The 112381-nt window shown below is 64.2% G+C and carries 110 protein-coding genes, 2 tRNA genes, 1 pseudogene and 1 riboswitch (1 of these 114 cut by a window edge); of the genes and pseudogenes, 63 read left to right on the top strand and 50 right to left on the bottom strand.

What is annotated here, in order from left to right:
- Nucleotides 1-1188 carry the 5' portion of an enoyl-ACP reductase FabV gene (gene fabV, locus DFS21_RS00560; RefSeq protein ID WP_110700646.1) on the bottom strand. It extends 12 nt beyond the left edge of the window, so the window shows 1188 of its 1200 coding nt (coding positions 1-1188); the start codon lies at nt 1186-1188; its stop codon lies beyond the left edge, outside the window.
- A 167-nt stretch (nt 1189-1355) separates the two neighbouring features.
- Nucleotides 1356-2207 (bottom strand): LysR substrate-binding domain-containing protein, encoded by an 852-nt coding sequence (locus tag DFS21_RS00555; RefSeq protein WP_110700648.1) that lies wholly within the window; start codon nt 2205-2207, stop codon nt 1356-1358.
- Nucleotides 2208-2341: 134 nt separating this feature from the next.
- Here DFS21_RS00555 and DFS21_RS00550 point away from each other — a divergent pair, with 134 nt between their 5' ends.
- Genes DFS21_RS00550 through DFS21_RS00535 form a run of 4 tightly spaced genes read left to right on the top strand, consistent with a single transcriptional unit; the run spans nt 2342 to nt 6499 of the window.
- The gene (locus DFS21_RS00550) at nt 2342-3391 is read left to right on the top strand and encodes an agmatine/peptidylarginine deiminase (protein WP_110700650.1); all 1050 of its coding nucleotides are present in this window, start codon (nt 2342-2344) and stop codon (nt 3389-3391) included.
- Complete coding sequence (gene aguB / locus DFS21_RS00545; protein ID WP_111531682.1) at nt 3388-4284, top strand: N-carbamoylputrescine amidase; 897 nt, start codon at nt 3388-3390, stop codon at nt 4282-4284. Before DFS21_RS00550 ends, aguB begins: the two co-directional genes overlap by 4 nt.
- A gap of 3 nt (nt 4285-4287) precedes the next feature.
- The gene (locus tag DFS21_RS00540; protein WP_110700654.1) at nt 4288-5382 is read left to right on the top strand and encodes an extracellular solute-binding protein; all 1095 of its coding nucleotides are present in this window, start codon (nt 4288-4290) and stop codon (nt 5380-5382) included.
- A gap of 4 nt (nt 5383-5386) precedes the next feature.
- Nucleotides 5387-6499 carry an agmatine/peptidylarginine deiminase gene (locus tag DFS21_RS00535; RefSeq protein ID WP_111531681.1) on the top strand — a complete coding sequence of 371 codons (1113 nt, stop codon included), beginning with the start codon at nt 5387-5389 and terminating at the stop codon, nt 6497-6499.
- Nucleotides 6500-6547: 48 nt separating this feature from the next.
- On the opposite strand, the gene DFS21_RS00530 is transcribed toward DFS21_RS00535, so the two are convergent.
- The 8 genes from DFS21_RS00530 to DFS21_RS00490 all read right to left on the bottom strand — a co-directional run bounded on the left by DFS21_RS00530 (nt 6548) and on the right by DFS21_RS00490 (nt 18798).
- Nucleotides 6548-7267 carry an OmpA family protein gene (locus tag DFS21_RS00530; RefSeq protein WP_023631281.1) on the bottom strand — a complete coding sequence of 240 codons (720 nt, stop codon included), beginning with the start codon at nt 7265-7267 and terminating at the stop codon, nt 6548-6550.
- A gap of 95 nt (nt 7268-7362) precedes the next feature.
- On the bottom strand, nt 7363-8007 hold the full coding sequence (locus tag DFS21_RS00525) for an MBL fold metallo-hydrolase (RefSeq protein ID WP_046857107.1): 645 nt from the start codon (nt 8005-8007) through the stop codon (nt 7363-7365).
- Nucleotides 8008-8076: 69 nt separating this feature from the next.
- Nucleotides 8077-8769, bottom strand: coding sequence for a sensor histidine kinase KdpD (locus DFS21_RS00520; RefSeq protein WP_102682550.1), 693 nt, complete (start codon nt 8767-8769; stop codon nt 8077-8079).
- Nucleotides 8766-10373 carry a tetratricopeptide repeat-containing response regulator gene (locus tag DFS21_RS00515; RefSeq protein WP_038707358.1) on the bottom strand — a complete coding sequence of 536 codons (1608 nt, stop codon included), beginning with the start codon at nt 10371-10373 and terminating at the stop codon, nt 8766-8768. Before DFS21_RS00515 ends, DFS21_RS00520 begins: the two co-directional genes overlap by 4 nt.
- A gap of 145 nt (nt 10374-10518) precedes the next feature.
- Nucleotides 10519-13236, bottom strand: a complete 2718-nt coding sequence (locus DFS21_RS00510) for a LuxR C-terminal-related transcriptional regulator (RefSeq protein WP_111531680.1) — start codon at nt 13234-13236, stop codon at nt 10519-10521.
- Between the two features lie 220 nt (nt 13237-13456).
- On the bottom strand, nt 13457-14821 hold the full coding sequence (locus tag DFS21_RS00505; protein WP_111531679.1) for a DUF1329 domain-containing protein: 1365 nt from the start codon (nt 14819-14821) through the stop codon (nt 13457-13459).
- Nucleotides 14822-14846: 25 nt separating this feature from the next.
- Nucleotides 14847-16784, bottom strand: coding sequence for a DUF1302 domain-containing protein (locus DFS21_RS00500; protein ID WP_110700662.1), 1938 nt, complete (start codon nt 16782-16784; stop codon nt 14847-14849).
- Between the two features lie 331 nt (nt 16785-17115).
- A complete protein-coding gene (locus DFS21_RS00490) occupies nt 17116-18798 on the bottom strand; it encodes a fatty acid--CoA ligase (RefSeq protein WP_110700664.1) in 1683 nt (560 codons plus the stop codon).
- A gap of 190 nt (nt 18799-18988) precedes the next feature.
- Between DFS21_RS00490 and DFS21_RS00485 the strand changes: the two genes are divergently transcribed.
- The 3 genes from DFS21_RS00485 to DFS21_RS00475 all read left to right on the top strand — a co-directional run bounded on the left by DFS21_RS00485 (nt 18989) and on the right by DFS21_RS00475 (nt 21832).
- On the top strand, nt 18989-19954 hold the full coding sequence (locus DFS21_RS00485) for a 2-hydroxyacid dehydrogenase (RefSeq protein ID WP_111531678.1): 966 nt from the start codon (nt 18989-18991) through the stop codon (nt 19952-19954).
- A gap of 44 nt (nt 19955-19998) precedes the next feature.
- Complete coding sequence (locus DFS21_RS00480) at nt 19999-20997, top strand: class I SAM-dependent methyltransferase (RefSeq protein WP_110700668.1); 999 nt, start codon at nt 19999-20001, stop codon at nt 20995-20997.
- A gap of 39 nt (nt 20998-21036) precedes the next feature.
- A riboswitch (yybP-ykoY riboswitch) is annotated at nt 21037-21156 on the top strand.
- Nucleotides 21157-21247: 91 nt separating this feature from the next.
- Complete coding sequence (locus tag DFS21_RS00475; protein WP_177485989.1) at nt 21248-21832, top strand: TMEM165/GDT1 family protein; 585 nt, start codon at nt 21248-21250, stop codon at nt 21830-21832.
- Nucleotides 21833-21919: 87 nt separating this feature from the next.
- Here the strand turns inward: DFS21_RS00475 and DFS21_RS00470 are convergent, their stop codons facing one another.
- A complete protein-coding gene (locus tag DFS21_RS00470) occupies nt 21920-22735 on the bottom strand; it encodes a M48 family metallopeptidase (RefSeq protein ID WP_023631454.1) in 816 nt (271 codons plus the stop codon).
- Between the two features lie 152 nt (nt 22736-22887).
- On the opposite strand from DFS21_RS00470, the pseudogene DFS21_RS27140 reads away from it, so the two are divergent.
- Nucleotides 22888-24174 (top strand): annotated as a pseudogene (locus tag DFS21_RS27140) (HAMP domain-containing protein); the annotation flags it as partial.
- Between the two features lie 12 nt (nt 24175-24186).
- A complete protein-coding gene (locus tag DFS21_RS27135) occupies nt 24187-25029 on the top strand; it encodes a methyl-accepting chemotaxis protein (protein WP_371919247.1) in 843 nt (280 codons plus the stop codon).
- A 107-nt stretch (nt 25030-25136) separates the two neighbouring features.
- Here DFS21_RS27135 and DFS21_RS00460 read toward each other — a convergent pair whose 3' ends face one another.
- From DFS21_RS00460 to DFS21_RS00450, 3 genes are read right to left on the bottom strand one after another with little or no spacing between them, the layout of a single operon-like run.
- A complete protein-coding gene (locus DFS21_RS00460) occupies nt 25137-25757 on the bottom strand; it encodes an SOS response-associated peptidase (RefSeq protein WP_110703091.1) in 621 nt (206 codons plus the stop codon).
- A gap of 15 nt (nt 25758-25772) precedes the next feature.
- Nucleotides 25773-26033: a putative signal transducing protein gene (locus DFS21_RS00455; RefSeq protein ID WP_023630964.1), complete on the bottom strand. Its 261-nt coding sequence runs from the start codon at nt 26031-26033 to the stop codon at nt 25773-25775.
- A complete protein-coding gene (locus DFS21_RS00450) occupies nt 26033-26215 on the bottom strand; it encodes a CPXCG motif-containing cysteine-rich protein (RefSeq protein ID WP_110703088.1) in 183 nt (60 codons plus the stop codon). The genes DFS21_RS00455 and DFS21_RS00450 overlap by 1 nt, the downstream gene beginning before the upstream one ends.
- 125 nt (nt 26216-26340) lie before the next feature.
- Between DFS21_RS00450 and DFS21_RS00445 the strand changes: the two genes are divergently transcribed.
- Nucleotides 26341-27507, top strand: a complete 1167-nt coding sequence (locus DFS21_RS00445; protein WP_110703086.1) for a 1-acyl-sn-glycerol-3-phosphate acyltransferase — start codon at nt 26341-26343, stop codon at nt 27505-27507.
- A gap of 111 nt (nt 27508-27618) precedes the next feature.
- Here DFS21_RS00445 and DFS21_RS00440 read toward each other — a convergent pair whose 3' ends face one another.
- Nucleotides 27619-27879, bottom strand: coding sequence for a hypothetical protein (locus DFS21_RS00440; RefSeq protein WP_110703083.1), 261 nt, complete (start codon nt 27877-27879; stop codon nt 27619-27621).
- A gap of 314 nt (nt 27880-28193) precedes the next feature.
- Between DFS21_RS00440 and DFS21_RS00435 the strand changes: the two genes are divergently transcribed.
- Nucleotides 28194-28400, top strand: a complete 207-nt coding sequence (locus DFS21_RS00435; protein WP_046857121.1) for a hypothetical protein — start codon at nt 28194-28196, stop codon at nt 28398-28400.
- A 240-nt stretch (nt 28401-28640) separates the two neighbouring features.
- On the opposite strand, the gene DFS21_RS00430 is transcribed toward DFS21_RS00435, so the two are convergent.
- Nucleotides 28641-29225 (bottom strand): YajG family lipoprotein, encoded by a 585-nt coding sequence (locus DFS21_RS00430; RefSeq protein WP_023630961.1) that lies wholly within the window; start codon nt 29223-29225, stop codon nt 28641-28643.
- 143 nt (nt 29226-29368) lie between these two features.
- On the opposite strand from DFS21_RS00430, the gene DFS21_RS00425 reads away from it, so the two are divergent.
- Together DFS21_RS00425 and mqo are read left to right on the top strand one after the other, a co-directional pair.
- Nucleotides 29369-29602: a hypothetical protein gene (locus DFS21_RS00425; protein WP_102685298.1), complete on the top strand. Its 234-nt coding sequence runs from the start codon at nt 29369-29371 to the stop codon at nt 29600-29602.
- 605 nt (nt 29603-30207) lie between these two features.
- The gene (gene mqo / locus DFS21_RS00420; RefSeq protein WP_111531677.1) at nt 30208-31713 is read left to right on the top strand and encodes a malate dehydrogenase (quinone); all 1506 of its coding nucleotides are present in this window, start codon (nt 30208-30210) and stop codon (nt 31711-31713) included.
- A 97-nt stretch (nt 31714-31810) separates the two neighbouring features.
- Here mqo and DFS21_RS00415 read toward each other — a convergent pair whose 3' ends face one another.
- From DFS21_RS00415 to DFS21_RS00400, 4 genes are all read right to left on the bottom strand, one after another.
- On the bottom strand, nt 31811-32101 hold the full coding sequence (locus DFS21_RS00415) for a PA4642 family protein (RefSeq protein ID WP_110703080.1): 291 nt from the start codon (nt 32099-32101) through the stop codon (nt 31811-31813).
- 70 nt (nt 32102-32171) lie between these two features.
- Complete coding sequence (locus DFS21_RS00410; protein WP_111531676.1) at nt 32172-32642, bottom strand: hypothetical protein; 471 nt, start codon at nt 32640-32642, stop codon at nt 32172-32174.
- A gap of 100 nt (nt 32643-32742) precedes the next feature.
- Nucleotides 32743-33216, bottom strand: a complete 474-nt coding sequence (locus tag DFS21_RS00405) for a WbuC family cupin fold metalloprotein (protein ID WP_110703074.1) — start codon at nt 33214-33216, stop codon at nt 32743-32745.
- Nucleotides 33217-33218: 2 nt separating this feature from the next.
- Entirely contained in the window at nt 33219-33776 is a 558-nt protein-coding gene (locus tag DFS21_RS00400) for a hypoxanthine-guanine phosphoribosyltransferase (protein WP_023630749.1), read from the bottom strand.
- 165 nt (nt 33777-33941) lie between these two features.
- Between DFS21_RS00400 and upp the strand changes: the two genes are divergently transcribed.
- Nucleotides 33942-34580: a uracil phosphoribosyltransferase gene (gene upp, locus DFS21_RS00395; RefSeq protein ID WP_023630748.1), complete on the top strand. Its 639-nt coding sequence runs from the start codon at nt 33942-33944 to the stop codon at nt 34578-34580.
- 2 nt (nt 34581-34582) lie between these two features.
- Nucleotides 34583-35857 carry a uracil-xanthine permease family protein gene (locus tag DFS21_RS00390; protein WP_038707351.1) on the top strand — a complete coding sequence of 425 codons (1275 nt, stop codon included), beginning with the start codon at nt 34583-34585 and terminating at the stop codon, nt 35855-35857.
- Between the two features lie 52 nt (nt 35858-35909).
- Here the strand turns inward: DFS21_RS00390 and hemH are convergent, their stop codons facing one another.
- On the bottom strand, nt 35910-36923 hold the full coding sequence (hemH, locus tag DFS21_RS00385) for a ferrochelatase (protein WP_110703071.1): 1014 nt from the start codon (nt 36921-36923) through the stop codon (nt 35910-35912).
- 13 nt (nt 36924-36936) lie between these two features.
- Entirely contained in the window at nt 36937-37842 is a 906-nt protein-coding gene (locus DFS21_RS00380) for a TIGR01777 family oxidoreductase (RefSeq protein ID WP_110703068.1), read from the bottom strand.
- A 185-nt stretch (nt 37843-38027) separates the two neighbouring features.
- Here DFS21_RS00380 and DFS21_RS00375 point away from each other — a divergent pair, with 185 nt between their 5' ends.
- The 5 genes from DFS21_RS00375 (at nt 38028) to DFS21_RS00355 (ending at nt 43086) form a co-directional block, all read left to right on the top strand.
- Complete coding sequence (locus DFS21_RS00375) at nt 38028-39014, top strand: NAD(P)/FAD-dependent oxidoreductase (RefSeq protein WP_111531675.1); 987 nt, start codon at nt 38028-38030, stop codon at nt 39012-39014.
- Between the two features lie 105 nt (nt 39015-39119).
- On the top strand, nt 39120-40085 hold the full coding sequence (locus DFS21_RS00370; RefSeq protein WP_110703062.1) for a DUF1722 domain-containing protein: 966 nt from the start codon (nt 39120-39122) through the stop codon (nt 40083-40085).
- A complete protein-coding gene (locus tag DFS21_RS00365) occupies nt 40075-40944 on the top strand; it encodes a MerR family transcriptional regulator (protein WP_110703059.1) in 870 nt (289 codons plus the stop codon). The genes DFS21_RS00370 and DFS21_RS00365 overlap by 11 nt, the downstream gene beginning before the upstream one ends.
- Before the next feature lie 21 nt (nt 40945-40965).
- Nucleotides 40966-42402, top strand: coding sequence for a deoxyribodipyrimidine photo-lyase (gene phrB / locus DFS21_RS00360; RefSeq protein ID WP_111531674.1), 1437 nt, complete (start codon nt 40966-40968; stop codon nt 42400-42402).
- Between the two features lie 3 nt (nt 42403-42405).
- On the top strand, nt 42406-43086 hold the full coding sequence (locus tag DFS21_RS00355) for an SDR family oxidoreductase (RefSeq protein WP_111531673.1): 681 nt from the start codon (nt 42406-42408) through the stop codon (nt 43084-43086).
- A gap of 41 nt (nt 43087-43127) precedes the next feature.
- On the opposite strand, the gene murI is transcribed toward DFS21_RS00355, so the two are convergent.
- From murI to hemA, 5 genes are read right to left on the bottom strand one after another with little or no spacing between them, the layout of a single operon-like run.
- Nucleotides 43128-43925 (bottom strand): glutamate racemase, encoded by a 798-nt coding sequence (gene murI, locus DFS21_RS00350; RefSeq protein ID WP_111531672.1) that lies wholly within the window; start codon nt 43923-43925, stop codon nt 43128-43130.
- Nucleotides 43918-44673 carry a molybdopterin-synthase adenylyltransferase MoeB gene (locus DFS21_RS00345; RefSeq protein ID WP_102685311.1) on the bottom strand — a complete coding sequence of 252 codons (756 nt, stop codon included), beginning with the start codon at nt 44671-44673 and terminating at the stop codon, nt 43918-43920. Before DFS21_RS00345 ends, murI begins: the two co-directional genes overlap by 8 nt.
- A complete protein-coding gene (prmC, locus tag DFS21_RS00340) occupies nt 44667-45497 on the bottom strand; it encodes a peptide chain release factor N(5)-glutamine methyltransferase (RefSeq protein ID WP_111531671.1) in 831 nt (276 codons plus the stop codon). The genes DFS21_RS00345 and prmC overlap by 7 nt, the downstream gene beginning before the upstream one ends.
- Before the next feature lies 1 nt (nt 45498).
- Complete coding sequence (prfA, locus tag DFS21_RS00335; RefSeq protein ID WP_110703042.1) at nt 45499-46581, bottom strand: peptide chain release factor 1; 1083 nt, start codon at nt 46579-46581, stop codon at nt 45499-45501.
- Nucleotides 46578-47855 (bottom strand): glutamyl-tRNA reductase, encoded by a 1278-nt coding sequence (gene hemA / locus DFS21_RS00330; RefSeq protein WP_111531670.1) that lies wholly within the window; start codon nt 47853-47855, stop codon nt 46578-46580. Before hemA ends, prfA begins: the two co-directional genes overlap by 4 nt.
- A gap of 677 nt (nt 47856-48532) precedes the next feature.
- Here hemA and DFS21_RS00325 point away from each other — a divergent pair.
- From DFS21_RS00325 to DFS21_RS00205, 26 genes are all read left to right on the top strand, one after another.
- The gene (locus tag DFS21_RS00325) at nt 48533-50254 is read left to right on the top strand and encodes a tetratricopeptide repeat protein (protein WP_111531669.1); all 1722 of its coding nucleotides are present in this window, start codon (nt 48533-48535) and stop codon (nt 50252-50254) included.
- 3 nt (nt 50255-50257) lie between these two features.
- On the top strand, nt 50258-50875 hold the full coding sequence (lolB, locus tag DFS21_RS00320; RefSeq protein ID WP_102683836.1) for a lipoprotein insertase outer membrane protein LolB: 618 nt from the start codon (nt 50258-50260) through the stop codon (nt 50873-50875).
- A gap of 4 nt (nt 50876-50879) precedes the next feature.
- Nucleotides 50880-51740: a 4-(cytidine 5'-diphospho)-2-C-methyl-D-erythritol kinase gene (ispE, locus tag DFS21_RS00315; RefSeq protein WP_110703033.1), complete on the top strand. Its 861-nt coding sequence runs from the start codon at nt 50880-50882 to the stop codon at nt 51738-51740.
- 20 nt (nt 51741-51760) lie between these two features.
- Nucleotides 51761-51835: transfer RNA gene (locus tag DFS21_RS00310), tRNA-Gln, on the top strand.
- A 45-nt stretch (nt 51836-51880) separates the two neighbouring features.
- Complete coding sequence (locus DFS21_RS00305) at nt 51881-52822, top strand: ribose-phosphate pyrophosphokinase (protein ID WP_016391678.1); 942 nt, start codon at nt 51881-51883, stop codon at nt 52820-52822.
- A 118-nt stretch (nt 52823-52940) separates the two neighbouring features.
- Nucleotides 52941-53537, top strand: a complete 597-nt coding sequence (locus DFS21_RS00300) for a 50S ribosomal protein L25/general stress protein Ctc (protein WP_046857141.1) — start codon at nt 52941-52943, stop codon at nt 53535-53537.
- A 79-nt stretch (nt 53538-53616) separates the two neighbouring features.
- Nucleotides 53617-54201 carry an aminoacyl-tRNA hydrolase gene (pth, locus tag DFS21_RS00295; RefSeq protein ID WP_111531668.1) on the top strand — a complete coding sequence of 195 codons (585 nt, stop codon included), beginning with the start codon at nt 53617-53619 and terminating at the stop codon, nt 54199-54201.
- A 23-nt stretch (nt 54202-54224) separates the two neighbouring features.
- Entirely contained in the window at nt 54225-55325 is a 1101-nt protein-coding gene (gene ychF / locus DFS21_RS00290; protein ID WP_023629554.1) for a redox-regulated ATPase YchF, read from the top strand.
- Between the two features lie 476 nt (nt 55326-55801).
- On the top strand, nt 55802-56266 hold the full coding sequence (locus tag DFS21_RS00285) for a phage tail protein (RefSeq protein ID WP_111531667.1): 465 nt from the start codon (nt 55802-55804) through the stop codon (nt 56264-56266).
- A 91-nt stretch (nt 56267-56357) separates the two neighbouring features.
- The gene (locus DFS21_RS00280) at nt 56358-57473 is read left to right on the top strand and encodes a DUF2586 domain-containing protein (RefSeq protein ID WP_111531666.1); all 1116 of its coding nucleotides are present in this window, start codon (nt 56358-56360) and stop codon (nt 57471-57473) included.
- Nucleotides 57474-57476: 3 nt separating this feature from the next.
- Nucleotides 57477-57926 carry a phage protein gene (locus tag DFS21_RS00275; protein WP_046857144.1) on the top strand — a complete coding sequence of 150 codons (450 nt, stop codon included), beginning with the start codon at nt 57477-57479 and terminating at the stop codon, nt 57924-57926.
- Nucleotides 57926-58150: a TraR/DksA family transcriptional regulator gene (locus tag DFS21_RS00270; protein ID WP_110703025.1), complete on the top strand. Its 225-nt coding sequence runs from the start codon at nt 57926-57928 to the stop codon at nt 58148-58150. The genes DFS21_RS00275 and DFS21_RS00270 overlap by 1 nt, the downstream gene beginning before the upstream one ends.
- Before the next feature lie 28 nt (nt 58151-58178).
- Nucleotides 58179-58466, top strand: coding sequence for a putative phage tail assembly chaperone (locus DFS21_RS00265; RefSeq protein WP_046857146.1), 288 nt, complete (start codon nt 58179-58181; stop codon nt 58464-58466).
- Nucleotides 58467-58486: 20 nt separating this feature from the next.
- A complete protein-coding gene (locus DFS21_RS27130) occupies nt 58487-58633 on the top strand; it encodes a hypothetical protein (protein ID WP_156177691.1) in 147 nt (48 codons plus the stop codon).
- A gap of 6 nt (nt 58634-58639) precedes the next feature.
- A complete protein-coding gene (locus DFS21_RS00260) occupies nt 58640-60712 on the top strand; it encodes a phage tail tape measure protein (protein ID WP_111531665.1) in 2073 nt (690 codons plus the stop codon).
- Nucleotides 60712-61029: a DUF2590 family protein gene (locus tag DFS21_RS00255; RefSeq protein ID WP_046857148.1), complete on the top strand. Its 318-nt coding sequence runs from the start codon at nt 60712-60714 to the stop codon at nt 61027-61029. Before DFS21_RS00260 ends, DFS21_RS00255 begins: the two co-directional genes overlap by 1 nt.
- Nucleotides 61026-62198: a baseplate J/gp47 family protein gene (locus DFS21_RS00250; RefSeq protein ID WP_111531664.1), complete on the top strand. Its 1173-nt coding sequence runs from the start codon at nt 61026-61028 to the stop codon at nt 62196-62198. Before DFS21_RS00255 ends, DFS21_RS00250 begins: the two co-directional genes overlap by 4 nt.
- Nucleotides 62195-62719, top strand: coding sequence for a phage tail protein (locus DFS21_RS00245; protein ID WP_111531663.1), 525 nt, complete (start codon nt 62195-62197; stop codon nt 62717-62719). The genes DFS21_RS00250 and DFS21_RS00245 overlap by 4 nt, the downstream gene beginning before the upstream one ends.
- Before the next feature lie 9 nt (nt 62720-62728).
- On the top strand, nt 62729-64678 hold the full coding sequence (locus DFS21_RS00240; RefSeq protein WP_110703014.1) for a phage tail protein: 1950 nt from the start codon (nt 62729-62731) through the stop codon (nt 64676-64678).
- 8 nt (nt 64679-64686) lie between these two features.
- Nucleotides 64687-65265 (top strand): hypothetical protein, encoded by a 579-nt coding sequence (locus tag DFS21_RS00235; RefSeq protein WP_110703011.1) that lies wholly within the window; start codon nt 64687-64689, stop codon nt 65263-65265.
- Nucleotides 65262-66185, top strand: coding sequence for a hypothetical protein (locus DFS21_RS00230; RefSeq protein ID WP_110703009.1), 924 nt, complete (start codon nt 65262-65264; stop codon nt 66183-66185). The genes DFS21_RS00235 and DFS21_RS00230 overlap by 4 nt, the downstream gene beginning before the upstream one ends.
- The gene (locus DFS21_RS00225; protein ID WP_110703005.1) at nt 66182-66721 is read left to right on the top strand and encodes a DNA-binding protein; all 540 of its coding nucleotides are present in this window, start codon (nt 66182-66184) and stop codon (nt 66719-66721) included. The genes DFS21_RS00230 and DFS21_RS00225 overlap by 4 nt, the downstream gene beginning before the upstream one ends.
- Nucleotides 66718-67422: a hypothetical protein gene (locus DFS21_RS00220; RefSeq protein ID WP_110703002.1), complete on the top strand. Its 705-nt coding sequence runs from the start codon at nt 66718-66720 to the stop codon at nt 67420-67422. The genes DFS21_RS00225 and DFS21_RS00220 overlap by 4 nt, the downstream gene beginning before the upstream one ends.
- Entirely contained in the window at nt 67395-68366 is a 972-nt protein-coding gene (locus DFS21_RS00215) for a hypothetical protein (RefSeq protein WP_110702999.1), read from the top strand. Before DFS21_RS00220 ends, DFS21_RS00215 begins: the two co-directional genes overlap by 28 nt.
- A gap of 198 nt (nt 68367-68564) precedes the next feature.
- The gene (locus tag DFS21_RS00210) at nt 68565-68861 is read left to right on the top strand and encodes a cupin domain-containing protein (RefSeq protein ID WP_111531662.1); all 297 of its coding nucleotides are present in this window, start codon (nt 68565-68567) and stop codon (nt 68859-68861) included.
- Between the two features lie 178 nt (nt 68862-69039).
- Nucleotides 69040-70209, top strand: coding sequence for an MFS transporter (locus DFS21_RS00205; RefSeq protein ID WP_111531661.1), 1170 nt, complete (start codon nt 69040-69042; stop codon nt 70207-70209).
- Here the strand turns inward: DFS21_RS00205 and DFS21_RS00200 are convergent.
- The 3 genes from DFS21_RS00200 to DFS21_RS00190 all read right to left on the bottom strand — a co-directional run bounded on the left by DFS21_RS00200 (nt 70187) and on the right by DFS21_RS00190 (nt 72574).
- Nucleotides 70187-71113 carry a LysR substrate-binding domain-containing protein gene (locus DFS21_RS00200; RefSeq protein WP_111531660.1) on the bottom strand — a complete coding sequence of 309 codons (927 nt, stop codon included), beginning with the start codon at nt 71111-71113 and terminating at the stop codon, nt 70187-70189. The two genes, DFS21_RS00205 and DFS21_RS00200, sit on opposite strands and share 23 nt — an antisense overlap.
- A gap of 114 nt (nt 71114-71227) precedes the next feature.
- Complete coding sequence (ycaC, locus tag DFS21_RS00195) at nt 71228-71848, bottom strand: isochorismate family cysteine hydrolase YcaC (RefSeq protein WP_023632674.1); 621 nt, start codon at nt 71846-71848, stop codon at nt 71228-71230.
- A gap of 36 nt (nt 71849-71884) precedes the next feature.
- Nucleotides 71885-72574 (bottom strand): hydrolase, encoded by a 690-nt coding sequence (locus DFS21_RS00190; RefSeq protein ID WP_111531659.1) that lies wholly within the window; start codon nt 72572-72574, stop codon nt 71885-71887.
- Nucleotides 72575-73026: 452 nt separating this feature from the next.
- On the opposite strand from DFS21_RS00190, the gene DFS21_RS00185 reads away from it, so the two are divergent.
- The 3 genes from DFS21_RS00185 to DFS21_RS00175 all read left to right on the top strand — a co-directional run bounded on the left by DFS21_RS00185 (nt 73027) and on the right by DFS21_RS00175 (nt 76447).
- Nucleotides 73027-73416 (top strand): nuclear transport factor 2 family protein, encoded by a 390-nt coding sequence (locus DFS21_RS00185; protein ID WP_102683841.1) that lies wholly within the window; start codon nt 73027-73029, stop codon nt 73414-73416.
- 87 nt (nt 73417-73503) lie between these two features.
- A complete protein-coding gene (locus DFS21_RS00180; protein ID WP_110702985.1) occupies nt 73504-75003 on the top strand; it encodes a cytosine permease in 1500 nt (499 codons plus the stop codon).
- A gap of 13 nt (nt 75004-75016) precedes the next feature.
- Nucleotides 75017-76447: an aldehyde dehydrogenase family protein gene (locus DFS21_RS00175; protein WP_111531658.1), complete on the top strand. Its 1431-nt coding sequence runs from the start codon at nt 75017-75019 to the stop codon at nt 76445-76447.
- 111 nt (nt 76448-76558) lie between these two features.
- Here the strand turns inward: DFS21_RS00175 and DFS21_RS00170 are convergent, their stop codons facing one another.
- The 5 genes from DFS21_RS00170 to DFS21_RS00150 form a co-directional block, all read right to left on the bottom strand.
- The gene (locus DFS21_RS00170; RefSeq protein WP_111531657.1) at nt 76559-77080 is read right to left on the bottom strand and encodes a GNAT family N-acetyltransferase; all 522 of its coding nucleotides are present in this window, start codon (nt 77078-77080) and stop codon (nt 76559-76561) included.
- Nucleotides 77038-77328, bottom strand: coding sequence for a DUF1778 domain-containing protein (locus DFS21_RS00165; RefSeq protein WP_110702548.1), 291 nt, complete (start codon nt 77326-77328; stop codon nt 77038-77040). Before DFS21_RS00165 ends, DFS21_RS00170 begins: the two co-directional genes overlap by 43 nt.
- Nucleotides 77329-77633: 305 nt before the next feature.
- The gene (locus DFS21_RS00160; RefSeq protein WP_111531656.1) at nt 77634-80036 is read right to left on the bottom strand and encodes a DUF3772 domain-containing protein; all 2403 of its coding nucleotides are present in this window, start codon (nt 80034-80036) and stop codon (nt 77634-77636) included.
- Nucleotides 80037-80090: 54 nt separating this feature from the next.
- Nucleotides 80091-81149 (bottom strand): bifunctional DNA-binding transcriptional regulator/O6-methylguanine-DNA methyltransferase Ada, encoded by a 1059-nt coding sequence (gene ada, locus DFS21_RS00155; protein WP_110702544.1) that lies wholly within the window; start codon nt 81147-81149, stop codon nt 80091-80093.
- 114 nt (nt 81150-81263) lie between these two features.
- On the bottom strand, nt 81264-81890 hold the full coding sequence (locus DFS21_RS00150; RefSeq protein ID WP_110703103.1) for a DNA-3-methyladenine glycosylase: 627 nt from the start codon (nt 81888-81890) through the stop codon (nt 81264-81266).
- 167 nt (nt 81891-82057) lie between these two features.
- On the opposite strand from DFS21_RS00150, the gene DFS21_RS00145 reads away from it, so the two are divergent.
- The 3 genes from DFS21_RS00145 to DFS21_RS00135 all read left to right on the top strand — a co-directional run bounded on the left by DFS21_RS00145 (nt 82058) and on the right by DFS21_RS00135 (nt 86087).
- Nucleotides 82058-82573 carry a sigma-70 family RNA polymerase sigma factor gene (locus tag DFS21_RS00145; RefSeq protein WP_046857166.1) on the top strand — a complete coding sequence of 172 codons (516 nt, stop codon included), beginning with the start codon at nt 82058-82060 and terminating at the stop codon, nt 82571-82573.
- Nucleotides 82560-83516: a FecR domain-containing protein gene (locus tag DFS21_RS00140; RefSeq protein ID WP_111531655.1), complete on the top strand. Its 957-nt coding sequence runs from the start codon at nt 82560-82562 to the stop codon at nt 83514-83516. The genes DFS21_RS00145 and DFS21_RS00140 overlap by 14 nt, the downstream gene beginning before the upstream one ends.
- Before the next feature lie 96 nt (nt 83517-83612).
- Nucleotides 83613-86087: a TonB-dependent receptor gene (locus tag DFS21_RS00135; protein WP_111531654.1), complete on the top strand. Its 2475-nt coding sequence runs from the start codon at nt 83613-83615 to the stop codon at nt 86085-86087.
- Between the two features lie 21 nt (nt 86088-86108).
- On the opposite strand, the gene DFS21_RS00130 is transcribed toward DFS21_RS00135, so the two are convergent.
- Entirely contained in the window at nt 86109-87266 is a 1158-nt protein-coding gene (locus DFS21_RS00130; protein ID WP_111531653.1) for an MFS transporter, read from the bottom strand.
- Between the two features lie 362 nt (nt 87267-87628).
- On the opposite strand from DFS21_RS00130, the gene DFS21_RS00125 reads away from it, so the two are divergent.
- Complete coding sequence (locus DFS21_RS00125) at nt 87629-88522, top strand: RHS repeat-associated core domain-containing protein (protein WP_111531652.1); 894 nt, start codon at nt 87629-87631, stop codon at nt 88520-88522.
- A 50-nt stretch (nt 88523-88572) separates the two neighbouring features.
- Here DFS21_RS00125 and DFS21_RS00120 read toward each other — a convergent pair whose 3' ends face one another.
- Nucleotides 88573-89784, bottom strand: coding sequence for an MFS transporter (locus tag DFS21_RS00120; RefSeq protein WP_111531651.1), 1212 nt, complete (start codon nt 89782-89784; stop codon nt 88573-88575).
- Between the two features lie 201 nt (nt 89785-89985).
- Between DFS21_RS00120 and DFS21_RS00115 the strand changes: the two genes are divergently transcribed.
- Nucleotides 89986-90909 carry a FecR domain-containing protein gene (locus DFS21_RS00115; protein ID WP_111531650.1) on the top strand — a complete coding sequence of 308 codons (924 nt, stop codon included), beginning with the start codon at nt 89986-89988 and terminating at the stop codon, nt 90907-90909.
- A 96-nt stretch (nt 90910-91005) separates the two neighbouring features.
- Nucleotides 91006-91082, top strand: a tRNA-Met gene (locus DFS21_RS00110).
- A 103-nt stretch (nt 91083-91185) separates the two neighbouring features.
- On the opposite strand, the gene DFS21_RS00105 is transcribed toward DFS21_RS00110, so the two are convergent.
- The 4 genes from DFS21_RS00105 to DFS21_RS00090 all read right to left on the bottom strand — a co-directional run bounded on the left by DFS21_RS00105 (nt 91186) and on the right by DFS21_RS00090 (nt 95967).
- Nucleotides 91186-93624 (bottom strand): TonB-dependent siderophore receptor, encoded by a 2439-nt coding sequence (locus DFS21_RS00105; protein ID WP_110702527.1) that lies wholly within the window; start codon nt 93622-93624, stop codon nt 91186-91188.
- 58 nt (nt 93625-93682) lie between these two features.
- Nucleotides 93683-94642: a FecR domain-containing protein gene (locus DFS21_RS00100; RefSeq protein ID WP_110702525.1), complete on the bottom strand. Its 960-nt coding sequence runs from the start codon at nt 94640-94642 to the stop codon at nt 93683-93685.
- Nucleotides 94639-95124: a sigma-70 family RNA polymerase sigma factor gene (locus DFS21_RS00095; RefSeq protein WP_178081990.1), complete on the bottom strand. Its 486-nt coding sequence runs from the start codon at nt 95122-95124 to the stop codon at nt 94639-94641. Before DFS21_RS00095 ends, DFS21_RS00100 begins: the two co-directional genes overlap by 4 nt.
- A 228-nt stretch (nt 95125-95352) precedes the next feature.
- Nucleotides 95353-95967, bottom strand: a complete 615-nt coding sequence (locus tag DFS21_RS00090) for a LysE family translocator (protein ID WP_110702521.1) — start codon at nt 95965-95967, stop codon at nt 95353-95355.
- Between the two features lie 218 nt (nt 95968-96185).
- Between DFS21_RS00090 and DFS21_RS00085 the strand changes: the two genes are divergently transcribed.
- Nucleotides 96186-97091: a LysR substrate-binding domain-containing protein gene (locus tag DFS21_RS00085; protein ID WP_111531649.1), complete on the top strand. Its 906-nt coding sequence runs from the start codon at nt 96186-96188 to the stop codon at nt 97089-97091.
- On the opposite strand, the gene DFS21_RS00080 is transcribed toward DFS21_RS00085, so the two are convergent.
- Nucleotides 97031-97615, bottom strand: coding sequence for a D-Ala-D-Ala carboxypeptidase family metallohydrolase (locus tag DFS21_RS00080; protein ID WP_178081989.1), 585 nt, complete (start codon nt 97613-97615; stop codon nt 97031-97033). The two genes, DFS21_RS00085 and DFS21_RS00080, sit on opposite strands and share 61 nt — an antisense overlap.
- Before the next feature lie 65 nt (nt 97616-97680).
- Between DFS21_RS00080 and DFS21_RS00075 the strand changes: the two genes are divergently transcribed.
- The gene (locus DFS21_RS00075) at nt 97681-98844 is read left to right on the top strand and encodes a hypothetical protein (RefSeq protein ID WP_111531648.1); all 1164 of its coding nucleotides are present in this window, start codon (nt 97681-97683) and stop codon (nt 98842-98844) included.
- A 53-nt stretch (nt 98845-98897) separates the two neighbouring features.
- On the opposite strand, the gene rimI is transcribed toward DFS21_RS00075, so the two are convergent.
- Both rimI and DFS21_RS00065 read right to left on the bottom strand, forming a co-directional pair.
- The gene (rimI, locus tag DFS21_RS00070; RefSeq protein ID WP_046857177.1) at nt 98898-99353 is read right to left on the bottom strand and encodes a ribosomal protein S18-alanine N-acetyltransferase; all 456 of its coding nucleotides are present in this window, start codon (nt 99351-99353) and stop codon (nt 98898-98900) included.
- Nucleotides 99350-100141, bottom strand: coding sequence for an energy transducer TonB (locus tag DFS21_RS00065; RefSeq protein WP_110703097.1), 792 nt, complete (start codon nt 100139-100141; stop codon nt 99350-99352). The genes rimI and DFS21_RS00065 overlap by 4 nt, the downstream gene beginning before the upstream one ends.
- A 224-nt stretch (nt 100142-100365) precedes the next feature.
- Here DFS21_RS00065 and mksB point away from each other — a divergent pair, with 224 nt between their 5' ends.
- Genes mksB through mksF form a run of 3 tightly spaced genes read left to right on the top strand, consistent with a single transcriptional unit; the run spans nt 100366 to nt 105177 of the window.
- Nucleotides 100366-101652, top strand: coding sequence for an Mks condensin complex protein MksB (gene mksB / locus DFS21_RS00060; protein WP_046857179.1), 1287 nt, complete (start codon nt 100366-100368; stop codon nt 101650-101652).
- Nucleotides 101642-102349 (top strand): Mks condensin complex protein MksE, encoded by a 708-nt coding sequence (gene mksE, locus DFS21_RS00055; protein ID WP_110702515.1) that lies wholly within the window; start codon nt 101642-101644, stop codon nt 102347-102349. The genes mksB and mksE overlap by 11 nt, the downstream gene beginning before the upstream one ends.
- Nucleotides 102346-105177 (top strand): Mks condensin complex protein MksF, encoded by a 2832-nt coding sequence (mksF, locus tag DFS21_RS00050; RefSeq protein WP_102683858.1) that lies wholly within the window; start codon nt 102346-102348, stop codon nt 105175-105177. Before mksE ends, mksF begins: the two co-directional genes overlap by 4 nt.
- Nucleotides 105178-105231: 54 nt before the next feature.
- On the opposite strand, the gene DFS21_RS00045 is transcribed toward mksF, so the two are convergent.
- The 5 genes from DFS21_RS00045 to rplU all read right to left on the bottom strand — a co-directional run bounded on the left by DFS21_RS00045 (nt 105232) and on the right by rplU (nt 108929).
- Nucleotides 105232-105696 carry a CreA family protein gene (locus DFS21_RS00045; protein WP_110702513.1) on the bottom strand — a complete coding sequence of 155 codons (465 nt, stop codon included), beginning with the start codon at nt 105694-105696 and terminating at the stop codon, nt 105232-105234.
- A gap of 5 nt (nt 105697-105701) precedes the next feature.
- Nucleotides 105702-106820 carry a glutamate 5-kinase gene (gene proB, locus DFS21_RS00040; RefSeq protein WP_111531647.1) on the bottom strand — a complete coding sequence of 373 codons (1119 nt, stop codon included), beginning with the start codon at nt 106818-106820 and terminating at the stop codon, nt 105702-105704.
- Nucleotides 106821-106907: 87 nt separating this feature from the next.
- Entirely contained in the window at nt 106908-108131 is a 1224-nt protein-coding gene (gene cgtA / locus DFS21_RS00035; RefSeq protein ID WP_110702509.1) for an Obg family GTPase CgtA, read from the bottom strand.
- Nucleotides 108132-108319: 188 nt separating this feature from the next.
- Complete coding sequence (gene rpmA, locus DFS21_RS00030; RefSeq protein ID WP_003247464.1) at nt 108320-108577, bottom strand: 50S ribosomal protein L27; 258 nt, start codon at nt 108575-108577, stop codon at nt 108320-108322.
- A gap of 37 nt (nt 108578-108614) precedes the next feature.
- A complete protein-coding gene (rplU, locus tag DFS21_RS00025) occupies nt 108615-108929 on the bottom strand; it encodes a 50S ribosomal protein L21 (protein WP_003247466.1) in 315 nt (104 codons plus the stop codon).
- A gap of 244 nt (nt 108930-109173) precedes the next feature.
- Between rplU and DFS21_RS00020 the strand changes: the two genes are divergently transcribed.
- A complete protein-coding gene (locus DFS21_RS00020) occupies nt 109174-110142 on the top strand; it encodes a polyprenyl synthetase family protein (protein ID WP_102683861.1) in 969 nt (322 codons plus the stop codon).
- A 248-nt stretch (nt 110143-110390) separates the two neighbouring features.
- On the opposite strand, the gene DFS21_RS00015 is transcribed toward DFS21_RS00020, so the two are convergent.
- Nucleotides 110391-111197 carry a serine protease gene (locus DFS21_RS00015; protein WP_146603123.1) on the bottom strand — a complete coding sequence of 269 codons (807 nt, stop codon included), beginning with the start codon at nt 111195-111197 and terminating at the stop codon, nt 110391-110393.
- 332 nt (nt 111198-111529) lie between these two features.
- Here DFS21_RS00015 and DFS21_RS00010 point away from each other — a divergent pair, with 332 nt between their 5' ends.
- Together DFS21_RS00010 and DFS21_RS00005 are read left to right on the top strand one after the other, a co-directional pair.
- Nucleotides 111530-111871 carry a zinc ribbon domain-containing protein YjdM gene (locus DFS21_RS00010; protein ID WP_046857186.1) on the top strand — a complete coding sequence of 114 codons (342 nt, stop codon included), beginning with the start codon at nt 111530-111532 and terminating at the stop codon, nt 111869-111871.
- A gap of 151 nt (nt 111872-112022) precedes the next feature.
- Nucleotides 112023-112268, top strand: a complete 246-nt coding sequence (locus tag DFS21_RS00005) for a hypothetical protein (protein WP_038707330.1) — start codon at nt 112023-112025, stop codon at nt 112266-112268.
- Nucleotides 112269-112381 lie beyond the last annotated feature (113 nt).

Here is a 112381-nt window from a genome sequence, read left to right as displayed (position 1 = left end):
GCAGTCGAACCGTACGTCGGTGGCTACGTCTTCGTCGTAGTTGACGTCAGCGCGCTCGAAGCCGAACAGGTTGAGGAACTGTTTCTTGTAACCGGCGTAGTCGGTCAGCTCGAACAGGTTCTCGGTGGTCACCTTCGGCCACATGGCACGGCAGGCGTCCTGCACATCATCACGCAGCTCCCAGTCGTCCAGACGCAGACGGCCTTCGTCGTCCAGTGCAGCCGGCGCACCGTCCGCACGGTACATGCGGTCACGGAACATGCGGTCCAGCTGGTGCTGGGTACCTTCGTGGATACCCTTCTCCTGCATGATCTTGAAGACCATCGACAGGTACAGCGGCATCACCGGGATGGCCGAGCTGGCCTGGGTAACCACCGACTTCAGCACCGCGACGTTGGCGCTGCCACCGACTTTTTTGCCCAGGCGCTGGGCGGTTTCGTCCAGGTCCTGCTTGGCCTTGCCCAGCGCGCCGTCCCAGTAGATGGGCCAGGTGATATCGGAGCCGATGTAGCTGAAGGCCACGGTACGGGCCTGTGGCGCCAGAACACCGGCGGCATTCAGGGCGTCGATCCACAGTTCCCAGTCCTGGCCCCCCATCACGGTGACGGTATCGGCGATTTCCTGCTCGGTGGCCGGCTCGATGCTGGCCTCGATGATGGTGTCCTTGTTGGTGTCGATGGCGGTCGACTTGTACGGCTGGCCGATCGGCTTCAGGGCAGAGCGGATCACTTCACCGGTCTGCGGCAGCTTGCGCACCGGCGAGGCCAGGGAGTAGATGACCAGGTCGACCTGGCCGCCCATTTCGTTCTTGATCAGCTCGATGACCTTGGCGCGGGCTTCGTCGGAGAAGGCGTCACCGTTGATCGACTTGCTGTACAGGCCTTCGGCCTTGGCGAACTTGTCGAAGGCGGCGGCGTTGTACCAGCCGGCGGTACCGGCCTTGGTCTCGGTGCCCGGCTTTTCGAAGAACACGCCCAGGGTGTCGGCCTTGAAACCGAACGCCGCGGTGATGCGGGCGGCCAGGCCGTAGCCGCTGGAGGCACCGATCACCAGGACTTTCTTCGGACCATCCTCGCGCACGCCCAGCTTGCGGGTGGCTTCGATCTGGTCACGGACGTTGAGCTCGCAGCCCTTGGGGTGAGTCGTGGTGCAGATGAAACCGCGAACCTTGGGATGAATGATGGCCAATGTCTGTACCTCGTCAGGTTTAGGCTGGGGCAGCGCCCGCCAGTGGGGCGTTGCCAATTGATCTAGAGGGTGAGACTACCCTCGTGGGATATCCGACACATATTACGAGTTGATCGGATCGATGCAAAACACCAACTGCCCCGCGATGGGGCCGGCAAAGGCACCCACTACGCCTGTGCCAGCGCCGCCTTCAACCACCCCAGGAACCGCCGCGCCAACGGATCCTCCTGGCTTTCCCAATGCACCAGGCAGCTCCACACCGGCCCGCGCACGCGCTGTACCGACAAGGGCCGCAACCGCCCCTCGCCCACCATCCGCCGCGCCAGCAACTGACTGACCAGGGCGATCCCCAGCCCCTCGCCCGCCGCCTCCAGCAGCAACCCTGGGTCGGAGAAGTTCAGCCCCTTGCCTTGCTGCCCCACGTCCTCACCACCCTCCAATTGCCAATGGCTCCAGTCCATCTCCCGCTCGCCATGCAGGGTGGTCCGCCCCTGCTCGGGAAGGTCCGGATGGCACGCCGGATACAGCTGGTCCTGGTGCAGCACGCTGAAGCTGCATTCGGCCTGGGCGCCGATATCGTCGCGGATCGCCAGGTCGATGGTTTCGCTGGCCATGTCCGGCACCTCGAAGCTGGTGAACAGCCACAGGTCCACTTCCGGGCAGCGCTGGTGGAAGTCCGCAAGGCGCGGTAACAGCCAGTGGCGGGCGAACGCCGGGGTGGTGTTGACCACCAGTTGGTTGGGCTTGCGGTACTGGTCCAGCCGGCGGATGCCCACCGCCAGTTGCTGCAACAGCGCCTGGGTGGTGCTGAGCAGGTCGTGCCCGGCATCGGTCAGGCTGACGCTGCGGCCACTGCGGTGGAACAGCGGCTGCTCCAGGTAGCTTTCCAGGCTACGGATCTGCTGGCTGATTGCCGACTGGGTGAGGTTCAGGGCTTCGGCGGCCTTGTGGAAGCTGCCCAGGCGGGCGGCGGCTTCGAAGCCGCGCAGGGCGTTTAGCGGGGGCCAATGCTTGAGCATACTGATAAGCCTGACTGATCAGAAATACGCTAAATCTATCGTTTGTCGCCCCGGATTCCCAGCCATAACATGGACGACAACACCCGCGACGGCGGGCTTCGTTGATAACAATCCCTAATAGATCGGAGTTCACTATGACCCTGTCCCTCGACAGCGGCTGGCGCATGCCCGCCGAATGGGCCCGCCACGCCGCCACCTGGATGATCTGGCCGCACAATCAACCGCTGTGGGAGTCGGGCTGGGGCGTGACCCTGGCCGACGTGCAGCGCGACTACGCCCGGGTGGCCGCCGCCATCGCCCGCTTCGAGCCGGTGAAAATGGTGGTCGATCCGTCGGCCATGACCATCGCCCGCGAACTGTGCGGCGCTGGTATCGAGCTGGTCGAGCTGGCCGTGGACGACAGTTGGTGCCGCGACAGCGGCCCGACCTTCCTGACCCACCCGCAACAGGGCGTGGCGGGCTTGAGCTGGCGCTTCAACGCCTGGGGCGGCAAATCCGAGCACGGCAAGGACCGCAGCCTGGCCCGGCGCATCCTCGACCACCTCGGCCTGGAAGGCCTGAGCACCCCGCTGTGCAACGAAGGCGGCGCCATCCATGTCGACGGCGAAGGCACCCTGATCACCACCGAATCGGTGCTGCTCAACCCCAATCGCAACCCGGGCCTGAGCAAGACGGATTTCGAGGATTGCTTCGCCCGCCTGTTGGGCATCCGCAAGACCATCTGGCTGCCGGGCGACCCGCAGTATGTGACCGGCGACATGACTGACGGCCATGTCGATGGCGTGTGCGCCTTCGCCCGCCCCGGTGTGCTACTGGTGGATGCCACCCACGACCAGGGCTCGGTGTATGCCGAAGTGGCCCGCGAGAACCGCCGCGCGCTGGAACTGGCCACGGATGCCCAGGGCCGTTCGTTCGAACTGCTCGACCTGTTCGAGGCCACGGCGGCCGTGGACAGCGAAGCCGAGGTGTTCTGCGCCTCGTACACCAACTTCTACCTGGCCAACGGCGCGGTGATCATGCCGGCCTATGGCATCGACGCCGACCAGGCGGCCGCGCAGCAACTGGCCCAGGCCTTCCCCGGTCGCGAAGTGGTACCGGTGCGCATCGACCATATCGCCCACGGCGGTGGCGGCATTCATTGCATCACCCAGCAGCAGCCGGCCTGGCAGGGAGCGCGCTCATGAGCACGCTGCGCATCGCCACCACGCAAATGGCCTGCAGCTGGGACCTGCCGGCCAACCTCGAGCGCGCCGAGCAACTGGTGCGCCAGGCCGCTGCCCAGGGTGCCCAGGTGATCCTGTTGCAGGAGCTGTTCGCCACCCCGTACTTCTGCATCGAGCAGTGCCACAGCCACCAGGCCCTGGCCCAGGACTACCACGACAGCCCGCTGCTCAAGCGCTTCGCCGCGCTGGCCAAGGAACTGGGCGTGGTCCTGCCGCTCAGCTGGTATGAACGGGCCGGCAACGCCTTCTTCAACTCGCTGACCGTGGCCGATGCCGACGGGCGCCTGCTGGGTGTGTACCGCAAGACCCACATCCCCAACGCCATTGGCTACCAGGAAAAGGAATACTTCAGCCCCGGCGACACCGGTTTCAAGGTCTGGGACACCGCCTTCGGTCGCCTGGGCATCGGCATCTGCTGGGACCAGTGGTTCCCCGAGACCGCCCGCTGCCTGGCGCTGATGGGCGCCGAAGTGCTGCTGTTCCCCACTGCCATCGGCTCGGAGCCTGGCGCCGCCGAACTGGATTCACGCGACCATTGGCAGATGGCCATGCGTGGCCATGCTGCCGCCAACCTGCTGCCGGTGGTGGCCGCCAACCGCGTCGGCCATGAAGTGGCGCGCAGCGACGACAGCCTGAGCATGCGCTTCTACGGCTCGTCGTTCATCTGCGACCACAAGGGCGCCCTGCTCGCCGAAGCCGATCGCGACAGCAGCGGCGTCTGGCTGCACGACCTGGACCTGGCGCGCATGCGCGAAGACCGCCTGAGCTGGGGCATCTACCGCGACCGCCGCCCCGCCATGTATGCGCCGCTGCTGACCCTTGACGGCCGAACCCCACAGACTGCGAGGGCCTGAACCATGCCAAGCCGTCCATCGAAACTGCTTGCCATCACCGCCCTGCTGGCCTGCGCCGGTGTTGCCCAGGCCGAGCAGGACGCCCTGCGCCTGTACAACTGGGCCGACTACTTTGCCGAGGACACCCTCAAGCGTTTTACCGCCGAAACCGGCATCCCGGTGATCTACGACGTCATGGACGGCAGCGAGGTGCTCGAGGCCAAGCTGATGTCCGGGCGCAGCGGCTACGACCTGGTATTTCCCGGCGACACCGTGGCCGAACGGCTGATGCGCGCCGGCAGCCTGCAGCCACTGGATCGCAAGCAACTGACTGCGCTCGACGATGTAGAGCCCGGCCTGCGCCAGTTGCACGACCGCTACCCCAAGGCCAGCCAGGCCACCGTGCCCTACACCTGGGGCACCATCGGCCTGACCATGGACGCGAAGAAAATCCGCGAGCGCCTGCCCGACGCCCCGCTCGACAGCCTCGACCTGCTGTTCAAGCCGGAGCTGGCGGCCAAGTTCGCCGACTGCGGCATCTCGATGATCGACTCGCCCGACGAAGTGCTGGCCGTGGTGCTTCACTACCTGGGCCGCGAGCCGCGCAGCGCCAAACGTGAAGACCTGGCCGCCGCCAGCGAGCTGCTCAAGGGCATACGCCCGTACGTGCGCAAGCTGCAGTCGCAACCGGTCACCGAGCTGGTCAATGGCAACACCTGCCTGTCGCTGGGCTACAGCGGCGACGTGATCCAGGCCCAGCGCACCGCCGAAGCCGCGGGCAGGGCCATCGACTTCCAGTACCGCGTGCCTCGCGAAGGCACCACGGTGTGGATGGACACCATGGCCATCCCCGCCGATGCCAAGCACCCGGAGTACGCCTATCGTTTCATCAACTTCGTCATGCGCCCGGAGAACATGGCCGCGATCAGCAACTTCACCGGCTACCCCACCGCCAGTGCCAAGGCCCGGTCGCAGGTGGACGCGCGCCTGCGTGACAACCCGGACATCTACCTCAGCGATGCCACCTTCACCCGCTTGATCCCGGGCAAGGACATCCCCCAGGCCGACATGCGTGCGCGCATGCGTGTCTGGACCCGTTTCAAGACCGCACAGGACTGACCGCATGCCCACTCGCCGCACTTTCCTCCAACACATGAGCGTCGTCGCCGGCCTCGGCGCCGCCGCCAGCTTCGGCCTGCCCTTCGCCAGCGCCAGCGAAGCCGGCCGCTGGTTCATGCCCGACGAGGGTGAGCAGCAGCAACGCGCCTACATCGCCTTCGGTGCCCAGGACGCCATCTGGGAAGACTTCACCGAAGACGTCCAGGCCGCCCTCGGGCGCATCGCCCGCGCCATCGCTGCCTACCAGCCGGTGACGGTGTTCTGCCGCGCCAGCGAACGCGATATTGCCGAGGAGGAATGCGGCAGCCACAACATCACCTACGTCGAGACCGAGCTGGACGACATCTGGATGCGCGATATCGGCGCCAACTTCGTGGTCGATGACGATGGCGCCCTGGGCGCCGTGGACTTCAACTTCAACGGCTGGGGCGGCAAGCAGCAGCATCGCTACGACGCCAAACTCGCGGCCCGCGTCGCCAAGTTGGCTGGCGCCCAATACCAGCAGAGCGAACTGGTGGGTGAAGGTGGTGGTATCGAAGTGGACGGCCACGGTACCGGGATCATGACCGAGAGCAGCTGGATCAACAGCAACCGCAACCCCGGCTGGAGCAAAGCCCAGGTCGAGGCCGAGCTGAAGGAGCGGCTGGGGCTGCGCAAGATCATCTGGCTTCCGGGTATCAAGGGCAAGGACATCACTGATGCCCACGTGGACTTCTATGCCCGCTTTGCCGCGCCCGGCGTGGCGGTGGCGAACCTGGACAACGATCCGGACTCCTACGACCATGAGGTGACACTCAAGCACCTCGAGATCCTGCGCAACGCCACCGATGCCGACGGGCGCAAGCTACAGGTGCATACGATGTCGCCACCCTTGAAACCAAGGCGCAGCAAGTTCAACGAGGACAATCCGGATTTCGCGGCGGGGTACATCAATTACTTCGTGATCAACGGAGCGGTGATCGCCCCGCAGTTCGGGGACCGCAGTGCCGATGAGCAGGCGCGGGCGTTGTTGGTGAAGCTGTACCCGGGGCGCAAGGTGGTGCAGTTGGACATCGACGCCATTGCGGCGGGAGGGGGTGGGATTCACTGCGTGACCAACCAGTGCCCGGCGATCTAGCGCAATTGCCGGGGCTGGCGCTCAGCCCCGGCATCGTCAACCTGGCGCTTATGGGTACTGCTGCACGGTGCCTTGCTGGTCATACTGCTGGCCCGGGATCGGCTTCAGGTTGACCTCGACGCGACGGTTCTGCGCACGGCCATTGGCATCGGCGTTGCTGGCGATCGGCTGGTCCGGGCCCATGCCACGCACGCTGACCCGCGACGAATCCACGCCCTGGGAGGTCAGGTAGGTGCTGACCGCCTGGGCGCGTCGCTGCGACAGGTCCATGTTGTGCTGGCGGCTGCCGGTGCTGTCGGTGAAGCCCACCACCTCGATGGTGTTCTGGTTGAACTGCTTGAACGAGTTGGCCAGGTTGTTCAGCGGCGAGTAGAAGCTTGGGGCAATGTTCGCCGAATCGGTGGCGAAGGTGATGTTGCCCGGCATGATCAGTTTGATCTGGTCACCCTGGCGCTGCACTTCGACGCCGGTATTGGCCATCTGCGCCCGCAGCTCGGCTTCCTGCTTGTCGGCGTAGTAGCCGTAACCGGCAGCGGCGGCACCGACCGCGGCGGCGCCGATCAACGCCCCCTTGCCACGGTTGTTGTGGTCGATGGCGGCACCGGCGATGGCGCCGGCCAGCGCGCCAAGGCCACCATACTTGGCGGTCTTGCTCATCCCTGTGGAGCCCTGCGCCTGGCCCTGGCTGTCATACGGGTTGGGGCTGGCACAACCAGACATCAGCGCGGCGGCGGTAGCGACGATAATCAGACGACGCATGGTGAACATGGACAAGCTCCTACTGAAATTCGAAAGTGCAGCGGATCGACTACGGATCTATGCCAGCCTTGGATTGCAGCGCAGCGGAAAAATTCCATGAAACCTCAGGCACGCACGAAGGGGTTCTCGCGCATCTCGTCGCCGAGGCGGGTGTCCGGGCCATGGCCGGTCACCACGATGGCGTCCTCATCCAGGCGGTACAGCCGTTCCTTGATGGAACGAACGATAGCCCGCTGATCGCCTCCCCACAAATCGGTGCGCCCGACACCACGGCGGAACAAGGTATCGCCGGCGATCAGCAACTTGTGCTCGGCGAACCAGAAACTCATCGAGCCCGGCGTGTGCCCGGGGGTGTGCAACGCCACGCCGCAGCCGCATGCCAGCGCCTCGTCGTCGCTCAGCCAGCGGTCCGGTGACGGTACCGGCGTATAGGGCACGCCGAACATCTGACACTGCATTTCCAGGTTTTCCCACAGCGGCTGGTCGGCCTTGTGTAGGTGCAGCGTGGCGCCGGTCAGCTCCTTGAGCCTGCCCGAGGCGAGGAAATGGTCGAAGTGCGCGTGAGTGTGGATGATGCTCACCAGGGTCAGGCCATGGTGCTGCAGGCGGGCGAGGATCTTCTGCTCGTCCCCGCCTGGGTCGACGACGATGGCGTGCTTGCTGACCGGGTCACCGATCAAGGTGCAGTTGCACTGCAAGGGGCCAACGGGGAAGGTTTCGCGGATGAGGCTAACGGGCAATGGGTTCATCTTCCTGGAACTCGGTACAGTCGATAGAGGGAGCGAATATGACCATGGTCCAGCTTGCCTCTCACCAAATCAAGGCAGATACAACCGGAACAACCCGCCCCCCAGCGTCCCGCCATTGGCGATCTCGATCCGCCCGCGCACGCCATTGCGCTCGTGCAACGCGGCAATCCGCGCCGCGAAATACAGCCCCAATCCGGTACTGCCACTCTGAGAGTCGATGCCCTGCACGTAGTCATGCTGGCGCTCGAGCATGCGCTGTGGATAACCGGCGCCGTCGTCGTTGACGCTGATCACCAACTGCTCGCGCTCTTCCTCGATGCTGATCAACAAGGCGTGGCCGGCATAGCGGATGGCGTTGGTGAGGACATTGGCCACCACCGAGGCGACCAGTTCACGGTCGAAGAACCCCAACGGGCTTTCGGTCTCGATACGCCAGGTAGCGAGGATGTCGCGGTGCTTGATCACGTCTTCCTGGGCCGCCAGCTGGGCCTCGATGAAGTCATCCAGCTCGTGGTAGTCCGGGCAGATGGGCAACTGGTTGACGCCCAGCTTGTACAGCCCCAGCAACTGCACGAGCATGCCGTTCAGGTGGCTGAGCTCGTGCTCCACCACGCCCTGTTCGGTACCGCCGCGCAACTCTTCGGGCAGGCGCGCCAGCCATTGACTATGGGCGTGGGTCAGCGCCGAGAGGGAGTTCTTCAGGTCGTGCACGGTGGAGGCGATCACCGTGGAAAAGTCCAGCCCCTGGTTGTCCTGGTTCATGCGCCAAAGACCCGGATGTGCAGTTTGCGGTAACGGTCATAGCGGCTGTCGCTGGCGGGAATGCCGGCCACGCTGGTAAGGCAGTCGCGGCACTCCTGCATCAACGCCGGCGGTGGCGTCTCGCCGCCGATGCGCAGCAGCGCCTGGGCGGTGTTCAGGGCGATACTGATGTTCTTCGGTTGCAGCGACAGCGCCTTGCGGAACATGCCCAGCGCCTCGTTGAGCTGGCCACCCTGGTAGCTGCGCACGCCCTGGCGATTGAGGTCCACGGCTTCGGTCACCGCCCCCAGCACCAGCGGGTCGTCGGTGAGTTTGGCGACGCTCTGCATGACCTTGGGGTCGTCCCCGTAGGTTTCCACGCAACCCTTGAGGATAGAGGTGCCCGCCGCGTCCTGACCGAGTTGCTGCAACTGCTTGGCCACCGTCAGCGCCGCCTCGACGGAGAAGAACTGATCCATTTTTTCCAGGCGCAGCATCGCCTGCTCGGTGAGCTTGGCGGCGGTATCCGGGTCACCGGCCTGCTGCAGGCTGGCGGCCTTCATCAAGCGGGCGCGCACCTGCAGACCCTGGTCCTCGACGTTCTCCTTGGCCACCTCGCTGAGCACGGTGTTGATTTCCACCCGGGTACGCGCATCGAGACCGTTGCCGGTGTTCTTGCTCATCAGCGCCTGGACCAGGCCAAGATTGCTTTCGGCGTCCTTGTAGCGCGAGCTCTGCCCCTGGTTGACCGCATGCCGATAGGCCTTGGACGCGCTTTCGAAGTCGGCGTTGTCCAGCGCCAGCTTGCCCAGCGCAGCCTGGCGGCGCACGGCGAGCGGCGACAGGCGCACAGCCTCTTCGAGCATGTGCTGGGCGCGCTTGGTTTCGCCCTGGGCCACCAGCACATCGGCCATGCCATCGTACAGGTTGGGCATGATCGGGAAGGCCTTGAGGGCCTGCTCGTAGACGCCCTGGGCCTGGGCGTTCTGGCCACGCTTGTGCAACAGGCTGCCGAGCGCCGCGTAGGCCCAGGGCTGTGGGCGGCTGGCCAGGATGTTCTTGAGGAATTTCTCCAGTTCGTCGAAACGATTGAGGTCGCGCAGGGCATCGGCGCGATAGCGCAGGCACAACGGGGCGAACCGCGGGTCTTTCTTGCACAGCTCGGCGCAGGCGGCGAGCACCTCGGCCGGGCGGCTGCGATCCAGGGCCTGGAGAATAGGCTTGAGCAAGGTCTTGCGCTGGGTCAGCTTCTCCAGACGCTGGGCCAGGCCCACGCGATTGAAGGGCTTGGTCAGGTAGGCGTCGGGCTCGTGCTCGATGGCGCTGAGCACGATGGCCTGGCTACTTTCAGCGGTGACCATGATGAACACGCATTCATGGCTGATGAGCTTGTCGAGAATCAGGTCCTCGAGCACCTGCTGGCCATTCTTCTTGCCATCACCCAGGTGGAAATCCTGAAGGATGAAGTCGTAGCGTTTCTGCCCGCACATGCGCAGCGCCTGTTCGCCACTGTCGGCGGTGTCCACGTCGCGTACACCCAGCTCGCGAAGCATCGAGCGGGTCGAGGTACGGAAGTCGGTAAAGTCGTCGACGATCAGAAAGCTTTTTTGCCCGTACTGCAGCATCAACACGACCTGTATTGGAAGAAGTGGGAAGTGGCGCGGCGATGCGTATCGCCGAAAAGTGTATCGGCAGCGGATCGAGAAAGATGAGCCCGGAACGGCGATAGCCTTGTGCCGCTATGTTAACGGCCGCCCCTGCTGTAAACCACTAGACGAGCAACCCGAGGGACTTGGCCCTGGCCACCGCCTGGGTCCGCCGCTCCACGCCCAGCTTGCTGTTGATATGACTGGCGTGGGTCTTGACCGTATGCAGGGAAATGAACAGCCGCTCGCTGATCTGCTGGTTCGAACAACCCTGGGCAATAAGTTCCAGCACGGCGAACTCGCGGCTGCTCAGGGCCTCGGTGGTGCAGGTGCTGGCGACGAGGGTCTGCGGCAGGTACGTCAGCAGATCGCGCTGCACGGGGCAGGCGGCACGGCCGGCCAACTGCTCACGCAGCCATTGCGGCTGCTCCTCGATCAAGCGCTGGAATGCCTGCAAGGCACCTCCTTGCGCAGCCTCCAGTGCCTGGGCAAGCAGCTTGGCCGCCTCGGGCTCACGCCCCTGGGCCAACAACAACGCGATCAACTGGCATTGCGCGCTGACCATCAACGTCATGCCAGCGCTGGCCTGCCCGCGCTCGATCAGCCTGTGCAGCCTGGCTTCGGCATCGTCGACACGGGCCAGCACTCGCTCCAGCAACGCTTGCTGCAACTCGATATGCAGCGGCAACAAGGGGTGGAACTCCGGCGCGGCGGCAGGCTGCTCGCCACCGTAGGTCTGCCCCAGGCGCAACAGCCACGACTCCGCCAGGTCCGTACGGCCCTGGGCCAACCAGAGCTCGCATTTCACCAGGGTAATCATGGCCAGGTAGAAGATCGGCGGCACATCCCAGATATGCATCAACCGCTCGGCCTCGGCCAGCTCGCAAAATGCCTCGGCGAACCTCCCTTCGCGCCCATCGAGCGAAGCGATCACGCAGTGCCCGATCAGGACACTGATATCGCGACAGCTGCGCGCCTCGCTGAGCCCGGCGCGCAACCGCGCACGGCCCGGGGCACAGTGCAGGCGGGTGGCCAACAGGTAGCCCTCGTACAAGGTGAGGCGCGCGCGCACCGCATACAGGCGTTGACCCGACAGGCCCTGCAACCGTTGCAACCCCTGGCGCACTTCATCCAGTGCCCGCAGTATCTCGCCTCGAGCGTGCAGCACCCGCGCCCGGTCGTAATGGGCCAGTGCCTCGAACAGCGGGTTGCCGACCCGTTGCGCCAACTCGAGCGCCTCTCGGTTCCAGCCCCGCGCCCGCCAGAAATCGCCATCGGCGATGGCCAGGTTCGACAAGGTCGACAGGCACACCAGGCGCTGCCCATAACGTTTGTTCGGCAGGCTCTGCAGCGCCTCGCCACAATAGGCGAGGGTTCGCTCGCGATCACCACGGCCGCGGGCGATGACCCCGCTCAAGGCCAGCCACTGGGCGAGCATCGATTTTTGCGCCGTGGCCGAAGGCGCGGGCAGGAAACGGCTCAGGTAGGCTGCCAGTTCCTCGGCGGCGTCCAACTGGCAGGCAAGCCCCAGGGCCCAGCTGTACAGGACAATCAACCTGGGCGTACTGATCAGCAGGCTGTCGGGCAAATCCATTTTCCAGCGCAGCAGCATGCCGACATTCTGCTCGGCGAGCAGTTGCTCCTCCGACAGGCTTTGTACCAGGTCCGCCGCCACATCCAGATGGCCGGCCCGCAGGGCCTGCTCCACCGCCTCGTCCAGCAGGCCCTGCCCTTCGAACCAGCGGCAGGCACGCAAGTGCAACCCCGCCTGGGGGCCACTGGCCTGCCGGCTACGCAACAGGTCGGAAAACAGATGGTGATAGCGGAACCACAGCCCGTGCTCATCCAGCGGCACCAGGAACACCTGGTGGGCCTGCAGGTAGCGCAGGATCTCGGCACTGTCGTGCCGCTCGCGCAGGGCATCACACAGTTCGGCGCAGAAACGCTCCTGGCACGCGGTGTCGTAGAGAAACGCCTGCACGGGCGCCGGCAGGATTTCGATCACTTCCTCGAGCAGGTAGTCGCGAATCAATCCCTCGCCGCCATGCAGTGCCTGGGGCAAGGCGTTGTCATCGCCGGACTCGCTGGCCGCCAGCTGCCAGAAGCGCAGCCCGGCCACCCAGCCGTCGCTGCGCTGGATCAGGTTGTCCAGGGCCTGGCCGCGCAGACCGGTGGGCTGGCGGCCGATGACCGCCAGCGCTTCATCGGCAGTCAGGCGCAAGTCCTGCTCGTTGAGCTCGACCAGCTGGCGCGACAGGCGCAGGCGTGCCAGGTGCCAGTCGGGCCGCTGACGGCTGGTGACCAGCAGGACCAACCCGGCAGGCAGGTGATTGAGGAAGAACTGCAGGCATCGGTCGAGCACCGGGCCCTGGGCCAGATGGTAGTCATCCAGCACCAGCAACAGGGGGGTGTCCGGCTGCAGGTAGAGCGCGAGCTCATCGAGCAGCCCATCGAGCCATTCCTCGAAGGCGAAGGGCTGATGACGCTGGCGCATCTTCAACAGGCCCATGGCCTGCCCGCCGAGCGCCGGGCAGAACTGCTGCAGCCCTTGGAGCAGGCGCTCGAGAAAGCGGCCCGGGTCGGCATCGCGCTGGCTCAACCCTAGCCAGAGGCTGCGCCAATGGCCGGGCAGCTCCTGGCAGAACTCGATGGCGAGGGAACTCTTGCCGAACCCCGCAGGCGCGTTCACCAACAGCAGGCGCCCCGACAGGCCCGTTTGCAGGCGCTGGCACAGGCGTGCCCGAGGCACGTGCGCCTCCGGCAGCGGTGGCCGGAAGAAACGCCCGTCCAACAGGCCCAGGGCCTGGCTGGCGACTCCATGCGTACGGGACAAGTCTGTCATGGCCGGCTCGTTCTGATTGGAATATGGCGGCGGTACGGGTTGTTGCGAGACTAGCGGCAAACGCTGCGCATTTGAAGATGATGTGCGCGCTTTGCGCCATAAAGACTACGACAAAAAGAAACAACACTGATAGACAGCAGTAATTCTCCCTCGCGGGAACAGAAACGCCCCGGCAAGCCGGGGCGTTCTGGGAGATCAAACGGAGGTTGCGCTCAATGGCTCAACGGACACCTGACTGACGCAGGGCAGCCGGCTGGAACTCGGCCTTGCTGGCGCTGAAGCCGAAGTTGTAGGCACTTTTCTCTTCGTTCTTCATGCCCAGCGCCAGGTACCGGCCCGATTGCAGGTCGTAGATGGCTTCCAGGGTGTACCACGGCACCTGCACGTTGTAGTACGGCTGGGCGTGAGCCTCGGAAACACGCCACAACTGGTTGCGACCGTCATACTGGTCGATCACCGCGGCCTGCCAGGTGTCCTCGTCGATATAGAAGTCACGCTTGGCATAGATGTGGCGCTGGCCCGGCTTGAGCGTTGCGACCACGTGCCAGACGCGACGCAGCTCGTAACGCGACAGGTCCTGGTTGATATGCCCGGCCTTGATGATGTCGCTGTACTTGAGCTTCGGATCGTCCAGCTTGTAGGCGTTGGAGGCGATATACATCTCCTTCTTGCCTTCGAGCTTCCAGTCGTAACGGTCTGGCGCACCGTTGTACATGTCCAGGTTATCGGAAGTACGCAGGCCGTCGGCGGCGGTACCCGGACCGTCGTAGGACACTTGCGGCGCCTGGCGCACGCGGCGCTGGCCGGCGTTGTAGATCCACGCCTTGCGCGGCTCCTTGACCTGGTCGAGGGTTTCGTGGACCAGCAGCACGGTCCCGGCCAGACGTGCCGGAGCGGTCACTTCCTGCTTGAAGTAGAACAGGATGTTGCCGGGGTTGGCCGGATCGTAGTCCTTCATCTTGTCGCGGAAGACGAACTGGTCCTGGAAGTACACCAGGCTGTAGGAGCCGTTCTGCTGCGGGGTGGCCTGGGTGACCAAGCGAGTCACGCTGCCGCCACGGTAGCGGGTGATGTGGTTCCAGATCACCTCCAGGCCATCCTTGGGAATCGGGAACGGCACGGCTGTCTTGAAGTTCTCCAGGCCGTTGCCACCGGCGACCAGGGTGGTCTTGGTGGCGTTTTCCTTGATCGCGGCGAAGACATCGTCCGGCACCGTGGAACTGCGGTGGGTCTTGTACACCGGAATCTTGTAGCTATCCGGGTAGCGCTTGAACATCGCCACCTGGCCAGGCGAAAGCTTGTCCTTGTACTGGTCGACGTTCTGCCCGGTGATGGTGAACAGCGGTTTTTCGCTGGCGTAAGGGTCGGAGAGGAAGCCCTTGGCGTCAGCACTGCCGGCGCTCTTGGACAGCGGCTCCCACGGGCCGATGGAACCATCGGCGTTACCGGCCTTCTCGGCGCCCATCGGGGTGAGCGACGCGCCCAGCTTGGCGGCCTCGTCAGCGGAAACCGCAGCCATGACGCTGGATGCCAGCAGGGACATGCCCAGTACACCGGCTTGCAGCAGACGTGTGGTCATTTTCATTCTTTGTCGTCCTGGATCAATGTTCTTAGAAGTTCACGCCGAAGCTGAGCGCGACGAAGTCGCGGTCATCCACGGTGGTGTACTTGCCATCGAAGAAGTTGGTGTACGACAGGCTCGCCGTGTAGGTGTTCTGGTACTCGGCGTCCAGGCCCAGGCTGATGGCCTTGCGCCCTTCCTCGAAGTTGCCACCAGGCCCCGGGGAGTAGCCGTCGACATCGTGGGACCAGGCCACGCTCGGGCGCAGGTTCACACCGGCGAAGACGTTGTTGTAGTCCCAGATGGCGCGAACGCGATAACCCCAGGAGTCGGAGGTAGTGAAACCGTCGTTTTCGCAGTAGCGCGACAGGTTGTTCTGCTCGACACCCGCCAGCGTCGTGGCGTTGAGGCTCTGGCAGCGGCCATTGGGCAGCGGGCCTGGGCCGTAGACCGGGTCGCGGCCATAGCGGGCCTTGGAGGTGCTTTCCAGGCCACCGACGTGGGTCCAGCCTACCTCGCCGACCATGGTCAGACGCTCGGCGCCCATGACTTGGTCGAAGAAGTGGGTGAACGTGGTTTGCAGCTGGGTGATTTCCTTGCGGCGATAACCTGGCTGGTCGGCATCCGGCGTACCGCGCAGGACCGACGCGTTGGGATCCAGCGGAGTCAGCCCCGAATACAGGATGTCGGTGGTATTCAACTGTACCGGTGCATTCGGCCGATAGCTGATCTCACCGCTCCAAGCGGTACCGGTAGGCAAGGTGGTGGAGAAGCTCAAACCGTAGAGACGGATGTCCTCGGGGTACTCGACGTAGTAGCTGGAGTTACCCGCAACGTACAACGGCATCAGTGCCTGGAGCAGGGCCGGGTTGGTGGCGGCGGCCCCCGGTACGCCGGCCCGGACCAATGCCCCAGCCAGGTTGGCCGGATTATAGAAACCGGCGGCGGCGCCGCGACCGCTGAAGATTGGCGCCCGGCTGTGGTAGTTCATGAAGTAGCCACCGAACTCGGTGTTCAGCGGCTCGTACATGTAGCGCAAGGCCACACCGAACTGGCCGCTGTCACGGGCATCACGGTCAGGGCCGCGGCGCACGATCACGCCTTCGTCCGGCGAGCCCCAGGACACGCCCTGCCCGGTCAATGCGTTCATGGCAGGCCCGGCAAACGGGCCGATCTGCGCGGCCAGGGCCCTTGACACGTTGGCCTGCTTGGCCAACACCGCCAGGTTGTTGTTGCAACCGTCGGCGATCACGTCAGGCTGGGAGAAGAAGGTACCGCAGTTGTCGACGACGGTCTGGTCCCACTCGATCTGGTAGAAGCCTTCGGCGGTGAGGTTGTCGGTCACGCTCTGCGACACGTAGAACATGTTGACGGGGATCAGGCCTTCCTTGATCTCCGCGCCAGGGCGACGGAACGCCGAGACATCGATGGGGTTGATGGCGTTGATACCGCCGCCAATGAAGGTACTCTCGCCCCAGCTCACCACCTGCTTGCCCAAGCGCACGTTGCCCGGCAGGTCGCCGATGCTGTAGTTGTGGTAGACAAAGGCGTCGAGCAGTTCCGCGCCCGAAGACTTGGCGCCTTCCTTGCGGTTCGAATCGCTGATGTCCTTGAACTGGCGGTTTTCATCCTTGAGCTCGAAGTCGTACCAGTACTTGCCACGGACGAACACGCCCGTGTCACCGTACTTGAGCTCCAGGTCGTGGATGCCCTTGAAGATCTTCGAGAACGTCTCGCCTTTCTTGAAGTTCAGGTGGCCATCGTCGGAGGTCTGCGACAGCCCCCTGCCGCCGTTGTTGGCCCCGATGAGGTTCTTGTTGGGGTTGGCCGTCGACCAGCTGGCGCCAACGGAGAGCGACGAGTCGAACTGGCCTTCGATTTCACCGATGTTGAAGCTGACCGCGAAAGCAGGACTTGCGAGCGTGGAAGCGAGGCTGACGGCCAGAGGCAGTTTCGCCCGGCGCCAGAACGGGTTTGCAGATGTCATCGACGCTACTCCATGTACTTTTTTGTTATGGCAGTGAGTCCTTTCAGAAACGGCTCGAGCGCCTGGTGAAGCAGGCTCCTGCCCGTGACGCCGCGCGTTGCCGTGCGGCGCCCTCCCCCATTCCTGAAAATCCCCTGACCCGACTATAGCCAGCGGTCACAGGTGCTTGATCCCTCTAAAGTGTGATTTGCGCGTCCTGCTTGCGGCCCACCCCGATCGGCCGGCCTGCGCGCTGGCAGTGCTCAAGCATGGCTCAATTCTGTCGTTTGACAAGGCGTCATCCTGTCTAGCTTGCGGGGTCGCGCTTGAGAAAGCGCGACCCGCGCCCGCGTTACAGGGTGGAAAGGAAAGCGCTGTTACTGGCCTGCCACTGGCTGATGTCGACGCGGATGCGCTTCTTGTCGAGCTTGCCGACGCTGGTCTTGGGAATTTCAGTAACAAGGGCGATCTGGCTGGGAATCGCCCACTTGTTGATGTGTCCCTGCTCCACGAAAGGCTTGAGATGTTCCTTGAGCGCACGCGCCTCGATGCTCTGCCCCTCGCGCACCACCAGCAGCGCAAACGGGCGCTCCCCCCACTGCGGGTCAGGCACGCCCACAACAGCCACTTCTCGTACTGCAGGGTGGCGACTGATCAGGTCTTCCAGGTCGAGCGAAGAAATCCACTCGCCACCGGTCTTGATCACGTCCTTGATGCGGTCGCGAATATCGATGAAACCCATGCCATCGAGCGTGGCGACATCGCCGGTGTGCAGCCAGCCACCCTGCCAGAGTTCCTCGCCCTTCTCCGGCTCGCGGAAATAACCCATGGTCAACCAGGGCGCGCGCAGCACCAGTTCGCCCTGAGTTTCGCCATCGGCAGGCAGGAAATTGCCATTGCCATCGACGATGGCTGCCTCGACCAATGGCACCGGCACCCCGGCCTTGATCCGGTAGCTGGTACGCTCATCCTCGCTTCCGGCCTGCAGCTCGTCGTTCAGGTGCGCGGCACTGATCAGCGGGCAGGTTTCGGACATGCCGTAGGCGGCGGTGAGCTGGATGCCACGGGCCAGTGCAGCCTGATACAGCGCGCGGTTGAGCGCGCTGCCGCCGATGATGATCTTCCAGCCACCGAAATCCTGGCCGGCTGCCGACGGGCAGTTGAGCAGCATCTGCAGGATGGTCGGCACGCAGTGGGAGAAGGTCACCTTCTCCTCACGCCACAGCCTGATCAGCATGTCCGGCTCATAACGCCCGGGGTAGACCTGCTTGATCCCCATCATGGTCGCCGCGTAGGGGATGCCCCAGGCGTGCACATGGAACATCGGCGTGATCGGCATGTAGACATCGTTGCTGCTCAGCAGCCTCACGCTGTCCAGGCTGCCGAGTACCGCGGTTTCGGCCAGCGTGTGCAGCACCAGCTGCCGATGGGTGAAATACACTCCCTTGGGGTTACCCGTGGTGCCGGTGGTATAGAAGGTGGTGGCCACCGAGTTTTCATCGAAATCGGGGAAGTCATAGTGCGGGCTGGCCGCGGCCAGCAACTGCTCGTACTCGCCTTGCAGGCCCGGCAGGTCGGCAGACTTGTCCGGCCCATCGGTCAGCAACACGGTACCTTGCACCGTGGTCAGTTGCCCGGCGATGGCCTGGTAGAGGCCGATGAAATCACTGTTGACCAGCACGAACCGGTCTTCGGCGTGGTTCATGGTGTAGAGGATCTGCTCCGGCGACAGGCGCACGTTGATGGTGTGCACCACGGCGCCGATCATCGGGATGGCGAACATGCATTCCAGATAGCGGTGGCTGTCCCAGTCCATCACCGCCACGGTGTCGCCGGCCTTCACCCCAGCCTCGGTCAGCACGTTGGCGAGGCGGGCGATGCGCTCGTTCAGTTGCGGGTAGGTGAGACGGAGCTGGTCGCGGTAGACGATCTCGCGGGTCTTTTCGTAGCGGCTGCCGGACATCAGCAGGCGCTTGATCAGCAGCGGGTACTGGTAAGCGCCCTCGGCGGGCTTGATGATGCGCGTCTGCAACATGGGTATCCCTTTTCTTCAAAGCGGGCAGGACAGTTCAGGCAACAACTGTAGTTCGGTGACGCAGCGGTCAAATCAGCCGAAGGAATGATTTGTGCCGCAGAGGTATGAGCGCAGGCGCTACCGTTGACGAGCGGCGCCGCCGGGCCGGACACTGCGCCGACCCCATCCTGCCCTGCCACCGGAGCCCCAGATGTCCAGCCCACGTCGCGCCGTGTTTCTCGATCACCAGTCACTGGACCTGGGTGACCTCGACCTTTCGCCGCTGCATGCCCAGTTCGACACGTTGCAACTGCATGCCACGACCCGCCCGGAGCAGGTCGCCGAACGCCTGCAAGGTGCCGTGGCCGCCATCAGCAACAAAGTGATGCTCGATGCCGTCACGCTCGCCGCCAACCCGCAACTCAAGCTGATCCTGGTGGCGGCCACCGGCACCAACAATGTCGACCTGGCCGCCGCCCGCGCCCAGGGCATCACCGTGAGCAACTGCCAGGGCTACGGCACGCCGTCGGTGGCCCAGCACACCCTGGCCCTGCTGCTGGCCCTGGCCACGCGCCTGTGCGACTACGAGCAGGCGGTGAAGGCCGGGCAATGGGCCAAGGCCAGCCAGTTCTGCCTGCTGGACTTCCCCATCGTCGAGCTGGAGGGCAAGACCCTTGGCCTGCTTGGCCACGGCGAACTGGGCGGCGCGGTGGCGCGCCTGGCCGAGGCCTTCGGCATGCGCGTGCTGAGCGGGCAGATCCCCGGCCGCCCGCCCCGGGCCGACCGCCTGCCACTGCATGAGCTGCTGCCGCAGGTCGATGCCCTGACCCTGCACTGCCCGCTCAACGAGCAGACCCGGCACATGATCGGTGCCCGCGAGCTGGCGCTGCTCAAGCCCGGCGCACTGGTGGTCAACACCGCCCGCGGCGGGTTGATCGACGAGCAGGCCCTGGCCGACGCGCTGCGCGGCGGCCACCTGGGTGGCGCAGCCAGCGATGTGCTGAGCGTCGAACCGCCGGTCAACGGCAACCCACTGCTGGCGGCGGACATTCCCCGCCTGATCATCACCCCGCACAGCGCCTGGGGCGCGGTAGAGTCGCGCCAGCGCATCGTCGGCCAGCTGGCCGAGAACGCCCAGGCCTACTTCGCCGGTCAGCCGCGACGCGTGGTCGGCTGACCCGCCTCTGGTACACTGCGCCACTTTTTCAGGAGGCGTCGTCCATGGACCCGCGCAGTGAAGTGTTGCTCCGCCAGGCAGAGCTGTTCCAAGGCCCACTGCTGGTCGCTGGCGCCCAGGCCGATGGCCTGCTCGGCCAGTTGCCCGGGGCCCACGGCTGGACCTGGCATGCCGGCGACCAGGCCGTGCTCGAGAGCCGCTTCGCCGGGCGCAGCCATTACGGTGTCGAGGTGCCCGAGGTAGCCTTCGACGCCGCCGTGCTGTTCCTGCCCAAGTCTCGCGAGCTGGCGGCCTACCTGCTCAACGCCCTGGCCTCGCGCCTTGCCGGTCGCACGCTGTACCTGGTGGGGGAGAAACGCGGCGGCGTCGAAGGCGCGGCCAAGCAATTGCAGGCCTTCGGCAGGCCGCGCAAGCTCGACAGCGCCCGCCACTGCCAGTTATGGCAGGTGACCGTGGACAACGCGCCCGAGGCCAAGCCGCTGGAAAGCCTGGCCGAACGCTTTGAACTGCCCCTCGAAGATGGCCCGCTGCAGGTGATCAGCCTGCCCGGCGTGTTCAGCCACGGGCGTCTGGACAAGGGCACCGCGCTGCTCCTGGAGCACCTCGACGGCCTGCCGATCGGCCATGTCCTGGACTTCGGCTGTGGTGCCGGGGTGCTCGGCGCCACGATCAAGCGTCGCTATCCGCAGAGCCAGGTCACCTTGCTCGATGTCGACGCCTTCGCGGTCGCGGCCAGTCGCCTGACCCTGGCCGCCAATGGCCTGGAAGGCGAGGTGATCAGCGGTGACGGGATCGATGCCGCTCCCCGCGGCCTGGACGTTATCCTGAGCAATCCGCCGTTCCATACCGGTGTACACACCGACTACCATGCCTCGGAAAATCTTCTGAAAAAATCCAGGGAACATCTGCGAAAAAGTGGGGAAATCCGTTTGGTAGCCAACAGCTTCCTGCGTTACCAGCCGCTCATCGAAGGCGCCTTGGGCAACTGTGAGATCCGTGCCGAAGCACAAGGTTTTCGCATCTACCGCGCAACACATGGATAAAAACAGGGCTTGCCGAAAGCGATTCGCCTAGGCAGAATCCGCTCCGTCCTAGGGGAGTAGTCTCCCGCGAGCACCCTGCTCGCCCGGTACGCGTCAACACACTTGGCCCACAGGCCATGGCGCGTGCGACCCACGATCTGCGCAGACAGGTCCAGGGTTTGACAAGACCTATGACACGCACACCTTACCCGGGGCGGGGAGGTCGTACGTGTCATAGCCGTGTCGACCCGCCCCCGTAGGAATCCTGATGCTGGAATCATTGCTCGTCCCTACCGCGATCGTCGCGCTTGCCGAAATCGGCGACAAGACGCAATTGCTCGCGCTCATCCTCGCCGCCCGTTTCCGCAAGCCCTGGCCGATCATTGCCGGGATCGTCGCCGCGACGCTGGCCAACCATGCCGCCGCTGGCGCGGTCGGCGCCTGGGTCAGCAGCTTCTTTACAGAGTCGGTGCTGCACTGGATCCTCGCCGCGAGCTTCACCGCCACCGCGCTGTGGACCCTGGTACCGGACAAGATGGACGATGAAGAATCCAGCAACGCACGACGGTTCGGGCCATTCGTGACCACGCTGATCGCGTTCTTCCTGGCGGAAATCGGCGACAAGACCCAAGTGGCCACGGTGATGCTGGCCGCCCAGTATCCGCACCTGATCATGGTGATCATCGGCACCACCCTGGGCATGCTGATCGCCAACGTGCCGGTGGTGCTGGCGGGCAACTTCGCGGCGGAGAAACTGCCGCTGACGCTGATCCGTCGCCTGGCGGCGACCGCGTTCGTGGTGCTGGCCATCGTCGCGGTGTATTCGGCGATGAAGACCAGTGGCTGGATAGGGTGAAGCAGCGGCAAGTGGCAAGTTACAAGCGGCAAGAAAGAGCAGGTGCATCCTGACTTGCCGCTTGAAGCTTGTAGCTTGTAGCTGCTTTTACTTCTTGGCCGCCTGATACAGCGGCATCACCTTCGGAATCGCCGCCTGCAACGAAGCGATACGGCTGCTCGAAGCCGGGTGGGTGCTCATGAACTCTGGCGGCGCGCCTTCGGACGCCTTGCTCATCTTGTTCCACAGGGTGATCGCGGCGTTCGGGTCATAGCCGGCACGGGCCGACAGTTCCAGGCCGATCAGGTCGGCTTCGTTCTCGTTGGCACGGCTGTTGGGCAGGGTCATGGCGTAGTTCACCACGGTGTCGGCCATGGCCATGCTGTCCTGCCCCAGGCCAAAGATCGCGCCGGCGCCCTGGCGGGCCATTTCCACGCCGTAGGCCTTGGACATCGCTTCACGGCTGTGCTCGCGCAGGGCATGAGCGATTTCATGACCCACCACCGCGGCGATCTCGGCATCGGTCAGCTGGAGCTGATCGATCAGCCCGGTATAGACGATGATCTTGCCGCCCGGGCCGCAGTTGGCATTGAGCTCATCGCTCTTGATCACGTTGACTTCCCAGTTCCACTGCGCGGCATCCGGCCGGAACTGCGGTGCCTGGGCGATCAGGCGCTTGGCGATGGCCTGCACGCGCTTGGCATCATTGCTGCTCTTGTCCAGCACGCCCTTGCTCGACGCCTCGCCGAGGGTCTGCTGGTAGGACTGGGCGTACATCTTGTTGACCTCATCGGTCGAAAGCATGCTGAACATGTATTGCTGGCGTTGCACGCCCACGGCACCACCACTGGTGGTATTGACCGCCTGACAGCCGCCAAGCAGGACGCCGACCGTCAGCATGCTGACAACGAATGACTTACGCATGAAAACACTCCCTTTTTACGTGCCGCGTATCCTAGGCCCAGACGCCCGCCCCTGCCAGAGCCGCGGGTAAGATTTCTGACAAGGTCCTCATGCTTTGGTATTAGCCCGCCGATAACACTCGGTAACGACCTCCTTGCGCGCGGAGCTTTGCCATGAAGTTCAAGTCGATCCAGTTTTCCGTGGCCGCCCTGGCCGGTGCCATCGTGCTGAGCATTGTCGCGGCCCTGGTGCTGTACGCCGTCTACTCCGGGCAACGCACCCAGGCGCTGGTGCAACAGCGCACCCAGCAACAGTTCGAGAACGTCATCGAGCAGCGCCTCACCGCCCTGGCACGCACCCAGGTCAGCGAAATCCAGCGCGGCCTCGAAGCCCCGCTGTCGATCGCCCGCAGCCTGGCCACCGGCAACGCCATGCTCGGCATGCAGGCAAGCGACGGCCAAGCGCTGATGCGGGTCGACCGCGAGCACCTGATCAACCAGCTCAAGCGCACCGTGGAGGTCAACCCAAGCGTGCTCGGCGCTTACCTTGGCTGGGAGCCCAACGCCCTCGACCATGCCGATGCCCGCTACGTCGGCAGTAGCCTGGTGGGTATCGACAGCGCCAACGGCCGCTTCCTGCCCTGGTGGTTCCGCAATGGTGATGGCAGCCTTGGCCAGGACAAGCTGGCCGATGTCGACGACCGCACAGTGCTCGCCACCGGCGTGCGCGCCAGCGAGTACTACCTGTGCCCCAAGGAGTCGAAGAAGGCCTGCGTGATCGACCCCGCGCCTTATAAAGTGGGCGACAAGATGGTCATGCTGGCGTCGTTCGTCGAACCGATCATGGTCGATGGCCAGTTCCAGGGCATGGCCGGCGCCGACCTGTCGGTGAACTTCATCCAGGACCTGCTCAATGCCGCCGATCGCCAGCTGTACGACGGCGCCGGGGAGCTGGCGCTGGTTTCCAGCAACGGCCGCCTGGTGGCCTATACCCGTGACCCGGCGAAATTCGGCGAGAAGGCCAGCGATGTGCTCGACAGCGACGAAGCCGGCACGCTCAAGAACCTGAGCGGCGAAACCCTGCACTACGAAGTGGACGCCGGCAAGGATCGCATCGAGCTGTACCTGCCGTTCAAGGTCGCCAACACCGATGCGCGCTGGACACTGCTGCTGGAACTGCCGCTGAGCGCCGTGATGGCCGAAGTCAACCAACTGCAGCAGGACCTGGCCGAACAGCGTCGTACCGATATCACCGGCATGACCCTCGTCGGCCTCGGCATCGCCGCCCTTGGCCTGCTGGTGATCTGGCTGCTGGCCCTGGGCATCGCCCGCCCGCTCAGGCAGATGGTGGCGATGCTCGACGACATCGCCCAGGGCGAAGGCGACCTGACCCGTCGCCTGCACAGCGACCGTGCCGACGAACTGGGTGCCATCGCCAAGGGCTTCAATACCTTCCTGGCCAAGTTACAGGCCATGATCAGCCAGGTGGTGGGTTCGGTGCAGAAGGTCAGCGACTCGTCCGAGCACACCGCCGACATCGCCATCCGTACCAACCAGGGCGTGCACAAGCAGATGGCCGAGATCGACCAGGTGGCCACCGCCGTGCATGAAATGACCGCTACCGCCCAGGATGTAGCGCGCAACGCCACGCAAGCGGCCCAGGCCGCCAGCGCGGCCGACCGCGCCGCCAACCAGGGCCTGGAAATCGTGCGCGACACCTCCAGCGCCATCAGCGCCCTGGCCAGCGAGATCGGCCGCGCAGTCACGGTGGTCCAGGACCTGGCCCGCGACAGCGAAAACATCAATGCCATCCTCGTGGCCATCCGCGCCATTGCCGAACAGACCAACCTGCTGGCGCTCAACGCCGCCATCGAGGCCGCTCGCGCCGGCGAGCAGGGTCGCGGCTTTGCCGTGGTCGCCGACGAAGTGCGCAACCTGGCGCAGAAGACCCAGCAGGCGACCGAGGAAATCCAGCAGATGATCCAGCAGTTGCAGCAGGGCACCCGCGAGGTGGTCAAGGTGATGGAGGACAGCCAGGGCAAGACCGACGACAGCGTGCTGCAGGCCAGCCGCGCCGCCGAGGCGCTGGAAAGCATCACCCAGGCGGTGTCGGTAATCAACGACATGAACACCCAGATCGCCAGTGCCGCCGAGGAGCAGAGTGCCGTGGCCGAGGACATCAACCGCAATGTGATCAACATCGGCCAGGTGGCAGGCGAAGTGGCGGGCGGTGCCGACGAGTCGAGCCAGGCCAGCGCCGAGCTGACCAAGCTGGCGGAGCAGCAGCGCCGCCTGATCAATCAATTCAGGGTGTAGGTATCAAAAGGGGCGGGGGGGTGGGAGCGGGCTTGCCCCGCGATACGATCCTCGCCTCACCACCGCCATCGCGGGGCAAGCCCGCTCCCGCCAGAAAAGCTGTTTGCTCAAGCCGGGGTCAGGCACTCCGGCCCATCGAGCTTCGGATCGTTGACGAAATACGCCAGCGCCCGCTCACGCAGCGCCGTCGGCGGCTTGGCCAGCAACTCGTGCAGCTTCGCCATCGGCGTGTCGGGATCCAGCCACAGCGCCTGCTCGGCCTCGTCCAGAATCAGCGGCCGACGCTGGTTCATCGCCGCTTGCGTCACCACCGCACAACTCAACCACTCTTGTTCCTGCACCGGGTAGACCTCCCACACCGCGGCGAAGAACAATGACGCACCCTCCCCCGGTGTCACCCAGTACGGGCGCTTGCGCGCCGTGCCGCGCCATTCGTAGAAGCCGTTGGCGGGCATCAGGCAACGCCGCTGGCGCAGGGGCTCGCGAAACATCGGCTGCTCGGCGAGGGTTTCGGCACGGGCCTGGGCTGGTGTACGGGAAAGGTCGGTGAGCCAGGCCGGGGTCAGCCCCCAGCGAGCGCTGGCCAGCTGCAACTGGCCGTCGACCTGGCGTTGAATCAGGACCGAGGCGCCGGGCGCGATGTTCCATTGGGCCTTCTGGCCCGGGGGGAAGCCCGGCAGGCCGGCGAAGCTCTGGGACCAGCGAAACAGGGCGTAGCGTCCACACATGGGCGAAATCAAAACCTAGCAGATCAGGGTTCCGGGATAACTCTCCGGTTCGTCACCGGCAAGCGGCTGGGCGGCATTGTACTCATCGATCAGCTGCCGTGCGTACCCGGCCTGCTCGTCGGGCACCGCCAGGCCGAGCAAGCCGTGCATCGGCAACTCGCCCACGGCGCCCATCAGGTCGCGCCCGACCAGGTGCACCTCGATGCCTTCGCTGGCCAGCATGCCCACCAGCACCTGGGCCTCCAGCAGGCTTTCCGGTTCATAGATTCGCCGCATCAGTCGTTCTCGCCAAAGACATCCAGCATCCACTCCTCACCATGGACCTGAAGCACGAAGCGAATGGGCTTGCAGCACACCTGGCAGTCCTCGATGTATTGCTGGTCACCGCCGGACAAGTCCACCGTGGTTTCGACTTCCTCGCCACAATAAGGGCAATCGTAGAGCGCAGTTTCCAGCATCGCGGCCTCCGGAGTGACTTGTGCGTATAATTGCCGGTCTGTTTACAGGGCCTGTGTGCGTCCGAGCCGTTTTTCGGAGCCCGCCCCTACCTAATTACCCTAGCCGTTTCCAACAAGAGAGCATGATGGGCGAATTCGATGCCATCCGACCGTACGACGACGCTGAGGTCCCTGCTGTGCTGGCACGCCTGCTCAGCGACCCGGCATTCCTCGATATCCTCACCCACTTCCGCTTTCCGCGCGCGGCGGGTGCCTTCGGCTGGCTGCTCAAACCACTGATCGCCCGGCGTCTGCGCAAGGAATTTGCCGGCGTGACCTGCGTGTCCACGCTGCAGGACAAGGTCGAGTACTACGTCGACCGCACCATCGACCGCGCTACCGACGGCGTCACCTACAGCGGTGTCGAACAGCTCAAGTCCGGTACCGCCTACCTGTTCCTGGCCAACCACCGCGACATCGTGATGGACCCGGCCTTCGTCAACTACGCGGTGTACCACGCCGGCCTGCCGACACCGCGCATCGCCATCGGCGACAACCTGCTGCAAAAGCCGTTCGTCAGCGACATGATGCGCCTGAACAAGAGTTTCATCGTGCACCGTTCGATCAGCGGCCGCCGCGAGAAACTGGCCGCCTATCAACTGCTCTCGGCCTATATCAACCACTCGATCCGCAACGATGGCGCGTCGATCTGGATCGCCCAGGCCGAAGGCCGCGCCAAGGACGGTGACGACCGCACCGATTCGGCGATCCTGAAAATGTTCCACATGAGCCGCAAGGACGAACCGTTCGGCGCGGTGATCCAGAGCCTGAACCTGATCCCCGTGTCGATCAGCTACGAGTACGACCCCTGCGACCAGGCCAAGGCCCGCGAGCTGTACATCCGCGCCACCACCGGCACCTACAAGAAGGCACCCGGCGAGGACGACAACAGCATCGCCCAGGGCATCACCGGCTACAAAGGGCGGGTTCACATCAACTTCGCCCCCCCGGTGACCGAGTACCACGAGGACACCAAGCAGCTGGCGCAGGCCATCGACCGGCAGATCCTCGGCGGCTACCGGCTGTTCCCGGTGCATTACCTGGCCTATGCGATGTGGGCAGAGAAGGATGCGGCACTCGAAGTGCCGAGCGCGGAGAAGCTGTTCCCGGCCGATGAACTGGCCAAGGCCAAGGAAGAGTGGCAGCGCCGCCTGGACGCCTGCCCGGTCGAGCAGCAGCCGTACCTGGTGCAGCAGTACGCGACCCCCGTGCGCAATCAGTACCAGGTGAAGCGTCAGCCGGCATCGGTCTGACGAGACGTGGGAGCGGGCTTGCCCCGCGATAGTGTCAACTCAGGTGACAGCGTCGCCCGAAAATATGCAATCGCGGGTCAAGCCCGCTCCCACGCAGCAACCGAAACGCCTTTAGATCCAGGTGCTGAACCAGGACAGCAGCAACGCCATCGCCAGGCAGCAGAAACCGAGGATGTAGTAATAGCGCGGCACCCGCTGCTCGAGCACGTCCACCACCCCCTCATCCATCGCCAGGCTTTCCTTCACGAGCGCCTCGCGGCGTCGGGCGCCATGCAGCAGCAGCCCGCCGGGGCAGGTGATCAGCAACGCCAGCAGATTGATCAGCTTGGCCGGATGGGCGGCCAGGAAGCCCCAGAGCACTTGCAACGACATTACGCGACCTCGGTATCAGGTGTGGCAAAGCCCGACATTCTACCCAAGCCGACTTCAACCACCGCCACTTTGCGACCAGCTGTCATCCAGGCTCTGTACGAAATGTATCTGCACTCGCCCATACTGCGTTGAAACGGGGCTCGGAATGCTCATGTACTCTAGTACAGTCGGGCGCGACCCCGGCCGTTCCTCTCCCCGTTTCGCCTTGTCTGGCCTTCGCGCAGACACATTTCGTACAGACCCTAATTTCATTTGTCACACGCTCGTCATCAAGACAGGCCACCCTGTCGGCCTTCAACTGACCGGAGCTTGTCATGCTGCACGCCGAAAACCAGGACCGCCTCTACCTCGTGGCCCAGAGCGACGAACAACAGGCGCTGATCGACGGCTTCGCGATCAACGTCCAGGACCGTCAGTGGCTGGTGTATTGCGCCCTGGGCGGGCATGCCCACGACGACCTGCCGGAGATCGACCCGCACACTGGCATCAGCCTGCTGGACTTTCACGTCCAGGCCGCCTGACCGGCCCTAGTGTGGTGTTTTGCAAATACGACCAATAACTCGCGAGTGTTTTTTGCGCTCAGGCAAGGCGTCGCGACGAGTCGTAGCCCAGCTACGGCGAGGAGCGACAACGCCGCATGAGCGCAAAAAGCACCGCGAGTTATGGTCGTTATTTGTGAAACACCACACTAGATACAGCCATGAAAAAGCCCGCTGCCTGTTTCGCAGGCAGCGGGCTTTTTCATGGCTGTATTGACGTACTTACTCGCCCAGCACCTGACCGACGGTCGGGTCCTTGAACAGGCGGGTAAGGGCATCGCTGAGCACGTCACTCACCAGCTTGGTGTTGGTTTCCTGGTTCGGCGCCATGCCGAAGCGCTGGTCCAGCGACGCACCGTAACGGCCGCTGTAGCGACGGTTGGCATTCGACACGTCAGCGCGGAAGGTGGCACCGATGGTCGCCTCGGTCACGTACATCTTGTCCTTGGGCGACTGGTACTTGAGCTCGGCCAGGGTCACGGTCAACTGCGGGGCATTGCCGGCATTCGGCGTCGGGGTGAAGCCCAGCAGGCGCACCGCCGCCTCGGCCTGGGCCTGCAGCTTGGGCACCACGTCATTGCCATTGACGGTGATGGTGCTGGTCTCGGGGTACATGCCACCACGGGTGCCGAGCGACTGCGAGGCGCGCCCGTCGACAACCCTGACCACCACCGGCTGGCCGTGGCCGACCGGAGCCAATTGCTGGGTGAGCTTGGGTTGCGGGCTGAGTTGCTGCGGGCTGTGGGCACAACCGGCCAGGCTCAGGCTGGCCACCGCGAACAAACCGACCAACAGACGTTGCAACATGCGCATTTCTCCAGAAAAAGCGGCAAAGGCCCACAGTATACCTAGCGCGCCACACGCCAGCCATCGCCCGGCCCGCTTGTCACAATCGTTTCATGCCCCTGCGTTTATCCTTGCGCCAGCCCTCACTCACAGGACGCCACGTCATGGCCTCGCTCTGGACCCTGCTCTTCCACCGCCCGCGCCACGCCACCTACGCCCGCCTCGACAGCGATGGCACCTGCCTGGCCTTCAAGCACTGCGCCACACCGCCGGGCAACGGCACCTGGGTGCCGGTCAGCGAAGCGCGACTGGCCTGGCTGGGCCACCCGCTACCGGCCAGCGCCCGGGTTTGCGACGGTGCAACGCGCCGTTGGCAGCAACGCACCCTCGCAGCCTGACAAACGCTGCAATAAAAACCCAACAAGTACGCCCTTTCCGCCCGCGACATCGTTATAATCTCCCCCCGATTATAAGGACGTCTCCTGATCGGGCCCCGCATTCGCCGCTTCAACCCGGCACCCTCGACGCTTCGCCCACAGAGAGCCTTCCACTCAGGTCTTGCATTGGCTGTCGTGCCTGCTGTTTCCGGCCGTCCGCTGCGCATGAACCTGCGGGTTGCCATCGCGCAGTCCACTTTTGAGGTTCACGACTCCAAAAGAGCGTGAAAAAACGGTTTTTCACAACTTCACGAGAGTGTGGCGAGCAAATGAACAGTCTGGCATGTGCAAGAGCGGCAGATGTGTACCGAACAGCCCTGAACAGACGGCAAAAGCGCTCATCCCTGATGAATGCCTGAGGCCGGTCCATAACGCACGACGGACCACTTGACCATAAGTCGAATTGCCGCACCCGTGGCAATGGGCGTTCAATAGCCGAACACCCAAGACTGATTGGCGGTGTCCGCGGAAGTTGCAAGAACTGCGAAGAGTCGGACATGGCGATCCTGGCCAACCCAGGGATCCTATGCTGTCAATTAGGTGCTGTAGATTGTGGAGACGCGTTAATGGCGCAGAACGAATCGGTTGATGTGGTACTGGTAGGCGCGGGCATCATGAGTGCCACCCTGGCCGTACTGCTCAAGGAGCTCGACCCGACCCTGAAGCTCGAGGTCGTCGAGGCGATGGACTCCGGAGCCGCGGAGAGTTCCAACCCCTGGAACAACGCCGGTACCGGCCATGCCGGCCTGTGCGAGCTCAATTACACCCCGCAGGCCGCCGATGGCAGCATCGACATCAAGAAGGCCGTGCACATCAACACCCAGTTCGAGGTTTCGCGCCAGTTCTGGGCCTACCTGAGCCGCAAAGGCAACTTCGGCTCGCCGCGCGCCTTCATCAACCCGGTGCCGCACCTGAGCTATGTCGAAGGTGACAAGGGCGTTTCGTTCCTCAAGAAGCGTTTCGAGCTGCTCAAGCAGCACCACGCCTTCGCCGAGATGGAATACACCGAAGACAAGGCCGTGATGAAGGACTGGATGCCGCTGATGATGCCCGGCCGCCCGGCCGACCAGCACATCGCCGCCACCCGCGTGATGAAAGGCACCGACGTCAACTTCGGCGCCCTCACCAACAAGCTCCTCAAGCTGCTTGGCGACTCGCCGGATGCCCAGGTCAAGTACAGCAAGAAGGTCGTCGGCCTGCGTCGCAACGGCAGCGGCTGGACCGTGAGCATCAAGGACGTCAACAGCGGCGGCAGCCGTGAAGTGGACGCCCGCTTCGTCTTCCTCGGTGCCGGTGGCGCCGCCCTGCCCCTGCTGCAGGTGTCCGGCATCCCCGAAAGCAAGGGCTTCGGCGGCTTCCCGGTCAGCGGCCAGTGGCTGCGTTGCGACAACCCGGAAATCGTCAAGCAGCACCAGGCCAAGGTCTACAGCCAGGCGGCGGTCGGCGCCCCGCCGATGTCGGTGCCGCACCTGGACACCCGCGTGGTCGACGGCAAGAAATCGCTGCTGTTCGGGCCATACGCCGGCTTCACCACCAAGTTCCTCAAGCACGGCTCCTTCATGGACCTGCCGTTGTCGGTGCGCATGGGCAACATCGGCCCGATGCTGGCCGTGGCCCGTGACAACATGGACCTGACCAAGTACCTGGTCAGCGAAGTGATGCAATCCATGGAGCAGCGCCTGGAATCGCTGCGCCGCTTCTACCCGGAGGCGAAAGCCGAGGACTGGCGCCTGGAAGTGGCCGGCCAGCGGGTGCAGATCATCAAGAAGGATCCGAAGAAAGGCGGCATCCTGCAGTTCGGCACCGAGCTGGTCTCGGCCGAGGACGGCAGCCTGGCCGCGCTGCTTGGCGCATCGCCGGGCGCCTCGGTGACCGTGTCGATCATGCTCGAGCTGATCGAGCGCTGCTTCCCCGAGCAGGCCAAGGGTGCCTGGGCGGCCAAGCTCAAGGAGATCTTCCCCGCCCGTGAGAAGACCCTGGCCACCGACGCGGCCCTGTACCGCAAGATCAGCGCTGAAAACGATGTGGCGCTGGAGCTGGTGGAAAACAGCCCGGCCAAGCATTACGCCTGATCCGGCTGAAACGAAAAAACGCCCTTCGGGGCGTTTTTTGTTTGCGGGCAAATCCTCGTGGGAGCGGCGGTGCGCCGCTCCCACGCAACGCCACGGATCAAACTCGGGCGTTGTCGATGATCTCGATGTACTCCGGCGCATTGCGCTGGTCGGCGATGGCCTCGACGAAAGTCTTGCCATGTTCGTCCTTGCCATCCAGGTCGTAGCCGGCCGCCACGAAGAAACCGACGTAACGTTCGAAGTCGTCGACGCGCAAGCCGCGGTATCCCTTGATCAGCTTGTGATGCGAAGGCGAAGTCAGGCCATCGGCCGGCTCGAACTGCAGGAACGTCTTGATGTACTCGTCGCTGATCTCGTCACCAATCACTTGTTTCTTGTCTTTACGCATCGCCGACTCCAACTGGACCATCACGGACATTTTCGAGGGACGGCAGTTTACCCCCCGACGACGGCGAGCCTCAACGCGTACGTACGGTGCCGGTGTGCAGGTCGGCCCAGATATGGCCGTTGGCATAGGTGAGGAACTGAACGTAGAGCGTCTCGTTACGCAGCAGGTCCATGACCGCACGGTAGTTGGCCAGCGGGTAGTTGAGCGTCAGGGTGCGGGTCTTGTCGTCGTACACCGGTTTCTTCAGGCTCTTGCCGCCCTCGCCGTCGAAATTGAGCAGGACCTGGCCGATGGTCGAGCCCTTGCTCAGCGGCTTGCCCTTCAGGCGCACCAGCAAGGAGGAGGTGATCGGGATCGGCTGCTGGTCGGACTGGCGCTGGGTGCCGACCACCACGCTGTAGTCGGTGACCTGCAGCAGTTGCTGGCTGGCCGGTGCTTCCTGGCGCAGTGAGAGGTCGTCAGGCGGGAGGAACTGGCTGTGCAGCGGTGCGGCGGCAAGCGGCAGGCTCACCGCCATCAAGAGGGGGACGATCGCACGCATGTAGGGCTCCTTGGCATGAGCAGGCACTCTACGCACAGGCCCTGTCGCGGAGCAAGCCCGGTCCTGAAGTAAGGGAGCGGGCTCAAGATTGGGCACAAGCTCAATCGAACTGCGCGCGCATCCAGGCGTGATACTCGGCAACAGCCGCTTCACCTTCACGCGGCGCCCAGTGAGCGTGCTCCCCCTCGCCCACCGCCCGGTACGGCCCGGCCTTGCACTCGAACATGACGCTGTCGGCCTCGAGCACCACCAGGCCATGGTAGGTGCCTGGCACCAGGTCGACCCCAAGACACTCGCCGCCCGCCTGCAGCACACGTTTGTCGGTGACCTGTCCCAGGTCATCGAAGATCAGCAACCCCAAGCGCCCCTTGAGGACGATCAGGACCTCGGCCTTGTCGTCACTCAGGTGCCTGTGCGGTGGGATGTAGGTAGCTGGCTGCAAACCCACCGCCATGCGGTGGCAGGGCTCTTCCATCTGGTGGAAGTTGTGGTGCTGACGACCACGCGGACTCTCGGCGGCCTTTTGTACCAGCCCGACGAACAACGACTGATCGAGGAACGCAGGCTGGCGCATGCTCACATCCCCTTGACGGCGAAGAGGCCGTTGGCGTTGCGCCAGTAGCCCTTGTAGTCCATGCCGTAGCCGAAGACGTAGCGATCGACGCACGACAAGCCGGTGTAGGTGGCCTTCAGGTCCGGGCTGGCCTTGCGGTCGTGGTCCTTGTCGATCAGCACTGCGGTGTGCACGGCGCGGGCGCCGGCGTGCTTGCAGAACTCGATGATGGCGCTGAGGGTGTGCCCTTCGTCGAGGATATCGTCGACGATCAGCACGTCACGGTCGATGAACGACACTTCCGGCTTGGCCTTCCAGAACAGCTCGCCACCGCTGGTGGTGTTGCGGTAACGGGTGGCGTGCAGGTACGAGGCCTCCAACGGGAACTGCAGGTGGGTCAGCAGCTTGCCGGAGAAGATCAGGCCACCGTTCATCACGCAGAAGACCACCGGGTTCTTGTCGTGCAGGTCCTTGCAGATCTGTTTGCCGACCTCGGCGATGGCGGCCTCGACCTCGGCTTCGTTGTACAGGCAATCAGCCTCGCGCATCACTTGACGGATATGCTCGAGATCGGCGGACATGGCGCTCTCCAGGGGGTGCGTTTTGGAAAAGCGGGCAAAGGTACGCATCCGCTCGTCCCAGATCAAGCCTTTATGGACTAACGTGCACAATGACTGCACGACATCAAGGACTGAATAGATTAATCTAGCGCGGTTTTTTTGCCCGCCTCCCGGAGCCCTCCCCCTATGCCTACTCGTGAGATCCGCCATCCGCTGATCCGCCACAAGCTCGGCCTGATGCGCCGTGCCGATATCAGCACCAAGAATTTTCGCGAACTCGCCCAGGAAGTCGGTGCACTGCTGACCTATGAAGCCACCCAGGACCTGCCGCTCGAAACCTACGAGATCGACGGCTGGTGCGGCAAGGTGCAAGTCGAGAAAATCGCCGGCAAGAAGATCACCGTAGTGCCGATCCTGCGCGCCGGCATCGGCATGCTCGACGGCGTGCTCAGCCTGATCCCCGGCGCCAAAGTCAGCGCCGTGGGCGTGGCCCGCAACGAAGAAACCCTCGAGGCCCATACCTACCTCGAGAAGCTCGCGCCGGATATCAACCAGCGCCTGGCCCTGATCATCGACCCGATGCTGGCCACCGGCAACTCGATGGTCGCCACCATCGACCTGCTGAAAAAAGCCGGCTGCAAGGAAATCCGCGCCATGGTCCTGGTCGCGGCGCCCGAAGGCATCGAAGTGGTGGAAAAAGCCCACCCGGACGTGCAGATCTATACCGCCTCGATCGACCAGCGCCTCAACGAGCACGGCTACATCGTGCCGGGCCTGGGTGATGCCGGCGACAAGATCTTCGGCACCAAGCAGAAGGACGCCTGACCATGCAGGACGGCTTCAACGACCCGCTCTGGCGCCAGGTCGTTTCGGGCGCGCAGATGCTCTTCGTGGCATTCGGCGCGCTGGTGCTGATGCCGTTGATCACCGGCCTCGACCCCAATGTGGCGCTGTTCACCGCCGGCATCGGCACCCTGCTGTTCCAGCTGGTCACGGGCCGTCAGGTTCCGGTGTTCCTGGCCTCGAGCTTCGCTTTCATCACCCCGATCATCCTCGCCAAGGGCCAGTTCGGCCTGGCCGAGACCATGGGCGGCGTCATGGCGGCAGGCTTCGTGTACACCTTCATGGGCCTGATGGTGAAAATCAAGGGCACCGGCTTCATCGACCGCATGCTGCCGCCGGTGGTCATCGGCCCGGTGATCATTTCCATCGGCCTGGCCATGGCGCCGATTGCCGCCAACATGGCGATGGGCAAGGGTGGTGACGGCGCTGCGCTGATGCCGTACAAGACCGCCATGCTGATCTCCATGCCGGCACTGCTGACCACGCTGATCGTGGCCGTGTTCGGCAAAGGCATATTCCGTCTGGTACCGATCATCTCCGGCGTGCTGGTGGGCTTCGCTCTGTCGTTCGCCTTCGGCGTGGTCGACACTGCCAAGATCGCCGCGGCCCCATGGCTGGAACTGCCCAACTTCACCGCGCCAGCCTTCAACTGGCAGGCCATTCTGTTCATCGTGCCCGTGGCCCTGGCCCCGGCGATCGAACACATCGGCGGGGTGATTGCGGTGGGCAGCGTGACCGGCCGCGACTACCTGAAAAAACCCGGCCTGCACCGCACGCTGCTGGGTGACGGCCTGGCCACCACGGCAGCCGGCCTGTTCGGCGGCCCGCCCAACACCACCTACGCCGAAGTGACCGGCGCGGTGATGCTGACCAAGAACTACAACCCGAAGATCATGACCTGGGCGGCGGTCTTCGCCATCACCCTGGCCTTCATCGGCAAATTCGGCGCATTGCTGCAGAGCATTCCGGTGCCGGTGATGGGCGGCATTCTCTGCCTGTTGTTCGGCTCGATCGCCGCGGTGGGCATGAACACCATGATCCGCCACAAGATCGACCTGGCCGAAGCCCGCAACCTGGTGATTGTCTCGGTGACCCTGGTGTTCGGTATCGGCGGCGTGCTGATCGGCAGCGGTGACGGCCCGGACGACTGGGGCCTGAAGGGCATCGCCCTGTGCGCCGTGGTGGCCATTGCCCTGAACCTGATCCTGCCGGGCAATGATGGCTGGAAGAACAAGAAGCTGGATGATCAGTTGCCCTGATCGGGCCGCTGCGTTCGTGGGAGCGGGCTAACCTGCTCCCACGAATACTTGGTCAGGCCTTCTCGCACATCTCCGCCAGCACCCTCACCCACTCCGGGTGATCGTTCAGGCACGGCACCAGCACCAGCTCCTTGCCGCCGGCCTCGACGAACTGCTCACTGCCGCGCATACCGATCTCTTCCAGTGTCTCGATGCAGTCGGCGACAAACGCCGGACACATCACCAGCAACTTCTTCACTCCCGCCTTGCCCAGCTCGTCCAGACGCGTTTCGGTGTAGGGCTCGATCCACTTGGCCCGACCCAGACGCGACTGGAACGATACTGACCACTTGCCGTCCGGGATACCCATCTTCGCAGCGAACGCCCTGGCCGTGGCCAGGCACTGGCCGCGATAACACACCGCGCGCATCTCGGCGCTGGCGTCCTTGCAGCAGTCGGCAGCCTGGAAATCGTGATTGCCGGTGGGGTCGAGCTTTTTCAGGTGTCGCTCAGGCAAACCATGGAAGCTCAGCAACAGGTGATCGTAGTCTTGCTCGAGGTACGGGCGGGCGCTGGCGACCAATGCCTCGATATAGTCGGGATGCTCGTAGAACGGCTGGAGCACGCGGGTCTGCAGGGGCAGCCGGCGCTCGGCGATGGTCTGCTTCGCCAGTTCCACCACCGTGGTCACGGTACTGTCGGCGAACTGTGGATAAAGCGGTGCCAACGTCACCTTGCGCACACCTTGCGCAGCCAGGCGCTCGAGCACGCCAGGCAGTGCCGGCTCGCCATAGCGCATGGCGATTTCCACCGGGCCATGGGGCCAATGCTCGACCATCGCCTGGCGCAGGCGGCGGGTCAGTACCACCAGGGGCGAGCCTTCGTCCCACCAGATCGACCCATAGGCATGGGCAGACTGCTCCGGCCGCTTGATCAGGATCAGCGACACCAGCAACCGCCGCACCGGCCAGGGCAGATCGATCACGTACGGGTCCATCAGGAACTGGTTGAGGTAGCGGCGCACGTCGGCCACCGAGGTGGAAGCCGGCGAACCGAGGTTGACCAGCAGCAGGGCATGATCGGTCATGCAGCGTCCTATGTCAGAGGCGGCTGGACAGGTTGTCCAACGCCGATTGCAGATCGTTGAAACGGAACGTGAAACCCGCCGCCAGCAGACGCACAGGGCGGGCGCGCTGGCCACCGAGCAGCAGCGTCGACATCTCGCCGAGCCCGGCCTTGAGCAGCAGCGCCGGCATCGGCATCCATGCCGGACGATGCAAGGTGCGCCCCAGGCGCTTGGCGAACTCGCGGTTGCGTACCGGCTCCGGCGCGCAGGCATTATAGGGACCGCTGGCTTCCTTTTGCTGCATGAGAAAATCAATCAAGGCGATTTGATCGTCGATATGCACCCAAGGCATCCACTGCCGACCATCGCCCAATGGCCCGCCAAGGCCCAGTTTGTAGGGCAGGCGCAGGCGCGACAAAAAGCCGCCATCGGCAGCCAGCACCAGGCCGGTGCGCACCAGCACGACGCGGATACCCAATGCCTGCGCACGCAGGGCAGTCTCCTCCCAGGCGATGCACAGCTGGCTGGCGAAGTCCTCCTTCACCGGGGCCGAGCTCTCCGTGAGCTCGCGCTCGCCGCCGTCGCCGTACCAGCCCACCGCAGAGCCCGAGATCAGCACCGACGGGCGCTGGTCGCGGCGCTCCAGCCAGGCCAGCAGCTGCTCGGTGAGCGCCACCCGGCTGGCCCAGAGCAGGGTGCGGCGCGCCGCAGTCCAGGGACGATCGGCGATGGGCGCGCCGGCCAGGTTGATGACCGCATCCACTGGGTCGTCGGCGGCGATATCGTCCAGCCGCGCGACGCCACGCACTCCAGTGCCACAGATTTTCGCCACCTGTTCCGGCCGGCGGCTCCAGACCGTCAGCCGATGGCCGTCGGCCTGCCACCGTTGGCAAAGGTGTTGGCCGATAAGGCCGGTACCGCCGGTCAGCAATATATGCATGGCTGTGTCCTCACAGTTGGCGGCCGTGGTCTATTTTTAAGATCAAGGCACTTTTTTGACCGATCGCTCTCGGATAAACATAGGCCACCTGCCTATCGAGCGGAATAACCTTATACAAACATTGTGCATTGTACAGGTTTGCCTGGCAGCGTACGCTGCGTAAAGCTAGGTTCGAAGAGGCCATCATGACAGTACCCATCGCCATCATCGGAGCCGGTATCGCCGGCCTGTCCGCAGCCCAGGCCCTGCAGAAGGCCGGGCAGACCGTCCACCTGTTCGACAAGGGCCATGGCAGCGGAGGCCGCATGGCCAGCAAGCGCAGCGAGGCCGGGGCCCTCGACCTGGGCGCGCAGTACTTCACGGCACGTGACCGGCGCTTCGTCGAACAGGTCCAGCACTGGGTCGCCTCAGGCTGGGCCGAGCAGTGGAAACCGCAGTTGTACAACTACCGCGATGGCGAACTGACGCCCTCCCCCGACGAACAGGTCCGCTGGGTCGGCGTGCCGCGCATGAGCGCCATCACCCGTGGCCTGCTCAAGGATGTCACGGTCAATTTCGGCTGCCGCATCGCCGAAGTGTTCCGTGGCAAGCAGTACTGGCACCTGCAGGACACCGAAGGCTGCAGCCATGGGCCGTTCAGCCGCGTGGTGATCGCCGTGCCGGCCCCTCAGGCCACACCGCTGCTGGCGGCCGCGCCGAAACTCGCGGCGGTTGCCGCCGGTGTGCAGATGGAGCCGACCTGGGCCATCGCCCTGGGCTTCGAGACACCACTCGACACCCCCATGCAGGGCTGCTTCGTCCAGGACAACCCGCTCGACTGGCTGGCGCGCAACCGCAGCAAGCCAGGCCGTGACGAGCAACTCGATACCTGGGTGCTGCATGCCACCTCCAGCTGGAGCAGGCAGCATATTGACCTTGCCAAGGAGGAAGTGATCGAGCAGCTGCGGGGTGAGTTCGCCGAACTGGTCGGGTGCGTGGTACCCGCGCCAACCTTTGCCCTCGCCCACCGCTGGCTCTACGCTCGCCCAACCAGCAACCATGAGTGGGGCACACTGGCCGATGCCGACCTGGGCCTGTACGCCTGTGGCGACTGGTGCCTGTCCGGGCGCGTCGAGGGCGCCTGGCTCAGCGGCCAGGAAGCCGCCAGGCGCTTGCTGGAGCATCTGGAGTAGTCGCTCCTAAAACTTATACAAAAAATTTGTTTGTATAAGTTTACATCTGTGCTGAAATTGCCTTGTACAAATTGTGCTGCCTGTACAAGTCATTCGGAGACAGTGATGAACGCTCCCACGCCCAACGGCAAGCCACGCCTGGCCATCAGCGCCTGCCTGACCGGCCTCAACGTGCGCTACAACGCCGGCCACAAAGCCTCCAGCCTGTGTCTCGACCTGCTCGACAAGCACTTTGACTGGGCGCCGCTGTGCCCCGAAGTCGCCATCGGCCTGGGTACCCCGCGCGAACCTATCCGCCTGGTGGGGGACCCTGCACATCCAGCGGTCACCGGCACGCGCAACAGCACCACCGACCTCGCCGGCCCACTGCGCGCCTACGGTGAGCAGATGGCCGGCGAACTGGACGATATCTGCGGCTACATTTTCATGCAAAAGTCACCGTCCTGTGGCCTCGAACGGGTCAAGGTCTATCAGGAAGACGGCCGCCCGGCTCATCATGGTCGCGGTGTCTATGCCGCGGCCTTCTGCGCCCTGCGCCCGGACCTGCCGGTCGAGGAAGAAGGTCGCCTGCACGACCCGGTACTGCGAGAAAACTTCATCGCCCGTGTGTATGCCTACGCCGACTGGCAGCAGCAGCTGCGCCAGGGCATGAGCCGCGGCGCTCTGATTCGCTTCCATGCCCGCTACAAGTACCTGTTGATGGCCCACAACCCCCAGGCGTACCGGACTCTTGGCCGCCTGCTTGGCAACATGCGCCGGGACGACGACCCGTTGCAACTCGGCCTGCAATACTTCAGCCAGTTGATGCAGGCCCTGCGCCGATGCGCCAGCCGCGGTACCCACGGCAATGTGCTGCAGCACCTGAGCGGGTACCTGCGCAACGAACTGGGCCAAAGCGACAAGGCCGAGCTGCAGCAGATCATCGGCCAGTACCAGAGAGGCGTAGTGCCGCTGGTGGTCCCACTGACCCTGCTCAAGCATCATTTGCGCTGCCATCCCGACCCTTACCTGTTGCAACAGGCCTACCTGCAACCCCACCCGGAAGACCTTGGACTACGCAATGCCATCTGACGAGTTGCTCCCTATCGGCGAGGTAGCACGGCTCACCGGCGTCAACCCGGTCACCTTGCGCGCCTGGGAGCGGCGCTACGGCCTGATCAAGCCTCAGCGCACACCCAAGGGCCATCGCCTCTATCCACAAGACCAGGTGCAACGGGTCCAGGCCGCGCTGCGCTGGCTGGAACGCGGCGCTGCAATCAGCCAGGTGCGCGAGTTGCTGGACAACACGGAGAACACTCCGCCAACCCTGCAGGGCGAATGGGGCGAGCGTATCGAGCAACTGATCATGGCAATCGCTCGCCTTGCCCAGCGCCCTCTCGACCAACAGTTGAACCAGGTGATGGCCCTCTACCCCGCCGTGACCGTGTGCGAGCGCCTGCTCCTGCCCCTGCTGGAGGCCCTCACCCTGCGCTGGCAAACCCATTTCGACGCCCGCCTGGAGCAAGTGTTCTTTCACACCTGGCTGCGCAGCAAGCTGGGGGCGCGGGTCTATCACGACGGCCACTCTCTCACCGGCACCTGCGTCCTGCTCGCCCGTACCGACGATACAGCCTTCGACCCGGAGTTCTGGCTCTGCGCCTGGCTGCTGAGCAGCAATGGCCACCCTCTGGAGATTCTCGAGTGGTCGGTCGAGCCTCGTCAGCTGCGCCAAGCCGTGGAGCGCTTGCAACCACAAGCACTGCTGCTGCACCTCGGACGCCGCCCCGACCTCGCCGCACTGGGCCGCATGCTGCGGGAAACCAACGTAAGGAAACTCCTGGGTGGCAGCACGGTCACTCTTCATGAGGCAGAGCTACGCGCATTGTCGCTTACCAACCTGTCCCTGTTCGACAGCCCGCAAGCTGCCTTGCGCGGCCTTCAACAACCCTGACCAATCTTGGGCTCGTATTCCATGCAATTGATATGGCTACGCAGTGACCTGCGTGTGGACGATAACACCGCTCTCGCGGCCGCCTGCCAGCGCGGTCCGACCGTGGCCCTCTGGGTCGCCAGCCCTGGCCAGTGGCTGGCCCATGACGACGCACCCTGCAAGGTCGACTTCTGGCTGCGCAACCTGAGGCTGCTGCGCCAGTCACTCGCGGCGCTGAATATTCCCCTGTTGATTCGCCAAGTCGATACGTGGGAGGACGCCCCGCAATGCGTGCTCGATGTCTGCCGCCAGCACAGCATCGAGGCCGTGCACTGGAACGAGGAATACGGCATCAACGAGACCCGGCGCGACGAAGCGACTCGGAACCTGCTGCAACACGCAGGAATTGGCGCTACCGCCCACCTCGACCAGTTGCTGTTCAGGCCCGGTAGCGTGCTGACCCGCGCAGGCCAGTATTTCCAGGTCTTCAGCCAGTTCAAACGGGTCTGCCTGGAACATCTGCACCGCAGCCTCCCCTCTCTCGTTCCACCTGTACGTCGTCAAGAGATGCTGGGTATTCACGGCGACGCCATACCCGAGCATATCGAAGGCTTCGAAGCACCTTCCGACGCCCTGCGCCAGCACTGGCCCGCCGGTGAGGATGAAGCACGGCAGCGGTTGCAGCGCTTTGTCGACGAAACCGTCGAGGATTACGCACAACTGCGCGACTTGCCCGCCAAGGCCGGTACCAGCCAGCTTTCGCCTTACCTGGCTGCGGGTGTGGTCTCGCCACGTCAGTGCCTGCACGCGGCCCTTGGGAGCAACCGGGGTGAATTCGACAGTGGCAGCGTCGGTGTGCAGACCTGGGTCAACGAGCTGCTATGGCGCGAGTTCTACAAGCACACCCTGGTGGGTTATCCCCGGGTCTCGCGGCATCGCGCCTTCCGCCCACACACCGAGGCGCTGCCTTGGCGTGATGCGCCTGGCGACCTGCAAGCCTGGAAGGAAGGCCGCACCGGCTTCCCTATCATCGATGCAGCCATGCGTCAGTTGCTGCACACCGGCTGGATGCACAACCGGCTGCGCATGATCGTCGCCATGTTCCTCAGCAAGAACCTGCTGATCGACTGGCGATATGGCGAGCGGCATTTCATGCGCCACCTGATAGACGGCGACCTGGCCGCCAACAACGGCGGCTGGCAGTGGAGCGCCTCTACAGGCACTGACGCAGTTCCCTATTTCCGCATTTTCAATCCTGTTACCCAGTCACAGCGCTTCGACCCGAAGGGGGTGTTCATTCGTCGATGGCTGCCGGAATTGAAGGACAGGGAAGATAAATCGATTCACTACCCGGTGAAATCTGGCGATCTATTTGCTACAAATCATTACGCGAGCCCGATAGTCGATATCGACAGTAGTCGCCAACGTGCATTGGAAGCTTTCAAAGGCTTGTCCAGCTGGCAGGATCAAGGGGCATAGAGCATGACACATCGTTTCTGGATTACAGGAGCCAGCCACGGACTTGGCCTGGCCTTGGTGGAACAGTTGCTCGCGAGCGGGCACCAGGTTGCCGCCAGTGGCAGGGATAGCCAGCAACTCGACAACTTGGGCCAACGCTACGGTGGAAACTTGGTGCGCCTTGGGGACCACTTGCCGGACGCCGCCCAGCGCCTCCCGAGCCGCTGGAGCGCGCTGGATTGCCTGATCATCAATGCCGGAACCTGCGATTACCTTCCTGCCGACGTGACGCAGGCGCAACTGTTCGAACAGATCGTCAGCAGCAACTTGAGCGCCACCGAACAGTGCCTGATTGGCGCTTTGCCGCTTCTGGCCAAAGGTGACAATCCACAGGTGATGGCTGTTCTCAGCCGTTACTCGGCATTGCAGCTGTACGAGCCGAACCAGCCAGCCAGTGGCAGCAACAGCCTGCCACAGTGGCTTCGTCTGCAGCGTCCCGCCCTGAAGGCGCTGGGTATAGACCTGACCGTGGTGGCGCCACAATCGCTGAAAACCCCGGTGACCTCGGCACAGGCCATTCCGGAGCCCTGGACCGCGCAAAGTGCCGCGCAGGAGTTGCTGGCACGCCTGGGTCAGCGTCAACCCGAACTGGTGTTCGAAGCTCTCGATCCAGGCGAGTTGTGGCCGCTGCCGAAGAACAGCTGATACATGCAAGTGCGGGCTTGCCCGCTCCTGCATGGGTCAGCTCAAGGCAGGAAGTGCTGCACGCTGCCCGGCTGATGCCATAACAGCGGCAAGACCTTCTGCAGGCGCTCCGGCTCTCCACTGCTCCAGAATGCAGTCGCCTGCGCCGGGCCCTCGCCGAGCAGCCCGCGCGCCTCCAGCAGCCTTTGCAGTTGGCGCGCCACGGCAGCCCCGGTGTCGATGATCGCCACCTCAGCTGGCACCATTTCGGCCAGCATTGGCCGCAGGAAGGGGTAGTGGGTGCAGCCCAGGATCAAAGTGTCGCAGCCGGCCGCCAGTAACGGCTTCACATAGCCCGACAGCAATTGGCGCAGTTGCTCGCTGAACAGATCGCCCGCCTCGATACGCTCGACCAGCCCGGGGCAAGGCTGGGTGACCACCCGCACATCATTGGCGAAACGGTCGAGCAAGGCGGCGAACTTGGCGCTCTGCAGGGTACCGGTGGTTGCCAGCACACCGACCACGCCGGAACGGGTCGCCGCCGCCGCCGGCTTGACTGCCGGCTCCATGCCCACCAGCGGCCAGTCCGGATACAGCTCGCGCAGGTCGGCCACCGCGGCCACGGTGGCGGTGTTGCACGCCAACACCATGGCCTTGGCGCCCTGCTCGTGGAAAAACCCGGCGATGTGCCGCAGGCGCTGGCGAATGTAGTCCGGCGATTTCTCGCCATACGGCACATGGCCGCTGTCGGCCACGTACAACAAGGTCTCGCTGGGCAGCAGGCGCTGGATTTCGGCCAGCACCGACAAGCCGCCGACGCCGGAGTCCATCACGCCCACCGGCGCCGTGCGCTCAGCCATGGCGCGTGGCGCACACGGCGCAGGCCGGATCACGCTTGACCCGCAGCTCGCGCATGCGAGTACTCAAGGCGTCGATCAGCAACAGGCGCCCCACCAGTGGCTCGCCAAAACCCGCCAGCAGCTTCAATGCCTCAAGCGCCTGCAGGCTACCGACAAGCCCCACCAACGGGCCGATCACCCCGGCCTCGCTGCAGGTCAGTTCGGCCTCACTGCCATGGCCGTACAGGCAGTGGTAGCAAGGGCTGTTGTCGCGCCGCGTGTCGAACACCGACAACTGGCCCTCGAGACGGATCGCCGCACCGCTGACCAACGGCTTGCCGGCAGCGACACAGGCGGCATTCACGGCCTCGCGGGTGCCGAAATTGTCGGAGCAGTCCAGCACCACGTCGACTGCCGCCACTGCGGCGGCCAGCGAATCCTCGTCCAGCGCCTGGCGATAGGCAATCAGGCTGACTTGCGGGTTGATCGCCTGCAGACGCCTGATAGCCGAGTCGACCTTGCTCATGCCGACGCTGTCGCTGTCGTGGATCACCTGGCGCTGCAGGTTGGTCAAGTCGACGGTGTCGAAATCGGCCAGGTGCAGCTCACCGACACCCGCCGCGGCGAGGTACAGCGCCACCGGCGAGCCCAGCCCGCCCAGGCCGATGACCAGGGCCTTGCCGTGCTTCAGGCGCAACTGGCCGTCGATATCCACCTGCGACAACAAGATCTGCCGGCTGTAGCGCAACAGCTCCTGGTCGCTCAGCATGGCAGGCGCCCCAGGCTGATGCGTTCATGGCCACCCAGGTCAACGCGGCTGACCACCTCGGTGAAGCCGCCGATCACCAGCAATTCACGAACCGCGGCGGCTTGATCGTAGCCATGCTCGAGCAGCAGCCAGCCACCAGGCAACAGGTGCCCCGGCGCCTGGGCGACGATCACGCGCAGATCGTCCAGCCCGTCTTCACCGGCCACCAGTGCGCTGCTGGGTTCGAAACGCACGTCACCGGCCACCAGGTGCGGGTCGGCGGCGCGGATGTAGGGCGGGTTGCTGAGGATCAAGTCGAAACGCTCACCGGCGAGGGCGTCGAACCAGTGGCTGGCACGCACCTGGACATTGCCCAGGCCCAGGCGCTGGCGGTTGCGCTCGGCCAGGGCCACGGCCTCGTCGATTCGGTCCACCGCCGTCACCTGCCAACCAGGACACTCGCTGGCCAGGGCCAGGGCGATGGCCCCGGTGCCGGTGCCCAGATCGAGCACCCGGGCGGGCTTGGGCGAAACCAGCTCCAGGGCGGTCTCCACCAGCAGCTCGGTGTCCGGGCGCGGGATCAGTGTGTGCGGCGCCACTTCCAGGTCCAGTTTCCAGAACCCCTGCTGACCGAGGATATAGGCCACCGGTTCACCGGCGCGACGGCGCTCGAGGTAGCCGGCGAAGGCGGCTGCAGCCTCGCTACTGACGATGCGCTCGGGCCAGGTGTGCAGGTAGCTGCGCGACTTGCCCAGGGCCGCGGCCAGGAGCAACTCGGCGTCCAGCCGTTCGGTCGGCGAGTCGGGCAACTGTGCATTGCGCAACAAGCTGGCGATGATGGTCATCTCAGTCCCCCAGGGCAGCCAGCTGATCGGCCTGGTATTCGGCCAGCAACGGTTCGATCACCGCGTCCACGCCACCGGCGAGAACATCGTCGAGCGAGTAAAGGGTGAGGTTGATGCGGTGGTCAGTGACCCGGCCCTGCGGGTAATTGTAGGTGCGGATGCGCTCGGAGCGGTCGCCCGAGCCGACCAGCAGCTTGCGCTCGCTGGCAATGGCGTTCTGCGCGGCGCTGGTCTGCATGTCGTTGAGCTTGGCCGACAGCCAGGACATGGCGCGGGCACGGTTCTTGTGCTGCGAACGTTCTTCCTGGCACTCGACCACGATGCCGGTGGGCAAGTGGGTGATGCGGATCGCCGAATCGGTCTTGTTGACGTGCTGGCCGCCGGCACCGGATGCACGGTAGGTGTCCACGCGCAGGTCTGCCGGGTTGATCTCGATCGCCACCTGTTCGTCGGGCTCGGGCAACACTGCCACGGTGCAGGCGGAGGTATGGATACGGCCTTGCGACTCGGTTTCCGGCACACGCTGCACGCGGTGCGCACCGGACTCGAACTTCAACTTGCCGTAGACGCTGTCCCCTTCGACCCGGGCAATGATCTCCTTGTAGCCACCGTGCTCGCCTTCATTCTCGGAGAGGATCTCCAGGCGCCAGCCGCGCTTCTCTGCATAGCGCGAGTACATGCGGAACAGGTCGCCGGAGAAGATCGCCGCCTCGTCGCCACCGGTGCCGGCACGGATTTCCAGGAACACGTTGCGCCCGTCGTTGGGGTCCTTGGGCAGCAGCATGCGCTGCAGCGTCGACTCAAGACCGACCAGTTGCTCCTTCGCCTCGCGCACCTCCTCGACCGCCATCTCGCGCAGATCGGGGTCGGCGTCCTTGAGCAGCGCCTGGGCACCTTCCAGGTCGTCCTGGACCTTGCGCCATTCTTTATAGGCCCCGATGACCGGTTCCACTTCGGCATATTCGCGGGAATAGGCGCGAAAGCGCGTCTGGTCGGAAATGACTTCGGCATCACCGAGCAGCGCGGTGAGTTCCTCGAAGCGGTCCTGGAGCGTGTCCAGTTTGTTCAGCAGCGACGCTTTCATTGCGGGGATTTGTCCGTCGAGCCCTCGTCGAGGGCGAAGAGTTCCTGGGCCATGGCCAGCGCATCGAGGCGGCCTTCGGCGGAGAGCTTTTTCAGTTGCACGCTGGGAGCATGCAACAGCTTGTTGGTCAGGCCCCGGGCCAGCTGCATGAGCACGTCCTCGGGGTTGCCGCCGTTGGCCAGCAGGCGCTGGGCCTTTTGCAGTTCCTCGTCGCGCAGGCGCTCGCTCTGCTGGCGGTAGGCCTTGAGCACGTCCACCGCCGCCAGCTCGCGCAGGCGCACCATGAAATCGTCCGCGCCCGCCGATACCAGTTCCTCGGCGGCCTGGGCCGCGCCCTGGCGGCTCTTGAGGTTTTCCGCGACCACTTCATGCAAGTCGTCGACGGTATAGAGGTAGACGTCGTCCAGCTCGCCGACCTGCGGTTCGATGTCTCGCGGCACGGCGATGTCGACCATGAAGATCGGCTTGTGCCGGCGCTGTTTCAGCGCACTCTCCACCGCGCCCTTGCCCAGGATCGGCAACTGGCTGGCGGTGGAACTGATGACGATGTCACTGCTGGCCAACTCCTGCGGGATGTCCGCCAGCAGCACCGCATGGGCACCGAACTGCTCGGCTAGGATACTGGCGCGCTCCAGGGTACGGTTGGCCACGACGATACGGCGCACGCCCTGCTCGTGCAGGTGGCGGGCGACCAGGGTGATGGTCTCGCCGGCGCCGATCAGCAGCGCCTGGCTGCGACCCAGGTCGGAGAAGATCTGTTTGGCCAGGCTGACCGCGGCAAACGCCACCGACACCGGGTTCTCGCCGATGGCGGTATCGGTGCGCACCTGCTTGGCGGCACTGAAGGTGGCCTGGAACAGGCGCCCGAGCAGCGGCCCGACGGTGCCGGCCTCGCGCGCCACGGCGTAGGCCGACTTCATCTGGCCGAGGATCTGCGGCTCGCCGAGCACCAGCGAATCCAGGCCGGAGGCCACGCGCATCATGTGCCGGACCGCGTCGTGCTCCTCGTGGACATAGGCGCTGGCGCGCAGCTCGTCGAGGCTCAGCTGGTGATAGTCGGCCAGCCATTGCAGCACGGCATCGGCGGCAAGGTGGTCCTGTTCTATATAGAGTTCGCTACGGTTGCAGGTCGACAGGATCGCCGCTTCGCGGCTGGCGGTCAGTCGGCACAGCTGCTGCAGGGCATCGACCAGCTGCTCGGGCGTAAACGCCACGCGCTCGCGTACGTCTACCGAGGCAGTCTTATGGTTGATACCAAGGGCAAGAAAGGCCATGCAAGATCGCTGGTTGGGACGTGAAGCCGATAATTGTCCTACTTCGCAGGTTTTAGAACAACCACCGTTCGCTATTGTGCTAATGCGGCCAGGCTATTGGCTGTCCCGCCACCTCTATCTGCCTTTGGCTTTGGCTTTGGCTTTTTAGAGCGTGTGTATTGAAAGCTGTATGCGCATTCATTCGCTGCGGCGACTCACAGTTACCTTTCCGCCCTTACGGCGGGTTACTTTGGACGGCCAAAGTAACCAAAGCCGCCCGGCTCCATTCATCCGGCCCCTACGCTTCGCTCCGGGGTCCCCTCACTCCGGCCTTGCTCCCGGGAGGACCGCGCTGAACGCCCCATCCTGGGGCGCAGCGCTTGACGGGCATCCATGCCCGTCACCTCCCTCCGCAAGACCTGCGTTCGGCCTCCTGAAGTCGCATTTTGCGTTGCCTGAACTACCGCGCACCTAGAAGCAAAAGCAAAAACAAGGGCAACGGCAACGGCAACGGCAACGGCAACGGCAACGGCGAGGGCGAGGGCAAGATGCCGCAAGGCCGTTTGCGAACCACCACCGCCATACATTGTCCCTATACTCCGAAGCGCCGCTTCACACCACGACCTTCGCAGGTGGGTTTGCCATCGCGCTTGTGTCATCATGCTCCGACCGCCGGTTTAGCCTCTTTATAAGCCCCTATGAACAAATCCTACGCATTGCTGCTTGCCCTCGCCCTGCTTCAAGGCTGCCAGAGCCTGGCCCCGAAGACGGACGTCCAGACGCCCGCCCCCGTAGCCGCCAAGAGCGCGGAAAAGCCCGTGGTGTACGGATCGTTCAAGCAGGACACCCTGTACAGCCTGCTGGTGGCTGAGCTGGCCGGCCAGCGCAACCGCTTCGACATCGCCCTGGCCAACTACGTCGACCAGGCCGAGAAAACCCAGGACCCGGCTGTCTCCGAACGCGCCTATCGCATCGCCGAGTACCTGGGCGCCGACGAACCGGCCCTGGACACCGCGCTGATCTGGGCCCGCAACGACCCGCAGAACCTCGACGCCCAGCGCGCCGCCGCCATCCAGCTAGCACGCGCCGGGCGTTACGACGACTCCATGACCTATATGGAGAAGGTGTTGCAAGGCCAGGGCGATACCCATTTCGACTTCCTCGCCCTGTCGGCCGCCGAGACCGACCAGCATACCCGCGACGGCTTGATGCAAAGCTTCGACCGCCTGCTGGTGAAGTACCCTGAGAACAGTCAGTTGGTGTTTGGCAAGGCCTTGCTGCTGAACCAGGATGACAAGCCGCAACAAGCCCTCGACCTGCTCGAGGCCCACCCGCCACAGAATGGTGAGATCGCCCCGGTGCTGCTACGCGCCCGCCTGCTTCAGGCTCTGAACCGCGGGCCGGAGGCCCTGCCGCTGCTGCGCGGCGCAATCCGCGACAACCCCGAAGACAAGCGCCTGCGCCTGACCTACGCGCGCACCCTGGTCGAGCAGGACCGCATCGACGACGCCAAGGCCGAGTTCGAGAGCCTGCTGCAGCAATACCCGGAAGACGACGAGATCCGCTACTCGCTGGCCCTGGTGTGCCTGGAAACCAAGCACTGGGACGAGGCCGAAGGCTACCTGCAGGAACTGGTCGAGCGTGACGCCAATGTCGATGCCGCCCACCTCAACCTCGGCCGCATCCGTGAAGAACGCAGCCAGCCGGCTGCCGCCCTGCGCGAGTACGCCCTGGTCGGCCCCGGCCCGGACTACCTGCCGGCACAACTGCGCCAGGCCGATATCCTGATTGCCAACGGCCGCAGCGCCGAAGCCTCGAAACTGCTCGCCGAGGCCCGCGAGGCGCAGCCGGACTACGCCATCCAGCTGTACCTGATCGAGGCCGAAAGCCTGGGCAACAACGGCAAGGAAACCCAGGCCGTCCAGGTGCTGGAGCAGGCAATCAAGCGCTACCCCGACGACCTCAACCTGCTCTACACCCGGGCCATGCTCGCCGAGAAACGCAACGATCTGGCGCAGATGGAAAAAGACCTGCGCGCCATCATTGCCCGCGAACCGGAAAACGCCATGGCCCTCAACGCCCTGGGCTACACCCTGGCCGACCGCACCACCCGCTACGGCGAAGCCAAGGCGCTGATCGAAAAAGCCCACCAGCTCACCCCGGACGACCCGGCCGTGCTCGACAGCCTGGGCTGGATCGCCTATCGCACGGGCAACCTCGAGGAAGCCGAGCGCCAGCTGCGCCTGGCCTTCGAACGCTTCCCCGATCATGAAGTCGCCGCCCACCTGGGCGAAGTCCTCTGGGCCAACGGCAAACGCCGCGAAGCCCGCCAAGTCTGGGCCAAGGGCTTCGAAGCCCAGGCCGACAGCCCCATCCTGCGCAAGACACTGTTGCGCCTGACCGGATCCGAGAGCCTGTAAACCATGTTCCTGCGTCATTGCATCACCTTCACCCTCATCGCCCTGCTCGCCGGCTGCGCCGGTTTCGGCAGCAAGGAAGCCGTGCAGGGCCAGGGCAACCCGCAGCTGTGGCGCGAGCACAAGCAGCAGCTGGGCAATCTCGACGGCTGGCAGATCAACGGCAAGGTCGGCATCCGCGCCCCGCGTGATTCGGGCAGCGGCACGCTGTTCTGGCTACAGCGCCAGGACTACTACGACATCCGCCTGGCCGGCCCCCTGGGCCGCGGCGCGGCACGCCTGACCGGGCGCCCCGGCGGCGTGGTGCTGGAAGTCGCCAACCAAGGTCGCTACGAGGCGGCTAACCCCGAGGCGCTGCTGGAAGAACAACTGGGCTGGCGCCTGCCGGTGTCGCACCTGGTTTGGTGGGTGCGCGGCCTGCCCGCCCCGGACAGCAAGAGCCAGCTGACCCTCGACGGCGACAGCCGCCTGGCCAGCCTCGCCCAGGACGGCTGGAAGGTCGAATACCTGAGCTATGTGGAGCAGAACGGCTACTGGCTGCCCGAGCGCCTGAAGCTGCACGGCGAGAACATCGACGTGACCCTGGTGGTCAAGGACTGGCAGCCACGCCAGCTGGGGCACTGATTCGATGCAAAAGCTGACACTGCCGGCCCCGGCCAAGCTCAACCTGTGGCTGCACATTACTGGGCGCCGCGCCGATGGCTATCACGAGCTGGAAACCGTGTTCCAGTTTCTCGAGCACGGCGACGAACTGAGCTTCGCCCTACGCGACGACGGCCAGATCCGCCTGCAGACTGAAATTGACGGCGTGCCCCACGACAGCAACCTGATCGTCCGCGCGGCGCGGATGCTACAGGCACAGGCCGGCACTCCGCTCGGCGCCGATATCTGGCTGCGCAAGGTGCTGCCCATGGGCGGCGGCATCGGTGGCGGCAGCTCCGACGCGGCGACTACCCTGCTGGGACTCGCGCACCTGTGGCACCTGGACTGGAACGAAGATCGCCTGGCGGCCCTGGGCCTTTCGCTCGGCGCCGATGTGCCGGTGTTCGTCCGCGGACATGCTGCTTTCGCACAGGGTGTCGGCGAGCAACTGACCCCGGTCGACCCCGCCGAACCCTGGTATGTCGTGCTGGTGCCGCAAGTGTCTGTCAGCACAGCGGAAATTTTTTCGCATCCAGAGTTGACACGTGATTCCCTCCCCCTTAAGATGCGCCCCGTTCCCGAGGGAAACAGTCGAAATGACTGCCAACCGGTAGTAGAGCAACGGTATCCTGAAGTTCGCAATGCGCTGATTTCACTGGGTAAATTCACTGAAGCTCGAATGACCGGCACTGGAAGTTGTGTGTTTGGGGCCTTCCCAAGCAAAGCCGAAGCTGATAGAGTTCTGGCCCTTCTTTCAGAGACCCAAACAGGGTTTGTGGCGAAAGGAAGCAATATTTCGATGTTGCATCGCAAGCTGCAAAGTCTGATCAAGAAGTCGAGTTCATAAGAATTCGCAGCAACAGATACAGGGGCGTCGCCAAGCGGTAAGGCAGCAGGTTTTGATCCTGCCATGCGTTGGTTCGAATCCAGCCGCCCCTGCCATTTCTTATACTCATCCAGGTTACCCTCAGCCTTCAGGTACTGCGCGTGTCCAAGATGATGGTCTTCACGGGGAATGCAAACCCCGATCTGGCTCGGCGTGTCGTACGTCAGCTGCATATTCCACTGGGTGATGTTTCTGTCGGCAAGTTCTCCGACGGCGAAATCAGTGCTGAAATCAACGAAAATGTCCGCGGTAAAGACGTCTTCATCATTCAGCCCACCTGTGCCCCAACCAACGACAATCTGATGGAACTGGTAGTGATGGCCGACGCCTTCCGCCGCTCCTCAGCGTCGCGAATCACCGCCGTGATTCCTTACTTCGGATACGCCCGCCAGGACCGCCGTCCGCGTTCGGCACGTGTAGCCATCAGCGCCAAAGTCGTCGCTGACATGCTCACTGTCGTGGGTATCGACCGTGTACTCACCGTCGACCTGCACGCTGACCAGATCCAGGGTTTCTTCGATATCCCCGTCGACAACATCTACGGCTCGCCCGTACTGGTCGACGACATCGAAGACCAGCGTTTCGAGAACCTGATGATCGTCTCCCCGGACATCGGTGGTGTGGTGCGTGCTCGCGCCGTCGCCAAGTCCCTGGGTGTTGATCTCGGGATCATCGACAAGCGCCGCGAAAAGGCTAACCACTCCGAGGTTATGCACATCATCGGCGACGTCGAAGGACGCACCTGCATCCTGGTAGACGACATGGTCGACACCGCCGGCACCCTGTGCCACGCGGCCAAGGCCCTGAAAGAACACGGTGCTGCCAAGGTTTACGCCTACTGCACGCACCCTGTCCTGTCGGGCCGCGCGATCGAGAACATCGAGAAGTCGGTACTGGACGAGCTGGTGGTGACCAACACCGTTCCGCTGTCCGCCGCTGCTCAAGCCTGTGACCGTATCCGCCAGCTGGATATCGCACCGGTTGTCGCTGAAGCGGTACGCCGCATCAGCAACGAAGAATCGATCAGCGCGATGTTCCGCTAAGCGGAACACGTGTTGATATGAAGCGCCCCGCCCCAGCACTCGTTGGGGCGGGGCTTTTTTGCCATCCCCGTTGGCGCTGGTCGCAAACGCCCTCGGGGGGCTATTTTGGAGAAGCAAAATGACTGATTTCATCCTGAACGCCCAAGCGCGTACTGACCTGGGGAAAGGTGCGAGCCGCCGCCTGCGTCACTCCGCCAACATCCCTGCCGTTGTCTACGGTGGCGATAAAGAAGCCCAATCCCTGACCATCGTGGCCAAGGAAATCGCCAAGCTGTTCGAAAACGAAGCTGCCTTCAGCCACGTTATCGAACTGAATGTCGATGGCGCCAAGCAGAACGTCGTGGTCAAGGCCATGCAGCGTCACCCGGCCAAAGGCTTCATCATGCACGCCGACTTCGTTCGCGTCGTTGCTGGCCAGAAGCTGACCGCCAAGGTCCCGGTTCACTTCGTCGGCGAAGAAGCCCCGATCAAGAAAGGCGGCGAAATCTCGCACGTCGTTTCCGAGATCGAAGTTTCCTGCGAAGCCAAAGACCTGCCTGAGTTCATCGAAGTCGACCTGGCTAACGCCGAAGTCGGCACCATCATCCACCTGTCGGACCTGAAAGCTCCGAAAGGCGTAGAGTTCGTTGCTCTGGCCCACGGTGATGACAAAGCTGTTGCCAACGTCCACGCCCCGCGCGTTGCCGCTGAAGCTGCTGAAGGCGCTGCCGAGTAATCCACTCGCACGCCGGCGTTGATCGGGTTACAGTGCCGCGCGCACCGTAACCCACCAACTCCAAGGAAGAGCCCCTGACGTGACCGCCATCCAGTTGATCGTTGGCCTGGGTAACCCCGGCCCCGAATACGAACAGACCCGGCATAACGCAGGGGCTCTTTTCGTTGAACGCCTCGCCAGCGCCCAGCGCGTCTCGCTGTCCGCTGACAAGAAGTATTTCGGCCTGACGGCTAAGCTCAGCCATCAAGGCAACGATGTTCGTTTGCTGATCCCCACCACCTACATGAACCGTAGCGGCCAGTCCGTGGCGGCTCTGGCGAATTTCTTCCGCATCAAGCCGGAAGCGATCCTGGTGGCGCACGACGAACTCGACCTGCCCCCCGGCGTCGCCAAGCTCAAGAGAGGCGGCGGCCATGGTGGGCACAACGGCCTGCGCGACATCATCGCGCAGCTCGGCAACCAGAACGACTTCCACCGCCTGCGGCTTGGCATCGGCCACCCGGGTGACGCCAAACTGGTCTCCAACTTCGTCCTGGGCCGCGCGCCGCGCGCCGAGCAGGAGAAGCTCGACGCCAGCATCGATTTTGCCCTCGGCGTGATGCCCGACGTGCTTGCCGGCGACTTTGCCAAGGCGATGCGCGAACTGCACAGCCAGAAGGCCTGACACTTTTAGATAGGGGAATACCCATGGGTTTCAATTGCGGCATCGTCGGCCTGCCCAACGTCGGCAAGTCCACCCTGTTCAACGCCCTGACCAAGTCCGGCATCGCGGCGGAGAACTTCCCCTTCTGCACCATCGAGCCGAACAGCGGCATCGTGCCGATGCCCGACGCACGCCTGGCCGCGCTGGCCGAGATCGTCAAGCCGAACCGCATCCTGCCGACCACCATGGAGTTCGTCGACATCGCCGGCCTGGTCGCTGGCGCCTCGAAAGGTGAAGGCCTGGGCAACAAGTTCCTCGCCAACATCCGCGAGACTGACGCCATCGCCCACGTGGTGCGCTGCTTCGAAGACGAGAACGTGATCCACGTTTCCAACAGCGTCGACCCCAAGCGCGACATCGAGATCATCGACCTCGAACTGATCTTCGCCGACCTCGACAGCTGCGAGAAGCAACTGCAGAAGGTCGCCCGCAACGCCAAGGGCGGCGACAAGGATGCCCTGGCACAGAAGGCCATCCTGGAAAAACTGATCCCGCACTTCACCGAAGGCAAGCCGGCACGCAGCCTGATGAAGAACATGGCTGACGACGAAAAAGCCGTCATCCGCGGTTTCCACCTGCTGACCAGCAAGCCGGTGATGTACATCGCCAACGTTGCCGAAGATGGCTTCGACAACAACCCGCACCTGGACGTGGTCAAGGCCATCGCCGAGGAAGAAGGCGCGGTCGTGGTACCGGTGTGCAACAAGATCGAAGCCGAGATCGCCGAACTCGACGATGGTGAGGAGAAGGACATGTTCCTCGAGGCCCTGGGCCTGGAAGAGCCTGGCCTGAACCGCGTGATCCGCGCCGGCTACGAGCTGCTCAACCTGCAGACCTACTTCACTGCCGGCGTGCAGGAAGTGCGTGCCTGGACCGTGCGCGTGGGCGCCACCGCGCCGCAGGCGGCCGGCGTTATCCACACCGACTTCGAGAAAGGCTTCATCCGCGCCGAAGTGGTGGCCTATGACGACTTCATCCAGTTCAAGGGTGAGAGCGGTGCCAAGGAAGCCGGTAAATGGCGCCTTGAAGGCAAGGACTACATCGTCAAGGACGGCGACGTGATGCACTTCCGCTTCAACGTCTGATGCAGCGCTCCTGAAAAAACCCGCTTCGGCGGGTTTTTTTTCGCCCACAGAAAAGCCCTACAACCCCCGCCCGCAAAAACCGGCATGCATATCGGCAATTCTTTATGCATAAATATTTCCACTTTCGCATTGACTGCATATGCATTACTGCATAACCTGTATCTCGAACCGGACAGCAACCGGTTGTTACACAGGCAGCGATGAACAGGCCTCGACTGTTCAGAGGGTTGGCAACTGGCCCGGGTGTGCAGCGTAAAGCACCACGATCAGTTATCCGGCGGGCACACGGCCGCGGTCGGAGTCACCAATTCGAAGCGCAACCGCATGGCGTCACCAGTCGTGGCCAGCGGTGACCACGCGCATTACTGAAAAGCCTGCACGGCGGGCTTTTTGGAATGCCGCCCTCAGAGCCAGAAACTCTCACACGAGTACTCAACGATGATTTATTCAGGCAACCCCGCCCCGAGGTCAGCCCCATGAACCAGTTGAAAGCACTGACCAGCTACCTGCTCGAACGCAAGCTGGTGCCCGCTGAACAACTGCATGCCCAGGCGCAGCAACTCGACCTGCAACTGGCCTGGACACAGACCGAGCTGGGTCTGCACATGGGCAACCTGCGCTACCGCGCCCTGTTCGATCTCGACGACTACAGCGGCCACCCCGGACGCCTGATGGCCCTCGCCGGGAGTTGGCTGGAAGCCAAAGACCCCGGGCGCCATCTGTTCGCCCTTCCGGCACCGACGCTCACCGTCAAGCAGAGGGCCCCAGGCAGCGACTTGCTGGATGTGTCGCTGGCCCTGGAGTTCGTCGAGCCCCTTTACCTGACCGAGGACTCAGCCGGAGAAATCGAGGTCTTCGGCAAGACCTGGTCATTCCAGCCCCACGACCTGTGGGTCGCCGAACAAGGCGATGTGGTCGTGCAGGGCGGCACCCTCCCCTGACCTGTTACCCGGGCCCAGCGCCCGTCCCGCCGGCAACCTGATTGGCAGGCTCCGGCACAACCCTTCAATCACCCCGCTAACGAGGCAACCTATGGCACTCGGTAAAATCAGCGTGAACAATCTCAACCTCGGCCAGGGCGCCGTGACCGAGATCGAACGCTACTTCCTTTTCATCGGCCCCGCCGCCAAGAACGTCGGCAAGCTGCTGGCCCTGAACACTGACAGCGACCTGGACAACGAGCTGGGCGTGGCCGCCAGCGACCTGAAGACCCAACTGATCGCCGCCCGCGCCAACGGCGGCAGCCGCTGGGCCTGCCTGGCCGCGCCGATCGGCGCCGAAGGCGACTGGGCCAGCGCCCTGGAGTACGCCCAGCAACACGGCTACTCGGTCGAAGGCATCGTCGTCACCAAGCCGGTGACCGCCGGCGCGGAACTGCTGGCCTTGCATACTGCCGCCGAACAGCTGAACGCTCGCCATGGCCGCCGATCGTTCGTCCTGGCCGCGTCCGCCGGCATCCTGCCGACCGTGACCTGGTCGGACTACCTGCTCGAGCAGAAGGCGCTCACCGACGGTATCGCCGCGCCACGTGTCGTGGTGGTGCCGCAGTTGCACGGCAACGACCTGGGCGTGCTCGCCGGTCGCCTGGCCAATGCCGCCTGGAGCATCGCCGATACCCCGATGCGCGTCGCCAGTGGCCCTGTCCTGGGCCTGGGCAGCGTGCCGGCGGACAAGGACGGCGTACCGCTGCCCTCGGCAGTACGCAGCGAGCTGGACAAGGCACGCTTCTCCGTATCCCAGACCTACCCGGACTACGAGGGTGTGTACTGGGGCGACGCCAACATGCTCGACACTGCCGCCAGCGACTTCCAGGTCCTGGAATACCTGCGCCTGGCCGACAAGGCCGCCCGCCAGGTCCGTCCGCTGCTGATCCGCCGTATCGGCGATCGTCGCCTGAACAACAGCCCCGCCAGCATGGCCGCCAACACCAGCGCATTGATGGCGCCGCTGCGCCGCATGGCCAAGGCGGTGAAATTCGCAGGCGAAGTGTTCCCGGGCGAAATCCAGCCGCCCCGCGACGGCGACCTGGTCATCGTCTGGAAGAGCCACACCCAGGTGGAGGTGTTCATCCGCATCCGCCCGCACAACTGCCCCAAGGACATCACCGCGAACATCGCGCTGGACCTTTCCCAGGACAACCAGGAGTAACCCATGGCCAAGATCAGTGGCTTGAACTTCGACATCAACGTGGGCGACCTGAAGATCCACGTTGAAAGCGCAACCCTCGACATCACCGACAACAGCGCCGTGGCCCACACCAAGGGCGTGCCGGACGGCTGGGTCGCCGGCGACGTGGCCGCCAGCGGCGAGCTGGAAGTGGACACCAGCAACTTCAACCTGATCATCGAAGCCGCCGCCAAGGCCGGTAGCTTCCGCCAGCTGGGCACCTTCGACCAGCTGTTCTACGCCAAGACCCCCACCGACGAGATCCGCGTCGAGGCCTTCGGCTGCCGCTTCAAGATCTCCAGCCTGCTCAACATCGACGCCAAGGGCGGCGAGAAGACCAAGCACAAGCTGCCGTTCGACGTCACCAGCCCGGACTTCATCCATGTCAACGGCGTGCCGTACCTGTCCTTCGCCGAGGTCGAGGGCCTGAGCTGATGGTGTGCCCATTCGACCGCGCCCAGGCCCTGGAACAGCTCAGGCGTGATCTGGCGATCGCCGCTGTGCGTGACCGACGGGCGGCGACTGGGCCGAGCCTCACCGATTGCGCGGACTGCGGCGACGAGATCCCCGAGGCCCGCCGCGCCTTGGGTGGCATGCGCCGCTGCGTTCCCTGCCAGCACCGCCACGAGCGCAGCACAGCGCTCACCCCTTCGTTTTGATTCCCGTATTTCATTGGAGTAGTACCCCATGACCCAACGCACCGAAATCACCCTGGAAGTCGGCGACCTGTCCCTGGATTTCGCCGTCGATCCAGCCCTGATGACCAAGTACATCAACGCCCTGACCCCGTCCAACAAGGTCGCACCGGCCAACAACCTGCTGGTCACCGCCGTGAAGCCCGAGCACAAGGACCAGCTCAAGCCGCTGCTGGCCAACCCGATGACCGTCATCCAGCTGGCGGGTGCCCTGGTCGAGGAATACGCGCCGACCGTCGAGGTCACCGTAAAAAAGCGCTCGGCCACGCAGAGCGACTGACCGAGGACGGCCTGGGCCAGCTGCTGGCCCTGGCCGAACGCTGGCTGCCCGGTGCATCCGCCACGCCCGAGAACCTGGGCACAGCCAAGTGGCTGGAGGACGAGCACTGGCGGCGAATGGAAATCGCCATTGCCAACGGCATCGCACGTGCATTCAACGGAAGCTGACATCCCATGAGCGCGAACACCGCAATCAGCCGGCTGGATTTCATCCTGTCGCTGACCGACAAAGTCACCGCGCCGCTGGCGAGGATGACCCAAGGTTTCAACAAGCTGACCGAGAAAAGTCAGACCGCCATCAAGCAGATCAGCGATGGCACGCAGAAGCTGCAAAACTCCGCCAGCGGCTTTGGCACCTTCCTTGAGCCAGCCCTGGAAATGAACCGTGCCCTTGGGGATGTGCGCTCGCTTGGCGTGGCCGAGGACGCCCTGGAGGCCTTGAACAGGAAAGCCCTGGCGTTCTCCATCGCCTATGGCGAGAACGCCCGGGACTTCGTCGCCTCGGCGTACAAGATCGAAGGCGCGATCAAGGGCCTTTCCGGCTCCCAGCTGGCCACGTTCACCTACGCCAGCAGCGTGCTGGCCAAGGCCACCAAGTCCGACCAGGGCGTGATGGCCGAGTACGTCGGCACGATGTACAACCTGCACAAGCAGCAGGCCGACGCCATGGGCAAGGGCCAGTGGGTCAAGATCCTGGGCGGGCAGACCGCCCTGGCGGTCCAGCTGTTCCGCACCAGCGGCGAACAGATGAAGGATGGTTTCAAGGAGGCCGGCGCCCAGGCTTCCGCCGCCGGCATCGGCCTGGCCGAGCAGATGGCCGTGATCGGCAGCCTGTCCGGCAGCATGGACGGCAGCGCGGCCGGTGGGCTTTACAAGGCCTTCTTCGAGAACATCGAGGACGCCTCGGACAAGCTCGGCATCAAGTTCACCGACACCAATGGCAAGGTCCTGCCGATGCTGGACATCCTGGCCAAGCTGCGGGGTAGGTTCGGCGACCTGCGCGGAGCTGCGGCCAACGCCAAGATCACCGAGGCCTTCGGCGGTGAGGCGGCCCAGCTCATCGGCGCCCTGGCCCAGGACACCGACCGTCTCAAGAACGGCATCGACAAGCTGGACCAGGTGCGTGGCCTTGAACAGGCCGAACAGATGGCCAAGGCCATGGTCGACCCCTGGCAGCAGTTCGGGGCTGCGGTAAAAGGGCTGCGCATCGCCTTCGGCCAGGCGCTGATTCCCATTTTGCAACCGCTGATGGCACGCCTGGTCGAGATCGCCCAGACCCTGGTCCGCTGGATCAAGCTGTTCCCCAATATCACCCGGGTCGTCGGCATTGCCACACTCATCATCGCCGGCATGGGCGCCGCCCTGAGCGCGCTGGCAGTCGCCGTCGGTATCGCCCGGGTCGCCATGCTGGGGCTGCAGACCGTCTGGGCGCTGCTCAACCTGACCGGTTTGCGAAGCCTGGCCGTGTTCATCCTGCACTCCATTCAATGCGTGCTCCTGGTCGGCAGGGTACTGCTCATGATCGCGGTGCTCGGCACCCTGCGCCTGGCGATGCTCGCCTGGCAAACCGTGACCTGGCTGGTCAACGCGGCCATGTACGCCAACCCGATTGGCCTCGTTGTCGCCGGCATTGCCGTATTAATCACGATCGTCGCCCTGGTCGTCAGGTACTGGGACGACTTCAAGGCGGCCCTGCTCGAGAGCACTGCATTCCAGTGGGTCAGCGCGCAATTCACCGCACTGGGCAAAATGTTCGGCTCGATGAGTGGCTGGGCGGACTTCGCGAAAAGCGCCTGGGACGGCATCAGCAGGATATTCCGCAGCGCGGTGGACAGCCTGATCGAGATGCTGAACAAGATCCCGGGCGTGAACATCGAGACACGTTTCGGCGATCTGCCAAAGGCGCCCGAGGTGCCTCAGTTGCCTGGCCAGGTCGCGCCGATCGGCATCCTGCCCATCACCAGCCAGCCACCGTCCATCAAGCACCTGATGCAGGTGCCTGCACCCACCCCGCTGATGACGCCGATCGAGCAGCTCGACCAACAGCGCCAGCGCATGACCCAGACCGCACTCAACCTCTCGCCGGCCAGCCCGACGAGCGTTCCCCAGGGAGGCCTGATGACCCAGATCCAGAACACCACCCAGGCGCAGGACCGGCGCATGCATGTCGAGAAGGTGGAGATCAACACCAGCAAGGCCATGAACCCGCTGGAGCTCGAACAGATGATGGAAATGGCGGTGGGCTGATGAGCGACTACATCGACCTGCTGATCCACGACAACGACCTGGTCCTGGACCCTTCCCATCAACCGCTGCTGATCGAGGACCGCGCCAGCATCGCCCAGGACATCGCCCACATGATCCGCGACAGCGGCCTGCTGGTGACCCTGGTGGCCGAGCGCAGCCGCCAACGCCAGGCCGACTGCATCCTGCAGCTGGAACTGCTGGTGGAGGACGACGAGCGCCTGCTGCCCGGTACCGCCCGCATCCTGCAAGAGCGGCCGGGCGTGTACCGGGTCACGGCGAAAACCCTGAAATTCGGTGACATCGAGGTATACCTGTGAACGACTTGGACTTTCGCAAGGTGCTGGCCGACGCCGGCATTCCCACCAACGAAGCGGCCCTGCACAAGGCCTGGGAGGCCGAAGTGGTCGCCCAGGGCAGCAAGCTCAGCAATACCAGCGCCTACTCGCCGTTCTGGCGGGTGGTGACGGCGCTGGTGACCAAGCCGGTGCTCTGGCTGGTGGGCTTCATCAGCGACACCGTGCTGCCCAACTTCTTCGTCAAGACCGCCAGCGGCGCCTGGCTGGACAGCCTGTCCTGGGCGGTGAACATCGAGCGCAAGGGCGCGACCAAGGCCCAGGGCCAGCTGTTGTTCACCCGTGAAAACAGCGCCGGCGAGCTGCTGATGCGCGCCGGCGTCGTGGTGCAATCCGCCGCGATCAACGGCCACGTCTACCAACTGGTGACCATCGAGGACGCGGTGTTCCCCGACGGTCGCCTGCAACAGTCGGTCAAGGTCCAGGCACAGCAGGTCGGCAGCGGCTACAACCTGGCGCCCGGCTACTACGCCATCCTGCCCGAGCCGGTGACGGGGATCGTCCAGGTGGTCAACGACGACGGCTGGATGACCTCGCCCGGAGCCGACCCCGAGCCCGACGAGCAGTTGCGCCTGCGCACTCGCAACCAGTTCAGCGCGGTCAACCAATGGCACACCGACGCGGTCTATCGCGCGATGATCGCCGCCTTCCCGGGCGTGCGCCCCGATGGCGTGTACTTCCTCCACGACGCGCCGCGCGGTCCGGGCAGCGCCAACGCCTACGTGCTGTTCGACGCCGACGTGCCAGCGGAATCGTACCTGGCGCAGATCAACGCCCACGTGCGCGACGAGGGCAACCACGGCCACGGCGACGACCTGCTGGTGATGGTCATGCCCGAGACGCGGCACGACATCGCGCTGACGGTCTGGCCGCAGGCGAACCTGACGACGAAGCGCCGCGAGGCATTGCAGCAAGGCATTGCCCAGTTCATCCGCGCGGCGTTCCGTGAAAGCACGACCAGCGACTACCGCCCGACGCTGACCTACCCACAATCGCGATTCTCCTTCAGCCGCCTGGCCGAAGAACTGCACCAGGCCTTCGACGACATCGAATCGCTGCACTTCGCCAACGAGGACATCGTCTCGCCGCTGAGCATCGCGCGCATCGCCAACCTGCGAGTGGACCTGGTATGAGCCCGCTGAAACTGCCGTTCTGGCTCGCCGGCACCGAACTGACCAAGCTCAAGGACGCCGCCCAGGCCTGGTGGGCCAGGGTGTCCGAGTGGCTGCGCTGGCCGCTGCTGCAGATGGATGCCGAGACCTGCCACCTCACCGTGCTGGACCTGCTCGCCTGGCAACGCGATATCACCCGCTTCAAGGACGAGCCGGAAAGCCTGTACCGTCTGCGGGTGAAGTTCGCCTTCATCAACGCGGTCGATGCCGGCAGCACCGCAGGGCTCAAACGCATCCTGCGCCGGCTCGGCGTCGGCTATGTCGAGATCGACGAACGTATGCCAGACCGCGACTGGGATGTGGTCCTGCTGCGCCTTTCCGACTCGCAACTGTCGGAAAACCCCGAGCTGCTGCGGGTGCTGACCCAGCAGTACGGCCGGACCTGCCGCCGCTACGACTTCGTCAGCATCACCCCCGTGACTCTGCGCATTGCCGCAGTCCAATTCAACGACGACCAGCAGACGTTGGTCGCCACGCTCTAGGAGCCCGCCGTGGCCAGAATCACTTTCGCCGGCGAAAGCCTGATCGCCCAGAAGCAGGGGGCCAAGGAAGTCCTGCAGATCACCCGCTTCATCTACGCCAATGTGCCCGGGCTCGACCCGAACACGCCGGTCGACCGCGCCGCGACCAAGCCGCCGGCCAGCCAGATCGTGCACAGCTACGACATCCCGGCGGGCAACAGCGGCTACGTGAACCCCAACCAGGTCGTCTACAGCTCGATGCTGGGCAGCGACATCGGCGACTTCGACTGGAACTGGATGGGCCTGGAAAGCGCCGAGGGCGTGCTGTTCGCCGTGGCCTACCTGCCGCTGCAGCAGAAACGGCGCAACATCCCGCCGCTGCAGATCGGCAACAACGTCACCCGCAATATCCTGGTGGAATACAGCGGCGCCCAGGAACTGACCGGCATCACCATCGATGCCAGCACCTGGCAGCACGATTTCACCGTGCGCCTGAAAGGCATCGACGAGCGCGAGCGCCTGAGCAACCGCGACGTGTATGGGCGAGCGTGCTTTTTCGGTGATGGCCTGCAAGTAGAAAAGGTTGGCACCGACTACAAAGTCAAACCTGGTCTGGCTTATATCGAGGGGATTCGGATTCATAACCCTTCATCCGTAACCATACCCGGCACCACCGTGCCGACCACTATCTGTATAGACGTGGCCCTGGAGCGGAAATTGAACGACGTTGTGGCACGTTATAGCTTCACTAATGGGGTTACCAAAAACGACTACACCGACAAGCTAGGCACCCGTCATTACTGCATCACCTTGGCCGAAGTGACAACACAAGGCATTCATGACCGGCGCCCAGTCGAAGCGATCACCAGCTCATTAGTGGAACACTTCGCCAGTCGTACCTGGGTGAATAGCGAATTGGACAGGAAAGCCGACATTGGTACCACGCTAAACAGCTACGGCATTACCGATGCGCTCCCGAACCTGAACCCACTCCCTTCGGGAAGCTATGACCTACACGGAGCCGACTATGCGTTCGTCTCAGCCAAGGTCGAACCACACCTGTGTCAGAACTGCTATTGGAATGGCATCAACTGGTTGCGGCACGACATTACCAAGCCTGCAGTCGTACTTTTTGCCAGCGCAGGAACCCTCTTGGTCAGGCGAGCGGAAGCCGGGGCTAACCCCATCGCCTGGACAACCACGGACGAGGTGAGAAACAGCAGCAATACCTACAGCTCAGCCGACATCGACCAATTGCTTACAACAGTCAACAAGGCCATAAACAAAAAGGCCGACAAGGCAACTTCCCTGAGTGGATACGGCATCACTGACGCACTACCCAATCTAAACCCACTACCGGGAGGGAGCTATGACCTTCACGGTGCAAGCTATGCATTTGTTTCTGCCCAGCTCGAATCGCACCTGTGCCAAAACTGCTACTGGAATGGCACCCAGTGGATGCGGCATGACACCACACGCCCTGCCGTTGCACTTGTAGCGGGTAACGGTGGTTTGCGTGTACAGCATGTCCCACCTGGCCCAAATCCCATTGTCTTTAGTTCCGCTGCGCAAGTGGTCGACACCGAAAGGCGAGCGACCACTCAGAGTGCGGGGATCGCACCAATAGCCACGCTGGAACAACTGGATGCTGGGGTAGACGACAGCCTGATCGTACCCCCTCAAAAGCTACGGTGGGGCTTTTCCATCAGCCTATCGGCAAATGGCTACATAGCCTTTCCGCGTTGGCTGGGCGGGCTGGTCGTTCAATGGGGCAATGCCTACATCTCGGAAAACAACACGCAGTTCCTTTTCCCAATCGCCTTCCCCAACAACTGCTTCGTCCTGAATGTAGGGACAGGCGAGAACACGACAGGGGCGGCAGAGGTGATGAACATCAAGCCCGGCTCACTCAGCAAAACTGGCTTCATCGGACTGGCCACCGCCACCTCGACCTACCCCTATATCGCGATCGGTCACTGAGGTCCCTAATGAGCAACTTCTACTACTGCCCGTCGCTTCATACTTTCCTGGTGCAAGGTCTGCATCCCAAGATCCCTGCCGATTCAGTAAAGATCAGCCATACCGACTATCTCAGTCTCCTGGAGAAACAGTCGCAAGGCCTGCACATCATTTTCGACCCAAGTATCAACAGACCGGTAGCACGTCCGGCATCAGGGCCACCAGAGCCAGAGCTACTGGATAACCTGTATCGACAAAAAGTAACCGAGATCAACTCTGCCTGCGAAGCCACAATCATCGCAGGCTTTTGGTCCAGCGCCCTTGGAGAGCCTCATCAGTATCCCAGCAAGTTGGACGACCAACTGAACCTCACTGGGGTGATTCTTCAGGGCTTCGACAGTCGCTACGGCTGCCGAGACAAGCAAGGCGTCAAGGAGCTGAGACTACACACAGCCAAACAATTGCGTCAGGTCAGCGATGACTTCACCACGTACAAACTCGAGCTACTGCAGCGGTCCAACGTGCTTAAGCAGCAACTGGCACAGGCCCTGAGCAACGGTGAAATGAACGCTATGCAAGTTGTTACGTGGGAGAGTCTGCAGCCATGAGCTGGTCCCTCATGACCCTGCGCTGGCCTACCGAGGCGACCCGTTGGATGGGCCAACTCGACGCCGCCAAGACCCTGGCCGGTAACGAGCTGGCCAGTACCATCCAGCGCCTGAGCGGCCTGCAGGGACTGGCCAGCACCAACCCCGGCCCGGTGGGCGCTGCGGCCAAGGGTGCGATCGCGGCCGGGCGCCAAGCGCTGGCCGAGCAATTGGGCGAAGTGCCCAGGTGCCTGGTGGTGACGCCGTTCCAGAGCGGTATCGGCCAGGGGCGTGGCTACCAGCGCTTCCTGTCTGCGCCGAACCTTCTGCAACAGCTGGCCAACAAACTGACCGACGCCACCGACGACGGTAGCCCCCAGGGTGAGCAGCATGCGCTATGCCTGCTGTTCCTGGGTACTCGCCACGATCAGCTGGCCGCCGGCCTGGGCCGCTTCAACGCCCTGATGCCGATCCCCGAGCTGGTGCGCGCACAACGCCGCGCCGAGCACCTGACCCGGCTCGAAACCGAGAAATGGCAGATTCCCCAGGCCACCGCCCTGCCGCGCTGGGAGGCCTTGCCCCTGGAACGTTGCACGGTGCTCAAGGCCGCGCAGCAATCGATCGCCGGGCAGATCGCGGTGCTGGAAAGCTACGCCGCCGACAGCTCGCCCATGAGCGACCTCGCCGGGCTGGCGGCGCGCAAGGCCAACCAGCAGCAGGTCCGCGACCAGCGCCTGGCCGACCTGCGCCAACTGCTGGAGGGCGGCCAGGCCGACAGCTTGGTACGCGCCCGCCTGCTCGGCCCGGGCAACAACACACAACTGCGGCGCATGCTGCTCGAAGGCGATGCCCCGGGGCATGAGTGGGTGATGAGCGCTGGCGTGATCCTGGTCGGCTCGGCAAAAGGCCTGAGCTTCGTTCGTGAAATGGTGGGTTTATGACACTGCTACTGTTGGACGGCCAGCCCGTCGAAGGCAAGACCCTGAAAGTCACCGGCAACCTGCGCATCGAAGCCGAGGACCTGTCCGGCCAGACCAGCAACACCGACACCGCGCACAAAGGCTTCAAACCCAAGACCCTCACCGTCACCCTGACCATCCCCTACGTCAACAGCGTCTGGCTGCGCAACCTGATGCGCCTGGCCGAAGCCACCCAGAGTGGCGGCCAGCTCAAGACCTACCGCATCGTCAACGACACGGCCGAGGCCTTCGGCATCCGCCAGGTGTGCTTCGCCGACAACGTCAACGTCCGGGAGGACGATGCGCTGGCCTGCTGGCGGGTGCAGTTCGGCCTGGCCGAGAAGACCTCCAACCCGGAAAAGGTCGAGAAGCGCCGCGCCAAAAAGCGCGTCAAGGCACAGGCCGCACCCGGCGCCGCGGCAGGGGCGGAAGATGACGAGGATGACAAGGATCCGGAGCTGACCAGTTTCGAAAAACTGTTGAAGAAAGTGGACGACTGGCTGGGGGAGAAACCATGAAACTGCATCAGGTACTCAGCGTGGCAGGCGAGCGCTATAGCCTGATCAGGGCGGACGTGCGTCTGGAGCTGCGCAACCCGGGGCGGGCGACCTTCATCGTCCAGGCCGGGGCGCCCCTCAAGGGCCTGGTCACCCTCGACATCGGCTACAACGACAGCACGCCGCAGCGGCATTTCATCGGCTATGTCGAACGCTGCACCACCGCCAACGCCAAGCAGCAGGTGCTGTTCTGCCGCGAGCTGGCGGCGATCCTGGCCAGGCCGCTGCCGATGAACCTGCGCCATGTCGACCTGCACGGCGTGCTCGACCAGGTCGGCCAGCAGACCGGCCTGCGCTTTCGCGTGCCCGAGCGGCCCTACGCATCGGTGCGCGCACCGTTCTTCTACAGCTTGGCCGCCGGCTTCCAGGCCATGGAGAGCCTGGCCCAGGTGTTCGACATCCCCGACTTCATCTGGCAGCAGCAGGGCAATGGCGAGGTGTACGTGGGCAGCTGGGCCGACAGCTACTTCGGCGCCCGCCCCGCGCTGCAGCTGCCCACGGAGCTGTTCGACAACTACCAGGGCAACCAGAGCGCCACGATTGCCGCCCTGCCAGGGCTGCGTCCAGGCGCACCGATCAACCACGGCGAGCGCGTGACCCATGTCGCGCTCGCCGGCAACCAGATGGCCATCCGATGGAAGACGCAATCCGCCGCGCCGTAGCGCGCCAGTTCCCCGAGATCACCGGCGGCTACCACCTACCGCGCTTCGGCCGCGTGGTCGCGGTCCCCGATGCGCCAGCGACGTCCGGGCTGTGCGACGACTTCCGCCCGCGCTTCGGTGTCGATGTCCAGGTGCTGCTACCAGATGGCGAGCCCGACCCGGTGCTGCCGGTGTTCACCAGCCTGCCGCTGCCGGCGCCCATGGGCGGCCAGGAGCGCGGCATGTTCGGTTTCCCCGAAGAAGGCACCACCGTGGTGGTGTCGTTTGCCTACGGCCTGCCCCACAAACCGTTCATCCAGCAGATCCTGCCCCATGGGCTCAGCCTGCCCAGGGTGCCGAAGGGTGATCTGGTATGGCAACACAGTGAGGCCTGCCAGCAGCGCGCCGACGCCGATGGCAACTGGCTGCGCCAGACCGATGGCCGGATCCGCGACAAGGCGATCGAGCGCGAGGTCGAGGCACTGGCCAATACCGAGCAGTTCCAGAGCCATGCCCGCACGGTGGACGACCACTCGACCGAGACCGTGGGCGGGGTGAAGAAGATCGAGGCTCTGGGCGCGCTCAAGCTGCTGTCCGGCGGCTCCGCCAGCCTGGCCGCCCTCGACGACCTGCACCAGGCCACCGGGCGCGACCTGAACCTGGCGGTTGGGCAGAAACTCAACGCGGCGATCGGCGGCGACGTCCAGGAACGCATCGAGGGCCTGCGCGACAGCGTGGTGAAACTCAGCCAGCGCCTGCAGGCGCCAAAGACCTGGCTGGGCTCGGAGGCGGTGAATGTGCTGCAGGTGCTCTGCGACCTGCTCGAGCTGGTCCAGGCGATGAACACCGAACTGGCCGCGCATGTGCACGGCCCCACGCCACCACCCAGCAATGCGGCGGCCTTCAGCGGCGCGGCAGTGCAGGCCCAGGCCATGGGGCTCAAGTTGAAGCCGATCACGCTGTAGTTTTCAGGGCGTTTCGTATCGCGGGGCCAGCCCGCTCCCCCACGCTCAACCTTGAGCCTTGGGGGAGCGGGCTGGCCCCGCGTTGCGTTTGGGGCGGAAAAAGTTGAGCGTTCACACGACTGACTGCCAGCAGACTTGGATTTAAACCACCGAGCAAGCGGTCCAGGCTGGACGCTTTTCCGTGAGCAGGCCTACCCCATGACGCAGAAGCCCCAACGCCCCAAAGCCGTACCCACCGTTCAGGTGAACACCGAAGAAGTGATCGTCACCGAATGGCGCTTCGCCCCAGGTGCCGAGACTGGCCGGCACCTGCACGGCCATGACTACGTGGTGGTGCCGATGACCGATGGCACGTTGTTGCTGGAGACCCCGGAAGGCGAGAAGCTCGCCCCTCTGGTGGCGGGCCAGAGCTACTTTCGCAAGGCCGGTGTGGAGCACAACGTGGTCAATGCCAGCGACCACGAAGTGGTGTTCATCGAAGCCGAGCTGAAGTGATGAACAAGCGCGCCCCTGCTCAGGTTGCGCGTGTACCCCAGCGGCCCTACACTCCCCCTTGCTTGAACCGGGATAACCGAAGCACTGCCTCGAAACCCGATGGACCTGACCTTTGCCGGTCAACCGTCGGGACAAATGGGTCCGGACCTTGGCCGGCCTGTTTATCGGAGGCAACACAATGAGCCCGCGTATCTGGCTGCTGGCCCTGGCGACATTCGTCACGGGCATGGCAGAAAACATCACGGTCGGCATCCTGCCGGCCCTGGCCGATGGCCTGCAAGTCCCGCTCGGTATCGCCGGGCAGCTGACCACGGTGTTCTCCCTGAGCTTCGCCCTCGCCGCGCCCTTTTCTCCCCTGCTGACCACACGCCTGCCCTTGCGCCGCCTGCTGTGCGCCACCCTGGCGATCTTTGCCCTGTGCAACCTGGCAGCAGCCCTGGCGCCTGGCTATACCGCGTTGCTGGTGGCGCGCATAGGCATGGCCACGACCAGCGCCCTGACCTGCCTGACTTGCACCCTGATGGCCACGCGCATGGTGCCCGAGGCCCTGCGTGGCCGCGCCATCGGGGTGATCTTCATGGGCATCTGCAGCTCGCTGGTGCTGGGGGTGCCGGCCGGAATGCTGCTGTGCGACGTGCTGGGCTGGCGTGGCGTCTTCACCGGGCTGAGCGTGCTGGCAATGGCAGTGCTGCTGATGGCCTGGCAAGGGTTGCCGCAGTTGCAGAGCAGCGAACGCATCGCCCTGCGCAGCTACATCCGGCATCTGCGCGACAGTCGCCTGATGGCAGCCCAGGGCGTGTCGTTGCTGATGATTGCCGGGCACTTCACGGTCTTCGCCTACCTTGCCCCCTATGCCCACCAGGTCGCCGACATTCCGCTGCAATGGCTGGCGGCAATGTTCGCCGCCTTCGGCATCGCCGGTGTTTCGGGCGGCTATGTCGGCGGCTGGATGGCGGACCGGCTCGGCGCAGGCCGCTCCATCGCGCTGGCGCCGCTGCTCTATCTCGCCAGCTTGCTGGTACTACCCTTGAGCGTGGGCACGCCATGGTTGTTCCTGGCGACCATGATGCTCTGGGGCGGGCTGAGCTGGACCACCTCACCGGTGGTGCAGAGCTACCTGGCGACCCGTGGCCCGGACACCTTCCCAGCCGGCATGAGCCTGAACATGTCGGCCATGCACCTGGGCGTCGGGCTGGGTTCGGCCATCGGCGGCGTGGTGATCACCGGGGCGACGCTGGCGGCCACTCCCTGGGCCGGCGCCGCGCTGACCGCGTTGGCGGCGGGCCTGGCATTCTGGTCGGCCCGCCCTCCTGCCGAGCCGGGCTTCAGCGAGCGCGAACCGGCGTAGCGGCCTGCTGCTCCTGCTCGAAGGCGTCGGCCAGGTAGTCGATCAGCTTGCGCACCGCGGGCATCAACCCGCGCCGGGAAGGGAACAGCGCCACCACCTCCCCTTCCCGTGGCGCCCAGTCGTCGAGAACATGCACCAGCCGCCCGTCAGCCAGGTCGGCGCGCACCGCCTCCTCGGGCAGCAGCACCGCGCCCACGCCGGCCAGGGCAGCCTCGCGCAGTACCGCGAGGTCGTCCGACACCACACGGGGGCGATGGCGCACGGCAGCCTCGGCGCCCGCAGGCCCGATCAGCATCCAGGTGGCGTCCTGCACATTGGCGCCCCAGTTCAGGCTCGGCAGAAGCTGGAGCCCTTCCGGCGACAAGGGCCGCCCGTGTTCGGCCAGCAGGCCCGGCGCAGCCACCAGGCACTGACGGCTCGGGGCCAGGCGACGCATCACCAGCTCGCTGCTTTCCAGTGGCTGGTGCTGCACGCTCAGCACCAGGTCAAAGCCCTCGCCGATCACATCCACCCGGCGGTTGTAGCTCTTGACCAACAGCTCGACCACCGGGCATTGCGCCATGAAGCGCGCCAGCATCGGCGCCAGGCGCGAATCGAGCAGCGCGGTGCTGCTGGCCAGGCGCACGATGCCACGGGGCTCGGCGCGGTTGCGCTCGACGGCATCCTCGGCGGCGACGGCCTGCTCGAGCATGCCCAGGCAATGGCGGTAATACTCCAGGCCTACCTCGGTCACCTGGAACTGCCGCGTGGAGCGCTGGATCAGGCGCACGCCCAGGCGCTCCTCGAGCTTGGCCACGCGCCGGCTGAGGCGTGACTTGGGCAGGCCAAGGATGCGCCCGGCGGGCGCGAAGCCGCCGTGCTCCACCACCTTGGCATAGAGATAAAGGTCGTTCAGGTCGAACATCGGCAACACCCGTCCACGGCTCACCGCTGCATCATCCGCCATTCTCCAGGGATCGTCACAGGGGCCGAGGGCGTCACCAGGCCCGGGCCCCGGCAACGGGGCCCGGGCTGGCGGTCACTTGGCCAGCTTGCTGTAGCTGGTCATCAGGTTGCGGTAGTCGGGAATGTGGTTGGAGAACAGCGTGCCCAGCCCTTCAATGTCGTTGCGCCAGTCACGGTGCAGCTCGCAGGCCACGCCGAACCAGGTCATCAGCTGGGCGCCGGCGGCTTCCATGCGGCGCCAGGCCGAGTCGCGGGTCAGTTCGTTGAAGGTGCCGGAAGCGTCGGTGACCACGAACACCTCGAAGCCCTCCTCCAGCGCCGATAGCGCCGGGAAGGCCACGCACACCTCGGTGACCACGCCGGCGATGATCAGCTGCTTCTTGCCGGTGGCCTTCACCGCCTTGACGAAGTCCTCGTTGTCCCAGGCGTTGATGTTGCCGGGGCGGGCGACGTAGGGCGCCTCGGGGAACTGCTCCTTGAGCTCGGGCACCAGCGGGCCGTTGGGGCCGGTCTCGAAGCTGGTGGTGAGGATGGTCGGCAGCTTGAAGTACTTGGCCAGGTCGGCCAGCGCCAGCACGTTGTTCTTGAACCGGTCCGGGTCGATGTCGCGCACCAGCGACAGCAGCCCGGTCTGGTGATCGACCAGCAGTACCGCGGCGTTGTTCTTGTCCAGACGCTTGTATTGGAATGCCATGGTGGATCTCCTTGCTTGGATGGGAAACGGCCAGGTTCAGTTGCGTTGCGAATCCAGTTGCTCATGGCCGGTGACGACGGCCTGGGCCTTGGCGTAGCTCTCGATCAGCAGTTGATAGTGCGGGAACACCGCGCTGTAGGCCTCGGCCCACTGCGCGGCATCCGGACGGTTCCAGGTGCGCTGCACCTCGGAGCAGACGGCGGCGGTGTCCATTGGCACCACGCCGGCCTGGACCACCCGCGCCAGGGTCACTTCCTGTGCCATCTTGGAGTAGGTGCCTGACGCGTCGATGACCGCGAACACCTGGTAGCCGGCGGCCACCGCGCTGATGCTGGGAAAAGCCATGCAGACGCTGGTGATGGTGCCGGCGATGATCAGTTGCTTGCGCCCGGTGGCCTTCACCGCAGCGACGAACTCGGGGTTGTCCCAGGCGTTGATCTCACCTTTGCGGGCCACGTATTGCGCATGTGGCGCAGCCTCGTGGATTTCCGGGATCAACGGGCCGTTGGGGCCCTGGGGTACCGAGGCGGTGGTGATGACCGGGATCTTCGCCAGGCTGGCGACCTTGGCCAGGGTGATGGCGTTGGCCCGCAGCTCGGTCATGGGCATGTCCTTGACCGTCTGGAACAGGCCACTCTGGTGGTCGATCAGCAGCATCGCGACGTTGTCGGGGTCGATGCGTGGGATCTGGCCTTCGAAGTTGGCGGCTTGCGAGAAATTGCTCATCGTTCTCTCCTCTTGGTGTGAGAACAGGCCATCCTGGCCGCTGCGGTCGGGCCGCGCCCCACACATCCACAGTGGGGACTATGAGAGTAGGCAACGCAGGCTGAACGAAGCGACCGTCAGTCGGCGGGCCGTGGCAAATGCCCGTGCGGCCTGTGGCCAGGCGGGCGGCAGGGCTAACGGTAGAGAGGAGAGATGCGGCCCGGTAGGCCCATGGGTGAACCCTCAGAGTTGCGCTGGGAGAACGATGATGAAATGCCAGCGCGCAATCACCGATCCGATGGATCGGCGATTTTCAGCAGCGCTTGGTCGATAACTTGGTCGGTTACTTGGTCGGTCAGCCCATTGGTTCACGATTTCCTGAACTGATTATTTGTCCACAGCGATTTTTCCCCCCGCCTGCCCCCACCAGAATCGCTTCACCAACAATCACAATAAACCGTGAGGCCACTCCCGTGGACCAGACACTCCAGGTACGGCAGGCCGCCGCCGACCTCGTCGCCGCCTTCGCCAGCAACGACACCGCCCGCTACTTCGCCTGCTTCAGCGAAGACGCCACCTTCCTCTTCCACACCTTGCCGCAACCGCTGCTGTCGCGCCGTGCCTATGAAGATCTCTGGGCCAGCTGGCAGGCGGACGGTTTCGCCGTGCTCGGCTGTGAGTCGAGCAATGCCCAGGTGAGCCTGCAGGGCGACGTGGCGATCTTCATGCACGACGTGGCCACGCGCCTGCGCGTCGCCGGCGAGACCCTCGACCTGAACGAGCGCGAAACCATCGTCTTGCGCCTGCACGGCGACCGCTGGCTGGCCTGTCACGAGCACCTGTCGGTCGTCTCGCCGGCCTGATCCCCTTTCAAGCGGCCCTGCCGCACTGCCATCGCACCCACAACAAGGCCGCCCGACGGCCGACAACATTCGCGCTGGAGCATCACCATGAGCCACTCGACCGGTATCGAGACCAATGGCGTCGAACAGATCCCCGACGATCAACGCGACGCCGCCCCGCTGGACCTGTTCCGCCTGATCTTCGGCGGCGCCAATACCTTCGCCACCGCCGTGCTGGGCAGCTTCCCGGTGCTGTTCGGGCTGTCGTTCCAGGCCGGGGTCTGGGCGATCCTGCTCGGCGTCGGCGTGGGCGCGCTGATCCTCGCGCCGATGGGCCTGTTCGGCGCGCTCAACGGCACCAACAACGCGGTGTCGTCCGGCGCGCACTTCGGCGTGCACGGGCGTATCGTCGGCTCGTTCCTGTCACTGCTGACCGCCGTCGCGTTCTTCTCGCTGTCGGTATGGAGCTCCGGCGATGCCCTGGTCGGCGGCGCCAAGCGCCTGGTCGGCCTGCCGGAAACCGACCTGACCCTCGGCCTGGCCTATGGCCTGTTCGCGATACTGGTGCTGGTGGTGTGCATCTTTGGCTTCCGCTTCATGCTGTGGGTCAACAAGATTGCGGTGTGGGCCTCGAGCCTGCTGTTCCTGCTGGGCATCTTCGCTTTCGCCGGGCCCTTCGATGCGGGCTACGCCGGCAGCGTCAACCTCGGCCAGGCCGGTTTCTGGGCGGCGTTCGTCGGCGCGGCGATCCTGGCCATGAGCAACCCGGTGTCGTTCGGCGCCTTCCTCGGCGACTGGTCGCGCTACATCCCGCGGCAAACGCCCAAGTCGCGCATCATGCTTGCGGTGATCCTCGCCCAGGCCGCCACGCTGATCCCGTTCCTGTTCGGCCTGTGCACCGCCACCCTGGTGGCCAGCCAGGCACCGGACTACATCGCCGCCAACAACTACGTCGGCGGCCTGCTGGCGATCTCGCCGGGCTGGTTCTTCCTGCCGGTGTGCCTGATCGCGGTGATCGGCGGTATGTCCACCGGCACCACGGCGCTGTACGGCACCGGCCTGGACATGTCCAGCGTGTTCCCGCGCCTGCTCAGCCGCGCCGCCGCTACCTTGTTGATCGGCGTGCTGGCCATCGGCTTCATCTTCGTCGGCCGCTTCACCTTCAACCTGGTGCAGAGCGTGTCGACATTCGCCGTGCTGATCATCACCTGCACCAGCCCGTGGATGGTGATCATGATCCTCGGCCTGATCACCCGCCGCGGCTTCTACCATGCCGACGACCTGCAAGTGTTCACCCGTGGCCAGCAAGGCGGTCACTACTGGTTCGACCACGGCTGGAACTGGCGCGGCATGGGCGCGTGGATCCCCAGCGCGGTGGTTGGCCTGTGCTTCGTCAACCTGCCCGGGCAGTTCGTCGGCCCGCTGGGCGAGCTCGCCGGCGGCATCGACCTGAGCCTGCCGGTGACCCTCGGCATCGCCGCCGTGCTGTACCTGATCCTGCTCAACCTGTTCCCCGAACCTGCTGGCGTGTATGGCCCCCTGGGCCCGCGCTGGGTGCGTTGCAAAAGCACGCCGGTAAAGCCCGTGACCACTGCCGAAATAGCCTGACTGGAATCCGACCATGACCACTCCTCACTACATCGACGGCCGCTGGGTCGAAGGCCAGGGCAGCGACTGTATCGTTGTCCACAACCCGTCCGACGGCCAGGCGTTCGCCGAACTGATGGCCGCCAGCAGCGCCCAGGTCGACCAAGCCGTTGCCGCCGCGCGCCGGGCCCTGGCGGCCTGGAAGACGGTCAGCGCCACCGAGCGTGCCAACTACCTGCGCGGCTTCGCCGAACAGCTGGGCCAGCGCCGCGACGAATTGATCGCCCTGCAGATGCGCAACAACGGCAAGCCGCGCCACGAGGCCGAGATCGACCTCGACGACGCCATCGCCACCTTCGCCTACTACGCCAACCTGGCCGAGCAGTTACCGGCGAAAAGCCGCGACGTCCCCCTGGCCGCGCCGGGCTTCACCGCCCGCACTCGCCTTGAGCCGGTGGGCGTGGTCGGCCTGATCGTGCCGTGGAACTTCCCGCTGGTGACCAGCGCCTGGAAGCTCGCCCCGGCCCTCGCGGCCGGCTGCACCGTGGTGCTCAAGCCCTCCGAAATCACCCCGCTGATCGAGCAGGTCTACGGCCAGATCGCCGAGGTGCTTGGCCTGCCGGCCGGCGTGCTGAATATCGTGGGCGGCAAGGCCGAGACCGGCGCTGCGCTGAGCGGCCACAACGGCCTGGACAAGCTGTCATTCACCGGCAGTAACGGCGTCGGCAGCCAGGTGATGCGCGCCGCCGCGGTCCAGTGCCGGCCGGTAACGCTGGAGCTGGGCGGCAAGTCGGCCATCGTGGTGTTCGACGATTGCGATGTCGACCAGGCGGTGGAGTGGATCGTCGCCGGCATCACCTGGAACGCCGGGCAGATGTGCTCGGCCACCTCGCGCCTGCTGGTGCAGGACGGCATCGCCGATGCCCTGCTGCCGCGCTTGCAGGCGACGCTGGCGGCGTTGCGCGTGGGCAACCCGCTATCTGAAGAAGTGGACATGGGGCCGCTGACCAGCCAGGCGCAGTGGCTCAAGGTCGCCGGCTATTTCGCCACCGCCCGCGAAGAAGGCCTCAAGTGCCTGGCCGGCGGCACCGCGCTGGACCGCGACGGCTGGTTCGTCAGCCCGACGTTGTATGTGGATGTACCGGTAAGCAGTCGCCTTTGGGGCGAAGAAATCTTCGGCCCGGTGCTGTGCGCGCGGCGCTTCGGCAGCGAGGCCGAGGCCATCGCCCAAGCCAACGACAGCCGCTTCGGGTTGGTCGCCACCGTGTGCTCCGCCGACCTGGAGCGCGCCGAGCGCGTGGCCGATGCGCTGGAGGTGGGGCATGTGTGGATCAACTCTGTGCAGGCGGTGTTCGTCGAAACCTCGTGGGGCGGGACCAAGGGCAGCGGGATCGGGCGTGAGCTCGGGCCTTGGGGGCTTTCGGGGTATCAGTCGGTGAAGCATGTGACGCGGTGTCTGGGCTGATCACCATGCGACGCAAGCCCTTGTCGGCTCGAACGGCATGGGCTTTTGCTTCTCGCTGGAAGTGTTCAGTCTCCGGCGACTACCTTGCAAAAATGTAGATTCGAGAAATGGCTAGCGTAGCGCAAGCATCATGGTCTTGGGCGACAGATCAGGGCAGCTCTTAAACCCGGCCTTCGTCGCATAGAACTGCTCAAGACGCTCATTCAGCGGGTGAACAACCATCGCCAGGCAGCCGACCGACTCAGAAGCGAAGAGTGCTCTTTCGATCGCATCCTGCAACAAGTCGGTGGCCACCCCCTGCCCTGCCGCCTGCCGAGTCACCCCCATTCGTCCCAGGAGCACTATTGGCAAATCGCTTGGAGCATTGCGTCGCAGGCCGGCCGTTGCTCCGTGAGCACGAGCGACAGATCCATTTGACAGCGTGTAGTAGCCTGCAACGAGCGATGTACCTTTGAAACAGGTGACATAGACCACGGCATGTTTCGCGAGTTGTGCCTTCAAGGCTTGGTTGCGCAAGTAGGCGTCGATAGATGCCTCTCCGCTTTCGAACTGATCCAACAGGTGAAATGCCTCGAGCTTGCGTGGCGCCGTCAGCTCCAGCGCTTTGGTCTTGCCAGCAGTTTCCTCACGCATTCATTGCTCCTGATGGGATCATCTTCCAGTGCCTGGGCGAAGCGGTCGAACGCCTCTTCATCTAGCAGAAAAAGCCGGCGCTCCATCAGGACTTCCTCGGCCCGCTTGCAGGCAGCATCAAGAACAAAACTGGTCCTGTCGCCACCCACCACTTCCACGGCTGCATCTATCAGGTCACGCCGATGCTCGGCCACTCTCATGTTCAGAGGTACCGCCTTGGTGCGGTCCCGGGTGTGCAAATCACTCATTGGTGACTCCCCTGCCCATAACACCTGGGCGTTGAAATCGACGGAGGATGTCGACTTGCAAAAGGCTACTCCTCTGTAACGCAAATGTATAGCTGGCAGGTAATTTGCGTTACGAACGGCCGCTCCCTGACGATGGTCACTACCTTGCACATTCACGCCCAAAACTACACGTCAGCGTTTTCTGAAAGGCCCGCAGGCAGCTTCGAGTCAGGTGGGCATAGCAGATTTAACGGCAGCGTTTTGCCGGAGAGCATCGCGAGGCCAGTCGCATCGGTGCGCCGATGCGACTGGCCTCGCGATTGGCCTTATGCCGATTCGTCGGCCTGGCGCCCGTTCTCCTGCACCAGCACCATGCTCGCCGGCGATGACAGGGCGATGCCTTCCTCGCGCAAGCGCCCGAGGATGGTGAACAGCAGGTCGCTGCGCGTGTTCGACACCTGCCGAGGCGACGCCACGTAACCGCTCACGCCGATCACCATGCCACTGCTGGTCAGGTCCTTGAAGGTCACCGAAGTGGCCGGCGCGTCGAGGATCGACTCGTGCTCCTTGTACGCCGCCAACAGCACCTCGCGCACTTTCGCAGGGTCGGTCTCCAGCGGCAGCGTCAGGGTGATGCCCACCACCCCCAGGGCATTGGCCATGGTCACGTTGCGCACGTTCTGCGAAATGAACTGCGAATTGGGCACGATCACCGTCGAGCGGTCGGACATCTGGATCTCCGTGGCGCGCACGTTGATCCGGCGAATATCACCCTCGACACCGGCCAGGCTCACCCAGTCTCCCACTTTCACCGGGCGCTCGGTGAGCAGGATCAGGCCGGAGATGAAGTTCTGCACGATCTGTTGCAAGCCGAAACCGATACCCACCGACAGCGCACTGACTACCCAGGTCAGGCTGGTCAGGTTGATGTGCAGGGTGGACATCACCAGCATGGCCAGGAACAGGAAGCCCAGGTAGCCCACCAAGGTCACCAGCGAGGCGCGCATGCCGGCGTCCATGTCGGTTTCCGGCAGCAGGCGTTCGCTCAGCCAGCGCTTGACCACGCGAATGGCGAACCAGCCACCGAGGAAGATCGCCACGGCCAGGAAGATGTCCTGGGGCACGATGTTCAAGTTGCCCAGCACCTTGCCACCGGTGCCGTCCCAGTCCGCCAGGCTCAGCAGCAGCTCGCCCGGGCTGGTGCCCGATGGCATGAATATCAGCAACGCGGCGGCAAACAGCAGCAGTGTGCGGCCGATGCCCGCCAGCACCGTGCTGGCCTGGGCCTGGTGGCGTTGCTGCAGGCCCAGCGCCGAGGCCAGCGCCAGGCCACCTGGCTGACGCGGCGACAGCAAGGTTTCGCACAGGTCGCCGAACACGGTCACCAGCAGGTAGGCGCAGGTCACCACCACGCTGACCCACAGCAGCTTGGCGGTGAGGAAGTAGGCCAGCGTCAGGTAGCCGGCGAGCAGGGTCAGCAGGATAGCCGCCACCCAGACCACGATCACGAACGGGATCAACCCGGCCAGGCCCTTGGGACGCTCAAGGTCGTGCAAGCGATGGGCACGGCGATAGCGCAGCAGGGCCACGACGAACAGCAGCGACACCACCAGCGCGGTCAGGCCATTGGTGGCCAGGGTCAGCGCCAGGCTGGTGCCGATCACGCTGTTGATGCGTTCCTGGGTTAGCAGCACCATCAGCGCCAGGGCCAGCACTTTGGGGAACCAGCCCAGGGCGCTGGCCACCTCGTCGGCGATCGGCGGCAGGCGCCAGGACGGGCGCTGCAGCATCAGCATGGCGCGGCCCAGACCCGAGATGAAGGCACTGAAGATCACCAGCGCAAGAATATGGTTAGTCAGGCTGGCCAGGTCGGTGCCAAGCTCCGCGCTGCTCTCCAGGCCCCAGCGCAGCAACGACACAGAGCCGGAGATAGTGCCCAGCGTAGCCAGGCTGACGCTCAGGGCCAGGGCGCTGCGGCGCAGACGGCCTTCGGGCAGCCAGCGGATCATCGCATCGGCCAGCAGGCGCTCCAGCAGCCGCCGCACCAGGGTCCAGACCAGCACCGCCGCCACCAGCGCGGTGATGAACAACCAGCGGTGTTCGGCGCTGAAGGCGCTGGCCATGGCGTCCGACACCTCGCCGCGCAGGTCGCGCAGGCGCGCCACGTCATCATCGGTGGGGCGGATCAGGCTCGACCAGAACGCCGGGCTCAACGGGCTGGCGGCGCGGCTGGTGATCTGCGAGTTGAACAGGCTGCGGCGCAGGTTGACGATCTGCGTGGACAGGTCACGGGCCGACTGGGTCAGCGTGGTGGCGTCCTTCTGCTCGGCGACCACCTTGTTCTTTTCGTCAGTGAGCTGCTTGCGCTGGCGGGTCAGGCTCTCGGCCTCCTCGGCCATGGGCGGGCCGAGCACGTTGAGCTGGTCGTCCAGGCGCTGCACGTCGGCGGTGCGCTGGGTGGCCAGCACATCGGCCTGGCGCTGCACCTGCAGGGCCGACTGACGCAACTGCGCGAGCAGGTCGTCGTTGGCATTGCTGGTGACGCCCTGGCGGATCTGGTCGAGTCGTTCGCTCAACTCCTCCAGGCTGGCGTTCTCGTCCAGCACCTGCTGCTCGGCCACGGCCAGGCGCGATGCCGGCGTGGCCGGGGCAGCCCAGGCCGGGACGGCCAGGCACAACAGCAGGGCGAAAATCCCCGCATAGAATCGGTCAAGGCTGACACGCCTCATCGAATGTTCCTCTACGCAACTCGACAGGGCGTGAATTCTACTCGGTCCGCGCGCTCAGGAGAGTGCCGTCTCTCGGTCCAGCAGTTGGCGCTTGCGCTCGATACCCCAGCGGTAGCCACTGAGGTCGCCGTCACGGCGCACCACCCGGTGGCAAGGAATCGCCACGGCGATCGCGTTGGCCGCGCAGGCCTGTGCCACCGCCCGCACCGCCTTGGGCGCGCCGATGCGCTCGGCGATGTCGGTGTAGCTGACCGTGGTCCCGGGCGGCACCTCGCGCAGCGCTTGCCAGACCCGCTCCTGGAACGCCGTGCCCTGCACATCCAGAGGCAATGCCAGGCCCAGCGCCGGCGCCTCGACAAAGCCGATCACCTCGGCCACCAGCCGCTCGAAAGTGTCATCGCCGCCGATCAGCCGGGCCTTGGGGAACTTGTCCTGCAGGTCCTTGAGCAAGGGCTCGGGCTCGTCACCCAGCAGGATCGCGCAAATGCCCCGCTCGCTCTGGGCGACCAGGATCGCCCCCAGCGAGCACTGGGCCACGGCAAAGTGGATGGTGGCACCCTGGCCGCCGGCACGGTACTCCCTCGGGCGCATGCCCAGCCGTTCGGCGGCGCTCTCGTAGAAGCGGCTGTTGGAGTTGTAACCCGCGTCGTAGATGGCCTCGGTGACGCTGTCGGCGGCATCCAGGCGCTCGCGTAGACGCTGGGCGCGAAAGGCCGAGGCGTAGGCCTTGGGGGTCAGGCCGGTCTCGGCCTTGAACAGCCGATGCAGATGGAACGGGCTGACGTTCAGCTCGCTGCCGAGCTGGTCGAGGTTGGGCGCGGTTTCACTGGCCTCGATCAGGCGGCAGGCGCGGGCTACCAGGTCGGTGCGCCGACTGCCCTGCGCGGCCTTGCAGCGTTTGCAGGCGCGGTAGCCAGCTGCCTCGGCCTGGCCGGGGTCGGCAAAGAACTCGACATTCTCGCGCTTGGCCAGGCGCGACTTGCAGGCGGGCTGGCAGTAGACGCCGGTGGTGCGCACGGCATAGACGAAATGGCCGGTCGCGGCGGTGTCGCGGGACTGCACGGCGTGCCAGCGTTCAGCGTCGGTGGTGTAGGTGGTCGGGGCGTGGTTCATGGCGCCTCTCCTTGGTTCGATGCGCTGAGCTTGGCGGCTTGGCCGACAGTGAACACTCCGAATCTTGCGTTATCTCAACGGACCCGCGATAGGGCCGTGCAGGCGGATGACACTTCAAGCCCGCCACAGGTACCAGGCCGCCACGGTCCGGTACGGGCTCCACGCCCCGCCCAAAACCCGCATCTGCGCGGGCGTCGGCGCCTTGTGCAGCCCCTTCATGCGCCGATACCCCTCGCGCACGCCAAAGTCGTCCACCGGCAGGATATCCGATCGCTCCAGGCTATAGATCAGCAGCATTTCCACCGTCCAGCGCCCGACTCCGTGCAGCGCCACCAGACGCTCGACCAGTGCGGCATCCGACATATGCAGCGCCTCTTCCCGGCTGGGCACCACACCCTCCACACGCGCCTGGGCAATCCCGTGAACCGTGGCGATCTTGCTCGCGGATAGCCCACAGGCGCGCATCGCCTCCGGCGTCACCGCCAGCAACTGTTTGGGCGAGGGAAACGCACCTTCCGGGAACAGCGCCAGCAATCGCCCGAGGATCGCCTCGGCCGCCCGCGCATGCAACTGCTGGTAGGCAATGGCCCGCACCAGCGCCTCGTAGGGCTCACGACCGGGGGTAGCCCGATGCAAGCAGGGTCCCACGGCGGCAATATGCCGCGCCCAGTCCGCATCCTGCCCGGCCAGCCAGGCAGCGGCATCGTCAAAGGACTGCGGGGAAAGGTCTGCAAGGATCATCGTTGGCGTTCGCATGGATACGATCTCCGAGCCTAGCCCAACCATTCATCGGTGAAACGCTCAATCTTGCGCATCTAATCGCTGGCATACCATTGATCCGCCAATAGCGCCGCGCATAGAATTGAGAACTATTAACAATCACATTATCCGGGCAGGCTTTCCAGACAATGCAGATCGAAGACACGCTGAAACCGGCTGAGGTCGATCTGCTCTATCAGGCCCATCATCGCTGGCTGCGCGGCTGGCTCGGCGCCCGGGTGGGTTGCCGGGAGAACGCCGCCGACCTGGCCCAGGACACCTTCGTACGCCTGCTCAAGGCGCGTCAGGCCTCGCCACTCAAAGAGCCACGCGCCTACTTGAGCAGCATCGCCCGTGGCCTGATGATCGACCAGTTCCGCCGTCGCGCCCTGGAAAAGGCCTACCTGGAAAGCCTGGCCAACCTGCCTGAACAAGAGGCGCCCAGCGAGGAGCAACGCCTGTTGATCCTCGATACCCTCGAACGCCTCGACCTTGCCCTGCAACGCCTCAAGCCCCGGGCCCGGCAGGCCTTCCTGCTGGCCCAGCTCGACGGCCTCAGCCTGGCACAGATCGCCCAGCGCCTGGACGTTTCCCGGGCCACCGTGGAACGCGACCTGGCCAAGGCCCTGGGCGTCTGCTACCGGATGCGCTATGCCGACGCCTGACCAGACACCGACCCAAGCCCAGGTCGACCAGGCCATCGAATGGCTGGTCAAACTGCGCTACGACAGCCCCGGCCCACGTACCGAACAGCAGTTCCAGCGCTGGCTGGCCAGCCACCCGCAGCATGCCCAGGCCTGGCAGCGGGTCAGCAGCCTCGGTGACGAACTGGCCAGCCTGCCAGCCGAGCTGAGTCGGCAGACCCTTGCCGGTACCGAGCGCCGACGCATGAGCCGGCGCGACCATCTCAAGCTGCTGTCGGTATTGGCGCTTGGCGGCGCCGCTGGCTGGGCGGCGCGTGAACCGCTGGGCCTGTCGGCCTGGATGGCCGACAGCCGCACCGCCACCGGCGAGCGCCGTGAACTGCTCGGCAGCGACGGCAGCCTGATCCGCCTGAACACCGCCAGTGCCATCGACCTGCGCTACAGCGCCGACCAACGCCGGCTGACCCTGCTGCGTGGCGAAATCAGCCTGGACAGCAACGTCAACGACAACCGCCCGTTCAGCATCGACACCCCGGTTGGCACCCTCGGTACCCAGGGCGGCCAGCTGCTGCTGCGCGAGAACGCCCAGGGCTTGCTGGTGGCCGTGCGCCGCGGCGAGGTGACGTTGTTCCCCGCCTCCAGCGCCGCGCATTCGGTCAAGCCTGGCGAGGTGCTGCAGGTGTTCGCCCAAGGCGACTACCGGCCCGCCACCTTGCATGGCGACCCCTGGGGCTGGACCGACGGCGTACTGAGCGTGCAGCAGATGCCCCTGGGCGAGTTCATCGACGAGCTGTCGCGCTACCGCCCCGGCGTGTTGCGCTGCGCGCCGGAGCTGGCCGGGCTGAAGGTTTCCGGCACCTACCAGTTGGCCGACACCGACCAGGTCCTGCTGCTGGTCGCCCGCAGCCTGCCGGTGCGCATCGACTACCGCACACGCTATTGGGTGAGCATCGGCGCCGCCTGAACAATTGATGAAAATAAATGAGGTGGAATCTCATTCTCGTCCGGCCTGAAGGAAAACAAGCCCGAACAGTGGTCTGACAACCTTCAGGAGCGCTTCATGATTCACCCGTGTTCCCCTCGCAATGCCACCCTGCGCCATGCCATCCACGCTGCCGCCCTCGGCCTGGGCATGGCCTGCGCCGGCGTGCTGCCGACAGTCGCCATCGCCGCGCCCGCCAGCCAGAGCCAGCAGCGCGACTGGAACATCCCGGCCGGCCCGTTGGCTGCCGCGCTGGACCAGCTGGCGCGTCAGGGCGGGCTGAACCTGTCGTTCGACGCCGACAGCCTGCAGGGCAAGGCCACTCAAGGCGTGCAGGGCCGGCATGACAGTGCGCAGGCATTGCAGATCCTGCTGCAGGGCAGCGATGTGCAAGTCCAGCAGGAAAGCGAGAAGAGCTTCCTGCTGATACCCGCCCTGGAGGTGGGCGATGCCCTGCAACTGGGCGCCACCAGCATCTCCAGCAACCGCCTGGGCGAGACCACCGAGCACAGCGGCTCCTACACCACCGGTGCGGTGACCATCGGCAAGACGCCGCAGAGCATCCGCCACACCCCGCAATCGGTGACCGTGGTCACCCGCCAGCGCATCGACGACCAGAACATCACCAACCTCACCAACCTGCTCGAGCAGACCCCTGGCGTGGTGGTCAACCTGACCGACAGCGAGCGGGTGCAGTACTACTCACGCGGCTACCAGATCGACGCCATCCAGTACGACGGCGCCACCGTGGTGCAGAGCAGCGGCGGTGGTTCGTTCATCCAGAGCGATTCGGCGATCCTCGACCGCGCCGAGGTGTTGCGCGGCGCCACCGGCATGCTGCGCGGCGCCGGCAACCCCTCCGGCACCGTCAACCTGGTGCGCAAGCGCCCCACCTATGAGTTCCAGGGCGAAGGCAGCGTCACCCTCGGCACCTGGGACGCCCAGCGCTACGTCGCCGACCTTTCCGGGCCGTTGACCGAGACCGGCAACGTGCGTGGCCGGGTGATCGCGGTGCATGACGAGAAGGACCACTTCCAGCAATCGCGCCAGGAGCGCAAGGATGTGCTGTACGGGGTCATGGCCTTCGATCTCGACGACAGCACCACCCTGACCACTGGCGTCGAGTGGACCCAACTCGACGCCACCGGCGCCTGGGGCAACCTGCCGGCCGACTACGACGGCTCGCCACTGCCTTTCGGCCGCAGCACCTACCTGGGCGCCGACTGGAACCGCTGGAACCGCAGCAACCTGCAGACCTTCGCCGAGCTCGAGCACCGTTTCGACAACGACTGGACGCTCAAGCTGATGGCCCAGCGCACCCACTTCGAGCTGGACGACAACGGTTTCAAGCAGACCTACTTCAGCCGTGCCACCGGCACCGCCAACCCGACCCGCAACCCTTACCTGATGAGCTACCAGGTCACCGAAGGCGATGGCGGCGAGAGCCTGCAGAACAACCTCAGCGCCACCCTCAACGGCCCGTTCGACCTGCTCGGCCGCAGCCACGAGCTGATGCTGGGCGTCGAGCGCATCCGCAACGACTCCTATGCCTCGGCCACCAACAATGTGCAGTCGGGCGTGTTCGACATCCGCACCTGGGACCCGAAGACCAGCCTGGCCAACCCGAGCATCGACATCACCGCCCACCCGGTACGCACCCGCACCACCCAGGAAGGCGCCTACGCCACCTGGCGCATCTCCCTGGCCGATCCGCTCACCGCGATCATCGGCGCCCGCGCCAACTGGTACGACTATGAGCAGGAAAACAACACCAAGGCCAACGGCAAGTTCAGCGTCGACAACGAGATCGTGCCCTACGCCGCGCTGATCTACGACCTCAACGACAACTTCAGCACCTACGCCAGCTACACCGAGATCTTCAACCCGCAGACCAACACCGATGCCGCAGGCTCCGTGCTCGAGCCGGTCACCGGCGAAGCCTACGAGACCGGGATCAAGGGCGAGTTCTACGAGGGCCGGCTGAACACCTCGCTGGCGTTCTTCCGCATCTATCAGGTCGGCAACGCACTGGACGACCTCAGCGGGCCGAACCCGTGCCTGCCCAACTACACCAGTGGCTATTGCAAGGTCGCCGCGGGCAAGAACCGCAGCCAGGGCTTCGAGCTGGAGATTTCCGGCGAAGTGCTGCCAGGCTGGAACATGACCGGCGGCTACACCTACAACACCACCGAATACCTCAAGGACACCACCGGCAACAACGGCAACCCGATCCGCACCACCGACCCCAAGCGCATGCTGCGTCTGTTCACCAGCTATCGCCTGCCGGGCGAGCTGCAGGCCTGGACCGTGGGCGGCGGCGTGCAGGCGCAGAGCGCCATCTACAACCGCAGCGGCACAGCCGAAGCTTCGCAGTCGGGGTATGCGGTGTACAACGCGATGGTGAACTACCGCTTCAACGACAACTATTCGTTGCAGTTGAACGCCAACAACCTGTTCGACAAGAAGTACTACCGCCAGGTGGCGCCGACGCCGACCGGGTACTACTGGGGCGACCCGCGCAATGTGTCGGTGACCTTGCGCGGAACGTTCTGAGCTACCGCGCGATGGCTGGGGTCAGTCCGCCACCGCCTGAAGCTTGCCCGCCCGGCGATAGGCCTGGCGGGCGAAGCACACGAACAGCCCCGCCATCAGCGCCAACGCCATGGGCAGGCCATGGGGCGCCACGTCCATCGCCGCGCCGCTGACCAGTGGCCCGACCAGGCTGCCGACGCCCCACAGCAAGCCGACGCTGGCGTTCGCCGTGACCAGGTCCTGGCCTTTGAAGCGCTGCCCGATCAGTACCAGCGCCAAGGTATAGATGCCCCCCGCCACCGCGCCGAGCACCACCAGCAGCGGCCACAGCAGCCAGGTCATCTGCAGCAGCCAGGGCAAGGCGATGCCGATAATCATTGCCACCAACCCGCATACCAGGTGCAGCCCGGTGCGCTCGACCCGGTCGGCGAGCCAGCCCAGCGGCAGCTGGAAGAGCATGTCGCCGGCGAACACCACGGTCACCATCAGCGCCGCCACGCCCACGGCGAAACCATGGCTGGTGGCGTACACCGGCAACAGCGACAGCACCACGGCATCGAAGAACGAGAAGAACAGCACCGCCACGCACAAGGCCGGGGCCACACGGAAGAAACCGGCCAGGCCGAAGCTCTTGGCGTCTTCCTCATGCGCGACATGATCGTTGGGCACGGTGAACAGGATGCACAGCAAGGCCAGGCCATAACAGAGGGTGACCACGCCGGTCAGCCATGGGCTATTGGCGCCCAGCAGCGCCAGCAACGCTGGGCCAAGTACCTGGAAGCCGGTGAAGCTGGTGGCGTACAGTGCCATGATCTTGCCGCGGTTGTGCTCCGGGCACAGCTCGTTGACCCACGACTCGCCAAGGATGATCGCGATGCCCATGCCGATGCCCAGCCCAAGGCGCAGCAGCGCCAACCACAGCATCGAGTCGAAGGCCCACTCGAGCAAGGCGATGCTCAGGGTGCACAGGCTGAAGCTGAGCAGGTAGATGACGCGGCGGGTCAGGTACTTGCAGCAGGCATCGACCATGAACGCCGAAAGCATCATGCCCGCCGCCGGGATCGCCGAGATAATGCCGATCTCCATCGTCCCCGCCCCCGCCTCGTGCAGGCGCAACGACACCAGCGGCAGGCTCGCCCCGAGGCTGAAACCGACCACCGACACGGCGAACAACAGGCCCGCCAGCAAACGCATGTTCATGTACCACTCCTTGCAAGCCGGCGCACAGGGGCTCTGGCCCTGGCCGACTGGAAAATCCGCTGAAAGATGTTCGAATGCAGACGCCCGCCGTCACGCCGGGAAGGCGCGCTACGCAGGGACGCGGATCAGTTCAGGGCAAGGTGTGGCGAGAAGGTGAAGGCGAACAGCACGCTGCGTCGACGCTTGAGCACCGTGTCACTCGGCCACGCGCGGCGCGCTGTCGGGGCGACAGGCTGGCGGTGTGGACGGAGGCTACGGGTACGGCGCATTGCATCGGCTACGCAGGAATTGAGGAGGCGGCACTCTAGGCCAGGGAGCCTAGAGGCGTCAATCTGCTCATCACAGCAGCGGCTCTTAAGCCAATGATCAAGCAGCAAAGGGTCGGTTTGAAGCCCCACCATTGCGCAGGCTTGAAACAACCACCTGATATTTTTGACAGTTGCCAACCCACAACAGACATCCCAAATTCAAGCTCTCATAAGCTCTCTCAGGCCGCTGCCATGCTAATCAACACTGCACGAAAAGTTTTACTGGGCACTGATGTGCAAGGTTCGCCAATTTTGCTGCAGAACACTCAGGCGATCCACCGACTAAAATATTGCGCATTTGGATATGATCAAGCCAGCAACCGAATGCTATCGCTACTTGGGTTCAATGCGGAGCCCCGCGATCTATTAGACTACTACTTACTCGGCGATGGCTATCGGGCGTACCACTCCAAAATTATGCGATTCGGATCTCCCGACAGTGTCAGCCCTTTTGACGATGGTGGAATCAACAGCTATGCCTACTGCTTAGGAGACCCCATTAACTTACTTGATTCCTCAGGTCACTCACCAGCCCCACCCCCTAAAGGAATACTAAGGCCAACACCTAAAAACTACGACGTCAGTAGAGGGAAGACAACCAGAATATCATTCAATGATACTGTTGCGAGCAAAACCATAGCCGAGAACAGCACATTACATTACTACCCGGACTGGGAAGATTATGTAGGCATCACAAGAAAAGACAAGCAGCTCATCCAAAAGCTGGACAAGAGGGAAGCAAAGCTAAAAAATCGTGAAAGCAAACTAGAATCGCTTAAAATAGCGGCGAAATCTAATACGCCCAAAGATAATGCAAAATACTCCAACTACTTAATAAAAAAGATCTCACCTTTAAAAGAAAAAATTACAGCAACCATTACACGCCTTGACGAGTTACAAGACAGCCAGCCCCGAGAAACCTTAAGCAACATCAGAAGTGAAATCTGAAAAACATTAGGCCTCTCCATAGAGAGGCCTATCTGAGTCCAAACCCGTCATTACTTGCCAGTAGACGGCAAAAACACCGCCAACAATCCAAACAACGGCAGGAACGAGCAAACCCCGTACACATACTCGATCCCACGCAGGTCGGCCACATACCCCAGCAGCGCCGCGCCGATCCCGCCAAACCCGAACATCAGCCCGAAGAAGATCCCGGCGATCATCCCCACATTGCCCGGCACCAGCTCCTGGGCATACACCACGATGGCCGAGAACGCCGAAGCCAGGACGAAGCCGATCACCACGCTGAGCACGGTGGTCCAGAACAGGTCGGCATAGGGCAGCGCCAGGGTGAACGGTGCCACACCCAGGATCGAGAACCAGATCACCGCCTTGCGCCCGATGCGGTCGCCGATGGGCCCGCCAAAGAAGGTGCCCGCCGCCACCGCGCCGAGGAACAGGAACAGATGCAGCTGCGAACTGGCCACCGACAGCTGGAACTTCTCGATCAGGTAGAAGGTGAAGTAGCTGGTGAAGCTGGCCATGTAGAAGTACTTGGAAAACACCAGCAGGCCCAGCACCACCAAGGCCATGATCACCCGCTGGCGCGAGATGCCGTGGGTGGCCTGCACCGCCTTGCGCGCCTTGGCCTGGTTCAGGTGCTCCTTGTACCAGCGGCGCAGCATCAGGGTCACGGCAAAGAAGAACAGCCCGGCCACGCCGAACCAGGCCACGTGGGTCTGCCCGAAGGGAATGACGATTGCCGCCGCCAACAATGGGCCAAGGGCGGAGCCTGCGTTGCCGCCGACCTGGAAGCTCGACTGGGCCAGGCCGAAGCGCCCGCCCGAGGCCAGCCGGGCAATGCGCGAGGTCTCCGGGTGGAAGGTCGAGGAGCCGATGCCCACCAGCGCCGAGGCCAGCAGGATCATCGGGAAGCTGCCAACGAAGGCCAGCATCACGATCCCCACCAGGGTGCACAGGGTGCCCAACGGCAACAGGTTCGGCGTGGGCCGCTTGTCGGTGAAGAAGCCCACCCACGGCTGCAATAACGAGGCAGTGATCTGGAAGGTCAGGGTGATCAGGCCGATCTGGGCGAAGCTCAGGTTGTAGTTGGCCTTGAGCATCGGGTAGATCGCCGGCAGCACGGCCTGGATCAGGTCGTTGATCAGGTGCGCCAGGGCGCAGAAACCAATGATGCTCATCACCAGCGGCGTGGCCGGGTTTGCCGGGCTACTCGCGCTGGAAGTCGGTGTGCTGCTGATGGCCATGGGCTGGATGTCCGTCTGCGGGTTGGGATCCGATTATCGTGAAACAAATAGATACGAAGCTACCTTTTTATTTGCGCGAGCCTTCCATCCGACACGTACTTGTAAATAATTCTCAATATATTTAGCATCCTTTCTCCTCTTCCCTGTGAACGCTGGGCGAAACCGCCCGCCCTCTGCGAGCAGACCGATCCCATGAGCCCGATGCCCGCCTTGCAGCCCACACCCGACCCCGAGCAGGAAGCCCTGGACTGGTTCTCGCGCCTGCGCCAACCCGGCTGTGACGAGGCCCTGCGCCAGGCGTTCGCCAACTGGTGCCAGGACCCGCTCAACGCCAGGGCGTATGCCCAGCTCGAAGCTTACTGGCAGCAGTTGCAGGTGCCGGCAGCCCGGCCACGACCACGGGTCGCCAAGGTGCGCCGCAGCCGTGCCGGGCTGTGCCTGGCGCTGCTGTTCCTGATGCTGGTGGCGGCACTCGCCTGGCTTTACTGGCCGCTGATGCAGCGCCTGGGCAGCGAATTGCACACCGACAGCGGCGAACGCCGCAGCGTGCGCCTGGCCGACGGCTCGACCCTGCACCTGGACAGCGCCAGCGCGATGAATGTCGACCTGCGTGGCCGCACGCGCCAGTTGCATCTGGTGCAGGGCCAGGTCTACCTGGAGGTGATGCTCGATGGCCGGGCCATGGAGGTGCAGGTCGATGACACCCGGATCCAGGTGTTCGGCACTCGCCTGCAGATCGCCCGCCATGCCGAGTACGACGAACTGGTGGTGCTCAGCGGCAAGGCCGCGGTCCTGCAGGGTGGCGACCAGCGCCTGGTGAATGCCGGTGAACGGGTGACGTTCAGCGAAAGCCGTATCAATCCGGTCGAAAAGATCGATGCCAAATTGGCCGATGCCTGGCGCAACGGCCAATTGAAGGCCAGGAACCTGCCGTTGAGCGAAGTGCTGGAGCGCCTGGCCGATTACCGTGGCCAGCGTGTCTGGATGATGAACGAGCAAGCAGCCTATCAGCGGGTCAGCGGTGACTTCGACCTCGACCACCCGGCGCAGAGCCTCGAGCGCCTGGCCGCCGATCAGCAATTGCGCCTGCACAGCCTGCTCGGCCACTGGCTGATCGTGCGCTGAGGCGCCCTTCCCGGCTAAGCGTTTGAAAGGTTGGAAAATTTTTTTGAAAACGTTGTTGACAGGATCGCGATTCGAGCTAATAATGCGCGCCAAGTTGGCTACATAGCTCAGTTGGTTAGAGCATAGCATTCATAATGCTGGGGTCCGGGGTTCAAGTCCCTGTGTAGCCACCACCTTTTAAAAGGGCTTATCGAAAGATAAGCCCTTTTTCTTTGCCCGCGAAAAAACCAGCCACCCGCGCCACCTGCCTGAACATCCAGGCAGGTGGCGCAGACCTTACCAGTTGTAGGTCAGGTCCGTGGTCATGGTGCGCCCTTCGCCGTAATAGCAGTCCAGCTCGGTGGTGCAGCTGCTGATGTACTTACGGTCTTCCAGGTTGTGCATGTTCAGTTTCAGCTTCAGGCCACGAACCTGCAGCGGCGACTCGCCAAAGTCGTAGGACAGCATGCCGTCGAATACCGTGTAGGACGGCGTCACGAAGTGCTCCTCGGCGATGTCCGTGCCGTCACTGCCCCGCACGTAGCGAGCGCCGATACCTGCGCCCACCCCGCGCCATGGTGTGTCGCCACGCACCTGATAGTCCACCCACAGCGAAGCGGTCAGGGGAGACGTCCCAGCCATGTGCCGGCCTTCGCGGCCATCGTTGTCCTTGGTGAACTTGACCTGGTTGCGCGCCACCGAGGCGATCACGTTCAGGTCGCTGGCCACGTTGAGCTTGCCTTCCAGCTCCACGCCCCGCGAGCGCAGAGCCCCGGACTGGTTACTGTAGGTCGGGTTGCCGGGGTTGCTGGTCAAAGCGTTCTGCTGGTCGATCTGGTATACCGACAGCTGGACAAAGCTCTCCTGCCCCACGGGCTGGTACTTGATCCCCGTTTCATACTGCTTGCCGGTCGAAGGCTCGAACGGCTTGCCCTCGGCGTCGGTACCGCTCAGCGGCTGGAACGACTCGGCGTAGCTCACATAAGGCGTGACACCGTTGTCGAACTTGTAGCCCAGCCCCGCGCGGCCGCTGAACTGCTCATCGCGGCTGCCACTGCGGGTACCCGCCAGCGGCTGGCGGTTGTCGGTCTTGGCCCAATCGTAGCGCCCACCCACGGTGAGGAACCAACGCCCCCAGTCGAGCTGATCCTGCACGTACAGGCCGGTCTGGTCGACGGTGTTGTCCCAGCGGTTCGGATTGACGTAGTTCGGCCGCTGGCCATAGACCGGGTCATACAGGTCAATGGCCGGCGCGTTGTAGTCGTAGCGGCCGAGAAACTTGGAGTTGGAGTGATAGCGGTCTACACCGATCAGCACGGTGTGCTGGACATCCCCGGTGGCAAAGCGCGCCTGGGCGATGTTATCGATGCCCAGCACCTTGTTGTTCTGCGCCCAGTCCACGCCAAAGCGGGTCATGTAGCGCTGGTCGTCGGCCCCGGTCCTGGGGTTGGTGACGAAACGATAGCCGTGCAACGGGGCGACGTAGCGGTCGTCTACCGCGGCGTAACGGGTGTTCTGGCGCAGCGTCCAGATATCGTTTAGCACGTAGCTCACTTCATAACCGAGGCTGTACTGATCACGGTCGTAACTGTTCAGGCCGGGCTCACCGATGAAGGTGCTGCGCTTGATACGTCCGTTCGGGGTGTTGAAGACCGTGCCGGCGGCCGGCAGCCCCTGGGCTTCAGGCACGTCGTTGTCTTTCTGGAAGTGGCCGTACAGGGTCAGGGTCAACTGCTCGTTGGGCATCCAGGTCAGGCTGGGGGCGAGCATGTAGCGCTTCTGCTCGACGTAGTCGATCTCACCGTTCTTGTCGGTGACGGTACCGGTCAGGCGATACAGCCACTGCCCCTGTGGATCCAGTGGCCCACCGAAGTCGAAAGCACCGTAGCGCCGATCTTGGCTGCCACCGCCAAACACGATCTCGTGCACGGGTGTGGCAGTAGGGCGCTTGGACACCATGTTGATGATGCCACCCGGTTGGTTCTGCCCGTAAAGCACCGAGGCCGGCCCCTTGAGCACCTCGATGCGCTCCAGGGTGTAGGGATCGATCTGCATCGCGCCGCCGGTGCTGCCATTGCCATACGGCAGGTGCAGGCCATCGAGGTACAAGGGGGCGGGCAGGAAGCCACGCGAGGTGACCTCGTCAAACAGGCCGACCCGATCCGGAAAGCCACCACCGGTAATGCCTGGGGTGTAGCGCAAGGCCTCGGTCACGCTCTGCGCCCCCTGGGCGGTGATCTGCTGCGCGGTGACGATGTTGACGGTCTGCGGCACCTCCAGCACGGACGTGTCGGACTTGGTGGCCGTGCCGGTACGCTTGGCCACGTATCCCTCAACCGGCCCCCAGGCACTTTCCGCGCCGCGCCCGTCGACCTGGGTCGGCGCCAGCTCCAGCGAATTGCCACTCGACGAGGGCTGCAGGCTCCACGCACCACCCGGGGTGATGCTCAGGACCAGACCGCTGCCGAGCAGTGCTTGCTCAGCAGCCTCACGGCTGCTCATCTGCCCGCGGATGGCAGGCGCCAGATGGCCCCGCACCAAGGCCGGATCCGCCGACAGTACCTGCCCCCCCTCGCGGGCGATGCGCGCGAGCGTGTCACCCAGCGGCCCTGGGGCGATGTCGTAGCTGTACAGGCTGTTGACCGATTCGGCGGCTTGGAGTGAAGCGATCAGGCCACTGCTACCCAGCGCAATGGCCAGGGCCAGAACACTGGGACGAAAGACAAGGTTGGACATGGGTGTCGCTCGAAGTGAGTGGATGTTGCAGACAGGACACGCCAGACTCGCAATCCCCTCACGCGTTTTTCATTTCGATACGTGTCAACCAGAAACCAGTGTTGGAAACCTCGATCGGCAACGTCTGCGCAAGCGCCAGCAAGGTGCGCTCCACATCAGCCAGCGGGAAGCTGCCGTAGACACGCAAACGCGCCGCCTGCGGGCTGATGCGCAGCAATCCGGCCCGGTAAGGTCGCAAGGCCTCCAACACCTCGCCCAACGGTTCGTCACGCACCTCGAGATAACCTTGTGCCCAGGTGCTGCGCGACCACAACGATGCCGCCTGGGCATCGATCCGCTGACGGTCGAAACGCACCACTTGGCCGGCCTGCAGCAATCGGTTGTCGCCCTGCCCGGCGGTGAGCAGCACGGAGCCCTGCTGCACGCTGAGCACGGTCGCTTCCTGTTGCTGGCGCAACAACAAGGTCGCGTCATTGCACTGCAACTGGCCGTCGCGGCAGCGCACGGTCATTGGCCTGCCCGCCTGCGCAACTGCGTGGAGCAGCAAGGCACCGGCCTCCAGGTACAGCTCGCGCTGCGTGCCGGCCAACCTCACATCGACCGCACTGCGGGCATCCAGCGTGCCCCGGCTACCGTCATCCAGCGTGAAGCTTCGCCGCTCACCGGTCCCCGTGCGCAAGTCGGCGAACAGTTGATCCAGCGGCGCCAGACGGTTGAGCCAAGCACCACCACCCAGCGTGAGCAGCAGCCCGGCCAGCCCTCCTCCGACGAGCCGGCGCCGCGAAACCTGCGCACCACTGCGCAGGGCCCGTGCGGCCATTGGCAACTGACCGCTGCAACGCAGATCGGCCACCGGCGCCGCCAGCACCCCATTGACGCGCTGCCAGGCCACCTGATGCACCGGCAGCTGCGCCAGCCAATGGCGGAAGCTGGCGTGGGCCGCATCCTCCGGCGGCAGACGCTCCAGCAGCAGCAGCCAGTCCACCGCGTCGCGGGTAGCCTGCTCGAGATCCGTCATGACGTCAGCCCCAGGCAGTGCAGGAAAGCCCGGCGCAAGTCACGCTCTACCGTGGCCAGCGAAATCCCCAACTGTTCGGCGATGACCGGCTGGCTCAGGCCTTCCAGCCGATGCAGAATGAAAGCCTGACGCGCACGCACTGGCAGACCATCGAGCAAGCGATCGATCTCGGCCAAGGCCTCGCGCACCAGGGCCAACTCCTCGGGAGAGGGATGGCAGTGCTCAGGCAGGCTGGCCAGCTCATCCAGATAGGCCTGCTCGAGGGCCCGGCGTCGATACAGATTGCTCAGCAGACGCCGCGCGATCGTGGCCAGAAACGCCTTGGGCTGGCCGATGCTGTTCAACTGCGGCGCATGCAACGCACGCAGGAAGGTGTCCTGGGCCAGGTCAGCCGCATCGTGAGGGCAATGCAGCCGCCTGTACAGCCAGGCGCAGAGCCAGCGGTGATTGGCGCGATAGAGGTCAGTTGCGGGGTCGGACACAAGGCAAGCCAGACGCAAATAGGAATATCTATCATTAGCATGGAGCCATACCAGGACACAATCCCTTGCACGCGCGGCCTAGGGTTTGCACGAGAATCGCCGAGGGCGATCAGGCAAGGCGAAAACAGGCGAGGAACGCTCAGAGTCGCGCTCGACTTTGCTAGATGAGCATTCCGAGCCTGTTTTCAACGCAGCATGATCGTCGCGTAGGCACTTTTCATACAAAGCCTAACGAACACCTGCGACCGCAACGGCAAACCCCAGCCCGATCAACGCTACGCCAATGATCCGATCAACCACCACCTGCCGCTCGATCATCGCCCGACGCAGTAGGTGATTGGAGAAGAACACCGCCACCAGGCTGAACCACACCCAATGGGCAAACGACATGAACGCGCCATAGGCGAAGTCCATCGCCAGCGGGCTGCCGGGCTGTACCACCTGGGTGTAGGCACTGACCACGAAGAGCATGGTCTTGGGGTTCAGTGCGTTGGTCAAAAAGCCCGTGCGCAACGCGCTCGCCACGCTGACCTTGCTGTGCGCGAGGCCGTCGAGGCTGATGCGCGTGGTATTGGTCAGCGACTTATAGCCCAGGTACACCAGGTAGCCCGCCCCCACCATCTTCATGGCCAGGAACAGGGTCGGGCTCTGGCTGATGATCACGGCGATGCCGAGCACGGTGTACAGCACATGCACTTGCACGCCCAGGGCAATGCCCGCCGCAGCGGCGAGACCGGCCTTGCGGCCTTGCGCGTAACTGCTGCGGGTAACCATGGCGAAGTCGGCACCAGGACTGATGACGGCCAGGATGGTGAACAGGGCTACGGCGATGAGTTCGTTCACAAACAGGGATCCTCGATGAAAATTCACGGAAGATGGGATTATCCTGTTACCTGGAACGAGTAAAAATCGATTTATAGTCTGGCTGATCTGCTAGTTTTACTCACCTATCTGCATTGAATCGACTGGCCTATCGCGGGGCAAGCCCGCTCCCACGCGTGCTTCACGCTGCACTCGTGGGAGTGGTCTTGCCCCGCGATAAAGCCAGAACAGGCCAGCCCATGAAACAGCCTCCCCTTACCGCCTTTCGCTACTTCGACATCGCCGCCCGCACTGAAAGCTTCGTGCGCGCCGCCGAACACCTGCATGTCACCCACGGCGCCGTCAGCCGCCAAGTGCGCCTGCTCGAGGAAAGCCTCGGCGTGGCACTGTTCGAACGGCGCAACCGGGCAATCTTTCTCACCCCCGCCGGGCGCGAGCTGCACAGCACCACCCAGTCGATCTTCGAGCAATTGGAGGGTGCCGTGCAGCGCCTGCAACAGCAGGCTGAAGACAACGTGCTGGTGGTCTCCTGCGAGCCGACCATCGCCATGCGCTGGCTGATCCCGCGCCTGCCGCGCTTTCACGCCGCACACCCCGACCTGCAACTGCACCTGGTGGCGGCCGGCGGGCCGGTGGACTTCGCCCGTGGCGGCATCAACCTGGCACTGCGCCGGGACGACTTCCACTGGGATCGTCAACTGCACAGCCTGAAAATCTGCGATGAGTGGATCGGGCCGGTAGCAAGGCCAGACCTCAACGGCCAACGCCTGCTCCATAGCAGCACTCGCCCCGATGCCTGGGCGACGTGGCTGCGCCTGAGCGGCCAGCACCTCCCGCACAGGACACGCAGCGACTTCGAGCACTTCTACCTGTCGCTGCAGGCCGCCAGCGCCGGCATGGGGATGGCCATCGCCTCGGCACTGATGGTGTGCGATGAGCTGAGCAACGGCCAGATGGAGGCCCCTTTCGGCTTTTTGCGCGACGGCTCCAGCTATCACCTGCTCAGCCCGCTACCACTGGACGACGGCAGCAAGCGCCAGCGCTTCGCCCAGTGGGTCGGTCAAGAATGCCGTATCTGCCTCGCTCACCTGGGCTTGCTGCAGAACGACGAACCGGCCCCGCCATCGCCGCCCCAGGTGCGATAGCCGGCCGTGTCGATATGGATGCGCCCCGAGGGGTAGCGGCCAAGCCCCATGTTCCAGGCCTGGCCGTGCTGCTGCCAGAAACGACACAGCGGGTTCGGGTCGGCCCAGGACGGCAGCAGCAGGTCGACGGCGAAGGCGCGCATGTGCGCGCTGCTCGGCGCGCCGCCGGCACAGGCATTGAGCCGGGGATCGCGGTAGGCCGACACCACTTCGAACTGACGCAGGACACCCTGCTGGTCCAGGGTCTGGATCAAGGCCAGCGTCGAGCGCACCGCCGGCCAATGGCTCGCCGGCGGCACCGCGAAGGGTGAAGCCTTGCACAGCCGCCAGTCCGAGGCCGAGCGCAGCAACTGATGGATCGGCACCACGCCATACAGCCGGGCGTCCACCAGCATTTCACGGAACCGGCGGTTCTCGTGGTCCCCGGCCCACTGGGCGAACATCCACACATCGCGTTCATCGGCCTGGACCGTACCCAGCCCGACCAGCACGCTAGCCAATAGCCATATCCTGGCGCTTTTCATTCCCCCACCTCTTCATCCACCATGGGCGGTCCGCCGTCCTGGCGGCCACTGACAAGGAGTTAAGCATGCACAAGATTGCTGTATCGGGCCTGGCCGCCCTCGCCTTCAGCGGCCTGGCCATGGCCGACGCGCAGATCGACCTGGGCGATGTCCAGCGGGTCACCCGGCTGTTCGCCTACCCCAACAACTGCAACGTGATCTGCTACCGAGACTGGACACTCGAACAGACCGTCGAGCACTACCTCACCCAGAGCGTGCAGCGCGACGGCTATGCCAATGCCAAGGTCACGGTGAACCGCGACAACGACAAGCTGCACGCCAGCATCACCGACGTGCCGGCGAACTACGCCGACCCCTTGCGCAAGCTGCTCGACAGCGGCGAGCTGGCCTACCAGGGCGCCACCCGCCTCAACCAGAAAGGCGGCTGGGACTATAGCTGGTACCTGTTCCTGCCCCTGGGCATGGCCTTGGAGAATCGCCGCAGCATCGAGTTGCTGCACTTCCCGCCGGACTATTCGCTGACCCGCTACCAGGACTACCTCAAGTCCAACACCACCGACCGCTGGGCGGAGCTTCTGACCTTCAATGGTGTCGAGGCTACCCAGACCCCGGCCTACCAGACCATCGTCGATATCGCCCCGATCGCCGCGCCGGCCAGCGCCGGCAAGGACCTGGAAGGGGTCTACAGCTACTTCAACGACTACCAGGTGCGCATGGTCAAGGAAGTGGCCCTGACCCACGATGGCAAAGGCGCCTTGCCGATGGTCGCGTTCGGCGCGCCGGTACGGGCCTGGATCCAGCAACAGTATGGGCCGAAGGTGAACGTGCTCGGCCTGGTGAGCATCAGCCCCGAGGCCAACAGCGCCAAGGTGCCCGTGCTCGGCGCCAACCACCCGAGCGCGATCTGGTACGCCGCCGACCCGAAAAGCTACGACGGCGACCAGGACAAGGCCGACGCGGCCGGTTTGAAGATGATGGGCCAGGACCTCTCCGCAGCCTGCTGGCAGGCCGGCATGGGGCGCAACCCCCAGGCCGATGCCAAGCTCACCCTGGATGCCTGCACCAGCAAGTGGCAGGTCACCCAGAAGAAGCAGACCTGCGAACTGTTCTACCGCACCATTCGCGAGATGACTCCGGAGCAGGCGGCGGCCAAGTGCAATACCGGGGCGGTGACGCGCAGCTTGCGAGATCTGCGTAAACCAATCGAAGTGCAGCACCCAGAGATCTGAGTCACTTGCACAAGGGGCCGCGTAGCGGCCCCACTACAAGACAGCTCGCGAAATCAATCTTCGAGCAACGTACAGGCCATCACCAGCGCATCTTCCCGCCCGCCCGCCATCGGGTAGTAGTCACGGCGCCGACCGACTTCATTGAAGCCATAGCGCTCGTACAAGCGATACGCCGACTGGTTGCTGGCGCGCACTTCCAGGAAACACTCACGACCATTGAGCTGGTAGGCCCGCGCCATCAGGTGTTCGAGCAGGCGCAGGCCCAGGCCACAGCCCTGGTTTTCCGGCTTGACGGTAATGTTGAGCAGGTGCGCCTCATCGATGATCACGTTGATCACGCCGTGGCCGACCTGCTGCTGGCCGTCGAACATCAGCCACACTTCGTAGGACTTCAGTGCATCTTGAAAGATGCCGCGGGTCCAGGGATGGCTGAAGGCGGCATATTCGATCTTCAGCAGGGTATCCAGATCCGCCTCGGTCGCCGGGCGGAAACTGATCGAGTCACTCATTCAACACATTTCCAGCGCGCCATCAGCTGGCGCATGGCTTTCCAGACGTCCGCCTTGCGCTGCGGCTCGTCCATCAACAGTTCAAGGCCGGGCAAGGCCCAGGCATCGCCGAGCAGGTCGACCTTGAGTTCTCGGTAATAGGCTTCGTCGTCGGCCTGGCCGGCGAAGCGAATGGCCGGCAGGCCGATCAGCCACAGGCAGGCGCACGGCGCCTCTTCCAGGCGCGCGGCGATAAAGCCCTGGACAAAGTCCCGGGCGGCGTCCGGGCCCTGGTCCATGTTGCCGCGCATCAGCAACGGCCAGCGTACTGGCTCGCCAATGATCTGCGGGGCGTCCGGCAGGCCGGCGGCGCGTAGCATGTCCTTGAGCAGCAGGTAGGACGGGTCGCGACTCTGCAACGGCTGGCCGGTGGCCAGCTCCACCAGCAACAGGCAGTCGCCGGCACGCAGCAACTGCAGGGCGAAGCGTGGCGGTGGCACAGGCGCCGGACGCGGCGCGGGGGGCTCTGCCTCGGCCTCGATCGGCTTGGCGGCGGGTTTCGGCGCGCTGCCCGGGCGCGGGATCTCGATCTTCGGCCTCTCGGCACGCGCCTGCGGGACTGCCGGGGTGACGCTCGGCGCAGCTGCAGGAGCGGCCGGTCTCACCTCGAAGTCAACCTCATCGACCGGCGCCACCGGTAACAGCAGCTCTGGCCGCGACGGCGCGGCGAACGGCAGTTCGGCGCGCGGCAGCCAGTGCACCACTTGCATGGCGGACAGGTAGGCGCGGCGGCGGGACTCGATCAGCAAGGCGCGGGTATCCGGTGGATAGTCGAAACAGTCGGGCATTCTAACGCTGTTGACCTGGATGCGCCGCAACAGATTGTCGGTCATCGTGCTCCCACGCCCCTTGGTGGGCCGGTGAATCCCCCCTTGAGCATCAGGGTTATCCCCATAACAGACCAAGGGGTGAAATCCTCCCCCCCGGATGCAGTACAATCGCCGCTTTTATTTGGCAACGAGTCGACCCGCCAATGATCGAACCCAAGCGCGTCCTGCGCGCCCTAGCCGAACACTGGGCCTTGATCGAGCCGCTGTGCGAGCGCTTCGACCAGGGCACCCTGAGCCTGGTCGAGCTGCGCCAGCAACTGGCCCGCCAGCAGGTGGAAAGCACCCCGCAGGACATCACCCAGCTGCTTGACGTGTGGATCCGCCTGGACATCCTGGTCCCGGTGGCCAAAAGCCCCAACCGTTTCGAGCTCAACGCGCAGATCCACGACTTCCTCGCCTACCTGCGCCGCGAGCACCGGCTGGGCCTGTGCCTGGAGATCGAGGCCTACCTGCGCCACCTGGAGCGTCTGGCCGGGCATATCCAGGACGCCTTCGACAACCGCGACAGCGACGACCTGGCACGCCAGCTGCGCCTGCTCGACATGCGCGTGCGCGATGTACTGAAGAAGCTCGACAACGACGAGCAGGCGCTGGTGGCCGTGGCCGAGCGAGCCAAGACCAGCAACCGCCAGATCCCCCTGCGCCAGCGCTACGCCGAAGTACTGGCGACCTGGGACGAATACGTCGAGCCGATGATCCAGTTGGTCAACGCCGATGGCGCCTTCGAGCAGGGCGTGCGCAAGGTCGAGACCGTGCTGCTGCGGCTGCTGGGCGAGCAGGCGCGCCTGGGGCATCTGGTCGACGACGACATGCTGCTGCGCACCCACGCGCGCATCCTCGAGATGCAGACCAGCGCCCAGCTGACCCTGCGCCACGCCCGCGAACTGCTGCTGCCGCTGCGTGAAGAGGCGCGCCGGCACAACGCGGTTACCCGAGGCGCCGCGCTGGCCCTGTCGGTGATCCGCAAGAAGGGCATCGACGCCGTGCCCCAGGCGGCCATGCCGATGTTCACTCGCCCGCAGAGCACCTTCCTCGGCAGCGCCAGCCAGGTCGAGGCCTACGTCTACGCCCTGGCCCGCTTCGAGCCCAAGCCCGCGCGCTTCCCCAAGGCGCACAAGACGCAAAAGGGCCCGCTGCCCCGCGCCCCGCGCACGGTCAAGGAAATGCTCGAGCGTTGCGAAGACGCCCTGCCGCTGCCGGACCTGATGGTCTGGCTGCTGGAGCAGGAGCCTGAAGGCGCCACCGACGAACTGCTGTACTGGTTCTCGCGCCTGTCGCGCGAAAAGCGCTTCAGCCGCGAACGCCTCGATCGCCAGCAATACCTCACCCGCGAACACCTGGTCAGCCTGCGCTCCTTCGCCCTGACCTCCAGCCGCGACAAGCCGGCGACCACGACAGAATCCACCGCGAGCCCCACCCATGCATCTTGATCTTTCCGAACTGTCCCAGCTCGCGCCGATCTTCCGCGAGCTGTTCAAGGGCTTCCACGTCAGCCGCCGCGACCCGGAGCTGTACGCCCAGCTGTCGAACTTCCAGGACCAGTACCGCACCCTGTTCAAGGCCCTGGGCTTCGAGCTGGTGTGCGATACCCGCGGTTTCTACTACTTCGTCCCCGAGCAGGCCGCCGCGCAGGTCAACAAGACCGCCCAGCGCCTGTCGCTGTTCACCTTCATCCTGGTCGAGCACCTCGCCGACCAGGGGCGCGACCCGATGGCCGTGCTCGACGGTGGCAGCATCGGCCGTGACGAACTGCCGTCACTGCTGGACAAGTACCGCGACCTGTTCCTGCAGGCCGAAGTGCAGACCGTCGACGAGCTCGAAGAAAAGATCATGCGCCGCATGAGCCAGCTCGGCTTTGCCCATGAGGAAGGCGGCATCTACCGCTTCCTGCCGCCGATGCACCGCTTTCTCGACGTCTGCCTGTCGGTCCAGCAGGACCGCGACCTGGCCGCGACCCTGCACAGCGACCTGCCGCTGCCGGTACCCGTGCTGGTGGTGGAGGAGACGCCCGAAGAACTCAACCGCACCGACGACCCGCTCGACCTCTCCCCGTTCGACGGCGAGGAAAGCGAAGAGGATGCCCTGGCCCGGGCGATCCGCGAAGAGCAACAGGAGATTGACGCATGAGCCAGGAACGCTACGGCATCCGCCGCTTCGCACTGCTCAACACCGCCGGCTACAGCCTCGGCCTGTTCCCCCTGGAACACCCGCTGTCGGTCTATGGCGCAAACAACCTGGGTAAATCGGCGTCGATCAACGCGCTGCAGTTCCCGATCCTGGCGCGCATGTCCGACATGAGCTTTGGCAAGTACAGCCTGGAGCAGTCGCGGCGCTTCTACTTCGCCAGCGACACCAGCTACATCCTGACCGAACTGAACCTGCCCCACGGCCCCCACGTGATCGGCGTGGTCGGCCGCGGACCGGGCGGCGGCTTCGGCCACCAGTTCTTCGCCTATCAAGGCGAGCTGGACCTGGCCCACTACCAGAAAGACGACACCTGCCTGCGCCAAAAGGAGCTGTTCACCAACCTCGAACGCCATGGCCTCAAGGCCTACGAGCTCAAGCCAGACGAACTGCGCCGGCTGCTGGTCGGCGGCCACACCTCGGTGCCGCTGGACCTGACCCTGATCCCGCTGCGCTCGACCAGCGAACAGAGCCTGAAGACCTTCCGGGCGCTGTTCATCAACCTGCTGCACATGCGCGAAATCACTGCCGCCAAGCTCAAGCAGCTGTTCCTCGACGCCTTCGAACACAGCCTGCGTTCAGGTAGCGTCGACTACATCGCCGCCTGTGAAGAGGCGTTCCGCGACGTGCGCCGCATGGAGGGCGACTACAACGCCCTGGTGGCTGCCGGCCCGCTGGTCGAGGCCCTGGCCGGCGGCGTGGCCCAGCGCGACATCCTGCGCGGCAAGCTGCACCGCATCTCGCCGCTGCTCGACAACCTGCTGGGCACCTGGCAGGAATACGCCATGGCGCGCAAGGAAGAGCTGGTAATCCAATCCGAGCACTACCGTGGCGAGCAGGACCGCCTGCAGAACGACCAGCGCGGCGGCACCCAGGAGCTGATGCGCCTGGAGCGCGAGATCACCGGTATCCAGCGCTGGCTGGGCGAGCTGTCGGTGCTCAAGCACCGCTTCGCCCTGGTCACCGATGTCAAGGTACTGGAGCAGCAGCTGCTGGCCGCCAAGGACGCCCACGACGAACTGGCCGGCGCCCTGGCCCAGTCGCGGCAGTTCTCCGCCGAAGACCTCGACGAGCGCGTGCGCGACCTTGAGAAGCGTGTGAAGGCGGTCAAGCAGCAGCTCGACCACGCCGACAACAACAGCTACGCCCGCCTGCGCGAAGAGTTCTCGCAGCAGGACGTGGACCGCCTGATGCGCCTGTTCAACGGCGCGCTGTTCAGCCTGCCGATGGGTGACCGCGGCATCGAGCTGGACGACAGCGACGTCTGGGTGAAAACCCTGGAAGGCGTGCTCGACCGCTTCAAGGGCGAGCGCTTCGAAGTGCCTGGCCTGTCCATCGACATCTCGCACATCGACCCGCCCGCGTTGCAGGCCCTGGCCGACCGCGCCGCCCTGCGCGACCAGAAGGAACGCCTGGAGAAAGAGCTCAAGCAGCTCAAGACCCAGCAGGCCGTGGCCCTCGACCGCGCCGCCAGCAAGGCGCAGACCGAGGCGCTGTACCAGCAGGTGCTGGACGCGCAGAAGGCCCTGGAGGACTTCCGCCGCACCGAGACCCTGGCCGCCGAAGAGCCGGAAAAAATGGAGCAGTTGGGCCAGCTGGAAGCGGCCCAGGACGAGCTCAAGCGCTCCAGCGACGCCTTCACCGAGCGCGTCCAGCAGCTGTCGGCCAAGCTGCAACTGGTGGGCCGGCAGATCGCCGACCTCGAAGCCAAGCAGCGCACCCTGGAAGACGCCCTGCGCCGTCGCCAGCTGCTGCCGGCCGACCTGCCGTTCGGCACGCCGTTCATGGAAGCCATCGACGACTCCATGGACAACCTGCTGCCGCTGCTCAACGACTACCAGGACAGCTGGCAGGCCCTGCAGCGTGTGGACAACCAGATCGAGGCGCTGTACGCCCAGGTGCGCCTGAAGGGCGTGGCCAAGTTCGACAGCGAAGACGACATGGAGCGCCGCCTGCAGTTGCTGATCAACGCCTACTCGCACCGCACCGAGGAAGCGCTGACCCTGGCCAAGGCCCGCCGCGCGGCAGTCACCGACATCGCCCGGACCCTGCGCAACATCCGCAGCGACTACGACAGCCTCGAGCACCAGCTGGCGCTGTTCAACCGCGAGATCAACAAGCGCCAGGTATCGAACCTGGAGAGCTTCCGCGTGGTCCTGGCACCGAACAAGGAAGCGCTCAAGCACATCGACCAGATCATCCACAGCGCCGGCCAGTACGAGGAGGGCGAGACCCTGTCGGTATTCGACCTGACCCAGAGCGCCGAGCAGGACCACAAGAACGAAGAGGCCAAGGAGTATCTGGCGCGGCTGGTGGCGGCCAACCACAACCAGCTGGGCCTGAAGGACCTGTTCGAACTGGCCTTCGAGATCACCAAGATCAACAGCCAGCCGGTGATTCATGCCGACATCGATGGCGCCGCGTCCAACGGCACCACCATGACCATCAAGGCGCTGACCAACATGTATTTGTTGCTGCACCTGATGGACCGCGACCTGGCCGGGCGCATTCGCCTGCCGTACTACCTCGACGAGGCAGCGGACATCGACGAACGCAACCAGGCGGCGTTGCTGGAAACCAGCCAGCAGCTGGGCTTCGTGCCGATCCTGGCGAGCGTGAAGCCGCAGGTGTCGGCGCGGGTGGCAATCGATCTGGAAGGTGGCAGCGGGCCGAATGGCATCTACATCGACGAGGCGGACTGGAAGTACATCAGCCGTCGCGATGAGGTGAAGGCGATCGTGCGCGAGGATGAGGCCGAGGAACTGGCCTGATCAGGTGTATGGGGCCGCTTTGCGGCCCCAATGACGCTAACTGACTTCAAACGGCTATTGCTGTGCCCAAGGCACGATCGGAATCGCCGTCACCGCATTCTGCGGGCTGCCTTCGATCACGCGGTCGCTGTACACCAGGTACACCAACGTATTGCGCTTCTTGTCGAGAAAACGCACCACCTGCATGGTCTTGAACACCAGCGAAGTGCGTTCCTTGAACACCTCCTCGCCATCCTTGAGCTCACCCTTGAACTGGATCGGCCCAACCTGACGGCAGGCAATCGACGCTTCGGCACGGTCCTCGGCCAGTCCCAACCCACCTTTCAGGCCGCCGGTCTTGGCCCGCGACAGGTAGCAAGTCACGCCATCGACCTTCGGGTCGTCGAACGCCTCGACCACGATGCGGTCATTCGGCCCGACGAACTTGAACACGGTGGACACCTGGCCGATTTCCTCGGCCCCGGCCAGCAGCGGCAGCGCCAGCGCGGCGGCAGCAATCAATCCTTTAAGCACTTGCATCTCCTTCAGACCAACACCAGGTTGTCGCGGTGCACCAGCTCAGGCTCGGCGCTGTAGCCCAGCAGGCTCTCGATGGCATCGGACGGCTGGCCGATGATCTTCTGCGCCTCCAGGGCGCTGTAGTTGGCCAGGCCACGGGCCACTTCCAGGCCGTCGGGACCGACGCAGACCACCATCTCGCCACGGCGGAAACTGCCCTGCACGGTCTTCACGCCAACCGGCAGCAGGCTCTTGTTCGATTCGCGCAGCGCCTTCACGGCACCGTTGTCGAGCACCAGGGTGCCACGGGTCTGCAGGTGGCCGGCCAGCCACTGCTTGCGCGCGGCGAGCATGCCACGCTCAGGCGACAGCAGGGTGCCCAGGCGTTCGCCGGTCTTCAGGCGGTCCAGCACGCGCTCGATACGACCACCGATGATGATGGTGTGCGCACCGGAACGGGCGGCCAGGCGCGCGGCGCGCAGCTTGGTCTGCATGCCGCCACGGCCCAGGGCGCCGCCAGTGCCGCCGGCCACGGCGTCCAGCGACGGGTCGTCGGCGCGGGCTTCGTAGATCAGCTGGGCTTCGGGGTTGTTGCGCGGATCGGCGTCGAACATGCCGTCACGGTCAGTGAGGATCACCAGCAGGTCGGCTTCCACCAGGTTGGCCACCAGCGCCGCCAGGGTGTCGTTGTCACCAAAGCGGATCTCATCGGTGACCACGGTGTCGTTCTCGTTGATCACCGGCACCACGCCCAGGTCGACCAGGGTACGCAGGGTGCTGCGGGCGTTGAGGTAACGCTTGCGGTCGGAGAGGTCGTCGTGGGTCAGCAGGATCTGCGCGGTGTGTTTGCCGTGCTCGCCGAAGCTCGACTCCCAGGCCTGCACCAGGCGCATCTGGCCGAGCGAGGCGGCGGCCTGCAGCTCGTTCATCGCGCTCGGTCGCGTGGTCCAGCCCAGCTGGCTCATGCCCGCCGCCACGGCCCCGGAGGAGACCAGCACCAGTTCCACGCCCGCTTCACGCAGGGCCACCATCTGCTCGACCCAAACCGCCATGGCGCCCCGGTCGAGGCCCTTGCCGTCGGCGGTCAGCAGCGCGCTGCCGATCTTCACGACCCAGCGCTTGGCGCCAGTCACCTTGCTTCGCATCTTCTCTTCCAACCTATGTCGAATCTGTAGATACCTTGGATACAAAAACGCCGCTCCAGAGAGCGGCGTTTAGTGTACTGCAACCGATCAGTCGCGCACGTAAATGATTTCCGGGCCGTCTTCGTCGTCCTCGAAATCATCCCAGTCGTCATCGTCGCCGATGTCGTGCACGCTCTTGACGCCGGTGCGACGCAGGGTGCGGGCGTCGTCCAGGGCCTGCAGCTGGGCACGGGCTTCGTCTTCGATGCGCTGGTCGAGCTCGGCCAGCTCTGCGGCGTAGACCGGGTCGTTGGCCAGGCGGTCGGCGCGGTCTTCGAGGTAGCGCATCAGATCATGGCTGAGCTTCTCGGTGCCCTGCTTGGCGATAGCCGAGATCACGTACACCGGGCCATCCCAGTTCAGGCGCTCGACCACTTCCTTGACGCGCTCGTCACGCTCGTCGTCCATGATCATGTCGGCCTTGTTCAGCACCAGCCAGCGCTCACGGTCGACCAGCGCCGGGCTGAACTGCGCCAGCTCGTTGATGATCACTTCGGCGGCGTCGGCCGGGCTGCTGCCATCCAGCGGCGCCAGGTCGACCAGGTGCAGCAGCACGCGGGTACGGGCCAAGTGCTTGAGGAAGCGAATACCCAGACCAGCACCTTCGGAGGCGCCCTCGATCAGGCCAGGAATGTCGGCGATGACAAAGCTCTTCCAGCGGTCGACGCTGACCACGCCCAGGTTCGGCACCAGGGTGGTGAACGGGTAGTCGGCGACCTTCGGCTTGGCGGCCGAGACCGAGCGGATGAAGGTGCTCTTGCCGGCGTTCGGCAGGCCCAGCAGGCCGACGTCGGCCAGGACTTTCATTTCCATCTTCAGGTCGCGCTGGTCGCCCGGCTTGCCTGGAGTGGTCTGGCGCGGCGCACGGTTGGTGCTCGACTTGAAACGGGTGTTGCCCAGGCCGTGCCAGCCGCCTTGGGCGACCATCAGCTTCTGGCCCGGGGTGACCAGGTCACCGATCACTTCCTGGGTGGAGGCGTCGATCACGGTGGTGCCGACCGGCACGCGCAGGAACAGGTCCTCGCCTTTCTTGCCGGTGCAATCGGTGCTGCCGCCGTTCTGGCCGCGCTGGGCCTCGTGGTGGCGGGTATAGCGGTAGTCGACGAGGGTGTTGAGGTTCTCGTCGGCCACCATGTACACCGAGCCGCCGTCACCGCCGTCGCCGCCGTTGGGGCCACCGTTCTCGATGAATTTCTCGCGGCGGAAGCTCATGCAACCGTTGCCGCCGTCACCGGCTTTTACCCGGATCGATACTTCGTCTACAAACTTCATTCAAAACCGCCTCTCGTCGGACGACGAGTCGAAAACCAGAAAACCATGAGGCTCTTGCAAAGATGAGCGCGGCGGCCCCGTACGAACCAGAAACCAACGCCGGCAGCCCATTCAAACAGCTTTGCAAGAGGCTCACCACAAACGAAAAAGCCCCGTCGCATGACGGGGCTTCTGGAGCGACGTCGCGATTAAGCGGCGACGATGCTCACGTAACGGCGCATGAACTCGCCTTTCTTCTCGAACTTGATCACGCCTTCGATCTTGGCGAACAGGGTGTGATCCTTGCCCATGCCAACGCCGTAGCCAGCGTGGAATTCGGTGCCGCGCTGACGGACGATGATGTTGCCAGGCTTGATGACCTGACCGCCATACATCTTCACGCCAAGGCGTTTCGATTCTGAGTCGCGACCGTTACGAGTACTACCACCAGCCTTCTTGTGAGCCATGGTTCAATTCTCCAATAAATTCAGGGGATCGGGGCGATTAAGCCTGGATACCGGTGATTTTGATTTCAGTGAACCACTGGCGGTGGCCCATGCGCTTCATGTGGTGCTTACGACGACGGAACTTGATGATGCGAACCTTGTCGTGGCGGCCTTGCGAAACGACTTCGGCCACTACTTTAGCACCAGCAACAACTGGAGCGCCGATGGTGACTTCTTCACCGTTGGCGACCAGCAGAACGCGATCGAAGGTCACGGATTCGCCAGTGGCGACTTCCAGTTTCTCGATCTTGAGGAATTCACCTTCAGCGACTTTGTACTGCTTGCCGCCGGTAACGATTACTGCGTAAGACATGGTATTTCTCCGATAATCCTGCTCACCCAGCGCTTTATATGATGAGTATTGGCTGGCATGGCTGCACAGGGCTGGAACGGCCCGGTGCAATTGCGTAAGGCAGGTGCTGCCCAGGAAGTTAGGGTGCGCGATTGTACGCAACCTCATAAATGCTTGCAAGTACCGGCCCGGGGCCACGGCCACCGCGCCTTGACACACCGGTACCTGCGACCTAGCATGCCGCGCAACCTCAATGGAGCAGCCGATGCAACCCCAAACCTTCTACCGCGCGGTAGCTGATGACTTCAGCGCCGTCGACGAGATCATCAAGAAGCAGCTGACCTCGCGCGTGCCGCTGGTATCGAAGATCGGCGACTATATCACGTCCGCCGGCGGCAAACGCCTGCGCCCCCTGCTGGTGCTGCTGTGCGGCAAGGCCCTGGGCCGCGAGGGCGACGACCTGCGCCTGCTGGCGGCGACCATCGAGTTCCTGCACACCGCCACCCTGCTGCACGACGACGTGGTCGACATGTCCGGCATGCGCCGTGGCCGCTCCACCGCCAATGCCCTGTGGGGCAACGCGCCGAGCGTGCTGGTGGGCGACTTCCTCTATTCGCGCTCGTTCGAGATGATGGTCGAGCTGGGCTCGATGCCGGTCATGCAGATCCTCTCCAAGGCCACCCGGGTGATCGCCGAAGGTGAAGTGCTGCAGCTGTCGCGCGTGCGTGATGCCAGCACCACCGAGGAAATCTACATGGACGTCATCCGCGGCAAGACCGCGATGCTGTTCGAAGCCTCGACCCACAGCGCCGCAGCCCTGGCCGGCGCCACGGACGCGCAGCGCGAAGCCCTGCGCACCTTCGGCGACCACCTGGGGGTGGCCTTCCAGCTGGTCGACGACCTGCTCGACTACAAGGGCGACTCCGAGACCCTGGGCAAGAACGTCGGTGACGACCTGGCCGAAGGCAAGCCGACCCTGCCGCTGATCTACACCATGCGCGAAGGCACCGCGGAGCAGGCCGCGCTGGTGCGCCAGGCGATCCAGAAGGGTGGCCTGGAGGACCTGGAGCAGATCCGCATCGCCGTCGAGGCGTCCGGCGCCCTGGACTACACCGCGCAGATGGCCCGCGACTACGTCGCCCGCGCCATTGCCTGCCTGGAAGTGCTGCCGGCCAGCGAGTACCGGGACGCCCTGGTCGAGCTGAGCGAGTTTGCGGTAGCACGCACTCACTGATCCATCGCCAGGGAACTGCATCGGGCGTAGGTTTGTGCGCCCAGTGCCCCACCAAACAGCCTCCAGCCAGGCTGACAAAGGCGACACTGGCCGTCTTCCTTGATCTGAGTATCTATCTGCCCTGATCTCCTGTCTCGGATATACGTTTTCTTTCGGCGAGCGGCCGAGCGCGCAGGACGCCGCCAAAAGTGAACAGCTTATTTCCGAGACAGGGCACTAGTGCTGTGGCGCGGTGCGCTCCAAAGAGTTCACCCCTTCGTCAAGCAACGAGGGACCACTGCATCAGACCCACTTGCCAACCTGTAGAGGGCTTGGAAAGTGCTTTCGCGCAGCCGTGTGCTTTGCCCCGAACCATGTACCACTGCAATGGCCCAGTCATCGTTCTGCTGAAATCGAAAAGCGCTTCCACTACTGCCCGATATCGTCGAGCAATTAGGCGTGCCAACACCGCTGCTGCCCTCAAGATCGTCCATCCGAGATAAGCAGCGCCGCATCTCTCCCCCACTGTAACTGACACCCGGATAACCCCATATCTGGCTGTTGGGTAATTGACTGCCGCGCTCAGAAAGACAGGCTCGGCTCCCACCGCCCACTGCCTGCTCCAGCGACTGGTCACCCTGCGCAAATATGCTGACGATGGCCAGGTCCGACTCCTCGCTCCGATACGCCTCCAAGTGCGGAATGTACTTGTAGCGAATCGGCCAGCGCCCAAAAGGGGCGCGCTCACCCTCTGCAGCCGCACCGTCGTAGGCCGGTACAAAGAGCATCTTCTGCTTCCAGACCTCACCACGTTCTATAACGCAATGTGCGGCGGTCAACACCAGATTTTCTTGCGCAGACTTCAGCACCGTAGCCGAGCAGTGCTGTGGAACGCCATCACCGGAAACATAAAACAATATCCCCGCTCGACTGCTGAGCGCCCCCTGGTGAGCATGCGCTTCCCTGACAAAGCCAAGATGGTCACCGTTCTCCGTAAGCACCTCATCAACAGGATTTGCCGGGCCGCCAACTGCACGCTCCGCCTGCCTCATCCGGGCCGGATCCCAGAATGCCAAGACTGCTGCCTCGTCCTGTTCAGGGCTCTGCACAGGTTCGACTGTCGCTCCCAGCACGCTGGCACAGACAAATAAACTCGATAGAGCAATGAGCCCTGCATATCCACTCCATTGCAAAGAAGAAGGGTTTACGATTTGATCAAATACGGGCCTATCCGTAACCTGACAAATTTGCTAGTGCTGCGCGAAGCACTTTGCACCCGTTGCTCCCGTCCCACCAAAGTGCAGTGGCAGATTCTCGACAGCGCGCTGTCAACGACGCATTTGCACAGATCGCACCTAAACCTTATACAATGTGCGCCTTTATTCTCCCTGCACCTTAAGGAAACGAAGTGAGTACTCTGCCGCCCTGCCCCCAATGCAACTCCGAATACACCTATGAGGATGGCACCCAACTGATCTGCCCCGAATGCGCCCACGAGTGGTCGGCCAACGGCGAAGCCGAAGCCGCCAGCGACGACGTGGTGAAAAAGGATTCGGTCGGCAACGTCCTGCAGGACGGCGACACCGTTACCGTGATCAAGGATCTCAAGGTCAAGGGTTCGTCCCTGGTGGTCAAGGTCGGCACCAAGGTCAAGAACATCCGTCTGTGCGACGGCGACCACGACATCGACTGCAAGATCGACGGTATCGGCGCGATGAAACTCAAGTCCGAGTTCGTGCGCAAGGTCTGATCGCCTGCCCTTCGGGGCTGCCCAACGGGCGGCCCTGACAGATCCTGCAACAGGATCGCCGGGACCATTCGGAAGAATTCTTCCAATAGTCTCTTGCTATTTTGATAATAAGAATTATTCTCATTGGAACCGCTATCCAAGGAGAGTAGCCATGACCTATCTGATCGACGCCTGGCTCGACCGCCCCCACCCTTACCTGCGTATCCTGCATCGCGAGACTGGCGAAGTCTGCGCCGTGCTCGAGGAAGACGCGCTCGATGAACTGCGCGACCAGGGCGACCTGGACCTCATGGGGCTGAATTCGAGTGAGCCAGGAGTACTCAAGGAACTGGTGAGGAACCTGTTCCTGTTTTGCTATGCGCGGGCATTGCGCCCGGGGGGAACGGATTGGAACTGAATTTAGCAGGCCTGCCCCCATCGCCGGCAAGCCGGCTTGTGTCTTGAAAGGCTCTTAGACTGAAGGGGTGAGAGCGGTGGATGGCAGACTGCAAGCCGGCGGTGCCCTAGAGC

This window comes from Pseudomonas sp. 2848, from assembly GCF_003253945.1.
GTDB lineage: Bacteria > Pseudomonadota > Gammaproteobacteria > Pseudomonadales > Pseudomonadaceae > Aquipseudomonas.
This window is presented reverse-complemented; position numbering and strand designations above follow the sequence as displayed.

Coding starts and splice junctions, on each gene's coding strand:
- prmC (WP_111531671.1), bottom strand. CDS start 45,497: ATGACCATCATCGCCAGCTTGTTGCGCAATGCACAGTTGCCCGACTCG.
- DFS21_RS00160 (WP_111531656.1), bottom strand. CDS start 80,036: ATGAGGCGTGTCAGCCTTGACCGATTCTATGCGGGGATTTTCGCCCTG.
- mksF (WP_102683858.1), top strand. CDS start 102,346: ATGAGCCAGGAACGCTACGGCATCCGCCGCTTCGCACTGCTCAACACC.
- DFS21_RS00505 (WP_111531679.1), bottom strand. CDS start 14,821: ATGAAAATGACCACACGTCTGCTGCAAGCCGGTGTACTGGGCATGTCC.
- DFS21_RS00145 (WP_046857166.1), top strand. CDS start 82,058: ATGCAGATCGAAGACACGCTGAAACCGGCTGAGGTCGATCTGCTCTAT.
- DFS21_RS00085 (WP_111531649.1), top strand. CDS start 96,186: ATGAAACAGCCTCCCCTTACCGCCTTTCGCTACTTCGACATCGCCGCC.
- DFS21_RS00550 (WP_110700650.1), top strand. CDS start 2,342: ATGACCCTGTCCCTCGACAGCGGCTGGCGCATGCCCGCCGAATGGGCC.
- DFS21_RS00120 (WP_111531651.1), bottom strand. CDS start 89,784: ATGGCCATCAGCAGCACACCGACTTCCAGCGCGAGTAGCCCGGCAAAC.
- cgtA (WP_110702509.1), bottom strand. CDS start 108,131: ATGAAGTTTGTAGACGAAGTATCGATCCGGGTAAAAGCCGGTGACGGC.
- DFS21_RS00425 (WP_102685298.1), top strand. CDS start 29,369: ATGGCCTCGCTCTGGACCCTGCTCTTCCACCGCCCGCGCCACGCCACC.
- DFS21_RS00150 (WP_110703103.1), bottom strand. CDS start 81,890: ATGATCCTTGCAGACCTTTCCCCGCAGTCCTTTGACGATGCCGCTGCC.
- prfA (WP_110703042.1), bottom strand. CDS start 46,581: ATGAAAGCGTCGCTGCTGAACAAACTGGACACGCTCCAGGACCGCTTC.
- ispE (WP_110703033.1), top strand. CDS start 50,880: ATGCAAAAGCTGACACTGCCGGCCCCGGCCAAGCTCAACCTGTGGCTG.
- DFS21_RS00170 (WP_111531657.1), bottom strand. CDS start 77,080: ATGCGTGAGGAAACTGCTGGCAAGACCAAAGCGCTGGAGCTGACGGCG.
- DFS21_RS00200 (WP_111531660.1), bottom strand. CDS start 71,113: ATGTTCGACCTGAACGACCTTTATCTCTATGCCAAGGTGGTGGAGCAC.
- DFS21_RS00525 (WP_046857107.1), bottom strand. CDS start 8,007: ATGAACCCATTGCCCGTTAGCCTCATCCGCGAAACCTTCCCCGTTGGC.
- DFS21_RS00300 (WP_046857141.1), top strand. CDS start 52,941: ATGACTGATTTCATCCTGAACGCCCAAGCGCGTACTGACCTGGGGAAA.
- DFS21_RS00260 (WP_111531665.1), top strand. CDS start 58,640: ATGAGCGCGAACACCGCAATCAGCCGGCTGGATTTCATCCTGTCGCTG.
- DFS21_RS00190 (WP_111531659.1), bottom strand. CDS start 72,574: ATGAGCAATTTCTCGCAAGCCGCCAACTTCGAAGGCCAGATCCCACGC.
- mksB (WP_046857179.1), top strand. CDS start 100,366: ATGATCGAACCCAAGCGCGTCCTGCGCGCCCTAGCCGAACACTGGGCC.
- DFS21_RS00390 (WP_038707351.1), top strand. CDS start 34,583: ATGCAGGACGGCTTCAACGACCCGCTCTGGCGCCAGGTCGTTTCGGGC.
- DFS21_RS00510 (WP_111531680.1), bottom strand. CDS start 13,236: ATGACAGACTTGTCCCGTACGCATGGAGTCGCCAGCCAGGCCCTGGGC.
- DFS21_RS00270 (WP_110703025.1), top strand. CDS start 57,926: ATGGTGTGCCCATTCGACCGCGCCCAGGCCCTGGAACAGCTCAGGCGT.
- DFS21_RS00215 (WP_110702999.1), top strand. CDS start 67,395: ATGGAAGACGCAATCCGCCGCGCCGTAGCGCGCCAGTTCCCCGAGATC.
- DFS21_RS00105 (WP_110702527.1), bottom strand. CDS start 93,624: ATGTCCAACCTTGTCTTTCGTCCCAGTGTTCTGGCCCTGGCCATTGCG.
- DFS21_RS00460 (WP_110703091.1), bottom strand. CDS start 25,757: ATGTGTGGACGCTACGCCCTGTTTCGCTGGTCCCAGAGCTTCGCCGGC.
- DFS21_RS00435 (WP_046857121.1), top strand. CDS start 28,194: ATGCTGCACGCCGAAAACCAGGACCGCCTCTACCTCGTGGCCCAGAGC.
- DFS21_RS00115 (WP_111531650.1), top strand. CDS start 89,986: ATGCCCGCCTTGCAGCCCACACCCGACCCCGAGCAGGAAGCCCTGGAC.
- DFS21_RS00020 (WP_102683861.1), top strand. CDS start 109,174: ATGCAACCCCAAACCTTCTACCGCGCGGTAGCTGATGACTTCAGCGCC.
- DFS21_RS00005 (WP_038707330.1), top strand. CDS start 112,023: ATGACCTATCTGATCGACGCCTGGCTCGACCGCCCCCACCCTTACCTG.
- DFS21_RS00210 (WP_111531662.1), top strand. CDS start 68,565: ATGACGCAGAAGCCCCAACGCCCCAAAGCCGTACCCACCGTTCAGGTG.
- DFS21_RS00045 (WP_110702513.1), bottom strand. CDS start 105,696: ATGCAAGTGCTTAAAGGATTGATTGCTGCCGCCGCGCTGGCGCTGCCG.
- DFS21_RS00080 (WP_178081989.1), bottom strand. CDS start 97,615: ATGAAAAGCGCCAGGATATGGCTATTGGCTAGCGTGCTGGTCGGGCTG.
- DFS21_RS00450 (WP_110703088.1), bottom strand. CDS start 26,215: ATGCTGGAAACTGCGCTCTACGATTGCCCTTATTGTGGCGAGGAAGTC.
- DFS21_RS00415 (WP_110703080.1), bottom strand. CDS start 32,101: ATGCGTAAAGACAAGAAACAAGTGATTGGTGACGAGATCAGCGACGAG.
- upp (WP_023630748.1), top strand. CDS start 33,942: ATGCCTACTCGTGAGATCCGCCATCCGCTGATCCGCCACAAGCTCGGC.
- rplU (WP_003247466.1), bottom strand. CDS start 108,929: ATGTCTTACGCAGTAATCGTTACCGGCGGCAAGCAGTACAAAGTCGCT.
- rimI (WP_046857177.1), bottom strand. CDS start 99,353: ATGAGTGACTCGATCAGTTTCCGCCCGGCGACCGAGGCGGATCTGGAT.
- DFS21_RS00375 (WP_111531675.1), top strand. CDS start 38,028: ATGACAGTACCCATCGCCATCATCGGAGCCGGTATCGCCGGCCTGTCC.
- DFS21_RS00225 (WP_110703005.1), top strand. CDS start 66,182: ATGACACTGCTACTGTTGGACGGCCAGCCCGTCGAAGGCAAGACCCTG.
- ychF (WP_023629554.1), top strand. CDS start 54,225: ATGGGTTTCAATTGCGGCATCGTCGGCCTGCCCAACGTCGGCAAGTCC.
- DFS21_RS00355 (WP_111531673.1), top strand. CDS start 42,406: ATGACACATCGTTTCTGGATTACAGGAGCCAGCCACGGACTTGGCCTG.
- DFS21_RS00325 (WP_111531669.1), top strand. CDS start 48,533: ATGAACAAATCCTACGCATTGCTGCTTGCCCTCGCCCTGCTTCAAGGC.
- ada (WP_110702544.1), bottom strand. CDS start 81,149: ATGAACCACGCCCCGACCACCTACACCACCGACGCTGAACGCTGGCAC.
- DFS21_RS00140 (WP_111531655.1), top strand. CDS start 82,560: ATGCCGACGCCTGACCAGACACCGACCCAAGCCCAGGTCGACCAGGCC.
- DFS21_RS00405 (WP_110703074.1), bottom strand. CDS start 33,216: ATGCGCCAGCCTGCGTTCCTCGATCAGTCGTTGTTCGTCGGGCTGGTA.
- DFS21_RS00205 (WP_111531661.1), top strand. CDS start 69,040: ATGAGCCCGCGTATCTGGCTGCTGGCCCTGGCGACATTCGTCACGGGC.
- DFS21_RS00540 (WP_110700654.1), top strand. CDS start 4,288: ATGCCAAGCCGTCCATCGAAACTGCTTGCCATCACCGCCCTGCTGGCC.
- DFS21_RS00130 (WP_111531653.1), bottom strand. CDS start 87,266: ATGAACATGCGTTTGCTGGCGGGCCTGTTGTTCGCCGTGTCGGTGGTC.
- DFS21_RS00180 (WP_110702985.1), top strand. CDS start 73,504: ATGAGCCACTCGACCGGTATCGAGACCAATGGCGTCGAACAGATCCCC.
- DFS21_RS00500 (WP_110700662.1), bottom strand. CDS start 16,784: ATGACATCTGCAAACCCGTTCTGGCGCCGGGCGAAACTGCCTCTGGCC.
- DFS21_RS00555 (WP_110700648.1), bottom strand. CDS start 2,207: ATGCTCAAGCATTGGCCCCCGCTAAACGCCCTGCGCGGCTTCGAAGCC.
- mksE (WP_110702515.1), top strand. CDS start 101,642: ATGCATCTTGATCTTTCCGAACTGTCCCAGCTCGCGCCGATCTTCCGC.
- DFS21_RS00445 (WP_110703086.1), top strand. CDS start 26,341: ATGGGCGAATTCGATGCCATCCGACCGTACGACGACGCTGAGGTCCCT.
- DFS21_RS00230 (WP_110703009.1), top strand. CDS start 65,262: ATGAGCTGGTCCCTCATGACCCTGCGCTGGCCTACCGAGGCGACCCGT.
- DFS21_RS00075 (WP_111531648.1), top strand. CDS start 97,681: ATGCACAAGATTGCTGTATCGGGCCTGGCCGCCCTCGCCTTCAGCGGC.
- DFS21_RS00280 (WP_111531666.1), top strand. CDS start 56,358: ATGGCACTCGGTAAAATCAGCGTGAACAATCTCAACCTCGGCCAGGGC.
- DFS21_RS00175 (WP_111531658.1), top strand. CDS start 75,017: ATGACCACTCCTCACTACATCGACGGCCGCTGGGTCGAAGGCCAGGGC.
- DFS21_RS00265 (WP_046857146.1), top strand. CDS start 58,179: ATGACCCAACGCACCGAAATCACCCTGGAAGTCGGCGACCTGTCCCTG.
- murI (WP_111531672.1), bottom strand. CDS start 43,925: ATGGCTGAGCGCACGGCGCCGGTGGGCGTGATGGACTCCGGCGTCGGC.
- hemA (WP_111531670.1), bottom strand. CDS start 47,855: ATGGCCTTTCTTGCCCTTGGTATCAACCATAAGACTGCCTCGGTAGAC.
- mqo (WP_111531677.1), top strand. CDS start 30,208: ATGGCGCAGAACGAATCGGTTGATGTGGTACTGGTAGGCGCGGGCATC.
- DFS21_RS00380 (WP_110703068.1), bottom strand. CDS start 37,842: ATGCATATATTGCTGACCGGCGGTACCGGCCTTATCGGCCAACACCTT.
- DFS21_RS00370 (WP_110703062.1), top strand. CDS start 39,120: ATGAACGCTCCCACGCCCAACGGCAAGCCACGCCTGGCCATCAGCGCC.
- DFS21_RS00135 (WP_111531654.1), top strand. CDS start 83,613: ATGATTCACCCGTGTTCCCCTCGCAATGCCACCCTGCGCCATGCCATC.
- DFS21_RS27135 (WP_371919247.1), top strand. CDS start 24,187: ATGATCAGCCAGGTGGTGGGTTCGGTGCAGAAGGTCAGCGACTCGTCC.
- DFS21_RS00485 (WP_111531678.1), top strand. CDS start 18,989: ATGTCCAGCCCACGTCGCGCCGTGTTTCTCGATCACCAGTCACTGGAC.
- DFS21_RS00470 (WP_023631454.1), bottom strand. CDS start 22,735: ATGCGTAAGTCATTCGTTGTCAGCATGCTGACGGTCGGCGTCCTGCTT.
- DFS21_RS00285 (WP_111531667.1), top strand. CDS start 55,802: ATGAACCAGTTGAAAGCACTGACCAGCTACCTGCTCGAACGCAAGCTG.
- phrB (WP_111531674.1), top strand. CDS start 40,966: ATGCAATTGATATGGCTACGCAGTGACCTGCGTGTGGACGATAACACC.
- DFS21_RS00100 (WP_110702525.1), bottom strand. CDS start 94,642: ATGACGGATCTCGAGCAGGCTACCCGCGACGCGGTGGACTGGCTGCTG.
- DFS21_RS00245 (WP_111531663.1), top strand. CDS start 62,195: ATGAGCCCGCTGAAACTGCCGTTCTGGCTCGCCGGCACCGAACTGACC.
- ycaC (WP_023632674.1), bottom strand. CDS start 71,848: ATGGCATTCCAATACAAGCGTCTGGACAAGAACAACGCCGCGGTACTG.
- DFS21_RS00125 (WP_111531652.1), top strand. CDS start 87,629: ATGATCAAGCAGCAAAGGGTCGGTTTGAAGCCCCACCATTGCGCAGGC.
- DFS21_RS00490 (WP_110700664.1), bottom strand. CDS start 18,798: ATGTTGCAGACGCGCATCATCAAGCCCGCCGAGGGCGCTTACCAGTAC.
- DFS21_RS00275 (WP_046857144.1), top strand. CDS start 57,477: ATGGCCAAGATCAGTGGCTTGAACTTCGACATCAACGTGGGCGACCTG.
- DFS21_RS00345 (WP_102685311.1), bottom strand. CDS start 44,673: ATGCTGAGCGACCAGGAGCTGTTGCGCTACAGCCGGCAGATCTTGTTG.
- DFS21_RS00455 (WP_023630964.1), bottom strand. CDS start 26,033: ATGCGGCGAATCTATGAACCGGAAAGCCTGCTGGAGGCCCAGGTGCTG.
- aguB (WP_111531682.1), top strand. CDS start 3,388: ATGAGCACGCTGCGCATCGCCACCACGCAAATGGCCTGCAGCTGGGAC.
- DFS21_RS00535 (WP_111531681.1), top strand. CDS start 5,387: ATGCCCACTCGCCGCACTTTCCTCCAACACATGAGCGTCGTCGCCGGC.
- DFS21_RS00515 (WP_038707358.1), bottom strand. CDS start 10,373: ATGCTGCAGTACGGGCAAAAAAGCTTTCTGATCGTCGACGACTTTACC.
- DFS21_RS00480 (WP_110700668.1), top strand. CDS start 19,999: ATGGACCCGCGCAGTGAAGTGTTGCTCCGCCAGGCAGAGCTGTTCCAA.
- DFS21_RS00430 (WP_023630961.1), bottom strand. CDS start 29,225: ATGTTGCAACGTCTGTTGGTCGGTTTGTTCGCGGTGGCCAGCCTGAGC.
- lolB (WP_102683836.1), top strand. CDS start 50,258: ATGTTCCTGCGTCATTGCATCACCTTCACCCTCATCGCCCTGCTCGCC.
- DFS21_RS00365 (WP_110703059.1), top strand. CDS start 40,075: ATGCCATCTGACGAGTTGCTCCCTATCGGCGAGGTAGCACGGCTCACC.
- DFS21_RS00235 (WP_110703011.1), top strand. CDS start 64,687: ATGAGCAACTTCTACTACTGCCCGTCGCTTCATACTTTCCTGGTGCAA.
- DFS21_RS00220 (WP_110703002.1), top strand. CDS start 66,718: ATGAAACTGCATCAGGTACTCAGCGTGGCAGGCGAGCGCTATAGCCTG.
- proB (WP_111531647.1), bottom strand. CDS start 106,820: ATGCGAAGCAAGGTGACTGGCGCCAAGCGCTGGGTCGTGAAGATCGGC.
- DFS21_RS00165 (WP_110702548.1), bottom strand. CDS start 77,328: ATGAGTGATTTGCACACCCGGGACCGCACCAAGGCGGTACCTCTGAAC.
- DFS21_RS00520 (WP_102682550.1), bottom strand. CDS start 8,769: ATGAACCAGGACAACCAGGGGCTGGACTTTTCCACGGTGATCGCCTCC.
- DFS21_RS00530 (WP_023631281.1), bottom strand. CDS start 7,267: ATGTTCACCATGCGTCGTCTGATTATCGTCGCTACCGCCGCCGCGCTG.
- DFS21_RS00410 (WP_111531676.1), bottom strand. CDS start 32,642: ATGCGTGCGATCGTCCCCCTCTTGATGGCGGTGAGCCTGCCGCTTGCC.
- DFS21_RS00255 (WP_046857148.1), top strand. CDS start 60,712: ATGAGCGACTACATCGACCTGCTGATCCACGACAACGACCTGGTCCTG.
- rpmA (WP_003247464.1), bottom strand. CDS start 108,577: ATGGCTCACAAGAAGGCTGGTGGTAGTACTCGTAACGGTCGCGACTCA.
- DFS21_RS00400 (WP_023630749.1), bottom strand. CDS start 33,776: ATGTCCGCCGATCTCGAGCATATCCGTCAAGTGATGCGCGAGGCTGAT.
- DFS21_RS00440 (WP_110703083.1), bottom strand. CDS start 27,879: ATGTCGTTGCAAGTGCTCTGGGGCTTCCTGGCCGCCCATCCGGCCAAG.
- hemH (WP_110703071.1), bottom strand. CDS start 36,923: ATGACCGATCATGCCCTGCTGCTGGTCAACCTCGGTTCGCCGGCTTCC.